General features: G+C 37.0%; 122 protein-coding genes, 3 pseudogenes and 3 riboswitches (2 of these 128 cut by a window edge). Of the genes and pseudogenes, 66 read left to right on the top strand and 59 right to left on the bottom strand.

Features of this window, described 5'->3' with window-relative positions:
- On the bottom strand, window positions 1-703 hold the 5' portion of the coding sequence (locus tag QH639_RS15095; protein WP_054550408.1) for an LCP family glycopolymer transferase. 233 nt of this gene lie to the left of the window's left edge; the window shows 703 of its 936 coding nt (coding positions 1-703); the start codon lies at window positions 701-703; its stop codon lies off the left edge, out of view.
- A 292-nt stretch (window positions 704-995) separates the two neighbouring features.
- Between QH639_RS15095 and QH639_RS15090 the strand changes: the two genes are divergently transcribed.
- Together QH639_RS15090 and QH639_RS15085 are read left to right on the top strand one after the other, a co-directional pair.
- Complete coding sequence (locus QH639_RS15090) at window positions 996-2,084, top strand: M24 family metallopeptidase (protein ID WP_281114783.1); 1,089 nt, start codon at window positions 996-998, stop codon at window positions 2,082-2,084.
- Between the two features lie 14 nt (window positions 2,085-2,098).
- Complete coding sequence (locus QH639_RS15085) at window positions 2,099-3,298, top strand: aminotransferase class V-fold PLP-dependent enzyme (RefSeq protein ID WP_281114782.1); 1,200 nt, start codon at window positions 2,099-2,101, stop codon at window positions 3,296-3,298.
- 27 nt (window positions 3,299-3,325) lie between these two features.
- On the opposite strand, the gene QH639_RS15080 is transcribed toward QH639_RS15085, so the two are convergent.
- The 5 genes from QH639_RS15080 to QH639_RS15060 form a co-directional block, all read right to left on the bottom strand.
- The gene (locus tag QH639_RS15080; protein ID WP_036077236.1) at window positions 3,326-4,099 is read right to left on the bottom strand and encodes an IclR family transcriptional regulator; all 774 of its coding nucleotides are present in this window, start codon (window positions 4,097-4,099) and stop codon (window positions 3,326-3,328) included.
- A gap of 284 nt (window positions 4,100-4,383) precedes the next feature.
- Window positions 4,384-4,812 (bottom strand): MarR family winged helix-turn-helix transcriptional regulator, encoded by a 429-nt coding sequence (locus QH639_RS15075; protein ID WP_004230567.1) that lies wholly within the window; start codon window positions 4,810-4,812, stop codon window positions 4,384-4,386.
- Window positions 4,813-4,837: 25 nt separating this feature from the next.
- Window positions 4,838-5,593 carry an SDR family NAD(P)-dependent oxidoreductase gene (locus QH639_RS15070; RefSeq protein WP_281114781.1) on the bottom strand — a complete coding sequence of 252 codons (756 nt, stop codon included), beginning with the start codon at window positions 5,591-5,593 and terminating at the stop codon, window positions 4,838-4,840.
- 173 nt (window positions 5,594-5,766) lie between these two features.
- Window positions 5,767-6,771, bottom strand: coding sequence for an anti sigma factor C-terminal domain-containing protein (locus tag QH639_RS15065; protein WP_281114780.1), 1,005 nt, complete (start codon window positions 6,769-6,771; stop codon window positions 5,767-5,769).
- A complete protein-coding gene (locus tag QH639_RS15060; protein WP_237898144.1) occupies window positions 6,761-7,264 on the bottom strand; it encodes an RNA polymerase sigma factor in 504 nt (167 codons plus the stop codon). Before QH639_RS15060 ends, QH639_RS15065 begins: the two co-directional genes overlap by 11 nt.
- 195 nt (window positions 7,265-7,459) lie before the next feature.
- Between QH639_RS15060 and QH639_RS15055 the strand changes: the two genes are divergently transcribed.
- Window positions 7,460-7,828, top strand: a complete 369-nt coding sequence (locus QH639_RS15055) for a hypothetical protein (RefSeq protein ID WP_048392470.1) — start codon at window positions 7,460-7,462, stop codon at window positions 7,826-7,828.
- A gap of 44 nt (window positions 7,829-7,872) precedes the next feature.
- Here the strand turns inward: QH639_RS15055 and QH639_RS15050 are convergent, their stop codons facing one another.
- On the bottom strand, window positions 7,873-9,606 hold the full coding sequence (locus QH639_RS15050) for an ABC transporter ATP-binding protein (RefSeq protein ID WP_237898146.1): 1,734 nt from the start codon (window positions 9,604-9,606) through the stop codon (window positions 7,873-7,875).
- Complete coding sequence (locus QH639_RS15045; protein WP_115673309.1) at window positions 9,603-11,345, bottom strand: ABC transporter ATP-binding protein; 1,743 nt, start codon at window positions 11,343-11,345, stop codon at window positions 9,603-9,605. The genes QH639_RS15050 and QH639_RS15045 overlap by 4 nt, the downstream gene beginning before the upstream one ends.
- A gap of 914 nt (window positions 11,346-12,259) precedes the next feature.
- Between QH639_RS15045 and crcB (QH639_RS15040) the strand changes: the two genes are divergently transcribed.
- The 3 genes from crcB (QH639_RS15040) to QH639_RS15030 are packed head-to-tail and all read left to right on the top strand — an operon-like array spanning window position 12,260 to window position 13,313.
- Window positions 12,260-12,625, top strand: a complete 366-nt coding sequence (gene crcB, locus QH639_RS15040) for a fluoride efflux transporter CrcB (RefSeq protein WP_131521435.1) — start codon at window positions 12,260-12,262, stop codon at window positions 12,623-12,625.
- Window positions 12,622-12,951, top strand: a complete 330-nt coding sequence (gene crcB, locus QH639_RS15035) for a fluoride efflux transporter CrcB (protein ID WP_131521436.1) — start codon at window positions 12,622-12,624, stop codon at window positions 12,949-12,951. Before crcB (QH639_RS15040) ends, crcB (QH639_RS15035) begins: the two co-directional genes overlap by 4 nt.
- 14 nt (window positions 12,952-12,965) lie before the next feature.
- Complete coding sequence (locus QH639_RS15030) at window positions 12,966-13,313, top strand: hypothetical protein (RefSeq protein ID WP_048392463.1); 348 nt, start codon at window positions 12,966-12,968, stop codon at window positions 13,311-13,313.
- Between the two features lie 460 nt (window positions 13,314-13,773).
- Here QH639_RS15030 and QH639_RS15025 read toward each other — a convergent pair whose 3' ends face one another.
- Complete coding sequence (locus tag QH639_RS15025) at window positions 13,774-14,076, bottom strand: ArsR/SmtB family transcription factor (RefSeq protein ID WP_131521437.1); 303 nt, start codon at window positions 14,074-14,076, stop codon at window positions 13,774-13,776.
- Window positions 14,077-14,190: 114 nt separating this feature from the next.
- On the opposite strand from QH639_RS15025, the gene QH639_RS15020 reads away from it, so the two are divergent.
- Entirely contained in the window at window positions 14,191-15,375 is a 1,185-nt protein-coding gene (locus tag QH639_RS15020) for an MFS transporter (protein ID WP_237898147.1), read from the top strand.
- 337 nt (window positions 15,376-15,712) lie between these two features.
- On the opposite strand, the gene QH639_RS15015 is transcribed toward QH639_RS15020, so the two are convergent.
- The 5 genes from QH639_RS15015 to QH639_RS14995 form a co-directional block, all read right to left on the bottom strand.
- Window positions 15,713-16,501: a carbon-nitrogen family hydrolase gene (locus QH639_RS15015; protein ID WP_237898148.1), complete on the bottom strand. Its 789-nt coding sequence runs from the start codon at window positions 16,499-16,501 to the stop codon at window positions 15,713-15,715.
- 5 nt (window positions 16,502-16,506) lie between these two features.
- Entirely contained in the window at window positions 16,507-17,775 is a 1,269-nt protein-coding gene (locus QH639_RS15010) for an MFS transporter (protein ID WP_237898149.1), read from the bottom strand.
- A gap of 16 nt (window positions 17,776-17,791) precedes the next feature.
- A complete protein-coding gene (locus QH639_RS15005; protein WP_131521441.1) occupies window positions 17,792-18,463 on the bottom strand; it encodes a DUF2848 family protein in 672 nt (223 codons plus the stop codon).
- Entirely contained in the window at window positions 18,429-19,115 is a 687-nt protein-coding gene (locus QH639_RS15000; RefSeq protein ID WP_131521442.1) for a GntR family transcriptional regulator, read from the bottom strand. The genes QH639_RS15005 and QH639_RS15000 overlap by 35 nt, the downstream gene beginning before the upstream one ends.
- Before the next feature lie 285 nt (window positions 19,116-19,400).
- Window positions 19,401-19,940 (bottom strand): TetR/AcrR family transcriptional regulator, encoded by a 540-nt coding sequence (locus tag QH639_RS14995; protein WP_131521443.1) that lies wholly within the window; start codon window positions 19,938-19,940, stop codon window positions 19,401-19,403.
- Window positions 19,941-20,103: 163 nt separating this feature from the next.
- On the opposite strand from QH639_RS14995, the gene QH639_RS14990 reads away from it, so the two are divergent.
- The 5 genes and pseudogenes from QH639_RS14990 to QH639_RS14975 all read left to right on the top strand — a co-directional run bounded on the left by QH639_RS14990 (window position 20,104) and on the right by QH639_RS14975 (window position 25,216).
- Window positions 20,104-20,856 carry an SDR family oxidoreductase gene (locus tag QH639_RS14990; RefSeq protein ID WP_131521444.1) on the top strand — a complete coding sequence of 251 codons (753 nt, stop codon included), beginning with the start codon at window positions 20,104-20,106 and terminating at the stop codon, window positions 20,854-20,856.
- Between the two features lie 25 nt (window positions 20,857-20,881).
- Window positions 20,882-21,787: an SDR family oxidoreductase gene (locus tag QH639_RS14985; protein ID WP_131521445.1), complete on the top strand. Its 906-nt coding sequence runs from the start codon at window positions 20,882-20,884 to the stop codon at window positions 21,785-21,787.
- A gap of 361 nt (window positions 21,788-22,148) precedes the next feature.
- Window positions 22,149-22,427: pseudogene (locus QH639_RS26510) on the top strand (HD domain-containing protein); the annotation flags it as partial.
- A riboswitch (cobalamin riboswitch) is annotated at window positions 22,422-22,606 on the top strand. It overlaps the preceding pseudogene by 6 nt.
- A gap of 175 nt (window positions 22,607-22,781) precedes the next feature.
- Window positions 22,782-23,696: a tyrosine-type recombinase/integrase gene (locus tag QH639_RS14980; protein WP_281114779.1), complete on the top strand. Its 915-nt coding sequence runs from the start codon at window positions 22,782-22,784 to the stop codon at window positions 23,694-23,696.
- A gap of 728 nt (window positions 23,697-24,424) precedes the next feature.
- Entirely contained in the window at window positions 24,425-25,216 is a 792-nt protein-coding gene (locus QH639_RS14975; protein ID WP_281114778.1) for a hypothetical protein, read from the top strand.
- Between the two features lie 321 nt (window positions 25,217-25,537).
- On the opposite strand, the gene QH639_RS14970 is transcribed toward QH639_RS14975, so the two are convergent.
- A complete protein-coding gene (locus QH639_RS14970; RefSeq protein WP_281114777.1) occupies window positions 25,538-25,885 on the bottom strand; it encodes a helix-turn-helix domain-containing protein in 348 nt (115 codons plus the stop codon).
- A gap of 313 nt (window positions 25,886-26,198) precedes the next feature.
- Between QH639_RS14970 and QH639_RS14965 the strand changes: the two genes are divergently transcribed.
- From QH639_RS14965 to QH639_RS14775, 40 genes and pseudogenes are all read left to right on the top strand, one after another.
- Window positions 26,199-26,348 carry a hypothetical protein gene (locus QH639_RS14965; protein WP_281114776.1) on the top strand — a complete coding sequence of 50 codons (150 nt, stop codon included), beginning with the start codon at window positions 26,199-26,201 and terminating at the stop codon, window positions 26,346-26,348.
- Window positions 26,349-26,367: 19 nt separating this feature from the next.
- On the top strand, window positions 26,368-27,255 hold the full coding sequence (locus tag QH639_RS14960) for a hypothetical protein (protein ID WP_281114775.1): 888 nt from the start codon (window positions 26,368-26,370) through the stop codon (window positions 27,253-27,255).
- A gap of 658 nt (window positions 27,256-27,913) precedes the next feature.
- The gene (locus tag QH639_RS14955) at window positions 27,914-29,476 is read left to right on the top strand and encodes a DEAD/DEAH box helicase family protein (RefSeq protein WP_281114774.1); all 1,563 of its coding nucleotides are present in this window, start codon (window positions 27,914-27,916) and stop codon (window positions 29,474-29,476) included.
- 316 nt (window positions 29,477-29,792) lie between these two features.
- Window positions 29,793-30,599: a hypothetical protein gene (locus QH639_RS14950; RefSeq protein ID WP_281114773.1), complete on the top strand. Its 807-nt coding sequence runs from the start codon at window positions 29,793-29,795 to the stop codon at window positions 30,597-30,599.
- A 106-nt stretch (window positions 30,600-30,705) separates the two neighbouring features.
- On the top strand, window positions 30,706-33,630 hold the full coding sequence (locus tag QH639_RS14945; RefSeq protein WP_281114772.1) for a hypothetical protein: 2,925 nt from the start codon (window positions 30,706-30,708) through the stop codon (window positions 33,628-33,630).
- Between the two features lie 336 nt (window positions 33,631-33,966).
- Window positions 33,967-34,152 (top strand): hypothetical protein, encoded by a 186-nt coding sequence (locus QH639_RS14940; RefSeq protein ID WP_281114771.1) that lies wholly within the window; start codon window positions 33,967-33,969, stop codon window positions 34,150-34,152.
- 2 nt (window positions 34,153-34,154) lie between these two features.
- The gene (locus QH639_RS14935; RefSeq protein ID WP_281114770.1) at window positions 34,155-34,649 is read left to right on the top strand and encodes a hypothetical protein; all 495 of its coding nucleotides are present in this window, start codon (window positions 34,155-34,157) and stop codon (window positions 34,647-34,649) included.
- A gap of 79 nt (window positions 34,650-34,728) precedes the next feature.
- On the top strand, window positions 34,729-35,706 hold the full coding sequence (locus tag QH639_RS14930) for a hypothetical protein (protein ID WP_281114769.1): 978 nt from the start codon (window positions 34,729-34,731) through the stop codon (window positions 35,704-35,706).
- Complete coding sequence (locus tag QH639_RS14925; protein WP_281114768.1) at window positions 35,699-35,935, top strand: hypothetical protein; 237 nt, start codon at window positions 35,699-35,701, stop codon at window positions 35,933-35,935. The genes QH639_RS14930 and QH639_RS14925 overlap by 8 nt, the downstream gene beginning before the upstream one ends.
- 106 nt (window positions 35,936-36,041) lie before the next feature.
- Entirely contained in the window at window positions 36,042-36,206 is a 165-nt protein-coding gene (locus QH639_RS14920) for a hypothetical protein (protein WP_281114767.1), read from the top strand.
- A 235-nt stretch (window positions 36,207-36,441) separates the two neighbouring features.
- Window positions 36,442-37,155 (top strand): hypothetical protein, encoded by a 714-nt coding sequence (locus QH639_RS14915; protein WP_281114766.1) that lies wholly within the window; start codon window positions 36,442-36,444, stop codon window positions 37,153-37,155.
- Between the two features lie 146 nt (window positions 37,156-37,301).
- Window positions 37,302-37,535 carry a hypothetical protein gene (locus tag QH639_RS14910; RefSeq protein ID WP_281114765.1) on the top strand — a complete coding sequence of 78 codons (234 nt, stop codon included), beginning with the start codon at window positions 37,302-37,304 and terminating at the stop codon, window positions 37,533-37,535.
- A gap of 100 nt (window positions 37,536-37,635) precedes the next feature.
- Entirely contained in the window at window positions 37,636-38,103 is a 468-nt protein-coding gene (locus tag QH639_RS14905) for a terminase small subunit (protein WP_281114764.1), read from the top strand.
- A gap of 183 nt (window positions 38,104-38,286) precedes the next feature.
- On the top strand, window positions 38,287-38,922 hold the full coding sequence (locus QH639_RS14900; RefSeq protein WP_281114763.1) for a recombinase family protein: 636 nt from the start codon (window positions 38,287-38,289) through the stop codon (window positions 38,920-38,922).
- 46 nt (window positions 38,923-38,968) lie between these two features.
- Window positions 38,969-40,459 carry a phage terminase large subunit gene (terL, locus tag QH639_RS14895; RefSeq protein WP_281114762.1) on the top strand — a complete coding sequence of 497 codons (1,491 nt, stop codon included), beginning with the start codon at window positions 38,969-38,971 and terminating at the stop codon, window positions 40,457-40,459.
- An 18-nt stretch (window positions 40,460-40,477) separates the two neighbouring features.
- Complete coding sequence (locus QH639_RS14890; RefSeq protein WP_281114761.1) at window positions 40,478-41,941, top strand: phage portal protein; 1,464 nt, start codon at window positions 40,478-40,480, stop codon at window positions 41,939-41,941.
- Window positions 41,928-42,845, top strand: a complete 918-nt coding sequence (locus QH639_RS14885) for a phage minor head protein (RefSeq protein WP_281114760.1) — start codon at window positions 41,928-41,930, stop codon at window positions 42,843-42,845. The genes QH639_RS14890 and QH639_RS14885 overlap by 14 nt, the downstream gene beginning before the upstream one ends.
- A gap of 88 nt (window positions 42,846-42,933) precedes the next feature.
- The gene (locus tag QH639_RS14880) at window positions 42,934-43,566 is read left to right on the top strand and encodes a capsid assembly scaffolding protein Gp46 family protein (protein WP_281114759.1); all 633 of its coding nucleotides are present in this window, start codon (window positions 42,934-42,936) and stop codon (window positions 43,564-43,566) included.
- Window positions 43,567-43,689: 123 nt separating this feature from the next.
- On the top strand, window positions 43,690-44,493 hold the full coding sequence (locus QH639_RS14875) for a N4-gp56 family major capsid protein (protein ID WP_281114758.1): 804 nt from the start codon (window positions 43,690-43,692) through the stop codon (window positions 44,491-44,493).
- 106 nt (window positions 44,494-44,599) lie between these two features.
- Window positions 44,600-44,734, top strand: a complete 135-nt coding sequence (locus tag QH639_RS14870) for a hypothetical protein (protein WP_281114757.1) — start codon at window positions 44,600-44,602, stop codon at window positions 44,732-44,734.
- Window positions 44,734-45,081, top strand: a complete 348-nt coding sequence (locus QH639_RS14865) for a phage head-tail connector protein (protein ID WP_281114756.1) — start codon at window positions 44,734-44,736, stop codon at window positions 45,079-45,081. The genes QH639_RS14870 and QH639_RS14865 overlap by 1 nt, the downstream gene beginning before the upstream one ends.
- A gap of 6 nt (window positions 45,082-45,087) precedes the next feature.
- Complete coding sequence (locus tag QH639_RS14860; protein WP_281114755.1) at window positions 45,088-45,414, top strand: hypothetical protein; 327 nt, start codon at window positions 45,088-45,090, stop codon at window positions 45,412-45,414.
- 12 nt (window positions 45,415-45,426) lie between these two features.
- The gene (locus tag QH639_RS14855; protein ID WP_281114754.1) at window positions 45,427-45,852 is read left to right on the top strand and encodes a hypothetical protein; all 426 of its coding nucleotides are present in this window, start codon (window positions 45,427-45,429) and stop codon (window positions 45,850-45,852) included.
- A complete protein-coding gene (locus tag QH639_RS14850; RefSeq protein WP_281114753.1) occupies window positions 45,849-46,190 on the top strand; it encodes an HK97-gp10 family putative phage morphogenesis protein in 342 nt (113 codons plus the stop codon). Before QH639_RS14855 ends, QH639_RS14850 begins: the two co-directional genes overlap by 4 nt.
- A gap of 4 nt (window positions 46,191-46,194) precedes the next feature.
- Window positions 46,195-46,581 (top strand): hypothetical protein, encoded by a 387-nt coding sequence (locus tag QH639_RS14845; RefSeq protein WP_281114752.1) that lies wholly within the window; start codon window positions 46,195-46,197, stop codon window positions 46,579-46,581.
- A gap of 21 nt (window positions 46,582-46,602) precedes the next feature.
- Window positions 46,603-47,211: a hypothetical protein gene (locus QH639_RS14840; RefSeq protein ID WP_281114751.1), complete on the top strand. Its 609-nt coding sequence runs from the start codon at window positions 46,603-46,605 to the stop codon at window positions 47,209-47,211.
- Window positions 47,212-47,274: 63 nt separating this feature from the next.
- The gene (locus QH639_RS14835) at window positions 47,275-47,613 is read left to right on the top strand and encodes a hypothetical protein (protein WP_281114750.1); all 339 of its coding nucleotides are present in this window, start codon (window positions 47,275-47,277) and stop codon (window positions 47,611-47,613) included.
- Between the two features lie 68 nt (window positions 47,614-47,681).
- Entirely contained in the window at window positions 47,682-47,984 is a 303-nt protein-coding gene (locus QH639_RS14830; protein ID WP_281114749.1) for a hypothetical protein, read from the top strand.
- A gap of 1 nt (window position 47,985) precedes the next feature.
- The gene (locus QH639_RS14825) at window positions 47,986-50,742 is read left to right on the top strand and encodes a phage tail tape measure protein (RefSeq protein WP_281114748.1); all 2,757 of its coding nucleotides are present in this window, start codon (window positions 47,986-47,988) and stop codon (window positions 50,740-50,742) included.
- Window positions 50,743-50,756: 14 nt separating this feature from the next.
- Window positions 50,757-51,614 (top strand): phage tail domain-containing protein, encoded by an 858-nt coding sequence (locus tag QH639_RS14820; protein ID WP_281114747.1) that lies wholly within the window; start codon window positions 50,757-50,759, stop codon window positions 51,612-51,614.
- A gap of 71 nt (window positions 51,615-51,685) precedes the next feature.
- Entirely contained in the window at window positions 51,686-52,660 is a 975-nt protein-coding gene (locus tag QH639_RS14815; RefSeq protein WP_281114746.1) for a hypothetical protein, read from the top strand.
- A gap of 1 nt (window position 52,661) precedes the next feature.
- Window positions 52,662-54,245, top strand: a complete 1,584-nt coding sequence (locus QH639_RS14810) for a DUF6273 domain-containing protein (protein ID WP_281114745.1) — start codon at window positions 52,662-52,664, stop codon at window positions 54,243-54,245.
- A 10-nt stretch (window positions 54,246-54,255) separates the two neighbouring features.
- Window positions 54,256-55,035 (top strand): hypothetical protein, encoded by a 780-nt coding sequence (locus tag QH639_RS14805; RefSeq protein ID WP_281114744.1) that lies wholly within the window; start codon window positions 54,256-54,258, stop codon window positions 55,033-55,035.
- Window positions 55,035-56,138, top strand: coding sequence for a siphovirus ReqiPepy6 Gp37-like family protein (locus QH639_RS14800; RefSeq protein ID WP_281114743.1), 1,104 nt, complete (start codon window positions 55,035-55,037; stop codon window positions 56,136-56,138). The genes QH639_RS14805 and QH639_RS14800 overlap by 1 nt, the downstream gene beginning before the upstream one ends.
- 73 nt (window positions 56,139-56,211) lie before the next feature.
- On the top strand, window positions 56,212-56,439 hold the full coding sequence (locus tag QH639_RS14795; protein ID WP_281114742.1) for a hypothetical protein: 228 nt from the start codon (window positions 56,212-56,214) through the stop codon (window positions 56,437-56,439).
- A 352-nt stretch (window positions 56,440-56,791) separates the two neighbouring features.
- Window positions 56,792-57,109, top strand: coding sequence for a hypothetical protein (locus tag QH639_RS14790; RefSeq protein WP_281114741.1), 318 nt, complete (start codon window positions 56,792-56,794; stop codon window positions 57,107-57,109).
- A 26-nt stretch (window positions 57,110-57,135) separates the two neighbouring features.
- Complete coding sequence (locus QH639_RS14785; protein WP_281114740.1) at window positions 57,136-57,447, top strand: hypothetical protein; 312 nt, start codon at window positions 57,136-57,138, stop codon at window positions 57,445-57,447.
- Between the two features lie 270 nt (window positions 57,448-57,717).
- On the top strand, window positions 57,718-58,008 hold the full coding sequence (locus QH639_RS14780) for a hypothetical protein (protein ID WP_281114739.1): 291 nt from the start codon (window positions 57,718-57,720) through the stop codon (window positions 58,006-58,008).
- A 190-nt stretch (window positions 58,009-58,198) separates the two neighbouring features.
- Window positions 58,199-58,424, top strand: a riboswitch (cobalamin riboswitch).
- A pseudogene (gene paoD, locus QH639_RS26505) lies at window positions 58,385-58,660 on the top strand (molybdenum cofactor insertion chaperone PaoD); the annotation flags it as partial. Its footprint overlaps the riboswitch before it by 40 nt.
- Window positions 58,639-59,049, top strand: coding sequence for a LysR substrate-binding domain-containing protein (locus tag QH639_RS14775; protein WP_281114738.1), 411 nt, complete (start codon window positions 58,639-58,641; stop codon window positions 59,047-59,049). The pseudogene paoD and the gene QH639_RS14775, both read left to right, overlap by 22 nt.
- 481 nt (window positions 59,050-59,530) lie before the next feature.
- Here the strand turns inward: QH639_RS14775 and QH639_RS14770 are convergent, their stop codons facing one another.
- The 3 genes from QH639_RS14770 to QH639_RS14760 form a co-directional block, all read right to left on the bottom strand.
- Entirely contained in the window at window positions 59,531-60,112 is a 582-nt protein-coding gene (locus QH639_RS14770; protein WP_162826300.1) for a HEPN domain-containing protein, read from the bottom strand.
- 428 nt (window positions 60,113-60,540) lie between these two features.
- The gene (locus QH639_RS14765) at window positions 60,541-60,747 is read right to left on the bottom strand and encodes a hypothetical protein (protein WP_129073686.1); all 207 of its coding nucleotides are present in this window, start codon (window positions 60,745-60,747) and stop codon (window positions 60,541-60,543) included.
- 146 nt (window positions 60,748-60,893) lie between these two features.
- Window positions 60,894-61,724, bottom strand: a complete 831-nt coding sequence (locus tag QH639_RS14760; RefSeq protein ID WP_115786975.1) for a hypothetical protein — start codon at window positions 61,722-61,724, stop codon at window positions 60,894-60,896.
- A gap of 496 nt (window positions 61,725-62,220) precedes the next feature.
- Here QH639_RS14760 and QH639_RS14755 point away from each other — a divergent pair, with 496 nt between their 5' ends.
- Window positions 62,221-62,994, top strand: a complete 774-nt coding sequence (locus QH639_RS14755; RefSeq protein WP_281114737.1) for an LEM-3-like GIY-YIG domain-containing protein — start codon at window positions 62,221-62,223, stop codon at window positions 62,992-62,994.
- A gap of 549 nt (window positions 62,995-63,543) precedes the next feature.
- On the top strand, window positions 63,544-64,611 hold the full coding sequence (locus QH639_RS14750; protein WP_281114736.1) for an acyltransferase family protein: 1,068 nt from the start codon (window positions 63,544-63,546) through the stop codon (window positions 64,609-64,611).
- A 260-nt stretch (window positions 64,612-64,871) separates the two neighbouring features.
- On the opposite strand, the gene QH639_RS14745 is transcribed toward QH639_RS14750, so the two are convergent.
- From QH639_RS14745 to stfP, 3 genes and pseudogenes are all read right to left on the bottom strand, one after another.
- Complete coding sequence (locus tag QH639_RS14745) at window positions 64,872-65,288, bottom strand: tail fiber assembly protein (protein WP_000994391.1); 417 nt, start codon at window positions 65,286-65,288, stop codon at window positions 64,872-64,874.
- On the bottom strand, window positions 65,288-65,899 hold the full coding sequence (locus QH639_RS26390; protein WP_328080356.1) for a glycine-rich domain-containing protein: 612 nt from the start codon (window positions 65,897-65,899) through the stop codon (window positions 65,288-65,290). The genes QH639_RS14745 and QH639_RS26390 overlap by 1 nt, the downstream gene beginning before the upstream one ends.
- Window positions 65,900-65,911: 12 nt before the next feature.
- Window positions 65,912-66,214: pseudogene (gene stfP / locus QH639_RS14740) on the bottom strand (protein StfP); the annotation flags it as partial.
- A 9-nt stretch (window positions 66,215-66,223) separates the two neighbouring features.
- Window positions 66,224-66,449, bottom strand: a riboswitch (cobalamin riboswitch).
- Between the two features lie 406 nt (window positions 66,450-66,855).
- On the opposite strand from stfP, the gene QH639_RS14735 reads away from it, so the two are divergent.
- Together QH639_RS14735 and QH639_RS14730 are read left to right on the top strand one after the other, a co-directional pair.
- Window positions 66,856-67,221, top strand: coding sequence for a VOC family protein (locus tag QH639_RS14735; RefSeq protein WP_281114735.1), 366 nt, complete (start codon window positions 66,856-66,858; stop codon window positions 67,219-67,221).
- 241 nt (window positions 67,222-67,462) lie between these two features.
- Window positions 67,463-68,818 (top strand): C40 family peptidase, encoded by a 1,356-nt coding sequence (locus QH639_RS14730; protein ID WP_281114734.1) that lies wholly within the window; start codon window positions 67,463-67,465, stop codon window positions 68,816-68,818.
- A gap of 42 nt (window positions 68,819-68,860) precedes the next feature.
- Here the strand turns inward: QH639_RS14730 and QH639_RS14725 are convergent, their stop codons facing one another.
- A complete protein-coding gene (locus QH639_RS14725; protein WP_131519835.1) occupies window positions 68,861-70,246 on the bottom strand; it encodes a UDP-N-acetylmuramoyl-tripeptide--D-alanyl-D-alanine ligase in 1,386 nt (461 codons plus the stop codon).
- A gap of 142 nt (window positions 70,247-70,388) precedes the next feature.
- On the bottom strand, window positions 70,389-71,783 hold the full coding sequence (locus QH639_RS14720; RefSeq protein WP_281114733.1) for a Mur ligase family protein: 1,395 nt from the start codon (window positions 71,781-71,783) through the stop codon (window positions 70,389-70,391).
- A 140-nt stretch (window positions 71,784-71,923) separates the two neighbouring features.
- Here QH639_RS14720 and QH639_RS14715 point away from each other — a divergent pair, with 140 nt between their 5' ends.
- A complete protein-coding gene (locus tag QH639_RS14715; protein ID WP_048390271.1) occupies window positions 71,924-73,135 on the top strand; it encodes an ATP-grasp domain-containing protein in 1,212 nt (403 codons plus the stop codon).
- A gap of 76 nt (window positions 73,136-73,211) precedes the next feature.
- On the opposite strand, the gene QH639_RS14710 is transcribed toward QH639_RS14715, so the two are convergent.
- From QH639_RS14710 to QH639_RS14660, 11 genes are all read right to left on the bottom strand, one after another.
- Window positions 73,212-75,404, bottom strand: coding sequence for a YheC/YheD family protein (locus QH639_RS14710; RefSeq protein ID WP_281114732.1), 2,193 nt, complete (start codon window positions 75,402-75,404; stop codon window positions 73,212-73,214).
- Between the two features lie 79 nt (window positions 75,405-75,483).
- Entirely contained in the window at window positions 75,484-75,915 is a 432-nt protein-coding gene (locus QH639_RS14705) for a hypothetical protein (protein ID WP_066037421.1), read from the bottom strand.
- Window positions 75,916-76,064: 149 nt separating this feature from the next.
- Window positions 76,065-76,715, bottom strand: a complete 651-nt coding sequence (locus tag QH639_RS14700; protein ID WP_237900292.1) for an HAD family hydrolase — start codon at window positions 76,713-76,715, stop codon at window positions 76,065-76,067.
- A gap of 314 nt (window positions 76,716-77,029) precedes the next feature.
- Window positions 77,030-77,392, bottom strand: coding sequence for a DMT family transporter (locus tag QH639_RS14695; protein WP_237900289.1), 363 nt, complete (start codon window positions 77,390-77,392; stop codon window positions 77,030-77,032).
- Window positions 77,393-77,405: 13 nt separating this feature from the next.
- A complete protein-coding gene (locus QH639_RS14690; RefSeq protein ID WP_048390263.1) occupies window positions 77,406-77,729 on the bottom strand; it encodes a DMT family transporter in 324 nt (107 codons plus the stop codon).
- A gap of 25 nt (window positions 77,730-77,754) precedes the next feature.
- Window positions 77,755-77,973 carry a helix-turn-helix domain-containing protein gene (locus QH639_RS14685; protein ID WP_004229412.1) on the bottom strand — a complete coding sequence of 73 codons (219 nt, stop codon included), beginning with the start codon at window positions 77,971-77,973 and terminating at the stop codon, window positions 77,755-77,757.
- Window positions 77,974-77,984: 11 nt separating this feature from the next.
- Entirely contained in the window at window positions 77,985-78,623 is a 639-nt protein-coding gene (locus QH639_RS14680) for a DUF2975 domain-containing protein (protein ID WP_237900287.1), read from the bottom strand.
- Between the two features lie 118 nt (window positions 78,624-78,741).
- Window positions 78,742-80,262: an osmoprotectant update ABC transporter permease/substrate-binding subunit OpuFB gene (gene opuFB / locus QH639_RS14675; RefSeq protein ID WP_269898708.1), complete on the bottom strand. Its 1,521-nt coding sequence runs from the start codon at window positions 80,260-80,262 to the stop codon at window positions 78,742-78,744.
- Window positions 80,252-81,208: an ABC transporter ATP-binding protein gene (locus QH639_RS14670; RefSeq protein WP_048390257.1), complete on the bottom strand. Its 957-nt coding sequence runs from the start codon at window positions 81,206-81,208 to the stop codon at window positions 80,252-80,254. The genes opuFB and QH639_RS14670 overlap by 11 nt, the downstream gene beginning before the upstream one ends.
- Window positions 81,209-81,300: 92 nt before the next feature.
- Window positions 81,301-83,097, bottom strand: coding sequence for a vWA domain-containing protein (locus QH639_RS14665; protein ID WP_281114730.1), 1,797 nt, complete (start codon window positions 83,095-83,097; stop codon window positions 81,301-81,303).
- A gap of 3 nt (window positions 83,098-83,100) precedes the next feature.
- The gene (locus QH639_RS14660; RefSeq protein ID WP_048390252.1) at window positions 83,101-84,159 is read right to left on the bottom strand and encodes an AAA family ATPase; all 1,059 of its coding nucleotides are present in this window, start codon (window positions 84,157-84,159) and stop codon (window positions 83,101-83,103) included.
- Window positions 84,160-84,651: 492 nt separating this feature from the next.
- Here QH639_RS14660 and QH639_RS14655 point away from each other — a divergent pair, with 492 nt between their 5' ends.
- Window positions 84,652-85,377: a glucosaminidase domain-containing protein gene (locus tag QH639_RS14655; RefSeq protein ID WP_237900279.1), complete on the top strand. Its 726-nt coding sequence runs from the start codon at window positions 84,652-84,654 to the stop codon at window positions 85,375-85,377.
- Window positions 85,378-85,483: 106 nt separating this feature from the next.
- Complete coding sequence (locus QH639_RS14650; RefSeq protein WP_237900277.1) at window positions 85,484-85,900, top strand: hypothetical protein; 417 nt, start codon at window positions 85,484-85,486, stop codon at window positions 85,898-85,900.
- On the opposite strand, the gene QH639_RS14645 is transcribed toward QH639_RS14650, so the two are convergent.
- The 12 genes from QH639_RS14645 to QH639_RS14590 all read right to left on the bottom strand — a co-directional run bounded on the left by QH639_RS14645 (window position 85,897) and on the right by QH639_RS14590 (window position 98,154).
- Window positions 85,897-86,727: a C40 family peptidase gene (locus QH639_RS14645; protein WP_281114728.1), complete on the bottom strand. Its 831-nt coding sequence runs from the start codon at window positions 86,725-86,727 to the stop codon at window positions 85,897-85,899. The two genes, QH639_RS14650 and QH639_RS14645, sit on opposite strands and share 4 nt — an antisense overlap.
- The gene (locus tag QH639_RS14640) at window positions 86,696-87,508 is read right to left on the bottom strand and encodes a serine hydrolase (RefSeq protein ID WP_281114727.1); all 813 of its coding nucleotides are present in this window, start codon (window positions 87,506-87,508) and stop codon (window positions 86,696-86,698) included. The genes QH639_RS14645 and QH639_RS14640 overlap by 32 nt, the downstream gene beginning before the upstream one ends.
- Window positions 87,509-87,515: 7 nt before the next feature.
- Window positions 87,516-88,448 carry a S66 peptidase family protein gene (locus QH639_RS14635; protein WP_281114726.1) on the bottom strand — a complete coding sequence of 311 codons (933 nt, stop codon included), beginning with the start codon at window positions 88,446-88,448 and terminating at the stop codon, window positions 87,516-87,518.
- Window positions 88,445-89,392, bottom strand: a complete 948-nt coding sequence (locus QH639_RS14630) for an ATP-binding cassette domain-containing protein (protein ID WP_281114725.1) — start codon at window positions 89,390-89,392, stop codon at window positions 88,445-88,447. The genes QH639_RS14635 and QH639_RS14630 overlap by 4 nt, the downstream gene beginning before the upstream one ends.
- Complete coding sequence (locus QH639_RS14625) at window positions 89,385-90,458, bottom strand: ABC transporter ATP-binding protein (protein WP_348638158.1); 1,074 nt, start codon at window positions 90,456-90,458, stop codon at window positions 89,385-89,387. Before QH639_RS14625 ends, QH639_RS14630 begins: the two co-directional genes overlap by 8 nt.
- A complete protein-coding gene (locus QH639_RS14620; RefSeq protein ID WP_131519821.1) occupies window positions 90,451-91,425 on the bottom strand; it encodes an ABC transporter permease in 975 nt (324 codons plus the stop codon). The genes QH639_RS14625 and QH639_RS14620 overlap by 8 nt, the downstream gene beginning before the upstream one ends.
- Entirely contained in the window at window positions 91,425-92,369 is a 945-nt protein-coding gene (locus QH639_RS14615; protein WP_281114723.1) for an ABC transporter permease, read from the bottom strand. The genes QH639_RS14620 and QH639_RS14615 overlap by 1 nt, the downstream gene beginning before the upstream one ends.
- An 81-nt stretch (window positions 92,370-92,450) precedes the next feature.
- Window positions 92,451-94,280: a peptide ABC transporter substrate-binding protein gene (locus tag QH639_RS14610; protein WP_281114722.1), complete on the bottom strand. Its 1,830-nt coding sequence runs from the start codon at window positions 94,278-94,280 to the stop codon at window positions 92,451-92,453.
- A gap of 306 nt (window positions 94,281-94,586) precedes the next feature.
- The gene (locus tag QH639_RS14605) at window positions 94,587-95,381 is read right to left on the bottom strand and encodes a M55 family metallopeptidase (protein WP_131519818.1); all 795 of its coding nucleotides are present in this window, start codon (window positions 95,379-95,381) and stop codon (window positions 94,587-94,589) included.
- Window positions 95,378-96,109 carry a M15 family metallopeptidase gene (locus QH639_RS14600; RefSeq protein ID WP_227744834.1) on the bottom strand — a complete coding sequence of 244 codons (732 nt, stop codon included), beginning with the start codon at window positions 96,107-96,109 and terminating at the stop codon, window positions 95,378-95,380. The genes QH639_RS14605 and QH639_RS14600 overlap by 4 nt, the downstream gene beginning before the upstream one ends.
- 286 nt (window positions 96,110-96,395) lie before the next feature.
- Window positions 96,396-97,454: a DmpA family aminopeptidase gene (locus tag QH639_RS14595; protein ID WP_281114721.1), complete on the bottom strand. Its 1,059-nt coding sequence runs from the start codon at window positions 97,452-97,454 to the stop codon at window positions 96,396-96,398.
- 1 nt (window position 97,455) lies between these two features.
- Entirely contained in the window at window positions 97,456-98,154 is a 699-nt protein-coding gene (locus QH639_RS14590) for an aspartate/glutamate racemase family protein (protein ID WP_281114720.1), read from the bottom strand.
- Between the two features lie 225 nt (window positions 98,155-98,379).
- On the opposite strand from QH639_RS14590, the gene QH639_RS14585 reads away from it, so the two are divergent.
- Window positions 98,380-99,777: an alanine/glycine:cation symporter family protein gene (locus QH639_RS14585; RefSeq protein ID WP_281114719.1), complete on the top strand. Its 1,398-nt coding sequence runs from the start codon at window positions 98,380-98,382 to the stop codon at window positions 99,775-99,777.
- 122 nt (window positions 99,778-99,899) lie between these two features.
- Here QH639_RS14585 and QH639_RS14580 read toward each other — a convergent pair whose 3' ends face one another.
- The 3 genes from QH639_RS14580 to QH639_RS14570 all read right to left on the bottom strand — a co-directional run bounded on the left by QH639_RS14580 (window position 99,900) and on the right by QH639_RS14570 (window position 104,690).
- Complete coding sequence (locus QH639_RS14580; protein ID WP_281114718.1) at window positions 99,900-101,861, bottom strand: methyl-accepting chemotaxis protein; 1,962 nt, start codon at window positions 101,859-101,861, stop codon at window positions 99,900-99,902.
- 175 nt (window positions 101,862-102,036) lie between these two features.
- A complete protein-coding gene (locus QH639_RS14575; protein ID WP_237900265.1) occupies window positions 102,037-103,716 on the bottom strand; it encodes a methyl-accepting chemotaxis protein in 1,680 nt (559 codons plus the stop codon).
- 155 nt (window positions 103,717-103,871) lie between these two features.
- Window positions 103,872-104,690: a hypothetical protein gene (locus QH639_RS14570; protein WP_281114717.1), complete on the bottom strand. Its 819-nt coding sequence runs from the start codon at window positions 104,688-104,690 to the stop codon at window positions 103,872-103,874.
- 101 nt (window positions 104,691-104,791) lie between these two features.
- Here QH639_RS14570 and QH639_RS14565 point away from each other — a divergent pair, with 101 nt between their 5' ends.
- On the top strand, window positions 104,792-105,355 hold the full coding sequence (locus QH639_RS14565) for a delta-aminolevulinic acid dehydratase (protein WP_281114716.1): 564 nt from the start codon (window positions 104,792-104,794) through the stop codon (window positions 105,353-105,355).
- Window positions 105,356-105,385: 30 nt separating this feature from the next.
- Here QH639_RS14565 and QH639_RS14560 read toward each other — a convergent pair whose 3' ends face one another.
- The 7 genes from QH639_RS14560 to QH639_RS14530 form a co-directional block, all read right to left on the bottom strand.
- Window positions 105,386-105,922 (bottom strand): DUF1572 family protein, encoded by a 537-nt coding sequence (locus QH639_RS14560; protein WP_237900259.1) that lies wholly within the window; start codon window positions 105,920-105,922, stop codon window positions 105,386-105,388.
- A gap of 63 nt (window positions 105,923-105,985) precedes the next feature.
- Window positions 105,986-106,867 carry a hypothetical protein gene (locus QH639_RS14555; protein ID WP_237900257.1) on the bottom strand — a complete coding sequence of 294 codons (882 nt, stop codon included), beginning with the start codon at window positions 106,865-106,867 and terminating at the stop codon, window positions 105,986-105,988.
- Window positions 106,860-107,375, bottom strand: a complete 516-nt coding sequence (locus QH639_RS14550; RefSeq protein WP_081011064.1) for an RNA polymerase sigma factor — start codon at window positions 107,373-107,375, stop codon at window positions 106,860-106,862. Before QH639_RS14550 ends, QH639_RS14555 begins: the two co-directional genes overlap by 8 nt.
- 115 nt (window positions 107,376-107,490) lie before the next feature.
- Window positions 107,491-108,099: an SCO family protein gene (locus QH639_RS14545; protein WP_259419120.1), complete on the bottom strand. Its 609-nt coding sequence runs from the start codon at window positions 108,097-108,099 to the stop codon at window positions 107,491-107,493.
- Between the two features lie 104 nt (window positions 108,100-108,203).
- Window positions 108,204-108,326 (bottom strand): YvrJ family protein, encoded by a 123-nt coding sequence (locus tag QH639_RS14540; RefSeq protein WP_004229459.1) that lies wholly within the window; start codon window positions 108,324-108,326, stop codon window positions 108,204-108,206.
- 65 nt (window positions 108,327-108,391) lie between these two features.
- A complete protein-coding gene (locus QH639_RS14535) occupies window positions 108,392-108,616 on the bottom strand; it encodes a DUF2922 domain-containing protein (RefSeq protein ID WP_237900256.1) in 225 nt (74 codons plus the stop codon).
- A gap of 14 nt (window positions 108,617-108,630) precedes the next feature.
- The gene (locus QH639_RS14530; RefSeq protein WP_237900254.1) at window positions 108,631-108,846 is read right to left on the bottom strand and encodes a DUF1659 domain-containing protein; all 216 of its coding nucleotides are present in this window, start codon (window positions 108,844-108,846) and stop codon (window positions 108,631-108,633) included.
- Between the two features lie 121 nt (window positions 108,847-108,967).
- On the opposite strand from QH639_RS14530, the gene QH639_RS14525 reads away from it, so the two are divergent.
- The gene (locus tag QH639_RS14525; RefSeq protein ID WP_004229468.1) at window positions 108,968-109,396 is read left to right on the top strand and encodes a DUF2621 domain-containing protein; all 429 of its coding nucleotides are present in this window, start codon (window positions 108,968-108,970) and stop codon (window positions 109,394-109,396) included.
- Window positions 109,397-110,039: 643 nt separating this feature from the next.
- Here QH639_RS14525 and QH639_RS14520 read toward each other — a convergent pair.
- From QH639_RS14520 to QH639_RS14510, 3 genes are read right to left on the bottom strand one after another with little or no spacing between them, the layout of a single operon-like run.
- Window positions 110,040-110,534, bottom strand: coding sequence for a CcdC family protein (locus tag QH639_RS14520; RefSeq protein WP_004229470.1), 495 nt, complete (start codon window positions 110,532-110,534; stop codon window positions 110,040-110,042).
- 25 nt (window positions 110,535-110,559) lie between these two features.
- A complete protein-coding gene (locus QH639_RS14515; RefSeq protein ID WP_004229473.1) occupies window positions 110,560-110,946 on the bottom strand; it encodes a response regulator in 387 nt (128 codons plus the stop codon).
- A 34-nt stretch (window positions 110,947-110,980) separates the two neighbouring features.
- On the bottom strand, window positions 110,981-111,691 hold the full coding sequence (locus tag QH639_RS14510) for a cytochrome c biogenesis CcdA family protein (protein WP_016995208.1): 711 nt from the start codon (window positions 111,689-111,691) through the stop codon (window positions 110,981-110,983).
- Window positions 111,692-112,203: 512 nt separating this feature from the next.
- On the opposite strand from QH639_RS14510, the gene QH639_RS14505 reads away from it, so the two are divergent.
- From QH639_RS14505 to QH639_RS14490, 4 genes are all read left to right on the top strand, one after another.
- The gene (locus tag QH639_RS14505; RefSeq protein ID WP_281114715.1) at window positions 112,204-112,935 is read left to right on the top strand and encodes a FadR/GntR family transcriptional regulator; all 732 of its coding nucleotides are present in this window, start codon (window positions 112,204-112,206) and stop codon (window positions 112,933-112,935) included.
- A gap of 141 nt (window positions 112,936-113,076) precedes the next feature.
- Complete coding sequence (locus QH639_RS14500; protein ID WP_281114714.1) at window positions 113,077-113,793, top strand: (Fe-S)-binding protein; 717 nt, start codon at window positions 113,077-113,079, stop codon at window positions 113,791-113,793.
- 15 nt (window positions 113,794-113,808) lie between these two features.
- A complete protein-coding gene (locus QH639_RS14495) occupies window positions 113,809-115,236 on the top strand; it encodes a LutB/LldF family L-lactate oxidation iron-sulfur protein (protein WP_237900249.1) in 1,428 nt (475 codons plus the stop codon).
- A protein-coding gene (locus QH639_RS14490) for a LutC/YkgG family protein (RefSeq protein ID WP_237900247.1) crosses the window boundary here: on the top strand, window positions 115,236-115,343 show its 5' end (the start). Its footprint extends 609 nt past the window's final position; the window shows 108 of its 717 coding nt (coding positions 1-108); the start codon lies at window positions 115,236-115,238; the stop codon falls past the right edge of the window. Before QH639_RS14495 ends, QH639_RS14490 begins: the two co-directional genes overlap by 1 nt.

Genomic DNA, 115,343 nt, shown 5'->3' with positions numbered 1-115,343 from the left:
ATGTTGATGGTGTGGAGGCTTTTTTCATCACCGCTTCAATGATTTGACGTTGTCGAATTTGGCGTCCAAAATCACCGCGAGGATCTTCATAACGAATACGAGAAAAAATAAGGGCCTCATTACCATCTAATGTGATTTCTCCCTTTGGATAATGGTATTCGTCAAAGGTTAAATCCATATCATTATCGATTGTTACGCCACCCAGCGTGTCAATAATTTGTAAAAAGCCCTCCATATTAATAAATACATAATAATCAATGGGTATATCTAAAAAATTTTCGACCGTATCCACAGCCATAGGGACGCCTCCAAAGGCATAGGCATGATTAATCTTATCTACCGTATCATGACCAACGATTTCTGTTCGAGTATCACGGGGTATACTAAGCATTTTCATCGTCTGCTTTTCAGGATTTACAGTGATTACAATCATGGTATCGGAACGTCCACTATCATCTTTACGTTCATCGACCCCAAGCATTAGAACCGAAAAGGGATCTTTTTTAATCACTGTTTTTTCTTCTGGTTGTGCTGCATCTGTTGTTTGAATAAGTGGTGTATTTATTTTATTCATAGTTTTTTGGATGGTAAAGTAGGCAGTACCTATAAAAATTAAAAAAATTGCTAATAGGCTACCAACAATCCACAGCCATAATTTTTTCTTGCTCTTTTTCTCTTTTGAGCGTTTCATGTTTTTTTCCATACATAAGTCCTTTCTTGCTTAACAATTTTGCCCCTCTTTTTGACGTATTAAGTTGGAAAAAAGTTTATCTAGTCTACTTATATGCATAATGAACGAAAAAAAGACGTACACTAGTATTTACTAAATTTACAACATACTATTCCCTCATTTGTCAATTATCTTCCTTTTACATTCATTGCCCTCTATCAAAATGGTGCTATCTTAATTTATTGAAAATTCATTATTGTTGATATATACTATTTTTCAGATACAACGTCTCTATAATAGAAACGTTTTTAGGAGGAATCACTCAATGTTTCAAAAAAGAAGAGAGCAGCTCGTTTCCCGTATGCAGCAACAGTCAATTGATGTAGCAGTGCTAGTACCAGGGTCAAACATGTATTATTTTACAGGTCTTCAGTTAAAGCAAAGTGAACGCCTAACAGTAGTCGCTATTACTGCTCATCATCAATTATACTTTCTCGTTCCACAAGTAGAATTAACAAAAGTTGACTTGGGTAATGGAGGGGCAATCTTATCCTATTCGGATGAGGAAGGACCGTCACAGGCCATCCAGCAACTAAAAAAAAAACTAGGAACAGCGCAGACACTTGCCGTTGAGTTTGACACCATGCGCGTGAAGGAACAGAAAACTATCGAAAACCTTACATATGACACTTTATGTGATATCGGTGAAACCATTCGTGATATACGTATGGAAAAAGATGAACACGAAATAGCCCTCATGCGTCAGGCTGTACAGATTGTCGAAGAAAGTCTTGCAGCCACATTACCGATTATTCAAGCTGGTGTTTCAGAAATGGAAGTCGCAGCCCAATTAGAATATGAAATGAGACGACGTGGATCAGAGGGAACACCTTTTGGAACCATTGTTGCTTCTGGTTACCGAGGTGCACTTCCTCATGGTAGAGCGAGCACAAAGAAAATAGAGACAGGTGAATTAATCGTCATAGATTTTGGCGCGATTTATAAGGGCTATGTGGCGGATATGACTAGAACAGTTGCTTTAGGAGAAGTTTCTCCAACGCTCAAAACAATTTATAGCATTGTGAAGCAAGCAAATGAAACAGTCATAGCAGCCATAAAACCAGGTATGACAGCTCATGCCATTGATGATCTGGCAAGAGACATTATTCGTGATGCCGGCTATGGCAATTATTTCACACACCGACTTGGCCATGGCATTGGTTTAAGTGCACATGAAGAGCCTTATATGATGCAGCGTAATCAGCTAGTGTTAAAGCCAGGCATGGCCTTTACCGTGGAGCCAGGTATCTATGTGCAGGATGTTGGTGGTGTTCGTATCGAGGATAATTTAATCGTCACAGAAAATGGTTACGAAAATTTAATGACCTATTCGAAAGAATTAATCATTTTATAAGGTTGGTGTGTACAATGATCGATATGAGGAAAATACAACAGGATATGCCGCTACTTGAACACTATATTTATCTAAACACAGCTGCTGCATCTGCCATGCCACAGCCAGTAGTGGATGAAATGACTAGCTATCTCCAAAAACAAGCAAGTATTGGTCCCTACTTGCCCTCTTTTCGTCAAGAAACGTATGCGCAAGTAGAGCGTATTCGAAAAAAAGCAGCATTGTTCATCGGCGCAACAAAAGAGGAGATTGCCTTTGTGCCAAACGGTTCAATGGGGATTAATTATATCGCAGGTGGCTTGCAATGGAAACAGGGAGATGAGGTCATAGTGCTCGACACAGAAATGTTGAGTAACTATGTGCCTTGGCTTGCCCTTCAGCAACAAGGGGTTCAGCTGAAAGTGTTAAAAACTAATGATGAATATATGGTAGATTTATATGCACTTGAGCAACTCATCACACCACAAACAAAATTGATTGCCTTTGCCCATATGTCTAATGCTGCTGGGGCACTCCAGCCCGCCAAAGAAATATGTCAGCTAGCCCAGCAACACCATGTACTCACATTGCTGAATGCCAATCAAACACTTGGTTTAACCCCCATTCATGTTGCCGAACTTGGCTGTGACTTTCTAGTTGCGAGTGGGCGGAAATGGCTACGCGGCCCTGAAGGATCAGGTATTTTATATGTACGAGAAGCACTCATTCCAACATTGACGCCTATTATGATTGGCTGGGGCAGCACCCAGTGGGATTATCAGAACAATGCCTATTCTTTTTTAGAAACAGCTAAACGTTTTGAACCAGGTTGTCCGATCATTCCAAGTATTTTCGGCTTAGGGGCAGCTATTGATTATGCGAACAATATCGGTATCCATCACATATATGATCGTGTAAAGCAGCTAACAAACTATTTAATTGAACAGCTTGCCACCATTCCAGGCATTGTCTTATATGGTCCTCAAAATAGTGCTCATCGATTATCGATTACGCCGTTTAACATTGAAGGGCTGTCACCAGATGAGCTAACCAATGCTTTAGCAGAACATGGGGTCATCATTGAAGCTGGCACATTTATGGCGAATACCATTATGGAACGCAATCAAATTTCTAAAATGGCCCGTTTTTCACCACACTATTTTAATACGTTTGAAGAAATTGACAAGGCCGTATCCATCATGAAAAAAATCCAAGCAAAGGCTCAAGATAGTTAATGTCTATCTTGAGCCTCTTTTTCATGCTTATTCATGATATAATTTAAAGCTGTATTGATCGAAATACCGTTGAATATTCATCGCTCCATATTGAAGAACATTCACCATATCAGGTAACTTCTCCTCTGTTGGCTTACGATAAATAGGGCCAGCAATTGTTAAAGAGGCAATGACTTCTTTTTTACTATTAAAAAGAGGTACACCTAGCCCAAATACTGAATGAGAGTACTCTCCTGTTGAAAAGCACCAGCCTTGCTGTTGTATTTTTTCTAAATCGGCTAACATTTCATCAGGGTCAGTAATGGTTTCAGGAGTTAATCTTTTCATCCCATGCTCCATGATCTCCTTTTTTCTCTCTTCAGGTAGATAAGCCATGATGACTTTACAAGATGCCCCGATATGTAGTGGTGTCCGCGTGCCAATCGACACTGAAAACTTAATGGTTTGAGAGCTCTCAGCTATTTCTACTGTGACACCATCTGTTCCATCCAGCCATGTTAAAAATACGGATTCTTTGATGGTATCTGCAAGGTTGATCATAATTGGTAAAACAAAGTCAGAAAGATTTAATTTATCTTTAACCATCTGGCCATATTCTAGAAAGCGAAGCCCTAATTCATATTTTTTTGTCTCAGGATTTTGAATAAGAAAGCCTTGTTTTTCGAAGGTTGCTAAAATCCGATAAATAATGGAGTGACTAATATCCATCTCTTTTGCTAGCTCACGAACACCCCATGTAGGATTTTCCTTATTAAAATATTTCAGTACCTCCAATGAGTTATCTAATGTTTTTAATGTCATTTCACACCTCAAATGTCTCTATAATAGAACCGTATTTTGATTATAAAATGAAGACGGACAATTTTCAATAAATTCAACTATTTTACAATTAGATTTTAAATGAACTATTTCATTTCAAGCAGTTCCTATGGACATTCTATCATGCAAAAAAGGAAGGCTATCCGCCAGATTCCTCTTTTTATCCGTCACATTTTGAGTTTTATCCGCCAGTTTACGTACCCAATCCGCCTCAACAATGAAAAATCAACCCACCTCTTAAAAGGTAGGTTGATTTTTTTACATGGTTATTTCTGCTGGATACCCTGTACTAATTTTTCTTGAATCCGCAAGTATTGGGCAATTTCCTCATCATCTAATACTTCAAAAAGCTGTACAAAGACCTCTTTTCCGATAGATTGAGCCTTTGCTAAAGCGCTTTGACCCTCGTCTGTAATTTGTAAGCGAATGGTGCGACGGTCGGATGGATCATATAGTCTTTCTGCTAATCCAAGCTTGACCAGCTTTTCGGCAATGCTCGTCATAGCACCTTTTGTATAGCCGATTGTCTCAGCTAATTCGGCTTGTTTTTGAGGGCCTTTGACATGTAGCTCATTTAAAACTAAAATTGGTGAAATTCCTAAAGGATATGGGAACGCTTTTGTAAAACGTATAATATTCGCATTGTTCACCTGTTCAATCATATGAATCAGTTTAAAAATATTTGTCTGTTTCAAAAAAATCCTCCTCAAACGCTGAGAATTAATGAAGCATTAGTGAGCCTCCATCCACCATAATCGTTTGACCTGTAATGTATTGAGAATCGTCAGAAGCTAAGAAAACAGCTACTCGACCAATATCTTGCTCAATATCACCAAAACGGCCTAACGGGATATTACTTCTCACCGCTTCATAATACTCTGGCTGTGCTTTTGCCCATGCTTGTACACCTGGTGAATCAGCAAGCGGACTAATGATATTGACATTAATACCAAAACGTCCCCATTCATTTGCGGCAACACGGGAAATACCACGAATGGCTTCCTTGGCAGCGGCATAAGCAGCCTGTGTTTCATGACCTTGAATGCCTGCTCCAGATGCAAAGTTAATAATATTACCCTTAGTTTCTTTTAAATGCGGTAGGGCTGCTTGCATTAAATAGAAGGTTGGATAAAAACCTGTTCCAAATGACAAATCAAGATCTGCTTGTGTAGTTTCTTCTATTGTAACTTGTTTAGCAGCATGAGCGTTATTAACTAGCACATCTAGTTTACCGTATTTTTCTACGACTGTATCAATAATTTTTGGTAATTGGTCGCGTTCCATTAGATTAGCCTGTAAAAACATAGACTTCGGAGACATTTCTTGTAATTCTTTTGCCATTGCCTCGCCTGCTTCTGCATTTAAGTCAACAATTGTAACAATCGCTCCTTCCTTTACCATAGCTTTTGCCATTCCACTACCAATACCACCTGCACCACCAGTAATGATGACCACTTTGTTTTGTAGTTTACCCATTGCAACAACATCTCCTTCTTGTTTATCTGTTAATAGTTTAACATTAAACTATTTAATTTTAAACTAAATTGTTTCCGATAAAAGAGCCTATTCTGGAGAAGGGTTCATCCAAAATAAGCTTTTCTAAAATTGATCTTTCTACATGTTTGTGCCGATTACTCTTTTCCTTCGCTCTATTTCTGATTTGATATTACACCAAATGTAGACCCTTTAATGTAGGTTTGTCCTTGTAAAGACTGCAATTGCTCTGGAGTACCAGTTACGACAGCCCCAGTTATTTTCACATCACTTTTCTCCAGGGTTCCATTTTCCCCTACTAAAGCTTGATAAACCTGGTTTGTTTTCCAATCAAAGTTCTTGCTTTTACGCAGAAGCTCAATGTTTCGAATAAAGGTCTCAACCTCATCATTTGAAGTGCGTCGGGGTTTTGGTTTGGATTGCTCTGATTGGAAGCCATAAATGTATGGATCATTGGCTGAAATCGTATTCTGTCCTTGTTTAAAAAAATCTAGTGTATCATCTGTATAGGCATCCACCCACCACCAATCTACTTGTACTTCAGAAGGTAGCTTGCTTTTAATTTCCCTAAAACTATAGGCATCATTAAAGGAAATAGCTAATTCTACTAAAGTATTTTTCTCCAATTGATGCAGTTCACTAATATTATCTTGATAATGGTCGTAGGAAATCCTTGGATGATAAAAAAACATTTCTCGGTCACCTGTGTAGTCATTAAACCGTTCGAATTGATATGTTTCAGCCAGTGATTCTGAACCTTCTATTTGGATGGGGCTAGAAATGGCCGTTCGTGTAAGCGTTCCAAATAAATTATAATCGCTTTTGATAGGCTTCCAAATATATGGCCGATGCTGCTCTCCAAGCACCTTATAGGTTGTTGTTGTTATTTTCCCTCCCAGCAAATAATCGTCATAAACCTGATTACTAATTTGGACATTGGGCGCACTTATTTCGTTAAATAAATGAATATCATCCATTACTTTTTGCGCACTATTTAACGATAAAGCCCTCAGCCCATACCATAATGCTATTAGCACAATTGGTATAACGACCAATGTAATCCCAATCATTTTGACTGTTGACCAAAACCTTGCCTTTCTCATTATTTTTTTCGTTTGTTTATCATCAAACAAAAATTCATTTTCTTCATTATTCATCATGAACATCCTCCTTAAATCGTTCAGTAAATTCTTCCCTAGCACGTCTGACATGTGTTTTTAGTGTGTTTTCATTCTTATTCATCAGGGCTGAAATTTCCTTATACGATAATCCCAGCTCATATTTCAGGATTAATAATTCCTGATGTAAAATGGATAGTGTTTCGAGTGTATTGTGGATATCCTTTAATTTTTCTTTCTTTAGCATCTGGATCTCAGGAATATGAATGAATGAAGTCAATTGAACTTCCTCTAATTCTATTGTGGGATGACGTGTTTCTTTTCTCTTGAGATCATAAAATTGATTGGTTGCTACACGATATAACCAGCTCATTACTTTGTCTGACTGAATTCCATTTTTATGTAATAAAAATTTATAACATGTATCTTGGACGATATCTTCTGCATCCTCATGGGCTAATCCCCGTTTTCTCAAATAACGATATAGCAGCGTTCCCGCCTGCTGTAGAAATGCATTCATTGATTGCTTTACCATGTCCACCTCCCTTCTGCCTATACAACGCAGAACTCCATGAAAAGTTTACATATTACAAAAAGTTCCCATTAAATATTTTAGTTTAATGAAAACCAACAACATTTATTTTCAAATACATACAAGCATCTTTTTAATTTGACAAGAATATACTGTAGCAGCTAGCTAAAATCACTTTCAAGAAAGGAGTTGTGGATAATGGGTGCTAAATGGATAAAGGTTTCAGTCTTTTATTTATTGATTGTTTTTGCTTTTGGCCTGTTTATGCATTATACGGTTCAACTTCAATGGAAAGCGACACATGCTCATATTGGTGTGGTAGGTTGGCTGACTACTGGATTCATTGGTTTAATTTATTCGACTTATAAAAATGCTGCGGAGACAGGTCTCGCCAAAGCACAGTTCTGGCTTTACAATCTCGGTTTACCCTTCCTTTTTGTTGGCATGATGATGGTGTATTGGGATGTACCACGCTGGTTATTTGAGCTTTTCGTGTCTGGTGGTGGAATTGCTGTAGCGCTGTCTGTCCTGTTATTCTTTATCAATGTCTTCAAATATGTAAGATAAATAGAAAAGCCCCGCTTCACAGTTGAAGTGGGGCTTTTAAGCTATTATTGTAAGGAGTTCGCCTGCATTTGATACATTTTGTCATAAATTCCGCCAAGCGCTAGCAGTTCATCATGCGTGCCGTTTTCTACAATTTTTCCTCGATCAAGGACAAGAATACGATCTGCATTTTTAATCGTAGAAAGTCGATGCGCAATAATAAACGTTGTTCGTCCTTTTTTCAGGACATCCATCGCATGCTGAATAATTTCTTCTGTTTCCGTATCAATATTCGATGTTGCTTCATCCAATATTAAAATGGCAGGATCAAACGCCAGGGCGCGTGCAAATGAAATCAACTGACGTTGTCCTGAAGATAATGTGCTGCCCTTCTCAATAACTGGCTCCTCATAGCCATTTGGTAAATTAGCTAAAACACGTTCCCCCCCGACAGCATTTAAGGAAGCTTCTATTTTCTCGTGAGAGATGCGCGGATTGTTTAAGCTAACATTGGATGCAATCGTACCCGTAAATAAGTAAGGGTCCTGTAGCACAATACCCATATGTTCACGCATCGTTTGACGTGGAACAGAAGTAATATCAATGCCATCAATAGTTATCTTGCCTTTTGATGGGTCGTAGAAGCGGAATAACAAGTTCATAATGGAACTTTTCCCTGAACCTGTATGACCAACTAAGGCAATTGTTTCACCTTGATGTGCTTCAAATGACAGGTTTTTCAGCACATAGTCATTATCTTTATAGGCAAAGGAAACATCTTCGAAAACCACATTTCCTTTATATCGTGGGATGCTCTTTTCAGAAACAGGCTCACCATTCGTATCTAGCACCTCAAAGACACGTTTACCTGCAATGAGTGAACGCTCAAGCTGTGAAAACTGGTTCACAATATTCGTGATCGGATTAAATAGCTTTGTTAAGTAATCAACAAATGCATACAATGTCCCTGCTGTAATCACTTCAGTTGCTGTGAATGAGCGTGTACCAAAGTAGAAAATAAAGACCGTAAACATGATAAGTCTTAGCGTATTCACAAGGTTAAAGGATGTAGCTGAATCTAGCACCAGCAGCTTGCGTTCATACGCATAATGCTCATTATTCATGTCATCAAATTCCTTCGTCATTTGCTGCTCACGACGGAACGCCTGAATAATTGTCATGCCCTGAATAGATTCGTTAATCATGGCATTAATATCTGCAATTTTTGTACGAATGACATCGTTATATTTAGAGGCAAATTTTCGATATAAAATCATCCACACATAAACAATTGGAATCATGGTTAAAGCAAGCATTGCCATTTTCCAATTTAAAATAAAGAGCGCTATATACACCCCAAAAATAGAAATGAAGCTCGTCACAAAATTGGATAGTACCTGTACATATAAATTCCGAACTGCCTCTGTATCATTTGTTACACGCGCAACAATTTTACCTGCTGGTAAATTGTCAAAGTATTGGATTGGTAAAGTTTGAATATGTTCAAAGACATCTTTACGTAATTTTTGGATGACGCGGTTCGCGCCAATTTGTAAATAAATATACATAAAATAACGTAATATGGCTGTTGCAATGGCTAATAGTAAATAAACAATGAGCAACCATGTAATCGGTTTGATTTCTATATGACCGATTGTCATGTAATTATCAATAATATGTTTTGCAATAAACGGTCCAACAAGCTCCGTGAATACGGCAATTGTTAGGAAGAATAAGCCTAATAGTATCGGCTTTTTAAAATACATCGCATAGCGCATTAAACGTTGACTCGTACTCATGAGGCACCTCCTTCTAGCTGCTGACGGTCAAATTGCTCTTTATACCATCCTTGTTGCGCAAGAAGTTCCTCATGTGTTCCCTGCTCTACAATTTGCCCATCATCCAGTACGATGATGACATCGGCATGCTGAATACCAGACAAGCGATGTGTCGTAATAATCGTCGTTTTACCTTGACGTTCACGCTGAATATTTTCAATAATTCTTGCCTCTGTCTTCGCGTCGACAGCGGAGAGTGAATCATCCAGCATTAAAATTTCAGGATCTTTAATTAAAGCACGAGCAATAGATACACGTTGTTTTTGACCACCTGAAAGAGAGACGCCCTTTTCTCCAACAAGTGTTTCAAGGCCCATTGGTAGATTGTCTAAATCCTTTTCAAAATACGCGGCACGTATCGCCTGCTGCAACTCTGCTTGTGTTGCATCTTCTTTCCCAAATAATATATTTTCACGAATAGTTCGTGAGAATAACACATGATCTTGTGGCACATAACCAATCCAATCGAGGATCTGCTCCTTCGTTTGAGCGGTAATATCGATACCGTCAATGGAAAGCTGTCCCTGACCGATTGGGTATTCTCGCAATAATTGGCGTAGGAAGGTTGTTTTACCTGCTCCCGTTTTACCAACAATGCCAAGCGTTTGGCCTTTTTTCAAGGAAAGTGAAATCTGCTGTAGGTTTTTCACCTGACTCATCGGATATTGGAATGTTAAGGCATCAAAGCCAATCGCATTTGGTGTCGCAATCATTTGTGGATTCGGAATATTTTGAACATCCGCCTCGTAGTTCAATGTTTCCTGCACGCGATCTAGTGAGGCATTCCCCTGCTGCATAACATTGATGAGCTCACCAATTGCAAATATTGGCCAAACAGCCAATCCTAAATAAACATTAAACGTGACCAGTTGCCCAACCGTCATCGCCTCAGTTGCCACTAAATGAGCCCCGTAACCAAGTGCTACAACATAGCTAATGCCTGTTCCGACTTTTGTAATCGGGCCAAATAAAGCATTGATTTTCGCTGTATGAATATTTTTCGCATACACAACTTCACTCATATCTGCAAAATTAGCCTCATCCTTTTTTTCCTGCACATAGGCACGCACCACTCGCACTCCTGCTACAGATTCTAGCACACTATCATTTAGTTCCCCAAAAGCATCTTGTGCCTTCATATATCGCTCATGAACAATTTTCCCTAAATATTGAATGAGGATCGCCATAATAGGAACTGGTAACATAGCAAAAAATGTAAGCTTCCACGAAATCATATAGCCCATCGCAAAAATGATAAAGCCCATATAAATCGTTGAATCAATCAACGTCATAATGCCAAAACCTGCTGTCGTGGATACGGCATTCAAGTCATTTGTTGCACGCGCCATCAGGTCACCGGTACGGTTTTTTTCATAAAATGTTGGGGTCATACGTAAAAAATGCTGCATTAAATTACGACGTAAAATTTTCTCAAGGTTGATAGCTCCTTCAAATAGTCGGAATTGCCACACAAAATTTAATAAATAGCCCCCAATAATAATCCCAATAAAAATCAAGACATATTTTGTTAAAATAGCTGGTGTCATTTCTCCTGCAGTCAATAGATCTATAATAGAACCGAGTAAATAGGGAGGGACAACCTCTAATCCACTGGCAACCATTAGTAGAACAATGGCCACCGTATATTGCTTCCAGTATTTTTTAAAGAACCAGCCTAATTTACTTAACACATCAAACATACATCATAACCTTCTTTCCTCCGTGCTGTTGTGGATGACTACCCACTTTCTAGAAATTCCTTTTTGAAAATCATTCTTCTAACTGTTTTTGTCATATACATACACTCCTTTTTTGTTTGCACTACAACCTTTTTTGCACAAAAAAAGACACATACCCTAAAAGAGTAAGTGTCTCTTATAAAAGGCAGGATAATTCCATACCTAGTTCTGCAATAGTAAATAAAGCGTTAGGCACGGACAATGTATGTAACTGTGATTGAATTTGATACTGATAAAATTAACATTGTCATGCACTCCTTTAGTTTATTTGTTATAGTGTTCTTGAAGATTATCACACTATAGAAATATTTGTCAACTATCACCCTGTTATTTTTTATCATTTTCAGGAAATAGTTAGCGCTTTAAAGCATTGAAATGCTCTAAGGAATCAAGGGGAGAACATGCTTAAAATTACAGTGTTGTCTATAACCTTACAATAATTCTACGGCACAAACATTAACCTAAAGACTGAAATCCAAGGCTAGAGATTTTGATACCCAGTAGTAGACAAGAGAATATTCTTTTTGCGTCTGTTGCACTCCTTCCATATGCTTATCTCATCATCTTTATTTAGTTAATTATTATTTAGTTATTTATTATTTAGTAGTGTCGGGATTTCCGTTTATGGATTAGCCGTCACCGGGTTTTCCGTCAACGGCTTCACATAAGAGGAACAAAGAATTGTCCTTATAATAAAAGATATTTCATTTTCCACATATAATATTTCGAAATATTATTTCATGCGCATCTATAACTTTCTATACACTATATACATTTTAACAATCGATTTTGGGACATAACTTGAATTGAAATATTTCTAAAATTTTTGTCTCATGATACACTTTCATTATAGTCATTTTCAGTAAGGGGTTTTTATGTTGAGGTCATTTCTAGCCGTGGGAATTGGTGGAATTCTTGGTGCCATCTGTCGATATAGTCTGAGTCTCGCCGTTCCCAATACAGAAATATTTCCATTCACAACACTGTTTATTAATTTACTGGGCTGCTTTTGCTTAGCATGGCTTTTTACTTCATTTATAAAACGCACACCTATTGTACTAGGAGTAGGTACAGGGTTTTGTGGAGCTTTTACTACCTTTTCGACATTTTCCTTAGAGACACTATTACTCCTAGAAAATAGCGAGTGGCTACAGGCTGTACTCTATGTTACAGTGAGTGTTTTAGGTGGATTAGTTTGCACATGGCTGGGAATACGACTTGCTAGGGGGCGTATTGCATGATTTTAGTTGGAATTGGTGGATTTTTTGGCGCTCTTTCTAGATTTTATTTAGGAAAATTACTTGTACATCCCTATCCATGGGCGACTTTTATGATTAATTGTACAGGCTCCTTTGCGCTTGGTTTCTTATTTGCCCTACATCTTAGTGATTGGTTATGGCAATTAATGGGCATAGGTTTTTTAGGAGCCTACACAACTTTTTCTACTTTTGGATTTGAATGTCTACAGCTTATAGAACAACAAAAATGGAGACAAGCCATTAGCTATATTGCCAGTACCTTGCTAATTGGCGTACTTTGTGCAGCTATTGGTTATCTAGTCGTATAAAAGAGGGTGAACTAGTGACACAGCCGTCAAAAGAGTTATTGGAGGAATTAGAAGTTGAAATAGAGCAAACGCTCTATGCATTGATTGACCTAGAATTAGAGGAAAATTACGCTACCATGAATACACAATTTGCGCAATTACTTGCCAAGGTTCAGACAGCCCAGTTAATTAATTACAAGCTGGATGTTCTCGTTGAACCTCAAGCTTTTGCAACTGAAACTTGTATTCTTTTACAGAGCCTCATAGAAGCAAAGGCGAGACCAAATAAAAGGCATAAACTGTTAACACATCGCATGATTTTGAAGATATGGTTACGAAAAAATCAACGATTCATGAGGGAATTTCTACCTCAAATGTTTTAGGCGCCACTTGAAATTGCCAGGGCGCCTTTTTTAAATTTGAAGTTTTTGCAACACTTCTTTTATTTTCCCCTCACTGTCAGATCAAATGTTGGTTTGAATATAAGATGATTATTCATAGCGTTGACTTCAGTAGAAGAACATTCTATTACAACATCGGAAAGACAAGAGACATATTTGGAACCTTTCCTTTTAAATGCAATATACATTAACCTAGGAATACGCCATTTTACACCTAAAATAAGCATTTTTTATATATAAAAAGGAGACGACATCTAAAAAATTAGATGTCGTTTTAATTTTCCCATATTAAATTTTTGGATTTTGATTAATTTATCTTTACCAGTTATTTTGGGGTATGGCAAGAACTTTTTCTATTTTGAGCAACTCACAAACTTGAATATAACCGTATCTTTTACGAAGAAAATAACTCTTTCGGATAACCCCTTCGTTAGATAAGTTTTTATTCTACTCCCTGTAAAATAGCCTTTAGTAAACCTGGAAAACGAGTATTTAAATCGTCATATCTAATTGAAATGAACCGTTGAGTTCCTTCTATTCTTGTGTTTATAACCCCTGACTCTCTAAGCACCTTAAAGTGATGCGAGAGGGTTGATTTTGCAACAGGAATTTCAAGATTACTACAAGATTGTTCCCCATTTGCAGCTAAACTCTTAATTATATCTAGCCTTATTTGATCACTAAGTGCATAAAGTACAGTTGATAGATTGATTTCATTAAAACTTGGATGGTAAAGCGTTCTCATATTAGTCACCTACCTAAAAATAATTATTAATTTAATAATTGCAATATATCATAGTTGGTGATATATTTCTATTGTTCGATTATATTCGAACAATAGAAATTGAGGAGATTTGCTATGAAAAAAATATTAACTTTATTTTTCTTTATCATGTTTATTATCGGAACTGACACGTTTATTGTCTCTCCTTTATTACCAACACTACGTGATGTTTTTGACATTTCTATTGAAAAGTCAGGTTGGATTGTATCTGCCTATGCTTTGGGATATGCATTATTTGCGTTAATTTCTGGACCTCTTTCAGATAGCTGGAATCGCAAAAAAGTGATGCTGGTTGGCATACTTAGTTTTGGTATATTCACCTTGCTATGTGGGTATGCTACGGGCTTTTGGAGTATGTTTTTATTTCGATTTTTAGCAGGGGTTAGTGCTGCGTTTACTTCGCCTCAAGTCTGGGCAGCTATTCCCCAGTTAGTTCCATCTAACAAAATACTAAAAGCTATGGGTATAGCCACTGCAGGACTAGCTGTTTCTCAAATGTTAGGTGTGCCAATCGGTAGTTATCTAGCTACTTTCGGTTGGCCAACCCCGTTTATCATTATTGGAATTTGCTCTTTCTTTCTAGCCATTCTTATTGCGGTTTTATTGCCATCTATGCCATCAGTTCATTCACACGAGAAAGATTCTTCTATTTTAGGACGTTACCGTGCTCTACTGGGTGAATCAAGATCAAAGTTAGCTTTTCTCGGCTACTTTATTTTTCAACTAGGAAATTTTGCTGCATTCTCCTTTATCGGCACATGGCTTTCTGACAAATTTCAGCTCAGCATAGCAAGTATTGGAACTGTGTTTTTATTCCTTGGCTTAGGTAATACAATTAGCAGTTTCTTTGGAAGTAGCTTGGTTAAAAAAATTGGTATAAAAACCTCTCTCTCTTTTGGAGTAATGCTACTCGTTTTGCTTTATCTAGTCCTTCCTTTTTTACCAGGTTTACCATATATTAAAGCTGCTTATTTTTTAATTTTTCTGTGCGTAGGAATTGTTTTTCCACTTATGATGAGTTTATTGCAAACACTCTCTTTCACAGCACGCGGAACGATCGCATCACTTGCAAATGCATCAATGTATTTCGGCACAACGTTAGGATCGTTTGTAGCTGGAATGCTTTACGCAAACATCGGCGGTTTTATTGCTGTTAGTATCTTTACAGGAATTTGTTTTACTTTTTCATTGATTTTATTCATAAAAAGTGGAGTTCTACCTACTAATCAGCAAATCAATTCAAAAAATACAACTGCTTAAAAATTTATCATGCCGATACTTACTAGGATTAATAATTTACCCTATATATCTAGTTGCTGAAAATCATGCAGTTAAAATACTAATACTAAAAAGCCAACTACTTAAAGTACAAGTAGCTGACTTTTTAGTGTCTGAAATATGTTTTTTATGAGTAACTCAATATTTTGCAGTTAGGGGATACTTATCTTGATTACGTTGATCAAGATTAATTCTTTATAAAATTGAATGCCTACTTTTCTTGTTTCGCTTCACTTTCTTTTTCTTTTATATAAAAAATTAGCACTATGTTAAAATCTAAAAGCTACTCCAAAGATAACATCCTTGAAGTAGCTCTTTATTATAACTTTCTATACTTTTCGGGTACTCTGGAAGTAAAAATAGGAACTTCTTTTCTGATTTGTGGTACTTTTTCTAAATTCAATATAGCCCGTATACCTCCAACCTCTTGATCTAATTTCTGAACGATATCTCCCCAAGGGTCTATAATTTGCGAGTTACCTGCAAATATTTCTCCTAGATTTGTCCCAGTTACATTTGATCCAACAACAAACATTTGGTTCTCAATTGCACGTGCACGAAGTAAGGTATTCCAATGTGTTTCTCTTACTAATGGCCATTCTGCTACGACGTGTAGTACTTGAATACCTTGTAATGCTAAGTCACGAATAATTTCAGGAAATCTTAAATCATAACAAGTTATTACGCCCATCTTCACTCCTTCAAGCTCAAATACTTCAACTTGATTTAGTCCACCTGTTAAAAAATTTGGCTCATCTAACATCGGAACAAGGTGTATCTTATCATACGTATGAACAATTTCACCCTTTCGATTTACAATAATTGCTCGATTAAAGATATCTCGACCTTCTAAAAAAGCAATTGAGCCCCCCACCAAATTTACATTAAACTTCTTAGCAAGTAATTGTAAAAATTCAATAGATTGATTGCCATCCACACTACATATTTCTTTTAATTCTTTCAATGCATAGCCCGTCGACCACATTTCTGGAAGAACTACAATATCTAAGTCCTCATAGTAGTTAACTTCTAACCACTGTTCAATGATATTTCTATTCTTTTCTGGGTTTCCTACTTCTAGCTCCATTTGAAATACTAAGTAATTCATATAGCTCACTCCTCAAGTCTATTTAGTAATGAAATATCTGGTTTCACTAACAACCATAAGATAGCTGCAATGAATACAGGAATTACAGTCATTCCTAATGTGATATTCCAGCCAAAATTTTCTGCTAACCAACCACATAACAATGGTGATACAAATGCTCCTAAATTTCCCCACAAATTCATCCAACCCGAAACAGAGCCTGAAAAGTTTCTTCCTAAGTCTGTAGCAGAGGCCCATGAACATACTACAGTGAAACCTAGTGATCCCAAGCACAATGATAGCCATAATACATTCATATAAGGTGATACTGTCATAACAGCAAAGTACATTGAAATAATAAATACTATTAAACCTGATATAGCTAAAAAGGATCTTGATATTTGCTTTGAAAAACCTTTACGTACTAAGTAGTCAGAAAGAATACCACCAGTCATTACAGTTATCAATATAGCTAGCCAAGGTAGGCTCGCAGCAAATCCCATTTTACTTAGTGAAAATCCTCTATCTTCTAATAAGTAAGTAGGTAACCAAACTAAAAAGAACGTAATGATATACAAAACAACAAAATATTGCAGACCTATTGCCCAAAATCTATAATTTTTCAAAAATGTATTCCAAGGTGCTCTAGCTTTAGCCGTATTAACAATTTCTCTGCCTTCTAATATATATTCTTTTTCTTTTTCGTTAACCAATTTATGAATCTCTGGATAGTCTCTAGCTATAACCCACCATACGGCAGCTATAATAATTCCTAACAATCCAAAAATGTAAAATACAGCTTGCCAACCAAAATATTGATAGATATAAACGGTGACGATTGGAGCTATAACTGGTCCAAAATAGGAACCTGCTAATAAAGCACTAGATGCTCTTGCCTTTTCATCTCGTCTAAACCAATTTGTATTAAATACAGCGTTTGCCGGAAACATGGGTCCTTCTCCTACTCCAAATAAGAATCTCACTGCATACAGTAGACCATGAGATTTAACTAATCCAGTTAAACCAGTAAATACTGACCACCATACTAATGCAAAAGTGACCATTTTTCTTGGACCGAATTTTTCCGCCAATAAGCCCGCCGGAATTTGAACTAACGCGTAACCTAATGAGAATAATGATGCAAGCATCCCGAACTGAACTTTATCTAGACCTAAATCATCCATCATTGGCTTTGCTATTATTGATATGTTTGACCTATCCATGTAAGCGATTACACCAATGATAAAGAAAAAGAATGCTAGTCCCCATCTAACCTTTGTTGGTTTTTCTTTCAAAAAAGCGCCCCCTTACTTAATTGACAATAGTATAATGATGTTTTATTTTCCTGTTTAGCTTTGGCTGTTCAACTTCATATTCAAATTTTTCACCAAAGACAAAACCATTTTTTGTAGGTACAGTACCTGAATAAATCACGGTATGTTCTAAATCTATCTCCCCCAGCTTGTTCAGTTTTTCTAATAAAATATCCACCTCTAAAAGTGCTTCCAAAGTGTCTTCTTGATATAAAAACCTTTCACTATTAGAAGTAACATACGATCGCAAAATGATAGTATCCCAATCTTCTATTAAGTCCTTCAGTCTCCAAAAATCGGATGCTAGAGGTTTATCACATACTAATTTAGACTTTAAAATATTATCTTTTTCAACCTCTCTATCCGTATGATCACTGCCTAGAGTAAACAACCATTCTTGTCCATCATGGAATAATACATATTCAGCCTCTCCAGAAGAAAATTTGCTACCATGACATTCATTAGAAAAGTTAAGTTGTTCAATATTTTGTGGATATATCATAGGAACACTTGGTGGGGGTGCAATTCCCAATTCTTTTAATTCATCTATGTGTTCTTGGATTTTATCGACATTCCTTCCACCATAACCCACAACAATTACTTTTTTAATGTCAATTTCATGTTTTCTCACCTCACTATTGATAAGGTGTAAATTGATTGTTTTCTTCATTTAAATTGCTCCTTAATTGATTAATCACTTCTTTTTTAGTATTTTCAACGTGGCTATTTGATGCTAATAAAAGTTGATTTATATCTTGTGATTTTAAAGCTTTTATAATTTCTTTATGTTCAGTAATTGTTTCTTCAATACGTGATTTTTCAGTAATGGCTTTTAACCCAAACCATCTTATCTTATCGCCAATTTCCTCAAACCACTTTTCTATTTGCTCATTTTTAGTTAATGATACGATTTGAGCATGGAACTCCTTATCCAACTCAATAAATTTTTGCTGATCTGTTCTATTATTTTCTTGTTCTTTAACATACTCCTCTAAAGTATTTATTTGTTCTAAAGTAATCGTCCCACATATTTTTTCAAGTGCAAAACGGTCAAAAATCATCCTTATTTCCATTACTTCAATAACATCTTCTTCTGTAATTTCTTTTATAAAAGTACCTACTCGTGGCTTTGAAACTATCCATTTTTCCCTTTCTAGCAACGACAGAGATTCTCTTATAGGCGTTCTGCTTATTCCTAATTTTTCACTCAATTCTCTCTCATAGATTGCTTGTCCTGGCAATAATTCATAGTTCAAAATGGATTTCTTAATTTCCTTAAAAGCTATATCTCTAAGTGCCATACCTGTCTCTATTTTTTTCATTGGAAGCCCCCTCGTGGTATGTGGTATACCAGAGATTTTACAACAATTCTAAAGTTCAGTCAATTTTAAATTGATATTTTATATTTTAGTTGTATTTTGCTCTATTGCGACCTTACCTTCCCAAAATCGAAAAGAATTTTTTACGTAGTAATATATATAAAAAAACGCCATTACAATATTTCAATTGTTAATGGCGTTTTATCATACATCTTTTTTTATTTTTAAATCTATTTGATAACAAAATGCAAAAAATAATTACTGCAAATATTTAAGTACTATATTAATTTAGGGAATTTTATTTTCAACTAATTTCCATACACTTTCAAAACTCTCCTTATAAAACTCATTATCCCAGCGATCTGCAAAATATGGATTATGGAAATATACAAATGCTGTAATAATGGCAGATCCTGCTTCTTTTAATCCACTAATGGATTCTGCTTTTTGTGCTAATACTTTTAAATGCTCTTTAACAAGGATTTGAGTGCCTTCTAAGTAATCCGTATATAACCTAAACATACGTTCGTCGTCATGATAAAGCTTTTTTTTGGTAGTTGCTAGAAGCCAAAGCCAATCATGAAGTGCAGCAGCAGGACTTAGATCTTTAGGAGCTTCCCATTCTAATAATTCTTTAGAAGTAATTTTTAACCACCTAAGTGCAAGTTGCTGCATTAGGTCCTCTTTATTTTTGTAATGTTTATAAAATGCCGCATGTGTAACTCCAAGTTCTTTTGCAATATCAGAAAGAGTTGTTTTTTGTACACCCTTTCTCATAATAATGTCTTCTGCAACAGAAAAAATCTTCTCTTTTGTTAGTATTGCCATTATGGAACCCCCTAGTTTTACTAAGTTACATTATACAGTATAACAACCAAGTTACAAAATGTTGACTTTGTAACTAAACGATGTATAATAGTGGTGTTGATAGGTTACAAATTAAAATAATCGTAACCTACTTCAACTATTTAAGAGCAAAGGAGTTAATATCATGACAAAAAAAATTATTGAAACACAAGATTTACGAGTTGCACTTGTTACAGGCGGCTCTGGTGGAATTGGACAAGCTGTAGTAAAAAAACTAGCTAAAAATGGATTTGCTGTTGCTGTTCATTATTCTGGTAATAAGCTCAAAGCAGAAACTCTAGTGAATGAGATTGTAAAACAAGGTGGAAAAGCAATTAGTATTGGTGGAGATGTAGCAGATGAAAAAGCTATGCAAAAAGCTTTCGATATAATTGAAGAAAAATTTGGTGGTATTGATGTTGTAATCAATACAGCAGGTATTATGTTACTCGGTTCTATCGCTGAGTTGAACTTAGCCGATTTAGATAAAATGCACCGCACAAATATTCGAGGAGCTTTCGTAATATCCCAACAAGCTGCGCGACGAGTTCGCAAAGGTGGTGCAATTATTAATATTTCTACTTCGGTTACTCGTACACAATTTCCAACATACGGGGCTTACGTAGCAAGTAAAGCAGCGGTTGAATCAATGACAATGATATTGGCACGCGAATTACGTGGTAAAGATATCACCGTTAATGCAGTGGCTCCAGGTCCAACTGCAACATCATTATTTTTAGATGGAAAAGATAAGCAAACAATCGATAATCTTTCTAAAGCAGCACCACTTGAACGTCTTGGTACACCAGAGGACATTGCAGACACAGTAACATATTTAGCAACTTCAGGACGATGGATTAATGGACAAGTTATCTTTTCAAATGGTGGTCTTGCTTAATTTTTCACATTAGGAGGAATAAATAATGAAGAGTGAAGAACAAAAGAAAGTCATAGTTATAACAGGAGCTTCAAGTGGATTTGGTGCTCTAACTGCTAGAACACTTTCAAAAGCTGGACATATTGTCTATGCAGGTATGCGGGAAACAAATGGTCGTAATGCTCATCAAGTAACAGCGGTTATCGATTATTCGACTAAACATATGGTAAATATTAACGCAATTGAAATGGATGTGAATTCACAAAATTCTATTGATTCTGCAGTGAGAGAGATTTTAACTAAACATACTCATATCGACGTCTTAATCCATAATGCTGGACATATGGTTGTTGGTCCAGCAGAAGCGTTTACACCTGAGCAACTAGCCGAAATGTACAATATCAATGTGTTATCGACTCAACGTGTTAATCGTGCTGTGCTCCCTAACATGCGGAAACGTGGTCAAGGTCTAATTATTTGGGTGTCTAGCTCAAGTGTTAAAGGTGGAACACCACCCTACTTGGCCCCTTATTTTGCCGCAAAAGCTGGTATGGACTCATTGGCAGTTTCTTATGCTGCTGAACTTGCCCGATTTGGAATAGAAACTTCAATCGTAGTACCAGGTTCTTTTACTAGTGGAACGAATCATTTTATTAACGCTGGTCAACCACAAGACAAACAAGTACAAGCTGAATACGATGCTAAGTACAATGGTTTAATAGATCAAATAGGCGAAAAGCTAGCTGCTATTTCTCCTGAGGATGCTGATGTATCTATGGTATCTGATGAAATTGCACGTATTGTTTCTCTACCAGAAGGTGAAAGACCATACCGAGTACACATTGATCCAGTGGATGATGGCTCAGAGGAGGTCTCAATTGTTGCTGATCGTGTTAGAACAGAATTCCTCACTAGAATAGGCTTAGATGATCTACTTCAAAAAAACAAGTGAACGAGCTACTTTTTAGAAATGTAGGCCGAAACGAGATAATAGTACCAAGTAATAAGTAGAATAAACCAAAGAACGTTTGCAATACTAACGAGAGAAGGATTACCACCCTTATAATGAATGGTATATATTGAGCTTTTTAATGGTGAGCAACGAACTAAATTTTACAAAAACTGCAGTGAAGGTTTTTATAGAGTACTGCAATTTTAATGTAAAAAAGCATTCCATTATTACTTTAAAAGGGATCATTCGATAGAAAATTTCTATAATTATTATAGAAATTATCAAATAGATAAATGATAAATACTCTTTTACAATAAAGAAGCCTTTATCGAAAGGCAATTTTAAAAAGAAAGGTGTTTTAATGATGCTTAATGAAGTAGCCGGTATTAAAATTCCAGATTCTAAATTAGCAAAAGATGCACAAGATATTTTGAGGGAAAATGGAAATGATTTACTATGGAACCATTCAAATCGTGTATTTTTATTTAGTGCCATTAAGGGAAAAGAAGCAAATAAGAAGTTCGATTTAGAATTACTATATATCAGCGCATTATTCCATGATTTAGGATTAACAAAAGAGTATAGCAGTCCAGATTTACGATTTGAAGTAGATGGTGCAAATGCTGCAAGAAGCTTTTTGCAACAATATCAAGTTCCAGAAGAGTCAATTCGTCTTGTCTGGGATGCAATAGCATTGCATGCTGTCCCGCAACTGTAAATGGGAGCACATTTCAAAAGGCCACTGTTACGAGTCGTAATGGGAAGGTGAAAGGTGTGATGAACATAAGCCAGGAGACCTGCCTTTATCTAGTACAGCCAAAAAACCTACGCGGATAGGGGGAAGATACCTATTTGGTTGGTTATTATAAACGTTGATATATCAAGGGTTTAGCGTACATATTAAAAACGAAAAGGTTAGTGGGCAAGTAACGCCACTTTTCTTTTAAGCTACGACACTTCTAGTAGATTACTAAAATCTATTGGAGGTGTTTTTTTGTTAGTAAAATTTGCTATTCAAGATTTTATGGACGAACGAGAATTACAAAATTTAAGTGTAAATACGATGAAGGGATATGTAATTTTTTTCAGGGAATTTAAACGATGGTTGACTGAGCAGGAGATTCTAGATGTAACTGAAATTACACAATCTACCATTAAAAGTTATCTCTTGTATTGCAGAAAGGAAAAAAACAACAGTCCTAACACTGTGAATAATAAACTTAAAAATTTGAGAGCTTTTTTTAATCACTTACTAGACAACGAATACATTACTAAAAATCCATGCAACAAGATTTCAAAGCTAGAAACAGATGAAAAAATTGAAGTATTTACTGATTCGCATATTAGACAAATGTTGACGTACTACAGGAGATTAAAAAGAAAAGACCATCAATTTACGGCTTTCCGTAACTCAGCAATAATTATTACTTTACTTGGTACTGGAATAAGAATAGGGGAGTTAAGAGGGCTTAAATGGACTGATATTAACACAGAACATTATCAATTAACAATTTACGGTAAAAATCGAAGGCAAGAAACAGTCCCATTAACATCAAAGGTATTGCAGGAATTACTGGAATACAAGTTATATTGCGAACGTCATTTTAAGACACTTAATGATTATGTATTCGTTAATAGAGATGGCAGCCCGATGTCCTATGATGCTACGAAAAGTGTATTTAAACGATTGCAAGAGGTAATGAACTTTAAAGATGTTAGATTATCAGCCCATACATTTAGGCATACCTTTGCACAAAAATTCCTTCTAGGAGGTGGAGATGTCTTTACTCTTCAAAAAATTCTTCGCCACAAAAATCTTAGTATGACTGAAAAGTACCTTGCACTCTGGGGATCAGCGTTGCATGAACAAAATGAGAAGTACAATCCTTTAAATGATTTTGAACTATGACAAATAAAAAGAAAGAGCCAGCTATATGCAGTAGCCAGCTCCTTCAAGAATAACACTAAGATGTCCGTCTGTAGTGTTTCACTCACAACTAAATATGAGCGATTATATACCTTCTTTTTACTTCAAAAAAAGATAAAATGCAAAGGTCTAGTTTCCTATTGCCTAAAATAGGTTTAGTTCAGTCTTGGTTGCCCACTAACAGGACGTTAAACAAAACTGGTCAGGTTATGACTTAGCCAATGCGATAATTAAGTCTAGGATCCCATTTAAGAGCTTCCTTGTTGGCTTTGGTATCTGAATGTGGTTGACGCATATAATCGGTCAGGAGTGGAAGATCTGAGTGGCTACGGTCATGCAGAATACATCACATAACACAATTTTATAGCAAACTATAATCCAGTGTAACTATCGGGGGCAGAAGTAGATTAGTAGATGTATTGTTCGAGAGAACGCATTTAACAAGGGCATACAATACGGATACCTCAAATGAAGGATTCATGAAAATTGCAATGACTGTCTATGTTTTAGATTCTATTAAGTTAGTTTTTAAAACTTAGGCAGTCATTTTTGCACCAAGCCGTTGTCCTCAACTCTGGCTTCATGATGGGGAGAGTGTAAACAGTTGTCAATACAAATATTCATAATAATACTATTAATACAAATTTTTCTTGTAGTATAATAGAATTAGATTTATTGAACTACTTAATTGTTGAAGGTTGGGATATTTGTTGATTAAAGAAATAATAGAAAAGATGGGTACATTAATACCTTTATTGACTTTGATCTTTGGTGGAATTAGTATCCGCAGTGTATTTATGTCTTTTTATACTTCTCTATCTTACGATTCATTTGATATGAGATTATTACCAAGAGATAAATTTGCAATGATTAAATTAAAAAAAAATATAAGTGTATTTTTATTTATTATTCCTGTGTATTGTGCATTAGCGTTCTTATTAGCATATGAAATAATAATTTTCCCAGTATTTCTTTGGGTATTTAGTATTGCTTTCCTTGTTTCTACTGTAGGTATAATTCTTCGCTATGTAGTATCTTTTTTAGAGTTTATTTTTATAAAAAGTACTAACACTAGATGGTTACATTGGCTAAATAGACCTTTAAGTAAGCTTTCTTTTATTTATGAATTAAATGTTAAAACAAAAATTCATATGACGTTAGCTTTCTTACTTTTTTCTATAACAATGCTTGCTTATGGATATATTGCTGATGTAGAAATTGTATTAACTAGCCTAACAGATTATTTAATAACTATGATAGGGATTTCATTTTTACTAATTTATTCTTTAAAACCAGAGACTAAATCTGTTAATTATATCTTTATAGAAGAAAATGAGAATTTGAGCAACTTATTAGAAAAGAATGGGATTTCAGAGAAGTTAAGATTAGAGTACTTTTTAACTGACTCTATAACAGTGCTTTCAACTGAGGATAGAGTATATAGGGTAATTAAAAGAATATCAGAATCAAAAAGTACATATGAAATATTTATAAAACTTTGAATAATGAACAATATTCTTTAAGAAAGTGTTACCTAAACGCATTAGTTTTAACAACGAGTTGTGCTTATATTGGGGGATATTTAGTGGGTCTTATAGGAGAAGGTAAGGAAACAAATAAGCGGAATGTTAATAATGTAACTCCGGATAAGAAAAAAATGAATAAGCGAAAGGGAAAAACAAATATAGTAAAGTAAATTTCAAATGTAGGTTAATATTTTGAATGATTCATATTCTTTGGGATATTTAAAGGCTGAGTAGAAGGGTTTTTCAACTTTTTCCAGCCTTTTTTTGATCAAGAAAGAGGTACGAGTTACACTGGTATTACATTTTCTTAGCTAATTGTTTTGCTAGGAGTAATGTGTTTTCTATAGAGGCGATTAATAATTCTTTATCTACTTCATCTAATCTGCTAATTATCTCATGTAATTTTTTGTCTGCATCACTTTCAGTAGTGTTTTTTAAATCTAAATACCTTTGATCAGTCCGTCCAAGTAGAAAGTCGGTTGAAACATGGAAGTAATCTGCAACTTTTGACAAGGTCTCACTTTTTGGTGAAGCATTATCCCATCTTCTTATTTGTCCGTTTGAGATAGCTATTTCTCTTTCTACTTCAGCAAAGGTAACTTTTCTTTCATCACATAGCATTTTTATTGTTTTCACTAAACTCATTCATATCAACCTTTCATAAGGCTTATTAGAGTGACATTAACTTTTTGGTCATTAGTATGTTGACAAATGACTTTAAAGTTAATATACTTGTTTCATAAGCTATTTATTTAGCTAAAAAGGCAACAAAATACGACCTAATAAAATACATTTTAACCGTTCCCCAACGTGAAATGTAAAACTTTCAGGCTTTTTAAAAGTCTTATTTAGCTATGTCTTGATAATAGCAAAAAAGTCATTCTTGGTCAACGTTTATTAGCAAATTAGTTATTAATTTAACTTGTTTTTTAAAAAATAAAGAGCAGGAGATATTATTATGGGTACATTGTTGATCGCAATCATCCGTTACTTTAACTACCTACCAGACACACCAGATGAAGAAATAGTCATCACAGACTACTGGCATCAATTTGCTATTTTAGCAGCTAATATTGTAGGTATCATTTTAATCATTACTATCAAATAACACACAAAGGAGAGTATATATGAGCAGTCAATATAGTGTTTTACATCCTAATTATCGAGGAACAAAAAAATTTAATGTTTTAGCATCAACGCAAATTTTAGTTGAATCCGATTTTAACGAATATAAAGGAAATAAATTATCAAATCGTAATGCGTATATAAAATATGGAGATAAGTTTAATAGGTTAATGGTACAGCTAGATGGGGAGGAAACCTTATTAGAGGTTAAAGAGACTTCTTACACAGTCAGAAAAAAGAATTATAGTATCGCTGTAATTGATGTTCTATTTGCATTTGACGTATTTGCAAATAGTGCCGAAGAAGCTGCTGAAAAGATACGTAGAACCTTAGAGGGTGATGTTGTACTCAACAACTTTACATTAATGGATGCTGACACATCGAGAATGGAATTTGATTGTGACATATTGTTATACGAGTTTAGTCATGAGTATTTGATGAAAGAGATCACCGTATATGATGAAGCACCAAAAAAATATGAGCAACTCGCATCATTAAAAGTGTTAGTAAAAGGTGTGCCAGATGCATTCTTTAATAATTGTAACTTTTTGTACCGATCAGAGTGTTTACTAGACAATTATGATTATAAAATCGATAATTTTAATTTGACTATTAAAGGTTTGAAAAAGACTGAATATGAACTGTTACCAGTATCCTTTAAAAAGATAGATGATGATTTAACTGAGTTTACATTTGCTTTCAATTTTGTTGTATACGGCTATAGTGCTGAGAATACAAGCGACGCATTTGAAAGTATTTATACTCCTGACAACACTACAATTAGTGATTTTACATTTATTGATGATGAAAATTTTATTACAACAGAATTTGAAGTAATCGAAATTATCGACACAGTAGTAGAAGAGGTTGCAGAAGAATATGGACAATAGACTTGAAGATATCGAACAATGTTACTCTAGTTTTTTGGATACAGAAACTAAAGAAGAATTTGAAAAGGCTATAAGCGACTTATACAGCGAGTTGCGATCACTGGATGCTTATAACCTTCTCGTTTAAATTAAATTTTTCTTCCTCACCGTCGGCAAAACGAAAGAAGAATAGTCGCACATAACAATGAGGGGTTAACGCCCCTCTCCTATCTAGTATAGTATCACAATCCATTACTTTATGCAAAAAAAAAGGTAGAGTTAAAAAAATTTTGACCTCCACTAGCTACTTACTGAAATTACTATTATTATTTGAATGAGTTTAAGTTTAACTAATCATAAAAAATGTTTTTAGGCTCGACTGTCACTTCTCCAACTTTTACATTATAATATTAATAAGTATCCCAAAATCGAATAAACACAAAAACACTTGCAAAATAATTGGCAAATGTGTTGGTTTTATTCTACCCTATTTTTGAAAGGAGGTAGATTTATATGTGCAGTATAAGTTTTGTTGTTGAAGTAATCATACCATGATACAAAATGGGAGTAAATAGAGTGAGGTAAAATAATCTACACATTTTATATTATTTCACCTTTTGTTACCTAAAAAAAGGAAAAAGAGAAGAAGGAGGAATTAGATATAGTTAAAAAATTAGAATTGGAGTATGTATCAGATGTTGTAAAAGAAGAATATAAGAAATGGAAAGGTGGAGATATAGCATTACTTTACAGTCAGGTGGGTACAGGTAAAACCTATTTTGTATTTAATGTACTCGTGCCATCTTTAAAGCCACCTGAAAAGCTATTGTATGTATGTAATCGCAGGAAATTAAATAAGCAGGTAAAGTACGATTTACTCAAACTACGTGGTGAAAAGCTACCTAAAAATAAGAAAGAAGAGGATGCGCTAATTAAGCGTGAAATATTCGGAAACATACATATATTAAATTATCAACGACTGGAGTCATTTCTAAATTATGGAGAATACGATGTAACATCATTCAAGTACATAGTGATGGACGAAGCTCATTATTTCTGTGTTGATACTGCTTTCAACCATAAAACGTTTCTAAGTAAAAAAGCATTAATTGATAGTAAATTAAGCAATACTGTAAAGGTTTTAATCAGTGCTACAATCAATGATTTACTACCATACATTAATAAAAAAACGTATAACGAATTATATTCATATTCAACTGGATCGGATTTTAGCTATTTAAATCCTCAATACTTTACAAAGTCTAAAGACATCATACAGCTTATCATCAATGACCAGACGGACGATAAATGGCTGATATTTGTAACAAGTAAACAAAGTGGAGATTACATACGCAGGACACTAGAAGAAGCTGAAATTGACGCAGTATTTACACATAGCAAAACGTCAACGAATTACATAAAAAATGAAAAATTTGATGAAAAAGTTTATATCTGTACTAAGCACCTTGATAACGGTGTAAACATCACAGATAACAAATTGAAGCATGTAGTAGTCATGGCTTATGACGAAGTGACATTCATTCAAGAGGTTGGCCGTTGTAGGGTAGATATTAAGAAGGCTAGAGAAGTAAATTTATATTTACCTACTTTTAGCAAAAAGAATTTTAAAAAGAAGATTGACTATAACTACAATCGTCAAATTGCATTTGTAGATGAATTTAATGTAAATGTACAAGCATTTCATGCAAAGTATAAAAACGATCACCTTAAAGTGCCAAATACTTTATTTGTATTGGATGAGTTAAATCAATGGATACTCAATGTAGAAGGTATTAATCGCTTACACAAAGATAAAAAGTTTGCAGAAGAAATGATTAATTATTTCGAGAATGGATATGGGGAGTATGAAGGTAAAGATTTCTTTGCATACATAAAGGTGCAGCTAAGTTGGTTGGGGTTACAAAATACTTTTGATCCTGAAAAATTAATTAAAAATGTACCATCAAACCTAGAAGTAAATCAATTATACATAACAATCAAAGCATTAGTAGGTAAAAAAATGTTTACTGAAGAACAACAGGTACTTTCGAACATAATACTCAATCAATTAGTGACAATCGAGACAAACGTAGATTATCGTACTAAAAAGTTAAATCCTAAAACGTTAGAGTCCATATTACGTGACCAGTTAAAATTACCATTTGCTGTATCTAATCCTAAACAAGAAAGTAAAGGTGAGATGCGAGGTAAGAGGTACATAGTGTTAAGTGAAATTAATTAGATGTGTCACAAATTCCCTATAATTATTATATATAAAAAACTTAGTAAAACTGTGACAAATAATAAAAAATACATAAAAATATTACGACAGATTAATTGTTCAATGCGAACGAATAGTGAGTATTGAATGATTAATATGGCGAAGGCGATACTTTTTAGTTGTTAGTAGAGCAAATTTGCGAATAGCAAGTTTAGCGATACTTACTACTTAAAAGTATAGACTATTGTTTTGACCTTAGATTCTTATCTTAGTTAAAAGTGTAGGTACTAGGCAAATAGAACAGGTAACTACAAAAGGAGGAATTATTATTTATTGTGTGATTCAAAAAGTAAAAAAGAAGAAGCCTAATCAATATGGCGCACGTAAAGAAATCAAAGTTACAGAGACAACTTGGTCATTTAATGGTGAGAGTAAAACATCATACGGTTATACATATAGTGATGAACGCTTTGAACGTCCTGTTTTAGATGCTTATAAGATTAGTATACATAAATCATATCGAGAAAACGGAAATGTTAAAAAGAAACAATGGGTTATCTGTACAATGGGCTACTATGATTTTCTTGATAATTGGTACGGTGACTACTATATGCAGGATAGATTAAATACTTGGTTAAGAGAAATGGAAATTACTGAAGATGAATTTTACGAGATTATAAATAAAAAAATTGATCCATTGAATCGGCAAATTGAAAAGGAATTTAAGCAAACTGAGGAATATAAAGCCAAAATACTGCACAAAGTTAAATTAGACGAACATAGAAGTGCTGAGGCAGCATTCGATAAAGAATATGGTCAGGGAGAATACAAGTATTGCTATGATGTATTTGGAAAGCTTCGAAATCCTGAATACTTGGAAGAATTAAAAATCAAGAAGAAAGCTCAAGAGGAATATACAAGACGTAGTTACGAGGAAAGTTTTAAACGTACCTACAGTAATTATTCGAGTGGAGGAAACAATAGTTACTCATTTACTTCACAAAGTACCTACACAGATGATGAAAAGAAACTACTTCATGAAATTTATCGAATGGCATCTAAAAAGTTTCATCCAGATGTATGTGGTGATAATGGTGGGAAAATGAAGTTTTTGACGAAGTTAAAAGAGCAATGGGGATTGTAAGTACTATAACGAGCCGATAAGTAACTACATATTATAAACCGTTCAATACGGACTTTTTAAAATAATAAATACATAATCAAATCACAAAAAGGAAAGGGAGTATTACATGTCAAAAAAAGAAAATAAAGGGATTTACATTAGAAGTATTCAAGCTTCAAAAGCATTTGAGCATTCGGAGAGAGAAGGATATTTTAGCGCAAAATATAATGGTATGATTCCATATTCATTGCAAACAATTAAATTGGATAATGTAAAGGGATTTAACAAAAAACAACTAATTATGGAAGGAACCAAAAAAGAACCTGTTAATTGGAAATACCTTAGCAATTCATTAATCAATTTAAAATTCGATAATAAGGTTAAGAGTGGAGCTGAAATTCTTCCTAAACTCAAAATTAGCTTAAATAAGAAAAAAATTAAAAATTATCTCGTGAAGGCTACTGATGATGAGAATAAGATAAAAAAGTTAGAGGAATCAATAGAAAATCTAGAGAAATATATTGAACGTATTGAATCTGAAATTAAAGAAAAAAAGTGGGAAGAAAAATCAAAAGGTATTCTACGTTCATACTTATACAAGAATGGATTTACAGTTACTACCGAAAAAAAGAATAAAAGAACAGGTGAAGTTAAGAAAAGTAAAACTACATATGTATTATTTCAGAGAAGCAGCAGTAAAAGTAGAAAAGGCGAATGTTTGTTTATTAATAAAGATTTATTAGAACCTATGCAAAAATGGTCACGAATGGGATTAACATTCAAAGAGAATGCCCCGACAGATATCGTGAGTTTACGAGCGTATGAAAGTTTAATAGGTTCAGGGTTAGAGTCAACAGTACATATAGATGTAGATAATATTTTACTTGTAGATGATGTTAAATCCATTTTCGAACGAAAAGTAAAAGTTGTAGAAACTGAAAAAAATGGAAAGTTAGAAGTAAATTATAGAAATAAAAAAATAGAAAACGACATATGGGATGGAGAATCATTGCTCGACCATGACACCTTTTTTGAGGGGAAAGATTATTCGTTTATCCTGCTACGGCAACATATGTTTAAATCTGCTGGATTTTCGTTCAAAATACAAAAATTTTTAAGAGATAAGGCGAAAGAGTTAGGTATTGATTTTGATACTTGGATTATAAGAGATATGTACGGTAATCCCATTTTGGCTAGTAATGTAAAAATGATAACTACTCCTAATAGTTGTAAATTTTTAAAGTTTGCATATTTAAAAACAGTTGATAAATTTTATACAGATTATAAAGAATTATCCGATAAGAAAAAATTTAAAGCTGAGAAAGCAATGTATGAACATTGGAAAAAAGCCGTTAGAAAAGATGGTCAAATATTTGGAGTGTGCAAGCATGAAAAAGAATCATCCCATTCATTTTTAGAGGAAGATAAAGATTCGGTAAACCGCCTTTCATACCAGATTTTAAATACTTTAATTGCCACGAAAGAGGATATCAAAGTATTGGCTTTAGATGAATTGAATTACATAGAACAATTAAAAAATAATATTGACGTTTTTATTGATTACATTGATAAAACGTCTAATGATAACAACTCAAATCAACTATACATAAATCTATACAAAATAAATAATGAAACGCAGTATACAAAAATGTTCAAAAAGTTTCGTGCTACTCAAGTAAATAGTTATATAAAAAAATTGAAAAGTGGCTCTATTAAAATTAAGGATGCAGACTACACTGTGATGTGTTCAAACCCAATTGAGTTGGCATATCATGCACTAGGGTTGTTAGATAAGGAAGCTTTAAAACCAATCACATTAAAAGGTGATGAAGTTTACACTACACTATTTCCTTTTTGTGATGATGTAGTAGGGCATCGAAATCCACATACTTCACCTTCAAATTTATATATGGCTAAAAATACATACAATAAAATGATTTCGGATTACATGCCAATAACCAAAAACGTGGTAGTAGTCAATGCAATTGAAACGTTGTTGCAAGAAATTACCAGTGGAAGTGACTTTGACAGCGACAGCTTGCTCTTATCCAATAATAAAAAGTTAATTGAATTGGGAGAGGTTGCTAAAGAAAAGTACATGACGGTTGTAAGTGGGATTAAACCAAAGCAAGCTAATGATTACTCATATTCACCAGAATCTATGGCAGAAGCAGATGAGAAAATTAGTGTAAGTGGTCGTTTAATAGGAGAAGTAGCAAACTTAGGACAATACGCTGTATCAATACATAACTTTTATCGAAATTTAAATTATAAAAATATCGCAAAAGAAATTTTAACTGAAATAGATAAAGTGTGTAGTCTTAGTACTTGTGTGATCGATATGGCAAAACGCTCATTTTATCTAAATATTCAATCTGAAATCACTGGAATTAGAAACAAATTAAATAAATATACAATGGATATAATCATCGTTTCTAAATATAAAGTGAATAAAAAAGCTAAACACAAACTTGTAGATAAAGTGAAGATAATAAAAGTAGAGTGTAAAAGTTTCAAGCATGAAAAGTTTACCATTATAAAACCTAATTTCTTTCGATATGTAGAAGCTGAAAAAATAGAAGAAGAAAGACGATTTAAAAAAGAAAAAAAGGTAAAAGTGATATACGAAAATTATCTGACACCAATGGACTTTTTGCAAGAAGTGTTGAGTGAAATAAAATACGCTAATCGAAGTAAAACAATTGATATGAAGAAATTGCTAAATCCTAATATTAAACGATCAGATTCAAATCGACATCAAATACCAGTGCTTTATAAATTAGGTGAATCTATTAGTAAGAAATTTGACGACATTAACGCTGAAAAATTAGAAATGGAAGATCGAATGGATAGAGCGATTGAAATTGCATGTAATGCACGTAAAGAATTGTCAAAAATGAAAATCAGTTCAGAAACCATATTGACCTTGATTGAGGATATGTACAGCGACACCAATAAATCTAAGCGAAAAGATAAGGTAGAAAAGAATGTACGTTTAATAAATCTCTTATTCGAAACACACCATGATAATTTTGTCAACGTTTTTTCCTGAAATACATCATAATTTCACAGGTAAATAAAATTAATGCCTACAAATCATTGGTGTATATACATTTGCGAGGAATTAAATGTTTAACATATAGTAAGAGGTCAGCGAGTTTTACTTGCTCTCTTGCTACCCACTATTTTCTTCTCCTTTTTTAAAATTTTTAGTAACACATAGTCGATGGATCATTTACTTCGATATCTTGCTTTTGTTTAGCTACTTTTTGAATTTCCTTCAATTAGTGTGTATTTGCGACAGGGAATTTGTATAGATTCTCTGTCCCCCTTTTTCTTTTAATTAATTCATTAAATAAATTAATAAATACGATTGGAGTTGATAACGATGACACCAGATGAGCGTAACAAATTATATCTTGCTATGCGAACTAAAAAATTAAAAGCTAAGAATGTTGCTCAAGAAATAGATGTAAGTGCGTCACTATTAAGTCAATTTTTTAGGCATAAAGCCAACATGAATATTGAGAATGAAAATAATCTAAAAAAATACATAGAAGAATATGAGGGGTAAAAATGAGTATACATAGAATGTTTAGCGAAATGTACAAACATGCAATAGGTGATGAGCAGCTATTAAGATTGTTATTTTATGTGGCTGAGCATAGAGATGATGATGTAACTATTGAGACAGATGCTAGGCCGAATATTAATGGAGATTTTGATGTAATCAACAGTGTGGTCAAATTACGTAAACGTAAAGATGGGGATTTCGATGGTAATCGTTCTAATTTTTTGTTTATCTATCCAGATGTTTTTAAAAACGATTTGACAGGATCATTTAACCCTGCGTTGTTTCATCAATTTACTAATTTTGATGTATACGTACATGCAGATAATCAACATATTGGATTAACGCTAACTAAGATTCTTGATAGATTAGTGGAGTTATATAACAATCAACGAGTCTGGGGAAATAAACCAACATACATTGATTCAACTTCAGTATTAGATGATGAAGAAGGATATAGTGGTGTTCGAATTACTTTTAGGAATAGTTACACACTTTAATGTTTTTATTAAAAGTTTGCAGTATTATACTTATTTATCATAACATTAAAATTTAAAATTACAAGAGGAGAAATAATAAATGGTTGAGTTAAAAGATTTAAAAGAAATCAAGATAGCCGATAAGGTCATTCCTATTAACTGGAGTTACGTACAGTTAAATAACAGAGACATGATGGAGAAAGAAATTATGTCAGCAATTATAGATGCAAATATATACTACCTTATTGACAGTGACCGAAGCAAAAAGCGTAAAGAAGCTAAAGAGTTAGCATTATTACATTGGATTAATCAATTAAAAATAGGTTATTTAAAATTTTTTAAAGAAAACAAATCGTTTGAAGCAATATTCGAGGAAAAGAAATTTAAGTTTTTAGGTATCCAATATCAGATTGAAATTAATGATGGTATTGAAACAGCAATATTTGAAGATATGGCTGCAAAATTAATTGTACCATCGTCAAATTTTGAACATAAAAAATTATTGATTATGGATATTAGCAAAACCATCCATGAAATTCTATTACATGTAACGGCATACGAACATATCCCGCATTATACCCACCAATTTAATGCACTATCTATTCTTCCAATTTTTGTCGATAATGATATTGATACCGAGTTTTTTGGAGGAAATGAAGAATTAATGCTTTCAAAAATTAATATTGGTTGCAACAAGTATAAATTATCATATCAAAATTTAGGAGATAATACATACGGTAACATCGATAAATATCGCAAAAAAATTGAGTTGAACAGTAAAAATAGTCTTGATAATAAATTACACACACTCCTCCACGAGATTGTACATGGCATTTTTAAAGAGTGGGACATTAACGTATCAGAGATATATAAACGCACTCAATTATCAGGCGGAAAAGTTACAGATAAAGACAAGATTATGGAGGAAGAAATTGTTGCTAGATTATCGTCAGGATTAGTAGATGTATTTTTAAATAATGATAATAATCTCTATAACCATTTTTCGTATGTGAAGCCTAAAATCGTTAACTTTAAAATGGGTGATTTAGAGATAAATCGGAGTAATGACGATGACTAAAAAAGGAGTTAATTTAATGATATTAGACACGTATATTGAGTCATATTTGACCACGTTAAAAAGTATATACCCATCCTATGAGGATTTTAAAGAAGAAACAATAATTGCAAAGATTAATACAAGGTATCTAAATGCAAAAGAGGTTAAAACTACACTGGCCACTGAAGTAGCAAAACATTTTAATATTAGTAAAAATGAAGCAAATAAGATTTTAGTAGTAGAAGAATAAAAGGAATAGAGGGGGAATTGTACTGCACTACAAAGGAGAGTTAACGTATTCGGAGTTAAGATATGGAGTATACATACAAGATTTTGACAAGGTGTTAGTCGGTAAAATGCTAATCACGTTGGATGAGTATATGGGATTAGCTTATACCATTCACGAACTAAAAGAAGAAGGTAAATTGGATCAGATGATTGAAATTAATAATCTGGATAACTTACAACAATATGCCGAGATGATGGCATTTATGGCTTTTAAATTGAAACATAATGCTTAAATAAATACATAAAAATTTAACCTAAAAAATTTAAAAAAGGAAATGGAGACAATAATTATGCAAATTAAAAAATCTATTTATACATCTAAAGAATTACAGAGGCTTAAGTAGTTAGAGCGAATACTAGAAATTGATATAGGTGATAGTTTTACTAAAATTTACCCGGAAATCAATGTAGATTTAACCAATATTTATGTTATATTGTTATTGAAGCAAAGTTGAAAAGGTGAATTGGATGATTGAATTAGACAAACTATCGCTCGTGTATATGCGAAAGAAACATATTCCTCAGTGGATTCTAGATATCGAGGATAGAATTAAATTAAATGCTAAATATAAAAACATTAGTTTTACAATAAGCGGTGGAGATATGTATGCTAACAAAGATAGGGATATTGTAATTTCAGCTAAAGACTATTGTGAACATATACAACTAATAAGATATGATTGGTATGATAGATTTGGTTGTAAATATGGAAAAACTATTGAAGGTGCTCAAAGATGGTTTGATGAGCTTCAAGTTCCTCCACCAGAAGAATATTTTAATGATAAATTTAGAAATTATGAACTAATGAGCTATGATGAAAGACAAAAGTTGGAAAAAGGTTTCGAGAATTCTTACAAATGGTATGTAAAGTTTAAAATTTACAATCCTCCACATTCTTTTTCTCGCACAGTTCATAATTTTGCTATTTGGTTTTTAATAATTGTGGGGATTACAATTCCTTACACTGTAATGTATTTTTTAGGCATGTTTTTTCCTAACTTAAGCAATACTAATCCCATATTATTTATCGTTGCACTATGTATGAATATTTTTAGTTTTTTAATAGGGAAAGATTATCTTCGAGGAAGATTAAATTGGAGAGATAATTTAGTGGCGTTAATATGGATTAATACTCCAATAATTGCACTACTAATATCTTATGCTTTAATAAATATAATATAATTTTGTTTAACAAATAAAATTTAGTTTAAACACGTAGAAGTTCCTTATTATTGGACTTGCTACGTGTTTTATTTTTTTTATTTTAACCTAAAAGAGGGATAACAAGATGAAATCAGATTTGAAAAATTAGAAGGATGTTGAAGGGGATGGAATGGGAAATGACGTACAGTGTAAGTGAAGTAGTAGATTATCTTCATGATGTTTTTGGTATTGAAGAGTCTGAAATTTACGATGGAATTAATAAAGCGTGTGAACATGGATTAAATAAGAATGGTGAGTTATTTGATTCATTAATGGAATACAGTACGTATTTTATAAAGTCTAAGTTAAGTTTTAACGAAATGATTGAAGTAATGATTACAAAGGAGGTAGGGAATTGATATGAAGTATACACTAGATAAATATGGAAATGTACAGGTTATTAGTGAAGTAAATACGGACAAGTAGTATGTTGAAAAAGTGTTAAGGTGGTGAATGAATATGGAAGAAAAAGAGCTGCGATTAGAGTTAGATATGCTAAGAGATAAGATGAATAGTAGACATATCCGATTTGCTGAAGAATATCACAAAAGTGGTGGTAATGGTACGTTATCGGCTAAATTAGCAGGGTATAGTGATAAGTCAAGTCATAGCCAAGCGAGTCGACTCTTAAAGGATGATAAGATTAAAAAATACATAAGCATTCTTCAGCAATTAGCTTCTAAGCATTTTGAGGTTGATCGTGAGGATGTTATTAATAAACTAACTCAGATAGCATTCGGTGGTGAGCATCCAGTAGGACAGCAAATGGAAGCTATTAAGATTCTCAACAATATGACTGGATGGAATGCACCAAGTAAGCAAGAGGTTCATCATACGATAGATGAGTTAGCAGAACGAACAAAGGATATGTCATTAGATGAATTAAAAGCATATCGCCAACAATACGGCTTAGATATTGAACAATAGCAGTTCGTAATAGTATACTTTCTGGAACGCTTTTTGATATGCTCGTTATCCTTAATTCTACGTTGATTATTTTGTTCGTAAAAGTGTTTATAATCAATATGAACGTTCGTATATATCTATAGACTTTTACGAACTATTTTGTTATACTTAATCTAACAATTAAACCAGTTGGAGGGATTAGGTATGGGAGTACGTAACTATGGATATATACGTGTATCGTTTAAAGATCAAAATGAAGCTAGACAATTAGATTCATTGTTAGAATTAGGAATAGATGAGCGTGATATAAAAATTGATAAAGCAAGTGGTAAAGACTTTGACCGTCCTGCATGGCAAGCATTAAAGTATGACATTCGCGAAGGTGATACGCTTTTTATTCACTCATTAGACCGTTTAGGGCGTAATAAAGACGGTATCATGGAAGAATGGCATTACATTACTAAGGTAAAGGGTGCTGATATTGTGGTATTGGATATGCCTTTATTAGACACTAGAAAGTATAAAGATTCAGTCGGATCATTTGTTGCTGATTTAGTTTTACAAGTTCTGTCTTGGATTGCTGAAGATGAAAGAACACGTATTAAAACTAGACAAGCAGAAGGTATTGAATCAGCAATGAAACGTGGTACTAAGTTTGGTAGACCTAAGAAGTCGTACAGTACAATGTCAGACGTTGAGCGTGAATCCTTTATCCAACATTACAATGAATGGAAACAAGGTAATAAAACAGCAGCGCAAACGTTTAAAGACTTAGATATGACAAAGACAACGTTTTATAAAATTGTAAAAGAATACGAACAAACTTTGAAGCCTATCTAAATTGGATATGGCTTTTTTATTTTGGGCGTATTGAGGTGATGAAATTTTGAAGAAAGAAAAAGAAGATGATTTAAGAAAAAAGGAATTAGAAAGAATTAAATTGGATAGGATTATCAAAATTAAGGAAGCACAAGAATCATTCTATGCCTTTTGTAAAGTAATGTACCCTAATTTTTTCACGAAAGGAAGGGAATTGTACACTATTAAAATGTGTAATACGTTGCAAGATATTTATGAAGGTAAATTATTAAAAAAGAATGGTGAGCCTTATAAAAATATATCCATAAATCTACCACCATCTTTCGGTAAAAGCTTTATTGCAAAACTTTTTACATCATGGGCATTGGCTAAAGATGTAAAGAATCAATTTATGGTTGCATCGTATAATGAAGATTTTGCTTCAGAGTTTTCTAATCATGTTCGTGAATTTATTAATAAAAAATCAGATGATGGTTTAGGAATAGGATTTAATGACATATTCAATAATGTGAAATTTAAAAAGGGTAGTAATCGTTCATCTGATTGGGCATTAGAAGGAAATTATATGAACTTTGTTGCTACTTCTCCAAATGGATCATCAACAGGTAAGCGAGGTAATGTTCATATTATTGATGACCTCATTAAATCGGCTGAAGTCGCATTCAACGAAAAAGAATTAGAGAGACTTTATAACTGGTACGTTAATACTTTCTATTCTCGTAAACTTCAGGGAGGACTAACGATCATGATTTCAACTAGATGGGCGACAAATGATGTATGTGGTCGCTTAATCGAAAAGAAACCAGATGATTGGTATGTCCTTACAATGCCTGCATGTTTAAACGAAGAAACCCAAGAAATGCTATGTGATGAAAACTGTAATTGGGAAACTTATGTTGATTTAAGAGAAACTCAATCACCTCTAATCTTCTCAGCAAACTGGCTACAAATCCCCTTAGATTCGTTTGGACGACTATATGGTGACTTTAAAACCTATTCACGAATTCCACGTAATGAAAATGGTATGCCTGTATTCGAAAAAATTATTTGCTATACAGATACAGCCGATAAAGGGAATGATTTTTTATGTTCAATTATCGCAGGAGTATATGAAAAAGAACTATATGTACTCGATGTACTTTACACGAAAGATGGTATGTCTATTACTGAAAAGAAGTTAGCGGATATGCTTGTTGACAATAAAGTGAATGACGTAACGATTGAGTCAAATAATGGTGGTGAAGGATACGCTCGTTCAGTCACAAGAATATTGCGTGAAGAGAAGAATAACAATCTTATCAATATCGAAACTTTCCATCAATCTAAAAACAAAGCTTCTCGTATTTTATCTATGAGTAGTACAGTCGAACGATTGGTTTACTTCCCTTCAAATTGGAATAATCGATGGAATGAATTTTATTTATCAATTATTACATTTCAATCTGATATGAAGAAGAACCGTCATGATGACAGCGTAGATTGCCTTACTGGCTTAGTTGAGATGATTGATAACACAAGCAAACCAATTACAGCTATTAAATCAATATTTTCATATTAAAAATAAGAAGGTGAACAATTGAATACAAGGATTCAAAATAAAATTCTAAGGAAGCTTAGAAAAGGTATTCCAATCAATTCAGAAATGATTGATGAATTATTACAGGATCATAAAAAAAGAATTACAGAAGTCGATAATCTCTTCAATAGGTATGAGGGTGAAGTTCCAATTAAGAAACGGAAGCTACCAGAATACGCATTTTCAAATGAGAAGCTTGCTAATGATTTCTTTTCACTAATAGTTAATTCCAAAGTGGGATATTTCTCTGGGATACCTGTGAACTACAGTATTGATAAGAATTCATACAGTGAAGATGTAAAAGACATTTCAGAAATGGCTAAATTAAAGCATAAGTCACATAGCAATATTCTTTCTGAATTTTTACTACGCAATAACATGCATGATTTAGACAGTGAAATGACTAAAATCTTAGGTATTGCAGGTGATGGTGTACGCAAGTATTATACCGATAAACAAGGTTATACAAGGGTTGTAAACCTTAAAACGAATGAAGTAATTGTGCTTCTCAATGAGCATAAAGAGGTTGAATATGCTTTACGATTCTTTAAGGATTACAACGATGATGAAGTGTTAGTTACATACGTAGAATTCTACGATCATTCAGGAATTACATATTTCGTTGAAAATGCTGACAAGAAACATAAGAGTAAAAAGCGATTCGTTTTGAATCAAGAATATACACTTAATCCAGAAGAACATGTGTTCGATTTCTGTCCATTTGTTTATTTCCAAAATAATGAGGAATCCATGTCTGATGGAGAAAAAGTATTTTCACTCATAGATGCTTACGACAAAGTAGTATCGAATAACAATAATGAATTGAATGGATTCGCATTGTCTCTATTATTATTTAACTCAGACAAAGCACTTAACGAAGACACTGTTAAGAAGATGAAGGAATTAGGCGCATTAGACTTAGGTAAAGAAGATAAGGTTAGTTTCTTAACAAAAGCATTGAGTCCAGAATTCGGTGATTCATTCTTAGATAGGGTAGAAGATAACATTTTCCAATTTTCGCAAAGTGTAAATTTTAATGATGAGAAGTTTGGAAACCTCAGTGGTATCGCATTGAAATACAAATTACAGAATTTAAATGATAAGTGTATTTCTTTAGAAGCTAAATTCAAACGTTCCCTAACAGAACAATTTAAAATCGTTACTAGTGCGTGGAATAAAATTAATATCAATATTAACTATTTAGATATCTTCTTTAAATTTAAAAGGAACGTTCCTCCCGATATCGACTATGAAGCAGGATTTGCACAAAAGTTAAAAGGAATTGTGTCTCATCGTACAATCTTAAATATGATGACATCTGTTGACGATCCAGAATATGAACTATTGGAGTTAGAAAGAGAAGAGCAAACATCTTATGTTCAGCTAACTAATCCTAATACACCAGTAGAAGAACTTTATAATATGAAGAATTTAGAAGAAGGTAACACTAATGAATTCAAGTAGATATGAGGAATTTATTAAACTGATTCGTACCATTCAAAATGAGAACGAACGTAGGATAGCTGAGTTGTATCTAAATGAATTGGATGCGTTACGTCAACAAATTTCCAAAATGTATGAAGATCATGGTGAAGATGGTTCTGTTACTTTAGAAGCTGTAGAAAAGCATGGTTATTTGAAGTCATTGGAAGATGCATTTGTAGAACGTATTAAGATTCTTTCCAGACAACAGGAGACAATTACAAAAGAAGCTATTACCAATACTTTTACTGAATCATATTACTATCGTGGATTTGCAATTGAAGCTGCTGCATCAATGAGCATCTTTACTTTACTTTCACCACAAATAATTAATTCATTTGTCTATAATGATTTGCTAGCCATTAAGTGGAATGAGTCAATTAATGATGATAATAATGTATTAATTAAAAGTGTTAAAAGTACAATTAGGATTGCCCTAGTACAAGGTGACGATTACAAAACAACAATAGACAATGTAAAAGAACGCATTAGCATTGGTAAAAATAAAGCATTGCAAATTGTGCAAGAAGAGACACATCGAGCGAGTGAAGATGCTAATTTAAAGGTCATGCAAGATGCTAAAGATAAAGGTGTCATTATTGATAAAAGATGGCTTTCAACTTTAGATGGTAAGACTAGAAAAACGCATCAACATTTAGACGGTCAAACTGTTGGGATTGATGATTATTTCATTTCAAAAAGTGGACGTAAAGCACAAGCCCCAAAGAAGTTTGGCGATCCAAAAGAAGATATGGGTTGTAGATGTACGACTATCGCTATCTTTAAAGGATTAGAACCAGAAGTACGTAGAGCAAGGGATGCTCAAAATAAAGGTGAAATAATCAAGTATACTAATTTTAAAGATTGGAAACAGAATCTTAAATAGTAAACGTTTAAGTAATACAAATATGTTTACATACAAGTATTACTAATTATGTTATACAAAAATAAACATAAAGGGAGTTATATTAATTATGAAAAAACCTATTAAAAATTTATTAGACTTAGACTTACAATTCTTTGCAGAAGATAAACAAACAAATGATACGAATACGGAAACAAATACCGATACTGAAACAGACACTAAAGATGAAAAAGACAAAGAAACCAAAGTAATTACTATGGAAGATGTTCAAAAGATGATTAAGTCTGAAACAGACAAACTAACTAGTGATTACAATAAGAAGTTGAAAGATAAAGATAAAGAATTAGAAAAATTTAAAACTGAAAAGATGACTGAAGAAGAACGTAAGGCTCATGAAATAGAGCAAATCAAACAGGAGAATGAATTGTTGAAACAAGAGAAGTTAGGTTTCATTGCCCAAACTGAACTAGCTAAACAATCATTACCTTTAGAAGCTTCTGAGTTGATCACTGGTGAGAATGAGGAAGAAATTATAAAGAAGGTATCAACGTTAAAGCTTATCATTGATAATGCTGTAACAGCTAAAACAGGTGAGTTGTACCGCAATAAAGGTACAGAACATAAGCAAGGTTCAGAAAAAGTCGGTGCTATGACTAAAGAAGAATTCAGCGCATTAAGCCTAAAAGAGCGTACAGAATTATTTAATACTAATCCAGATTTGTATAACGAATTAAGTAAATAATTACAGAAATTATTAAGGACTGGGTGAAATCCCCCTGTCCTTTTTATATTGTCTTGTTTTGGATTTTAAGACATTAAAGATAAAAATACTAAAAACAAAAAAGAAACGGAGTGCATATTCAATATGACACAAACAAAATTAGCAGATCAAATTAATCCACAGGTAATGGCAGATATGTTATCGGCTGAATTACCATCTAAACTAAAGTTCGCACCTTTTGCAACAATTGACCAAACTTTAGTGAACAACGCAGGTGACACTGTAACAATTCCTTCATTCGTTTACATTGGAGAAGCTGAAGATGTTGCAGAGGGCGTAGCAGTTACACCAGTTAAATTAACTACAAAATCAAAGGAAGTAAAAGTTAAGAAAGCAGTTAAATCTGTAGAATTAACAGATGAAACAATGTTGTCAGCATATGGTGATCCTGTTGATGAAACGTATTCGCAATTAGAAAAATCATTAGCTGATAAAGTGGACTCTGACTGTGTTACAGCTCTAGGAACTGCCACGTTAGAACATACAGCAGGGGCGCAAATTTCATATGATGCAATTGTAGATGCGATTGACAAATTTGGTGAAGAAGATGATGAAGTAAAGGTATTATTTATTCACCCAAATCAAAAGACTATCATTCGCAAAAGTCCAGAGTATATCAAAGGCGTTGAAAAAGCGTTTATGACTGGTGTCATTGGGGAGATTGCAGGTGCGCAAGTAGTTACATCTAATAAAGTACCTTTTGACGGAACTAATTACACTAACTTTATTATCAAAGAAGGCGCTTTAGGTATCTACCTTAAACGTGATGCTAACGTAGAGAAAGATCGTGACATTCTTTCTGCTACAGATGTACTTGTTGCTAATCAGCATTATGTAGTTGCCCTTAAGAATGAATCAAAAGCAGTTAAATTAATTACAACTAAATAATTAAACGTTTACTTTAAACATATATGTAAACAAATAATAATACATAAAAGTAATAGAAGGGGTATTCGTATCCCTTCTATTTAATATTAATATGGGGGTGTATTTAATGTTATTAAATAGACATCGTAAAACAAAAGTTGAAGATGTAAATGTAGGAGATTTAGAGAAACAAGCAAATACTACTAAAAAGACTACAGAAACACCAAAACAAGTTAAGAAAACTGAAAAGGGTGATAAGTAATGACAGATACTTTATTTACTAAAGAATCCGTTAAATCCTTTTTAAACATAAAAGGCAACGAGAAAGATGAACAGATTAATATGCTCATTCCTGCCACAGTTAAATTCGTAGAAAAGAAGACAGGTTTAGAGTTAGATTTATTCAATTTAGATGAAGGAATAGCTTTTGTTGTTTCTAAATTCATTGAATATTTCATGCTTAACGCAGGTTTGAAAAGCTATAGTTTATCAAGGGAATCAAGCACGTTTTCTGATGAAATTCCGAAATATTTATTGTCACTTCTTGAACCTTATGTAGTGGATGGTAATAGTTCTGGAAAATCCATTAACTTTATTCCATTACGGTAATTAAAGATGAATGATTTAATAGAAATTTATCGTGCTACAGAAACGGTGGTTAGTGGTAGACCTCGTTATGAATTCAATAAAATTTGTCCAACAAGTGGAGTAATTGATTTGTTGTCTGGTGGAGTTAGTTTAAAAACTATGAAGATGGTTGAAGATTCTACACACATTTTAATTTGTGGTGTAGTTGATATTCAGATTGGTGATTACGTTACATGCAATCACAATAACAAACGTGTTTATGAGGTTGTATTCGTAGATAATCCCATGAATAGAAATCATCATCTTGAAGTTGAATTAAAATTCCTTCCAGACAAAGAAATCGACGAAAATTAAGAAGGTGATAACATGTCAGAACTACAAGACTTAGCATACATAGATTTTCGCCAGTATGTGATCGACAATTGGAATAAGGTACGGCTCTTAAATGAAAAGGGTGAAGAAATCTTTTCCAAGCCGATTCCAAACGGCACAAGAATTAAATGGATGCATACGACAACAAGAACTGAAGTAGTAATTGGTACAGACTTAAACGGTAAGCCAATCACAGGATTTATCAATGTGCAGACTAATCCTAATATGATTTTACGTGTTCAAGTGCTTGGTAGTGAATTAACAATTCCTACTAAAATTGCTGCAGTGGAATTGATTAATACAAATTCACATGATAAAACGGCTCGTATTAAGAAGAACTTAGATAATATTGTTGATATAGCAACGGCTTCAGACATTTTAACTTACACAATGAATCTTGATATTGGTGAGATTTTATGAGCATTACAGTCAGAATCGAGAGTAATTTAGACACTGTTATTGCTGAATTGATCAATAAGAAAGAGTTAACGCTTGAAGCAATAGGATTGTTTGGTGGTATTGAAGCAAAGGTTCGTGCGGCAGTTTTATCTGGTGATTTACGAAGATCTGTCGAACATCATGTTGATCTTCCAAAAAGCAAAGTTGATATTGGTTGCAATAAAGAATTAGCACCATATGCACCATTCGTTGAATTAGGTACTTCAAAAATGGAAGCACAGCCATTTTTAGCACCTGCACTCCAAGAGAATACTCAAAAGTTAAAACAAATAGCTATGAGTATTTACGAGGGTGGTTGATTAAATGGGAAGTATGGTTTCTAAATATGATTTCATCAAGGATAAGTTATCAGATATTGCACCTGTCTATATTATTCAAGCACCTACAAGTGCTAAATATCCGTACATAATTATAGATTTTACGACTCAAAACGAGTTGGATTATCTGAAGGATGAGTTATTCCTTGATATCGACATATGGAATAAGACAAAAATGATCAATGGTGATGTGTTTTACGACACTGAAGTAATCGCCGATAAGGTTGAAAGCAGATTGAAATATCTACGTGAAAGCGATACAGAGCATGGTTATATGATTAATCAAATGAATCGTATACGAGTTCCAGATGAGGATAAAGAAGTGCAGCATAGAAAATTAAAATATTACGTTAAAGCGTACAATCGAAATTAACGCATTGGAGGAAATACATAAATGACATTAAATACTCGTAATTATTCAGACAAAATTGTAGATCGCATTATGTTAGATGCAGGGGCTATTTATCTGAATTTAAAATTAGAAAACGGTGAATTCACAGGTACAGAATTAGGTGGTACACAGGGCGGTAACGAATTTACGATTGAATCAGAAATCCGACAAATTGCAGTTGATGGTGTAAAAGGTCGAGCAAAGGGTTTGAACGTACTCGAATCAGTAAATCCAAAACTGAAAGTAAATTTACTTGAAATTACAGCTCGTAATTTAGCTATGGCAATCGCAGGAAGTAATTTAGATACGACTTCAGATGAAGCTTATGACATTTTAACAGGTAGCGACTCAATTAAATTAGAGGAGTATCTAGATAATATTGCATTTGTAGGTCGATTAGGAACTGACGGTGGAAATAAACCTGTAATTGTTGTAGTAGAAAATGTTCTTCAACTTGATCCAGTTTCTATTAAAACGACAAATAAAGGTGAAGTAGTATTAGCACTTAACTTTACTGGTCACTATTCAGAAAAACAAGTTTTAAATGGTACCCATCCTTACAAAATTTACTATCCAAAAGAAAAAACAGTAACACCACCAGAACAACCTTAACCACTTAGCCTAGAGGACATCTAGGCTTTTTTAAATTAAATAAATATGAAAAGAGGAATTATTATGGCTGAAAATAAAGTAACTGTACGTGGATTTGAATTAGAGGATTTCTTTACCTTATCAGAAATTTACGACAAATTAGATATTAACTTTAATCCAAAGGAAACAGAAGGAATGGATGTTGAAGCAGTTAAAACGCTTTTAGTTAATACTCTTTTGCGTAAATTCCATAAAGCTAAGAATGAAATATTAAGCTTGATTGCTGATTTAACTGGATTAACAGTAGATGAGACTAAGAAAAAAGGAATTAAATTTATCATAGATGTATTTAATGATTTACTAAAGGACGCTAACTTTAATGAGTCATTGTCTACGGTTTTTACACAAAAACCAACCGAATAAAATTACCCAATAAATTTGATGTTATGCATGTGCTATACAAAACTTATAGTGGTAGTGCTGACAGAATTATGAAAGGTAGTATTCGAGAGGTTTTTATTTATTATGAGAAAGCAAACCAAGAAAAAGAAGATGATAGACTTTATCAACTTTGGACTAATTTAGTTCCACATATGACTAAAGAAAGCTTTGTTTCTTTTAACGAATATAAGCGAAATATATTTAATAAACCTTCCAATAAGTCAAATTCGAATAGTAATTCGATGAGTAACATCGTTGAAAGCAATAAATCTGAAGAAGAGATATTACAAGATGCTAAAAATATTTTGAATATGGATATTGGTAGGGTACACCAGATAGAGGTGAAAATTTAAAATGAATTTAATGAGTCTGGTTATGTCGGTAGTGTTACGAGATGAAGAAGCTAGAAACTCTTTAAACGAGTTGCAGAATCACGCTCAACAGGCAGGTTCTACATTTAAATCAGTCGGTAAAAATATGGCTTTAGTTGGTGGTGCAGTTGCGTTAGGAGTAGGTGCAATTGGTACTGCAATGTATTCAATTGCTTCAGACGCTGATAACGCTAATCGTAAGATTCAAGCCACTTTAGGCGCAACGGCAGCAGAAGCAAAAGCCGTATCAGATCAAGCTAGAGATGTTTGGAAAGCAGGTTTTACTGCATCGATGGAAGAAGCATCTGATGCAGTATTAGCAGTAAAACAACAGATGTCTCAATTAAATGATGCTGATTTATCTAAAATCACTCAACAAGCTATGTCTATTGGTAAAACTTTTGACGAAGATGTAGGACAAGTTTCAAGGGCAGCAGATACGATGATGAAAACATTTGGAATTTCTGCTGAAGAAGCAATGGATAAAATCACAGTTGGTTTCCAAAAAGGATTAAACTATTCGGATGAATTTATCGACAGTATTGCTGAGTATTCAATTTACTTTGATAACATGGGCATGAATGCCGATGATATGCTGAATGTCATGGTTGCAGGGATGGAAAATGGCGCATTCCAACTTGATAAAGTAGGCGATGCAATCAAAGAAAATTTCCTACGTTTATCCGATATGGGTAAAGGTGAAAAGGATGCTATTAAAGATTTAGGTTTAAATGCTCAAAAAGTGATGGATATGATTAATCAGGGCGGAGAGCAAGCGAATAAAGCCTATGAGATGGTCAATATGGCGATCGCAGGAGTAAAAGATGAAACAGAACGTAATGCAATCACTGTAGCTTTATATGGTGTTCAAGCCGAAGATGTTGGTAAAAAGGTATCTTCCGCTATGATGAGTGCAGGAGATTCAATAGGAGATACCACTGGTAAAGCACAAGCATTAACCGATACTATTTCACAAACTCCTGCTCAACAAATGGCGGCACAATGGAACACAATGAAAGACTCTTTAGTACCATTAGCAACTGAAATGATGAAATTAGGTATGCAGATATTGCCATATGTTTCATCTGGGATAGAAAAGCTAACTAGTTTTATGTCGGGCATGTCACCAGAAACGCAGAAAACAGTAGTTACAGTCGGTGCAGTAGTCGGTGCATTAGGTGGATTATTAGTTGTTTTATCACCTGTAATTGGAGCAATCGGTTCAATCATTCCACTATTCACAGGAGCAGGGGCAGGGGCAGGAATATTTGCAGGTGCATTAGCTGTACTAACAGGTCCTATTGGATTAACTATTGCTGCAGTAGCAGGATTAGGAGTAGGTATCTACGCAGCTACTAAAGAATTGAGTAAATCTTCAATCGAAGTAGAATCGTGGAAAGATAAAGTGTCTGAATCAACTGCAAAAGCACTAGGTAGCTTTATGGATTTATCAGATAAGGCAACTACTGAATTGAATCAGCTATCTTGGTCTGGTCAAGCCATTACTAAAGATATGGCTACTAAGATGACTGAAATCTATAGTCAGATGGGCGATCAAGTTTTAAATGAAATGAAAGCCGATCATGCTAAAGAATTAGAAACAATGACACAGCACTTTGCTAATACTTCATCTTTAAGTCAAGCAGAAGAGACAGCTATTTTACAACGTGTTCAAACTCATAATGCTGAACGTGAAAAGGCAACTCAAGCAGGAACAGATAGAATTAAAGAAATATTTGCCAATGCTGCTGCAGAGAATAGAGCAATCACAGAAAATGAACAAAAAGAAATAAATTCAATTCAAGACACAATGAAAAACAATGCTATTAAGCATATGACTGAAAGTGAAGCAGAGCAAAAAGTAATTCTTGAAAATCTTAAAAATGAAGCATCTAAAATTACAGCAGAGCAAGCAGCAGAAGTTGTTCAAAATTCATTGAAGCAAAAAGATGAAGTTGTAAAAGAAGCTAACGAACAGTATGACAAAACTGTTGAATGGGCTATACGTCAAAGAGATGAAACAGGTACAATGTCTGCTGAAGAAGCTCAAAAAGTAATAGATGATGCCAAATTTAAGCGTGATGAAACGATTAAAAATGCAGAAGAAATGCATGAAAAAGTAGTTGGTGAAGCGAAATCGCAAGCTGAAGAACATGTTCAAAATGTCGATTGGGAAACAGGCGAAGTTCTCAGTAAGTGGCAAGTTTACAAAAATAACGTGTCATCTGAATGGGAAGCCATGTGGAAGGACGTTGATAAATGGTGGGGCGATATTTCCGACTCTATTACAGGAAGTATTGACGGTGCAGTTAAATGGGTCGGTGAAGGAATTGATAAAATCAAAGGTTTCTTCACAGGTTTAGAACTAAAACTTCCAGAAATCAAACTTCCTAAGTTACCTAAAATCGAATTAGGTACTACTAAGAAGACCATCTTCGGTAAAGAAATAGACATGCCTTCTATCAAATGGAATGCAAAAGGTGCAATTTTTAACAAACCTACAATTTTTAATACAGCTAATCAAGGTTTACAAGGAGTAGGGGAAGCAGGACAAGAAGCTATAGCGCCAATCGATACCTTACTTGGATACGTTAGAACTGCCGTTGATGATGTAATGGGTCAAAAAGGCAAAGGTGATATTAATATAGAGCAGAAATTTTATGTTAATAAAGAATTAAATGAAATAGAAATAGCACGACAAACAAAAAAATCACTAGAACAACTAGGATTTGCTTGGTAATGGAGGTGAGATAATTGCAATTTGTAACATTTACAAACCAATTAAATGAAACAATTGATTTTAGTATTGATTCACCATTCATTTTAAGTGGAATTGATGGTACTGGTAGTGTATCTGCTAATCATCGTACATCTGACATTCCATTAACACATGGATCACAGCGCACATCATCTACACTAAATCCTAGATACATGGTTTTGCGTGGGTCATTGATTGGTGCGAATAGAAGTGAATTAGCCTTACATAAAGAGAAGTTGAGTGAAGTATTTAATCCATCATTAAAGGATGGGAAGCTTACATACGATGCAGGAGCAGGTACTAAATTTGTCTATGCTATCGCTGAAGAACTTCCCATCTTCAGTGGTTACATAGGAAATTCAGTTAATTTTATAATTAATATGGTCGCTCATAATCCATTTTGGCATGACATGGAATTATACGAACATACATTTACTACTCCTTATCAATCACTTTTCACATTTCCTCAAATTTCCACTTCTCAAATGGGATTCCACACTGATACTCAAACATTTATCAATAAAGGAAATGAACGTACACCGTTGATATTAGAATTTGATGGTGGAGTTAAAAATGTAAAGTTTGTAAATAAAACAAACGGTGAGTGGATTGAAATTGAAAAGAAGTTACATAGTAATGAAAAGTTAATTATCAACTCAACAACAGGGCAAAAAGAAATAAGTATTATTAATAATAAAGGTGAACAAAGAAATGGTTATGGTTTAATATCTCTTGATTGTTCAACATACATACATCTTGAAAAAGGAAGTAATACAATACAGTTTACTGTTGAATCTGATTCCAAAAAAGGATTAGTAATAATGAAATGGGAAACTAATTACTTAGGTGTATAAGCATAATGATTAAGTAAAATTAAAACGTATATGTAAACATAATTGTAACCATAAATATAAGGAGGTTTAACATGACTGAAATATCTTATTTTTTCGACTCATCGGAATATCTTATTCGAGAGTATTCGGCTGAACATTTCGGTGAGATGTTTTCTACATTCCTATCTAATGGATTAGTACATACAAATAACATTCCATTGCTGAATGCAACACACGATGTTGAAGGTGGATTAAAAGTGGTTTTATCAAAAGGAATTGCAATGATAAATGGTCACATGTATAAGAATACAGACGATTTATTTTTTGATATTAAACCACTCGAAAACTCATTTATTCGTACTGATCGTTTAGTATTACGCTACGATAATCGACAAGAGGTTAAAGCTGTTAATGCTTTCATTATTGAAGGTATTCCATCGATTAATCCTACGCCACCAACACTAACACGTTCAGATGAAATCTACGAACTTTCACTATTTCAAATTAACGTAAAAACTAATAATACAGTAGATATTATTGATGAACGTTTTGACGAATCTGTTTGTGGATTATCTCATTCTCGTTTCAGTATTCCACTTGATAAAATGAAGCTTGATTTCGCTAATTTTAAGGATGGATTAAATACTTGGTTTAATGATTGGATTCAAGACATTGAGCAAGGTTTAGATGTTCCAGACTTACGACAAGACTTTGAATTACTGAAGCGCAACTATACTGAATTGATTATGCAGCGTAATTTAGAAGGTAAGGTAGGAGCAGGAGAACGAGGATTCTTCTATGACAACTTAGCAGATAGTAAAAAGATCGATACGACAAATACAACAGCAATCATTGATACGGAAAACATGTGTATCAATTTAAATCCAACAGCTTTAAATGGTCATGTGACGTGGAAAACACATCCTATTGGCTTTGTTGCGAGTAAAGTTGAACATTTCCATACAAGACCAATTGGACAGCTATTAGAGGTTGTTGAAACGGCTTATGGTGGATCAAATGAAATCAAGGTTAAAAATGTTGAAGTAACGTTAACGGAGGTGATTTAGTTTGAACGTACAGCGTATTAAAGATTTGCCGATTGGGGCAAAAATTAAAATGGGAAAGTTTCAATCACATAGAAAAGACTATCCTATGATTTGGCGAATTATTTCAACTGATCATCATACATTAGATCCTAATTATCCTTTAAATGCAATTACGCTCATTACCGATAAAGTTATTAATACAATGACTTACGATGCTAAAGAACCAGATAACGCAAATGAAGCACGTTCTAAGGTTGGTAATAATCGTTATCGCTTATCGAATGTTCGACAATGGTTAAATTCTACGCTAGGAGATGGTCATTGGTATGAGCCACAGAATATCATCGGTGCATACCACTATAACGATAGGGATACTCCACCTTCAGCAGAGTTCATCAAATCAGAGTGGCGACATGAACCTTACGATAATTTAAATGGATTCTCAACGATGTTTAGAGACTATGAATTAAATTCGATTTTGCCTACAAAAATCAAAGTGGGAGTAAATGAAACATATGACTTTGCACCAACCGTAGACGGTTTAGAACGATATGATTTATTGGATGATAAATTCTTTTTACCTTCTGTTACGGAGTTAGGATATGGTGAAAATCAATACAATACACCAGATGGTAAAGGGATTGCAGAAGGTGTATCGATTCCGTATTTTGAATTAGAAGAAAATCGAAAATCAGCTATGGTTGAGGACTGCTTTACTAACTCTAAATATAACAATGTCCAATCAAATTACACTCATGACGCATTGATTTATTCTTATATGACTCGTTCTTCACGATTGGATTCACCTATTCAATTCCATTTAAGCAGTGGAAAACTAGAAGTAGCAGGAAGTCCATACAGCGTATATTGTTTACGTCCTATGTGTAATATTAATGGTGAAACATTAATTAGTCTGAATCCAGACGATGAAGGATTTTATACAATTGTTGCTGATGTTCCTCCTATAGTTGAGGTAAAGAAAGTTGATGTGCTGGACGTTCATTTCGATGTACGAGATATGCATGGGAAACCTGTTAGTGTTGAAACGTACTTCAATGGGACTTTATTAGATACATTTACATCAAACTTAAATGAAACATTGGTCACTACTATTCCATTCGATTCTGTCAAACCATTACAAAATGAATTAATCTTCATTACAAAAGATGATGGTAATTTACAGGGACACCAAACTTTTAAATTAGATATTAAAACTGATCTTGTAAAAGTAGGAGATAAAGTAAGTGGGCATAACGAAACGTTTGATGTAGCTGATATTAACAATAATAATGATGGTACTGTAACATTAATTGTAGACAGAAACCTTAAATACCGAATAGAAGGTAATAAGAATATTGAACTTTTGACATTTAATTATCAACCTAAAGTACATTTCACAGAAAATTATCATTCTACACCATTGTATCAAGACATGAAATTTAAAAGTATGTCTACAAATTTAGATGGTACTGTCAGAGAATCGTGGGTATTTGAAGGTGATGGAGTATACAGTAAGACAAAAGTAGATATTAAAAGGAAATCAGCACATGATGAAATTGTACTGAAATCAATTGCACAAAATTATAAATTTAAAGATGAAATGTGAGGTGAGATAATTGGTATCTTATGTTGAAAATATGACTATAAAAATGCCTAACATTAAAGTACGCAGCGTTTTTGATGTCTCACTTGATTACACAGTAACCGAATCATCTCATTTCAAAATGAAATCGATTAGCGCACATAGTACGGTGGAATTTGAATCTGGTGAAGTACCTGCTCTTACGGTAACTGCATTGGATGATTTCCATCTGAAGCTTACATTCAATCAACTTATGCAAAAAGCTAAATTCATTCTAAACGATATTGAAATTAGTGAAATGAGTATCACAGAGCATGAATGTACTTATTATCTGAATCCTGCCATGTTAAACATAGGCGAGAATTTGCTACGAATTATTGTCGTAGATAGTGAAGAAATAGAGCATTTGAAAATGTTCAAGGTGAATAAGGATTTAACTACCAATTCAATTAAAAATAACGCAACTATACATATTAAAGGTAAAAAATATCAAGTAGTATCAAACAATGGTGATTCTGTTACTTTAGATAGTACTTTACTAAGTGACGTTCCAGTTTCATCATTTGTTGAAGCACCTTCATTTACGACTATTCCATATGCAAGCCTTTCTTTCTACAATGAAACGACAACAATGCTTCCGATGAAATTTGTTAAATCTGTATTTGTAGATGGAAAAGTGGAGGAAATGTATGAGGTGTGGAATGGTATCGGTGATATTTTACATACGAAAGTTGAAGCTATTCGAGATGATTCAAGTAAATCTGCAAATATAAGGAATGTACAATTTGCATTACAACTTGACGAGGTACAATAATGAAAGTAAAAATTAACGTTTTAAATCATGATTTAAGCCGATTAACTGTACTGGATGAGTACGAATCATTGTACTTTGAACGTAAATACAACGATGTGGGAGAATTTATAGTAACTGCTGACAAGATAACGTCCAGTCAAGCTCACTCGCTTGATATGGGCGTTTTTATTATGCTCGGCACAGATGGACGTAAAATAGGATTAATAACCAATATAAAAATGAGGGACAATGAAGACGGTACTAGTATGATTGTGGTCAGTGGTAAAACACTAGGGATAATACTAAATGATCGTGAAATTATTCCATATGAAAATGAAACCTCTATCACATACACAGCTAATGTTGAATCAATTTTGTATTATTACGTCTACAACCACTGTATCAATCCATTTGATAATGCACGTAAATTCCCTTTATTAATAGCATCTGAAGATAATAAATCAGGTAAAAGTATCAGATGGACATCTAAACAAGCTAGATTATTAGATACCATTAAAATTATATCTGAAATGTACGAATATGGTTGGCAAATTAAAGCAGATATTGATAGTGGTGAATTAATTTATGATGTCTACAAAGGTAGAAATCTAACAGTAGACAATGAAGAAGGTAATAGTCCAGTAATATTTTCTAGAAAATTTGAGAATATTTTTAATATGGAATACATACAAGATAATAATGATGAACGAACATTTGCTTATACTTTATCAGACGGAAACGGTACAGGACATAAGATATATGAGTCTGACCGTGTAAGTGGATTTGACCGAAAAGAAATTACATTACAAGTTGCTTCACAGGAAGACGGAGAGTACATAGACGTTCCAGAAAGAACCAATGTTTTACTAAAAGAACATGCAAAAATAAAGACTGTAGATGCTGAAATACGTGATTGTAATACATTTAAATTTGAGATTGATTATGATTTAGGTGATGAAGTAACCGTACATAATCCGTCTTGGAATATGAAAGAGAATATGCGCATTATCAGTATTGAAGAGACATACGACAACAACGGACGTACTATAAATGCACGTTTTGGAAGTAGAATATTAAGTATTATTGATAAGTTAAAACGTGAGAATAGAGTATATGAAATATAATACATAGCCCACAAACGTGGGTATGTTTCAGTTTAATTAATTCAATATTATCACTAGTTGGAAGGATGGATGTGTGAGCAGGAAAATAAAGATTCATAATACAGATATTGAAGTAGAGTTAACAGATCCTACTGCTATATGGTTTTACGATTTATCCTTAAAATCTGCAGAAGAAAGAGGACAAATACTTCGAGCGAAGTTAACTGAACAGGGAACAATCTACTATACATCAGGAGAATTAAATGTTGAGAGGGCTGCAAGGTTCCTTTACGAGATGTTAAAAGAACAGGGGAAAATCTAAAAAGGGAGGATGATGGAGAAAATAACAAAGTTGGAGAGGGTGAAGAAGCTGAATAGATATCACGATATCAATGTGATTGGCTGTTGTGCAAATAAGGATTGTCTAAACGAGTTAACCAGAGAAGATGAATATCTTATAGATGAGGCTAATTTATACTGTGACTCAATTTGTTATGCAAAGTACATGTTAAGTATCGGTGCTATTAAAACACATTAAATGACATTGAAACGAGGTTATTCTTTCTGAATAGCTTCTTTTTTTGTTTGTAATATAATCGCCTATAAAGAAAGGTATTTCTTGCTATATCCAACTATGGTAAAATGTAACTATAAAATGAGAAGGGGTGTTTAATATGGGGAAACTTGCTGAAAAATTTGATGCTGTACAATACAAAGATTTAATTGATAATGTTAATTGGAATGAGTTAAAGAAAGTTAGCAATTCAATTTTTTATTTCGATGTAAATGATAATAGATTATTTGAATTACATGACTTTAATAGAGAAGATGTACTTACCTGTGATAGTTTTATTCAGAATTTTTCTAGTGAAAATACTATAATCACTTCCATTGCACATTATAAAATTATAGAGAGAATATTAGTTACTGAGGATAATTTAATCTTAATAGTCGAGCCCTATTCATATAATTCTCACAATAATCCATTGTAAAATAATTGATAAGGAGATAATATAAGATGCCTAAATATGAAGTTGATTTAGATGTAACATTTATTAATGGAAAAGAAAAATCAAAACATTCATTTGAACTAGAAGAATTAGAGATATCACGAGCAACCAAGTTATGGATAACGAATAAATCTGCAAAAGAATCAGAGTTCATTGAAACCGTAAAACTAAATTTCGATATTGATAAAAATACAAATACAACTACATATTATGAATTTTCAACTTCTATTCCTACTACAATTATAACTTCATTTATCTATTATGTAGAAAGAATAGATAGTGAAGGGGATACAGTAGTATTCAACTCACATGATTTATAGATAAAGAGGGGATAATTTCCCTCTTTTTTATTTAGCTTATTGCTGTCAAATAGGGGGGATTTTGTCCATTTATTTATATGAAGAATAAGCTAAAAATCTAAGAATACAAAATAGAATGTTTCGCCTTGTGTGGAGAATAAAATATTCGAAACTACTATTAAATTAAAAGTTTATACTTGGAATATTATTGATAATTATATAAAGTATAAAAGGTCAGAGATGGTTAAATTATCTGTGATAAAATGGATTTAAATGAGAGGGGTAATATGAATGGTTTTATGTAAATCATGTGACAGAGAGATTGATAAAGGGGAAGCAATCAACGTATATGAGCGTGGGACTTATTGTGGAGGATCAGAAGAGGATTATTCAGATGAAGTAGTATGTGTAAAATGCGTCAATGAACATGATGAAGATGCACCTTATGCATATTGTATTTTCTGTGGGGAAGAAGCAGCATTTCATAAAAAAGATTTGCATCTCATCTATGACGAGACAGCTTTTGCATGTAAAGAACATAAAGATGAAGAATACGACGAATACGCTGCGGACGATGAATAAATAAAAAAATCAATTGGCAGCATTGAAGAGAGTGTTACACTCTCTTTTTTTATTGTTAAAATGTTGAAACAGAAAAGTAAGTTGCTGAATTGACTGAAATTGACTTTGAAAATTGACTCCTTTACAATAGATATTAGTAATCAATTAGGATAGTGTCTGAGTACATAAACCTTATGGTATAATAATAAAAACGGAATAATAGGATAGAGGTACAAATTAGATTTTTTAATTTGTTTAAAAGGGAAGATCGGTGTGAATCCGACGCTGTCCCGCAACTGTAAATGGGAGCACATTTCAAAAGGCCACTGTTACGGATCTTTTTCCGGCCTCAGCCAGCGCTCAGATCGATACCGATACGGCGGTCATTTTGCTGTGCCATGATCTCAACCGGGAGCTGCCAGTGTTGCAGGCCGCGCGAGAAGCAAAACCCTTTTATCTCGGCGCATTGGGCAGCCATCGAACCCACACGTTACGTCTGCAAAAGCTCCACGAGCTGGGATGGTCCAGGGAGGAGACAGCGCAAATCCGGGCCCCCGTCGGGATATTCCCCAAAGCCCGGGATGCGCATACTCTGGCACTCTCCGTGCTGGCAGAAATCGCCTCTGTACGTCTCCATCAGGAGGAGGATTCATGCCTGCCCCCGTCGTCCTGATCCTTGCGGCCGGGCGTGGAAAGCGCTTTCTCGCCTCCGAGGGAAATACCCATAAGTGTATCGGCTGGCGTCAGTCCCCGGAGGTTGCGCCTTATCGCTGGCCATTTGAAGAAAACGGGAGAACTTTCGACCTTGCGATTGAACCGCAGATTACGACTAATGATCTGCGTCTGATGTTGAGGCTGGTTCTTGCCGGCGGAGGAATAACAATTGCCACTCAGGAAACTTTCAGGCCATATATTGAAAGCGGTAAGCTTGTATCGCTGCTTGATGACTTTCTTCCACAATTTCCGGGCTTCTATCTGTATTTCCCACAGCGTCGCAATATTGCACCAAAGCTCCGCACCCTGATTGACTACGTCAAAGAATGGCGGCAGCAATTGGTTTAAATAGCTGCACCTGCACTGCCTGATGTCAGAACAGTATTTTGATGAATTGCCAAGGTTACAATGGCACAAATGCGGCACAGGAGGAAACGTGGTGTATTTAAATATGGGGTAACTCTTTGATTTTAATGGTGCCGATAATAGGAGTCGAACCTACGACCTTCGCATTACGAATTATAAGAATCCGCTTCTAATTCAAAGCATTACCCCATCAACACTGCGCTCACACGTCCCACCACATCAAAACATGTAAAGCCTTGCAAGCCATTGCGAGGCCTTATGTGTCTCAGTTTTGTCCCACCTTGTATTACGACTTGCATAGCCAATGAAGATAAACGTGACGACAAACGGCGCAGCAGTCTTCTTTTCCTTCATACTTTCCCCACCCAGCATGCATACCTTTATGCTATAACTGAAGTTTATGTCTGTTATGAGCGAGAAACGGGCATGATTAAGCAATACGATAAAAAACTCTCCTTTCAACTTATTTAATATTTAAAGATGCCAACACATGCTTTTCTGTTGCAACTGCAATTTCATATATCACTTCCATATTTTCAAAATTTTCCTTGTAACTAAGTTCTTCAGATGCATAACCTGTATGAGCAATTTTATGTCTAGTTTTCAGCACTTTATTTAGCACATTCAGAGCCATCTGAGAATCCGCTGTACCCAATGTCCACGTCTTAGATGTTTTTTTTACACCAAAAGCTTTGTCAAACAACGAGTCGACATTCGCTGCGCTAGGCGTATTGAACTGTTTAAGCAGGTCATCAATGCGACTTTGAGCAATTGAATTAATTGAAGGGTTATCGCTATCTTTTTTCAATGCATCAAAACAATACAGTACGAGATCTTTATTAAACTCTTGCCAACTTGCAACTAAATGAACTATGTATGATTGATAAAGATATTCTTTTTTTTGATTAATTGAATACACTGAATCCGGTTCATTCAAGTCTAGCTTATCTAGATCGTGCTCAATCCTTTGTATGATAGCTAACTTTTTAAGCTTCCGGGAAAAGAGTTGTGCATGAGTTTTTCTTAAACTTATTTTGTTCATCATTGATAACCTTCAATGTTTTAGTCCACAATCGTATGGTTAAGATATCAGTCAGTGAATTTTTGCGTTTTATCTTCTAACGTTACTGTAACACAGTTACTCATAAACGTTATCTGGAATCTATTTGTTAAAGATATGTCTATTAGTTTGGCAAAAGGAGCTACATAGCTGCCATCAACTCCACTTTATCAGCTTAGCCTTTTACTGCCGTTGCCGTGAACTGCTCCCCTTAAATTAAGATATCGCGATGATAGAAAATCCGCTTATGACTCGCAGCGGACAGCATAAATGGCAATCAGGTCTGCTGTTAGAGAACAGCGGAAGTCTGGGATGCATTTTTACATCGTGTTGTCTTGAGTCATGGGAAGTAGATCATTTTCAGTGGATGTTCAAGGGCTGGTAAATGATCCATTCCCAATTTTCAACAGGACCTACCAAGATGCACAAACTTTATATACAACCCATTTTTGAGAATTATCATCATACTCTACCCACCCACCAGTTACTTTACGAAGCTTAATGCCTTGAGTATACGCAGCACGAAGTATGGCCCCTTCTGGGATGGATAATGGATATTTATCGGGTGTTTTAATAAATTCTGTGATGAAGGAATTAGGAAAATTAAACTTTGTAATCATAGGATCCTCAACTGATTATTAGTATTTAACATCTAGCACTGCTCTTTATTAAGTAGTATTTAGTATTTGGGCACGAAGCTGCTCCGTATCAGGTTTAGCTGTCTGTTATGAGCGAGGAAGCGACTGTATTAGTGGCATGCACATAGTCACCATTGTTGCATAATTGTTGATTCTTTATGAGGAAAAGATGGATCAGTCAAAAGAGGGCGGATTGTACCAATCCAGTCCTCCATCGGTATTTTTTTCAGTTCCATCAATTCGTACAATGCAGCTCCCATACCTTGTGTCCTAACTTTGCTTGGGGTTACCTGGTTAAAATAGAATGTATGCTGGTCTTCTATTATCGCAAGACCTGAAACATCGAGCTCATAAATCTCTTGTAAAACGACTATTTGCTCGAAAGTGGCATTGTTTTTGGTGAAGTCATGATTTATCAATGGAAGTATTGAGCGTATATCTTCAAATATAAACGCCCGTAATATACATAACTGGCTATACGTTAATCTATTCGCAATTGCGACAATTCTGTTAGTCTGATCTTTTGATATTTTCTTATTGAAGCAAAGATTCGCAAACAGATAGCCAAGATAGAGCGCTTTCTTTTCTTCATGGGAATTTTTTGACGCCATCAAACAACCTTCGAATACTTCCTCAGCAATGCTCCTTTCCTCATCAAAGAATCCGTCATCGCGTGGTTTATGACCTTCTTCCAGCAATTCATTTATACGATCAATAGAGATACGTGCTGATAAGCCAATTCTAATATCTTCCCTCTGAGATAAAGCCCGGCTTGCAACTTCAGTGATGGTCTGTGCAATGACGACTCCAATCGCCCCTCCCGCTGCTGCCGTCAAAGGGCCATTGGCTAAAATTCCAGCCCCTCCACCAACCGCTGCTCCCGTTATTTCGGCAATTTTCTTAATACCGGTGAGCCATTTTGCTTTGTCCATCTCAACATCCCTATCCGTTAATGACATGTATCACCCCATCATAACGATGGGCGAGTATACGTGCCAACAAAAAATTAGGGATTAAACTGCTAGAGATAACCTCTTTTCACTACTCAATAATTAATCCAGTACGAACTTATAATGTCTGCTTTTGGCACATAGCAGACCTAGAGACACTGGCGTAAAGCCATGGAGGATCGGTGGGAGGAGGTAAAAATCCTCTCATGCAAAAAATACGCAAAATCGATAACAGCTGGAAATCATTCAATACTCGCACTATCGGAAGTTCACCAGCCAGTCGTAGCACGTTCTTGCATACGACGTGGCTACGGGTTTCGAGACCGACCCGATCATCAAACGAAACATAAAATTAGCTCACATTATGAGGAAAGGTATCTTTTTGCGCTATGTAAATTCAAAGGGTTAGCCTCATTTTCCCGATGGCTTTCTCAACACTACTAGTTGTGAGCCCTTGCAATGTTCATTAATATACGTCTCACAAATAATTCACAGATATTGCAAAATGGATATTACTGAGTTTCCTTCTGGAGTAATTGAACACCTTGGCTGGTATGTATACCGATTGATTGATCCTAGGGACGGAAGCACCTTCTATGTAGGGAAAGGCAAAGGTAACCGCGTATTTGCCCATATGCGCGGTGAAGTGGCAGCGGCTGATGATGACGAGTTACTGAGCAACAAGCTAAAGCAAATCAGAGAAATAAGATTAGCGGGACTTGAAGTTATCCATGTCATCCATCGACATGGAATGACTGATGAAAAGACGGCGTACGAAGTTGAAGCAGCACTTAATGATGCCTACCCTGGGTTAACGAATATCATGAATGGTGCTGGCAGCAATGAATTCGGCGCCGCGCATGTCAAAGAATTGATAGCAACATATCAACCCGAAACCATAACATTTCATCATAAAGCATTAATGATTTCCGTTAACAGAAGTGCAAAGGATTCAGAGCTTTATGATGCGGTTCGATTTAGCTGGCGCATCAATGCCTCGCGCGCCAGTCAAGCAGAAGTCATTCTTGCCACTGTAAGGGGTATCGTTCGAGGGGTTTTTATTGCTGATAAATGGCTCAAATCAACACGTGAAAATTTCCCTACGATGAAATACTGGGACGAGGATCCTGACTTTGAGGCAACACAAAGTTCTCGCTATGGTTTTGAAGGTCGAGAAGCCCCACCTGAAATAGCAAATCTTTATCTTGGGAAAAAAATACCAGATGAATTAAGAAAAAAAGGAGCTATGTCCCCGGTCCGTTACTCACCTAATTTTTGAGTATTCAATTGATAAGATTAAACCGCAGCACGTTATTGCATACAACGTGTCTGCGTTTTCAACTCCGCCGCCCCCCCAATCATGATTGGACAGCACTTGCAAAAAAAAGAAATTAGTATTCTCAGCAGGACACCGGTCAGATAGTGCGGCAGATCAATGTCTGGTGAATATTGATGACCGCTGCCCGCTGATTCTATTGCCGAAACTGTGCGGGAAAAGATGTGGCAAGATATTGTTGGTAAAAAATTCTCAGTGACTTTATGCCAGCAAATCAGTTTGCCTGGCATCCAGTATCGTGTGCGGTGGATAATGTCAAAAAACATGGGGAGTCGATTAAACAGGTATAATCGTTAAAAACCTTCAAACTCCAGGCAAAACCCTATTTCATAGAACATGTACTTTCATCTGGTATACATGAACGAATTATGACTGCGTTAGTAAAATTACCCTGGTTAAATTACAGGCAGAGATATATGTTCCAGTCCAGTGCTTTTTCGTTTACAATATTTATCTTTCATTATCACTTGACTTTATTAAAAGAGGTTCGTTGTGACGAATGTTTTTGGGAAGAGAATATATACCCTGGATGTTCTGAGAGGATTTGCCGCACTTTCCGTTGTGTTATGGCATTGGCAACATTTTTTTATGAAAAAGAATGCTGCATCTGACATAATCATAAACCGCCAACCTTTTTATGAATTTTTTTCCGTCTTTTATCATTACGGTTTATATGCTGTCGAATTGTTTTTTATGATTTCTGGATTCATATTTTTTTATCTATACGCTGACAATATACACAGCAATAAAACCTCAGCAAAAACTTTTATAGTTAACCGTGTCAGTAGATTATATCCACTTTATATATTTACATTTGCTGTCGTGGCAATATTGCAAATTATTTTCTTTAAAAGTCATAATTATTTTTTTGTTTATCCTATGAATGACATTTACCATGCCATTCTGAATTTATTGATGATTCAATCATGGGGATTTGAGCGAGGTTGGTCCTTCAACGCCCCGACATGGTCCGTGTCGATTGAAGTACTTATGTACATGATATTTTTTATATTATGCAAGTTCACATCAAAAACAACATTCATATCAATTTTAATAGTTGCATTATCGTACTACTTTTTCAAAATTAACAATCCCATAATGATCGGCGCATTCTCTTTCTTTATTGGTGGTCTGACCTATAAAATTACGATTGCGGCCATAAAAAATATTAGCGCAAAGTTATTTTTTATTTTTGCTTGTTTTTTTCTATTGATCTCATGGGGAGTTATCTTTACCCTGCAAGTAGCAGATATATTCTCAATTATCTTATTCGGATTTACCTCCATAATTTTTTTCCTTGTATCAATTAGCGCAATACGAAACGATTTTGGGAAAAAAATTGAATGGTTGGGTGATATCAGTTATTCATCTTATCTTTTACATTTTCCTTTGCAAATCATTGTTGTTTATTTAGCTGACAAGATTGGCTATGGACGCGATCTTTTTTACAGCCCCAAGGTATTCATTTTATTCATGCTTACATTAATGGCAATTAGCTATATGTCATATATATTCATTGAAAAACCATCGCAACAATTCATCCGAGATAAATTTCATTAAGTAAAGTCACTTTGCAATGATTAGAGTCAACAACTATTACTTTGACTCTAATCACACTGCAGTTTATCCGTATGCTCTATATTCATAAAAATCGGCATCAATATATAGAATGGAAATAAACGAAACCGCGTCACATCCTCAATATAGAAGCGTTCAAAGCCTTGCAAACCATTGCGAGGCTTTATGTGTCACAGTTTTATCCTACTTTTATTACACAAAAAGAATTGAGTTACAATTAAACCGCTTCTCCTCAACAGATTTTATTCAGCGAAGCACGGTTCATCCGGCCACTCAATATCCGGTGCAATGCTGGTATCTGTTGCCGTCACAGCCTCGATATAATCCAGCACAACGTTAAGTCGGGTAGTTTCTTCTTGCGTCAGTTTGCGCCCGGCCTGCAGCTTTAACTGAATCACGCTGATATTGGCCATTGCTGCGTCTATCAGCGACTGTTTTTTCTGTTCAGCGTCAGCTACCAGTTCATCATGAGAACGTTCCGGAGGGAGCGGCGCAGTAAATACCCCGTCTGAATATGCCCAGCCGATTCCGGGCTGCTCACTGATATCAGAAATATTAATGAGCTGCAGATTATCCGGCACAGTGAATTCATCCTCGCCATCCCAGACAATGACATTCACAACCATCCCATTTTCAATAACTGCATATGACGCATTCATTATGCAAACTCCTCGATAATACAAACCCCAGCAGCACCTTTCCCGCCCGTCATACTGGTTCCGCTATAACCTGCATCGTATGCACCACCTCCGCCTGAACCAAATGCCCTGCCTCTAACGCCACCGCCAGCGCCTGCGCGTCCACCGCCTCCCCAGTACGATGCACCGCCTTCACCGCTGACGCCGATATTCCCGGACTGACCGTCGCCTCCATCTCCACCAGTGATGCGGATATCGCCAATATTCGGTACGCCTCCGTTACCGCCGTTTGTGTTTGTGACTCCTGATTTTCCGCCGCCTTCACCACCAGGGGCTATTACCGATCCGAACGAGCTATCACCGCCCTTGAGGCCGTTCGTCGCACCAACGCCGCCGGCCCCACCTGCGCCGATAGTGACAGGATAACTATTCTGTGTCGGGGTCAGTATGGTGATTACTGTCCCTCCGGCCCCACCGCCAGCACCGAAAAACGTTTCGTTACTGGATATAGCCTGGCAGCCCCCCCCTCCGCCACCGCCGCCCGTTATTGTGACCCTGATCCGTTTTGTTTCTAGTGATGGGGTATACGTACCTGATGACGCGAAAGCCCGGGTACTCAGCCGGCGTCCCACGTATCCGCTTGTATCTCCCAAACCAAGGTTTTGAAGAGCCGTTTTCACCGTGCCGTCCGATTTGATATCGCCAAACGGATTTTTGCGACTTAACAGCAGCGCACGAAGCGCGGTAAGCAGCTGGTCATGCCGCCCCTTCTCCAGGCTGGCACCGGATGCCTCCACCACGCTGCAGAGCTCTTCCTGCAACATATCAAAGTAGTCATCATCCAGATCGGTGGCAGGCGTGCCTGTCTGGGGGTTACCACGGGTAAAACCGTTCTTACCCGCGCCGAACTTATCCTTTTGCGCGGTTTTCGTGTCTATACGATGCATGGATTACTCCGGATATTTAAAAATTACGTAGGTATGCGACGGGCAGAGTTTGTTAAGCACACATTCGACAACTGTGTCGCCCCAGATACGCAGTGCGGAATCACAGGGATCGCGTAACAGTGGCCTTTTGAAATGTGCTCCCATTTACAGTTGCGGGACAGCGTCGGATTCACACCGATCTTCCCTTTTAAACAAATTAAAAAATCTAATTTGTACCTCTATCCTATTATTCCGTTTTTATTATTATACCATAGTATTAAATCTTAACAGAATAGAAATGTTGGTCTTTTGAAGTTCTAAAGATTAGATTTAGAGCTCTATCCCTCTCTTTCGAGGTTTTATCCACTAAATTTGAAGCGCTATCCTCCACTTTTGAAGTTCTAACCGCCAGTTTAAATTCTATCCTTCCAGTTGATGATTCTATCCGCCAGTTTTTGAATTCTATCCTCCACTTTTGAAGTTCTATCCTCCAGTTTTTGAATTCTATCCTCTACTTTTGAAGTTCTATCCACCAGTTTAAACTCTATCCTTCCAGTTGATGATTTAGAATTCTATCCCCTACTTTTAAAACTCTATCCTCCCATCCATTTCAAATATTTAGAATTTACTCTATAATTAAGAAAAAAAGGGGGCGGTCTGAGATGATTATGGGTTTACATCATGTGCAAATTACAATTCCGAAAGGTTGTGAGGAGCAAGGGAAGGATTTTTATTGTCATGTCTTAGGACTTCAAGAATTAGAGAAGCCTGATTCCCTTAAAGGACGTGGGGGATTTTGGTTACAGCTTGGTCAACAGGAGGTCCATGTAGGGACAAAGGATGGCTTCGATCGTTTGACCACAAAGGCGCATATTGCATATCAAGTAGCGGATATTCAGTATTGGCGGAAGAAACTCGCAGCTCATCAAATCAAGATACTCGATTCTGTGCCTATTCCTCATTACGAGCGTTTTGAATTCCGTGATCCCTTTGGTAATCGTGTAGAAATGATACAGAAAATCGTGTAGGCTGCCTCGTTTTGGGGCAGCTTTTTTCATGGAATTGTTCCATATTACATCTTACTGAAACATTTGTAATAAAACTGTAAATTCCCTTGACAAAGCCTTTTATAGCAAGTGTTGAAGCCCTCCCTTCAGTTACCCTGGTAACATTTACCGCCCAGAAGCCCTACTTTTTCATGCTACGATTATTTCCATGGCAAAGGTATACAGGAGAAATCCTACTAGATGCTTTAGGAGGTTACGCAACATGAATAGACGATTTTTATCTACAACACTTGCATTAACAATTGGATTTAGTTCATTTGGAATGGTGCAAACAGCGATCCAGCCAATACAAGTAGAGGCTGCGACTACAAATGCTCAGAACAACGCACAGGCGGTAGCTGCAAAAGCAGACCAATTAATTCAGACTGGTAAAAGCTTAATGGGGCAAGCAACATACAGCAATTCAGTTTACAAGCCTACATACCCATACAAATTTTCTTGTGCTTCATTTTTAATGTACATCTTCGAGAAAAACGGGGTAGACCTTGGTACGTATAATGAAAATTATATGATTCAGCAAGGGACTTATGTAGCGAGAAACCAATTACAAAAAGGCGATTTAGTGTTCTTTAAAAGTAAAAAAACAGGAACTGATCCCGATCATGTCGGCATGTATATTGGCGACAATAAAATCATCCATATGGCTGATACCAAACAAAATATAGTTATCTCTGATTTAAATAGTAAGCCGTATTATACGGAAAACTATGTATCTGCACGTAGAGTATTACCTACTCTGCTATCTGCCAACCCTGCTACAAAAGGCGATAAAATTGTAGAGAATGCTCTATCCTATAAAAACAAAGTAACGATTAGTTCCACAACAAATGAGGCTAGCTTACGCTTTACAGCTCCAACTTTCGTTGATTTTATCTATCGTAAAAGTGGTGTGACACTCGGCGCAACTTCATTAAACCAATTAATGAACCAAGGATCCACTGTGGCACGTGCTAACTTAAAGAAAGGTGACCTAGTTTTCTTTAATAGTGTCAAAGGTTCTAAAACACCTTCACTTGTCGGGATTTACGCAGGAGATCACCGTATCATCATCCCTAATTCAGATGGTGTAATGACAAGAGTATTATTTGTAGATTACTATACTGAACATTATATTACAGCGAAGCGCGTTTTCTCTGGTAGCACCTCTACGCCCAGCGTAAGTGCACCTTCAGCAAGTACATCTGCCGATAAAATTATTGCAACTGCTACTGGCTTAGCAAGCAAAGCAAAATTCGGCTATACGTACAATGAGAGTGCACTGACTTTTACAAGTGCGGGCTTTACTTATTATGTCTTTAAAAAGCATGGTATTGATTTAAAAGATAAACTAGCAAGTAAACAGGCTTTAGTAGGGACACGTATTCAAAAATCACAATTACAAAAAGGGGATCTACTGTTCTTCTCTACGAATAATGGTGGACAAGAGATCACACAAACGGGTATTTATATAGGCAATAACCAATATATTAGTATGACAACTAATAATATTGTAAAACAAAACATTTCTTCGACGTGGGCACAAAAGAATTTTGTAAGCGCTCGACGCGTCTTAAAATAAATGAGGATAGGGGTGTCTCAATCATGTTGAGACACCCTTTTTCTATGCGTTTTTTAGTTTATTGGCAAATTCGATCATGGATCTACTAGACATCGGTCCCTTAATTAAAACTATCGTGTCTGCATCTAGCTTTGGTTTCAATAATTCTAAAACGCCTGCTACCTCTTTAAACGTATGAACCTCTGCGCTGGTTCCATCCTTTTGCGCTTGATCGGCAATCTTCTCTGCCCTTTTGCCGATGGTAATCAATGTATCGATCTTTCTTACTGCTACCATGGAGCCGATTTCGCGATGATATTTTTCTTCAAAATTGCCTAATCGCTTTATATCCCCTAAAACAAGAATGACCTTTTTGTCTTTTCCCACCGTATCTAGCACTTTTAAGGCTGCCTCTACAGATGTTGGGTTATTTGTCCATGTATCATCAATAATCGTACTGTCACCAAGTCCTGTCGTAAACTCTAAATGTCTTGCCATCTGTTTAAATGTTCTTAGTCCTGCGATTGCCTGACGAATGGTCAGCCCCATTTCATGGCTCGCTGCAATCGCGGCTAAGGCATTATAGACCTGATGCTCTCCATAGCCTGGGACAAACACATTGTATGTTTCATCCGCTACCTCTAAAACAAACTTCATGCCCGTATTGGCAAACTCCACTTTCGAAGCCTTGTAATCTGCCGTATCCTGTAAGCCAAACTTGATAATCTTCCCTTTAAATCTTTTCAATGAGATTTTTTTAGTATTGGCATCATCAGCATTAATGATTAACGTGCCATCTTCTTTAATGCCTTCCACAATTTCTGCCTTAGCCTTAATATAGCCCTCCAAATTGAGACAGCCATCTAGATGATGCACACCAATGTTTGTAATGATCCCAATAGTTGGCTGATAGATCATACATTGATGTTTAATATTCCCCGTATTCCCTAAGCCTAATTCAAAGATAGCAGCTTGTGTTTTATCGTCAATGCCCGTTAAATAAGGTAATGATTGCCTTGGCTCGTTTTTACTACTGATGGATGCTTGCACTTGCCAATGCTGACTAGCAATATGTTTTAACATCTCTTTTGTCGTTGTTTTCCCACAAGTTCCTGTTAAAGCCACAACGGGAATTTCAAAGAGCCCACGATAATACTCGATAAATGTCCAATATGCCTGTGCAACACTTTTCACTTGTAAAACGGTTGTATTTTCCAGTGCATTTTTTAACTCTGTAGACGATTTATCGGATATGATAAGAGACGGACCTTTCCGATCAATCTCTTGCCAATTGATTTGATCGTTTCGACTAACAAACAGGAGCGAATGGCTCTTTGTTAAATCATGCCGATTATAGTAGATCGCCTGCTTAACAGACCATTGTTCAGATCCGTGAATGAGCTTTCCCTGTAGGACATTTCTAAGTTTCTGCACACTAATGGATTGCAAGTGTACTACGCCTCCTCTCTTTATCAATCTTGTAGATGACTTATTTCTTCTCTTGATCTAGCGTGCTGCTTTTTGATCAATTACTATACCTTATTAGAAAGCTCTTCTATGTGGCACAGTCAATATCCTATATGGAAAGAAGCTAATCAGCAGGTGGTGGAGGCTTTAGCTTTAGCTCCGTTGCTAGTTTAGAGACCTGTTTGCTATACATATCTCCCTTTATGAGAATGATGGTATTTTCATCCACAATCTTCTGCAATAACGGATAGACTAGCGTACTATTTTTAAATGTATAAACAGGCGCGCTAAATCCTAGCTTTACTGCATGATCAGCCATAATCCTTGCGTGTTCTCCAATGGTAATCAGGACATCCACGCCAATCCGTTGAATTAATTCACCCGCCTGTTCGTGAATAATGTAGCCCCACGAACCTAAATCGGTAATCGTACCAATAACCGCAATCTTTTTCTTGCCGTCACCTAATTCATTCAACACTTTTAAGGCAGCCTCTAAGGAAGTGGTTGTAATACTCCATGTATCATCCAATAACATGGAATGATTAATGCCCTCAAAGAGTTGCAGTTGTTTTTTTAATTGACGGAATGATTGAAGCTGTTGTGCTGCGACTGGAATAGGGATCCCCATATCATGGACCGCGGCAATGGCAGCAAGAGCATTATAAACCTGATGCTCTCCAAACCCTGGTACAAGTATGTCATAGCTTTTTCTATCATGATGCAGAATAAATTTCATCCCTTTTTGATAGTAGTGGATATGGCTTGCGCGAAAATCACAGGAGTCATGCTTTCCTACCCTAATCAAACGCCCACGAAATCTCGAAACATCTATTTTTTTCGTATTCATATCTTCAGCATTGATAATTAATGTACCTTTTGGATGAATGATATCTAGCATTTCTCCCTTTGCTTGAATATAGCCTTCTAATGTTTTGCAATAATTTAAATGATGGGCTCCGATATTCGTAATAATACCGATTGTCGGTTTGAAATATCTTCCTGCATTCGTAACGTCTCCAGGTGAGCCCACTGCTGTTTCAAAAACGGCAGCCTCGGTTTCTTCCTCAATGCCCAGTAAATATTGCAAAGAAGCCGTTCTAGAATTGCTGCTCAATGTCGTCGCAGTCACTTTCCGATCAGCTGAAAGAATATGTTTAATCATCTCTTTTGTCGTTGTTTTGCCTGATGTACCTGTGATTGCGACAATCGGAATATGAAACTGGCTGCGATAAAAATGGACAAATTTCCAATAAGCCTCTTCTGCATTCGCTACCTGTATCATAATGACATGATTGGGAATGTCAGTTGGCCGATAAGCTCTATCGGTCACTAGCACTAGAGGAGAAAGTGGCTCAAGATTTTTCCAATTAACAATACGTTTACTTGTAAAAAGGGCCGTATTGGACTTTTTCACTTGCTTTAATCGATAAGCCCCATGCTGAATCAGTGTATCCTCTGACCCGTGCACTAGATAGCCTGCCGTAATCATTGCTAAATTTTTCACCGAAAGAGGCTTCATATCTTTTCTCCCTCCTTTCTTTTCTAGTATATGTAACCTTTTAAAAGTTGCTTGGATGTAGACAAGATACATAACTAGAGGAAATCTATTTCATTGCATATATATAAAGGTGATTAAGTATCTAAGTACCAATAGAAGGAGTGATATACCTGAAAGCCATTGTATTTATCGGTACAAACAAATCTGGGTCTAGTCGTGAAGCAACAAGGGCAGCAGAAAAATTAGGCTACTTCACAGTACTTTTCACAAATAATGAAAAACAACTTCAGCAGCGCAGAGCCTACCCCGACATCCATAAAATGATACTCATTGATACTTTTGATATCGAGAGCATGAAAGATGAAATTGAGAAACTAGGAAAAGCTGGATTAAATATTAAAAGTATCGTTAGTTTTGTTGATCCATTTGTCCATATTGCTTCAATACTATGTGATGAATTTTGTCAGAACTATACATCCTCCAGTGCCATTGAAACTATGGAGGATAAAGAAAAAACAAGAAAGTTTTTACAAGACCAACCATACTCACCAAAATTTTCGCTCATGAAACCGAACGAACCTATAGCTAAAAATTTAACCTTTCCATTAATCGTAAAATCTCCTAAATCAACTGGCTCAAAAGATGTCTTACTAGCAACGGATGCCGACCAACTCAATAACCACCTCAAAGCACTACGCAGTAAAAATCCCTATGAAACCATCATGATTGAAGAATATCTAGATGGCCCTCAATATTTAGTAGAGGCGGTTGTTTATCAACGACAACCACATGTCATTGGTATAATTGAGCAAGAAATTACGCAAGGAAAACGATTTATCATTACTGGCTATGGTGTTCTAGTGAAAGCCCCTAAAGACATCCAATCAGGCATCGAGGAGGTACTCCATTCCATCGTGAAAGCCTTTGGTATTGAGAATGGGGCACTTCACTTAGAGCTTAGATTAACCCAAAATGGTTGGAAACTTATCGAGATCAATCCTCGAATTTCAGGTGGCGCTATGAATAATATGCTACAAGCAGCTCTAGGTTTTAGTTTAGTAGAAGAAACACTGAAGATTTTGCTAGGAGAACAGCCTAATCTGCAACCAAGACATAAAAAATTTGTGTATACAAAATATGTCATTGTGGAAAGTAGAGGAATTTTAGAAAAGGTTATTGGCAAGGCAAGAGCGACAAGATCAACTGGCGTCGTTGAAGTATATGTCAAACCGAGAAGAGGCACCCTCCTCACCCCACCTTTATCGATGGGTCATCGTTACGCCTATGTCATTGCAGAGGGAGCAACCTTGAAGGAAGCAAGAAATCACGCAATCACTGCAGCGAAGGAAATAAAATTCATTTTGAGAGTTTGAAAAAAATAACCCGAATAATTGCCGCTTGCCAGTGGACAGTTACTCGGGCTTTTTTATCTTCATCAGTCGTAAACGTTTATTCTTCTTTAAACGTTTGATCTAAAAACTTCACGGTTTCAAACATATTGGTTTTACTTGCACCCTTCACAAGAATGGTATCATGGGGCTTAATGAGCTTTTCAAGGAGGGCATGCAATTGATCTTTATTAATAAAATGATGTACTCTGGATGGGTCCATGCCCTTCGCGATGGCAGCATTACTCATTTCATCTGTCCTAAAGCCATAGGTAATAAATTCATCGATGCCGATCTCATACACGTACTCTCCAACCTTACGATATTCCTCTTCCCTCAAGACACCAAGTTCTCGCATTTGCCCAATAATGGCTACCTTGCGATTTGTTGCGATATTCTTCAGTACATCGAGCGCAGCACGAACCCCCTGCGGATGAGAGTGTACTGTATCATCAATAACCGTTATATCATCACGGCAATTATAAATCGTTAAACGTCTTGGTGGTTTTTTAAAGTTGAGCCCTGCCTGAATATCAAGTGGACTAAATCCTAAAAAATCAGCCACTGCCACTGCATTCAATGCGTTGTATACATGATGTTCTCCTAAAATAGGAATATATAATTCTATTTCTTGCCCATGCAGCTTCATTTTAAAGGACATGCCGACATCTTTATATTGCAAATCATATGCACGGTAATCCGCTTCTTTTTTAATGCCTACCGTGATGATTTTCCCTTTAAATTGCTGTGTCTCTAAGTATCTTGAATTGTCATCATCTTGATTGACAATGAGTAATCCCTGTTGATCCATGCCATGAATCAATTCCGATTTTGCCTTGGCAACACCCCTTACATCTCCATCAAAGTTCCCAACATGGGCTAAGCCTATATTCGTTACAATACTAATATTCGGCTGAATGATGCTACAGTGATTAGTAATAATGCCTGGGTAAGCCATACCATACTCTAATACAACGGCCTGATGTGTATCATTGATTTCTTCCTTATGCTTTTTCGTATGCTCCGTCGTATTCCAATAATCCTTTGATTCAAATACATTCCACTTTTTCGATAAAATCGAACCCACAAATGCCTTTGTCGTGGTTTTCCCTGCACTTCCTGTAATCGCAATAATAGGTAAGGTTTTCTTTGCCTCCACCTGCTTCGTTTTTTGTTGGACAATTTTCTTTTTCAGCGGTTTTTGATTTTTGGCAAGATACATCGCATAACGGATAGAATGGATGACCACATCTAATTCCAAGTAAAAGGCAGGAGGACAGCCTGGGCGCCAATTGACCTCATACATCCAAATTTTTTGATGTTGATCTAACCCTACATCAATGCCAATTTCATCAATAACTTCCCCAAATTTCGCCATTTGAATTTCATCCAGATGATGTGCCAGCGCCAGTGAAAAATGCTCAAGCATTCGCCGAATATTATAGGCCTCTTCCTTAAACTCCTGCTCCAAAAAAGGATCTAAATAATTGGTATAGCCACCATTATTAATATTCGGTATGATGGAGCCATTCGGTGCAATGCGTGGATACACCGTTGTCACTACCCATTTACCTTCTCCATTTTTTTGAACATGTAGGCGGAAATCATAGACCTGACCAGATTTTGTAACAGATTGAATATAAGGCTGCATAATAAAGGTGCCAGACGCAAGTTGCTCCTTTATCAATGCATCCAATTGTGGCTTTGTATAGGTTGTCGTGGTGCTATCCTTTCGCACCTCAAAATATTTGGCTCCCGCCTTCGTTATAAAATAAATACCCTTCCCTTTTCGTCCATCAATTGGCTTAAACACAACTCGTTTATAATAATTAACGAACTTATGAAATAAATCGGCATCCTTTACAATTTCAGAGGGAATCAAATACTGTTCAAATTCCTTCGCTTCCTTTAATCGTTTCATCACATTCCATTTGTTCCCGATTGAATGGGTTGTGAATGGAATCTCCTCTTTTAAACGGTCAATAATCTCCTTCGAGACAGATAATTTCTCAGGGCTTCCTGCATTATAGATAACATCAGGAAAGGGCATTGTTTTCTCTTGCCATTGTCCATTCTCATAGACCTTTGCTCGAATAGAACGTTTGGCAAAGTCCACACTTTTAGGTGTGAAATAAAAAAATGTTGCGCCTTCAGCTTTCGCAACTGCTGCAAAGGCATAAGACTTGAGTACTGTTGTTGGATCAAGTCGATGATGCAGCATACCAATAATCGTCATAGCTAAACTTCCTTTCATTAGATTCTCTCTCTATTACATTCACTTTGTATCCCTTGCATATAGACAGATGCTCTAGCTTTAGTAGTTTAATATGGTACTACCATTTCGGCTCTATGATAAATTTCCCCTTCAACATGTCTGGCTTTAAGAGCTGAATGGCCGATATACCACTGAGTTCAATAGATTTCTTTGTACTTGTTTTTTCTAACCTCACCACATCTGCAATCGAATTTGTATCGTTTCCTTCATAATCAAAAGCACGCAACAATGATACTGTGCCACGGCAACGCTCTCTATCAACATCCTCAATGCGGAAAAACTCTGTCTCAAACTGTTTCACTGTATCCAATAAACTTAAATGAGCACCACTATGTGTAATTAAAAAAAATGGAATCGTATCACTCCCGACAATTTTAATAAGTAGCTGACCAAAATATTTAGAATGAAAATTCATCATAATATCCTGAAGATCCTTTAAATCACTTAAAGCTTCACATAAAAAGTGATTTCTTTTCTTATCACTATTCAATTCGTAGCCCCCTCTCTTAGTTTGACTATACGATTTGATCCGTGTAAGTTGCCCTCTCGTTATCATATGTTGCGACAAAAAATATGGCGACTTCTTCCTAAAGAAACTAAAAAAACCTCCACCAATGAGGGGGAGGCTTTTGCCAAAGCTTATGTTGCGAGGAGATCATGTATTGTGTATTGTTCTAATGCAGTAACGGTATGGTGTTTTGTATTGAATGGTAATTGCTTGGTAATCTCGTTCGGAATGACCACTGTATAAAGTCCCGCTGCTACAGCGGCTTGTGCGCCATTCGGTGAATCCTCAATTGCCATGGCCTCATCAGCCTCTACTCCTAATTGTTCAAGCGCCTGCAAGTAAAGCTCTGGATCAGGCTTAACATTTGTCACCGTGTCAGCGCTACAAAAGCAATCAAAGTAATGTCGGATACCCAGCCGATCCATATACACATCAATCCATTGACGACTGGAGCTACTAGCAAGTCCAATCTTCAAACCCGCTTCCTTTGCCTGCTGTAGCAATGTTAAAATACCAGGTCTTAGCGTTTCCGTTTCCATCCATTGTGCATGGCGTTGCTGAATGGATGTTTGAAAAGCCTCCACATCCAGTTGTATGTGATGATGTGTAACAAGATATGTATAGGGATTAAAGGTTTGAAGATTGGTCCCAAGGCACTTAGCATAGGTTGCTAACGATAATTCAACACCATATTGTGCATAGGCATCTTTAAAAACGTTATACCATGCTGTTTCCGTATCAATGATTGTACCGTCAAAATCAAAAATTAGAGCTTTTATCATCAAATTCCCCCATTCTATTGGTTTGCGCTGAACTAAGCCTAGGTTTTGGCAGACCTCTCCATCGATTTTCTAATCCTATCCATTACTTTCGCATCTCTATCCGCCTATCCTCATAGATCTGATCCTTTTGCTAGACTATCCACCACTTTGCTAATCCTATCCCTTGATTTAGAACCGCTATCCGCTACTTTTGCATTTCTATCCGCTTATCCTCAAGCATCCAACTCTTTTGCAAAGCTATCCACCACTTTGCTAATCCTATCCCTTGATTTAGAACCGCTATCCGCTACTTTCGCATTTCTATCCGCCTATCCTCACAGATCTGACGCTTTTGCTAGGCTATCCACCACTTCTTCACCTTTATCCCCCTGATTCAACAAGATAACGCCCCCTATAATGAGGACAATACCGATCGCAGAATAAACAGTAAAAATATCGTGCCAAATGACAATGCCTACCAGAACGGTTAAAGCTGTGCCGACACCTGACCAGATAGCGTAGGCCAAGCTTAATGGCATGGTTTTTAAGCAGAGGGATAGGCTATAAAACGAAATACCATAGCCAATTGCTACCGCCAAGGATGGGACGAGGACAGTAAAGCCGTCTGAGAACTTCAGCATGGTTGTTGCAAAGATCTCGCTTATAATCGATAGTGTTAAAAATAAATAGCCTTTCATCCTGTTCAGCCTCCTAATGACCACCAGCAAGATTGAGTACCACAACACCCAAGATAATGCATAGAATCCCTAATACCTTCTTGCGATTAAATCGTTCCTTATAGAGGACAACTCCCACAATAGCGGTTAACGCTGTCCCTAAACCTGCCCAAATTGCATAGGCTGTGCCAATAGGAATCACTTTTAATGTTAAGGCTAAACAATAAAATGCCGTTCCATAGCCTACTACTACGCCAATTGATGGCCCAATTCGTGTGAAGCCCTCCGTACGCTTGAGCAAGGAACTGGCAAAAACCTCTGCTATGATAGCGAGCATTAAAAAACTAAAAGCCGTCATTCAAAAAATCCTTTCTGCTTTGCTTCTAGATGTCATCTTCTTCCTCTACATACTCCAATATATCTCCTGGCTGGCAGCCCAAAGCTTTACAAATGGCATTTAATGTAGAAAAACGTACGGCTCTTACTTTGCCTGTTTTTAAATTAGAGAGATTGACAATCGAAACATCTACCCTCTCTGCAAGTTCACTCAGCTGCATTTTACGATCCGCTAGCATACGATCTAATCGAATAATTATGGTCATGTTTTCACTTCCTAAGCTGTTGCATCATATTCATCCTGAAGGAATGCACCGTATCGGAAAATACGTGCAAAGGTCCAAATCACCACACCACATAGTAAAAGAGTCCAGTGAATGCCTGTAAAATGATAGCTAATCCCCTTGATCAAACCCGTCTCTACAAATCGGGACTCCAATTGGAATTGTTGCATAATCAGATAGACGGTATATGTACGAAATGCATTTACTGTCAAGCTCAATACAATCACACAGTAGGCAATTCTCTCCATTTTTTTACTATTAGCGAGTGAAAATACAATACCTTTTGATAAGTTACTTAATATATTCCTCACTTGTACAATAATCATTAATAAAATAGCTATGTATATTGTAGCAGTAAATAGAAAGGTCATGACATCTTTTTTTGAATAGTGAATGTCCCTTGTCACATGGTCTGCCAGCTTCATTTCCAATCCTTCTAACTGAACGGCAGCGGTCACACTGCCCTTTGCTAATAAATGATTCACTTGTTGCTCTGATACCACTATTGCCCCCACCATAAAAATCGCGAGCATCGTCAAGACAAAAATCATCATCACCATGATGATGGTAAAAGCGGTACGAAGCCCCTTTGTCATCCATCGAAATTCTTTACTTTGAATTGTTTGCCCCATTATCAACCTCTCCCTCCCTTCTCTCTATTATACATCCCATTTTATCTCTATCAATAATTTTTTAATGTTTATCATTAATAAATTATTGATAAAGATAAACCCTCTAAAGGTAGAGGGTTTATTTTAATAATCCTATCTTTACTAAATATTCTTTTGCTACTTCTGCTGCAAGCTTTCCTTCTACATTCACCTGATAATTCATTTCTCGCATTTCATCATCTGTAATGTGATCAGCTAGTTGATTTAACGCTTCTCCAATCTCTGGATAGTCAATCAGCGTTTCTTTCCTTAGTAAAGGCGCTCCCTGGTATGGTGGGAATAATGCTTGATCGTCCTCCAATACACGTAGCTTGTATTGACGAATTTCACTATCCGTTGAATAAGCATCTAGCAAATTAATATCACCTGATTGTATTGCCTGATAGCGAAGCTTTGGCTCCATCGTTGCAAGTGTCGTAAAGGCTATCCCATACCGTTTTTGTATGCCAACATAGCCATCCTCACGGTCATTAAATTCTAATGTAAAGCCTGCTTTCACCTTCTGCTCTATCGGTTTAAGATCAGAGATTTTTTGCAGTTGATAGCTCTCAGCCAGCTCCTCTGATACAGCGAGTGCATACGTATTGTTATAGCTCATGGGACTTAGCATGACCATATCGAATTGCTCCTGCATCCCCTCTTTCGCCTGAAGATAGACGTCTTCTTGGTTATTATTAATGGCTTCTTCCTTTAAAAACTCCGAAATAGCGGTGCCTGTAAATTCAGGATAAATATCAATGCTGCCCGATTTCAATGCATTAAATACAAATGAAGTTTTACCAAGCCCTGGCTTTAATGTCACCGTTAAATCGGTCTCCTGCTCAATTAATAATTTATACATATTGATGAGAATCTCAGGCTCCGCACCAAGCTTTCCTGCAATGACAATTTCATCTTGCTGTTTACTGCTTAGGAGCGGGAAGAAAATCATTACCAGTGCCGCTAAACTAATGAGACTCAACGTCGTTACTGTTTTTTTAAAGGACAGAGATTCTAACTTTTTAAGCGCCACATCAAAAATCAGGGCTAAAATAGCAGCGGGAATGGCTCCTATAAGAATGAGTGCCGTGTTATTTCGGTCAATCCCAAGTAATATAATATCTCCTAAGCCTCCTGCACCAATTAAAGCAGCTAATGTTGCTGTTCCCACAATCAGCACCATCGCTGTCCGAATACCAGCCATCATAACAGGCATAGCAAGTGGTAGCTCAACCTTTACTAAACGCTTTGATCGATTCATTCCCATAGCTAATGCCGCTTCTTTCAGTGATGGGTCAACCTCATTGATGCCCGTGTAGGTGTTTCGTAGAATAGGCAACAGCGCATAGACGACTAACGCAATAATTGCGGGAACTTTCCCAATACCGAATAAAGGGATTAATAAGCCGAGCAACGCTAAGGAAGGAATCGTTTGCAGCACAGCACTGATTCCAATAATACTCTCGGCTATTTTCTTTTTATTGGTTAAATAGATACCTAGGGGAATAGCGATGAGGACAGCAAAAAATAGCGCAATAAAAGAGATTTGGATATGCTCTAGTAATGCAGCCAGCAGCTGTGCCTTCCGTTCCTGAAATACATCTACCACATTAGCCACCATGCACATGCCCTCTTTTCTTAGAATCCGCTGCTAAATAACGAAGCGTGGAAGCTCTTGTCACCATGCCAATGAGCTTGCCATTCTCTTCGACACCTAACAAGTCATGCTCGGCTAATTTTTCAAGAATCGTCGGAAATGGGGCATCTACAGGAATGGTATGCCCAAAGTCGTTTGTCACTGTGATTGGCTGTAACACATCATGGATCGTAAACAATTGATCCGACTGCTTACCTCCAATAAACTGTTGGACAAAATCATTTACAGGATTTTGTAGCAATTGCTGTGGAGTGCCTATCTGAACAATTTCGCCATCTTTCATAATACAGAGACGATCTCCTAATTTCAGTGCTTCCTGCATATCATGTGATACAAATACTATGGTTTTCTGGATGGTACGCTGCATCTCTAGTAGATCATCCTGTAGTTTGGTGCGACTAATAGGGTCTAGCGCACTAAAGGGCTCATCCATTAAAATAATTTCTGGGTCAGCTGCCAAGGCACGAACAACGCCAACCCTTTGCTGTTCGCCTCCTGACAGCTCCTTTGGCTTACGCTGACGATATTTCGCTGGCTCTAGACCCACCAACGCTAATAGTTCGTCTACACGCTGATGGATTTTCGTTTTACTCCATTTCTTCAGTTCTGGTACAACCGCAATATTTTCCTCTATTGTCATATGCGGAAATAGGGCGATTTGCTGTAGTACATAGCCAATACTCCAACGCAGCTCATGGATATTATAATCGCTAATTCTTTTATCATTGATCCAGATGGTGCCTGCTGTTAAGGGTATTAATCGATTAATCATCTTCAACAAAGTAGTTTTGCCGCATCCACTAGGGCCAATAATAACAAAGAATTCACCCTTTTTAATTTCTACATTTAGCGCTTTGACAGCTATTTGGTTGTTATCATATTGTTTTGAGACATTGTCAAATGTAATCATCTGTCATCTCCTTTAAAATGTGCTCATGAAATGCGTTCACTTTTTATATTTCACCAACAAAAATCATTTCAAACATTTGTAGATAGCTGCAACTATTTCATTCTAAATACCTCGCCTTTGGGTACAAACGGTAGCTTGGCCCCCTGTGGTAGTACGAAGGCATGCTGTCTTTTAATGGCTAAACGATCACATTGTCCATCTGTAATAATCAGAATAGGACCATCCTTTGGAAAATCCTGTGCTGCTTCAAGTAGCTGTATACCAGGCTGTAACACTGTGCCTCCTCTACCTCTTACCTTCACTTTCGTTAATAGTTCTTCAGGGGCTAGATAGCCCGCGTCATAGGCAACAGCATCACAAAATATAACCCGAACAAAGGGGACATCTCTAGCGATGCTATAGCTCGCTATTGTGCCGAGTGCTTTTCCTAGTAAGAGACGGTCCATGGAGCCTGATGTATCAATAAGGACTGCGAAAGTACGTCCATCTTCCTCACCGCTTTGATGAATCCATCTTGGTCTAGCTATATCAGGTGTCGATGCTTGCCTTCTACTGGGGCGGGTATACGTTCTAACTTTCTCTATCGGTTGAAACATCCGATCAAACCATTTGGCTAATGCCACATCCCAGGCAATAGGAGGCTGTGCTAGGCTACGAATTTCCTCAATGAGCCCTTGTGGCAAATATCCTCTCTCTTGGGTCATATGATAGCTTAACCCTTGACTCAATGCCCTTCTATAAAAAGCATCTAAATCCACCCCAACCTTGCCTTCCCAAAAATCTGGTGGATTCGTTTCGATCATATCTCCTATGCCCTGCCCTCGAAAGGTTCTTAATTTGCGATACATCCTAATCTCTGTAACTATACGATCATAAATAGATTCGGCTGAAAGTCCCTTTAATGCTGGATCATATAGCCCGCCAAATGCTGGCATCTCGCCGATTTGCATATCGATGAGCCAGCCATTGATAACATAATCACAAGCAACATTCCATAAGTAAGGATCACGTCCTTGTCTGCGGGTCGCATGGCTTAAACCTGCATGCAGCAATTCGTGTGCCATGAGAAACCGCATTTCCTCATCGGTCATTCCCACCGCCGTATTCAAATAAATTTCCTTTGTTTCGACTGCAATGGCTGCGACCGAAATATCCATTCTTGTGCAAATAAGTGGGTCTTCAATGATCGCAAAATCTGCTGCCAAAGCACCAAATAAGGGATAGGAGCTCATAAACCAAGCCTTTGCGCGCTGTGCTTGTGTTACCCTCGTTGTGCCTCCCAATGTATTTTCTACCCCTCCCGCTACTCGTATGGCACTTTGCACGGCTTTCGATAAACCTTGTGCAAATAATGCAGCGAAATTACTATTCCCTCGATAAAAATAGCCTGTTTGATTTTGTGATATAACAAAGTCCCCTTGACCTGGCATTGTACTATAGCCTTTCAAATCATCTGGCACACCTTCGCGTAAAAATCTTTCATATAATTTTTCCTCAGAGCTAATGGCCTCAAAAAGAGGATTACTCATTTCCTTTGGTGCTTGACCAAATTTTAGCTCTGCTAAAAATTTTGTTATATAGCAGTCACAGGCAATATTCCACAGCTCCTGCTGCTCTTTTGGTTGATGATGATGTAAGCCTAGGTGTAGCAAGCAATGCGCTATCACATAAGCCCATTCATTTGGCTGACCTTTTTTATCCTGATTCACATAAATAACACCTGCGCTTGTAATGTAAGCCCAATCCTTTTGGGGCATACTTTCGTATTGCATGTAAACAGCATGACACAACGCCTCGAACAGGGGATGTGTACAGACAATGTCATGCCCACGTGCAATGGCTTTCTCATTTTTATGCTCCTGCTGTGATGCTTTCTTCTTTTTGGCCATACGCTACCCTTCCTTTTTGGCTACTAAACGCGGTAAATCTCGGATAACCTCCAGCATAAACCAGGCAGGTAATGCTTCACCCTTTTGCTCTGACACAACCATCTGTGCAATTTCTAAGCTGATGGATGATAGGTCCTTGATCAAGTCTTTGGCACGAAAGGCTAATTGCCGTTGATTGCCCTTCAATGTCGTATGCTCGTTCGGAAGCTCCTTCAGTAACTGAGCCCGGAAGGATTGTGCCATGAAATAAAGCAAATCTCTTTCATCAGGTTGATCGGGCCAACGTAATTCTCCTTGAATAATTTTAGCGAGATCATATTTACTTTGCACTTGCTTGATAAAGGCTTTAAATTGACTGGCAGTATGCGCGGATAGGCAGCTACTTGCTAATAGATCAATTGTTTGTTCTTGTAAGCTATTGCCATATGCATACAAACAATCACTTAACATATGCCATGAACGAGGCGTGGAGAAGGGTTCTTCTGTTTTCGGTGGTTCGTTCCATAAATGATCGGGACGCATTTGAATATACTCAATCACATATGGATGTATTTCATGTGCATAGGCCCATTCAAGCCAATCTTTATGCGATGCCCTCAGCTGAACATGAACCATCCGATTGATTAATGCGGAGGACATCGGCTTAACAATCGCGTTATCCTGAGCCCGATTGCCTGCACCAATAACAATCGTACCCTCTGGCAATGTAAACTCTCCAATTCTGCGTTCATGAATAAGACTATAAAACGCTTTTTGTACTTCTTGTGAGCAAGCATTTAATTCATCTAAAAAAAGGCAATATGGTTCATCGCGTGCAATCATTTTAGGTGGACAAAAAACACTGTAGCCATCCTTAATCTGCGGAACACCAATAATATCCTCAGGTGCTAGCTGACTGCCCAATAACGATACACAATGTAGCCCTAATTCACTAGCAAAATTTTCAACAATCGCTGATTTCCCAATGCCAGGTGCTCCCCATATAAAGACTGGTCTTATTGTCGCTACATTCAGTAGAAAATCATATAGCTGTTTTTGTGTCACATTAAAAATTGTATTCAATCAAAACGCCCTTTCAACTAATTGTTTTAAAGGTTAATAATACCATTTTCTATGAAATTATTCTTGTCTCTACCATTCTATGAAATTGACTGCCAATTACTAGCTGTGAGAAAATAATAAAAATTGTAGTAGAGAGGTTGTGACCTATGCATATGGGCTTTCAGCTTATGGCAATTTCACAACTAGCAAAAAGGTTTTCAGCAGACTCTTGGTGGGCAAAGTCTTACAAGGATTTTAGTGAAGATGATCTAGTTGCGTACTATAAGGGGGATTTTGAGAGATTCAATTTATGTCTCAGAATTTTAAGATAGATTTAGGAACTAACTTAAGGCAAGAGACGTTCTATTAATGATGAAGTCTATTCAACTATACATCTCTTTCACTCTCTGTAATAATGAGAGATAGCTAAACTTTTAATAGAAGGGAGGGAGATGTGGTCACGACCAACATCCAGCTACAATGAAATACGTGCTAAACTTTTTTAAAGGACTTATGATTGCCGTTGTTGTTATTTGTATTTCGTTTTATATGGTGACACAGTTATTTAATACGACTGAAAGAGAAGAGTCTGTGGTTATTGATGATCGTCCAAGTGTGGAAGAGTTTATCGGTGAGATTGCAGAGACCGCACGAGATCTTGGTGCTGACAATGACTTATATGCATCCGTGATGATTGCTCAGGCGATTCTAGAAAGTGAGCATGGGCAAAGTGGACTTGGCTCTGCCCCTAATTATAATCTTTTTGGAATGAAAGGCAGCTACCAAAATAATTCCGTCACACTCGAAACCACAGAGGATGATGGGTCAGGCAACCTTTCTACCATCATGGCTGACTTCCGCAAATACCCTTCCTATGAAGCATCCATGCAGGATTATGTAAAATTAATGCGTAATGGCGTATCATGGAATAAAGATTTTTACGCAGGCGTTTTCAAAAGCAACACAACTACCTATACAGATGCGACCAAGTTTTTAACAGGCTCCTATGCAACTGATTCGGCTTACAATGAAAAATTAAATACATTGATCGCAAAATATGACCTTCAGCAATATGATAGCCCTGTAAAAGATAAGAAAACCATCACGGTGGCTGATGGAGATTCACTTATGAAGATTGCCGAAGCCTATAATGTGAAAGTGACATCACTTAAGCAGTGGAATCAGCTTCGAACAGAACGTCTTGAAGCAGGCCAGCAACTAAATATTTATCATTATTAACATAAAACGTCCATGACTCATCAAGGAGTATGGACGTTTTTTCTCATGAAACTAATTCGTTTGTCTAAACGTCTTAGTGTAAAAATGCGGAAAGGATAGGAACACAGTGAAGCGTACACAATTGCTCAGTCTTCTCGCCGTTAACCTTATGCTATTGCCATTGATTCAGCTTAGCTACAACCTATATTTCACAACAAAAATAGCAGAGGCTTCTTTTTATATCATTATTTTCCCCACTCTTATTATTTTATCGAACCTTTTACTATGTTGTAGTTGGCAAAGAGTAGCAGCTACTATCCATTGGACCTTTGTCTATGTGGGACAAGGCACCTCTATCGCCTGTTATTTTGTGTGGCATTATGGGCAACTAGAGCCCTATCCAGATATGCCCCCAGGTGAAGCAGTGTTTGATTTATGCATGAGTACATTTTTAATTGGGCTCTGGCAGTTTATCGTGTTAGCACTAATCCATCTCAGTACGTTTATCATCCTCAAGATGGGACTGACCTTTAAAAAAGCTTAACTAGTCTTCTGTGAGTTATATAAAGTACCTACTGCTAGTATGGTCGTGGCTAAATCCTGTCGATAGAGGGGATGTTTGGCATCTAGACTATTAATCGTTACTTCATTACCACCTAACGATGAATGGACATACAAATCATCACCCATGTATAGAGCAATATGACCTGGAAAATAGATTAAATCACCCTTCTGCATTCGGGCTTGCTCTATGTTAACGATAGGGAAGCCCTCTACTATTCGGGCATCACGATAAATATAGACACCGTTTAACATATAAGCCATTGAACATAAACCAGAGCAATCAATACCTAGTGGCGATTTGCCACCCCAGCGATAAGGGGCCGTTAAATAGCTGAGCGCTGTGTCCACCACATTTTCTCGGAACTGCTGCTCCGATAATGAATGTGCTGTTATTTTTGGTTGTAGCCATTTTGTTCGAACATACCCTATTTGTCCTGACACTAGCTGTACAGCTGACCATTCTTCAGGTACTGCTTCGTCTGACATCACACGAATGGAAGAGCCTCTTACAAGCGTTATCAGCTTTGTACTTTGAATACGTGGCTGCTGCAAAACATCTGCAAAGCTTTGACACACTACATACTGTGCATCTTGTTGCCATGTAGATGCTAGTGCTTCCTCTTGCAGTAAGTCTGCCTTCTGACAATAACCCTCGTAACGATAGGCCGTTTGAATAGAAACCCAAGCGTCATTGACATCCCTGATGATCTCTACGGTCATCCCATAAAGCACTTCATCGACTAATTCAGAATCTTTATCTGGCATGGCATGCAAGCTAGCAATCATGGCTGTAACGATAGCCTTCATCCTTCTCCCCCTTCCGCTTCACCAGCTGGTCATAGACAACTTTTGATAGACGACCAATGAGTTGGCGTGCCTGATCATTGTCCGTTACATTTGTTATAAAAACACCCATACTATAATCGACTGCATTCGTGTAAAATATCCCCACATCATGATCGACTGTATTCAGTCCGCCTGTTTTATGTGCCAGCCTCACATCCTCTACTAGATAGCGCTTTAGGGAGTCATGTATACGCTGACGGCTTAAAATATCAATGACTAGTTTATTGTAGGGAGGCGATAAAAGCTCTTGCTGATAGATTTGCGTATAAAGATGTGCCATATCCCTTGCTGATGTGCGATTATCTATGCCCTTTGCTAGCCGCTCCACATCCATCATTTTTCGCTGTAACAGTGTGTCCTGTAATCCGATATGCTGAAAATAGTCATTCAAATATTCCATGCCAACTACATCGATTAAGACGTTCGTAGCTGTATTATCGCTAGTAATAATCATCCACACTAGCAGCTCATAGAAAGTGCTATGTGTAAGTCTTTGTTCACTAATCACACTAAAATCCACCCAATCAGTTGGTGAAATCGTAAGCGTAGAATTAAGTGATAATTTGTTTTTCTCTATATATGAGAGCAAGGCTAACAGAATCGGCACTTTGATTAAACTTGCACTTGAAAATGAAGTCTCTAGCTGATGACTGATGAGCAACTGATTCGTTGTTAGATTTTTAATAAACAAATGTACGTTGTAGGGCGATTCTTGAATAAGTGTAGTAATTCTCTGCTCCATAGACCACCTACCCATTTACATGGATACGCTGATTGTCTGCATCCATCTTGATGGTTCTTCCTAAAGGAAGCGACATTGTTGGTAAACAATGACCACATGCCAAATCTGCAATTATAGGCTTCCCTAAAGGCACTAGAATTTCTTGAAAAATAGTTTGTAATGATAAGCTGTGTGCTGGCTTTTCGGGATTTTCAGGTTCGCAATTTGTCCAAGCGCCCAATAAAATGCCTGCCACGTCATCTAGCTTTCCTGCCAGTTTTAATTGTGTCAGCATACGATCCACCCGTTGCTCTGTTTCATCGATATCTTCTAAAAACAGAATTTTACCTCGTGTATCAATTTCATAGGGTGTGCCAAGTGAAGCTGTCACTAATGTTAAATTGCCACCGATAAGTTGACCTGAAGCACTCCCAGCCACCAATGTGGACATGGGCTGGTGAGAAGGATTTTTTAAGTAGTACGCCTTTCTTTCATTCTCCATAATCAGCTGAATAAACGACTGCCAAGTATAGTCATCCATCTCCTGCCTAATAAATTCTGTGGATGGCATCGGTGTATGATAGGTTACAAAGCCACATAGCTGATTAAAAGCTATATGTAGAGCGGTCACATCACTATAGCCAGCAAATACTTTGGGATTGGCACTTATCAAGTCAAAGTCTAATTGGGCTAAAATTTTCGTCGCACCATAGCCCCCACGTATACAAAAAATACCATCAATCATTGGATCATCAAACATACGATGAACATCTGCTACCCGTAATTCATCTGTGCCTGCTAAATAGCCATGTCTTGCGTGACAGGTCTCCCCAACGACCACATTGAGCCCTAGCTTTTCGATACTAGCAATAGCAGGTTGCAGCTTTTCGGGTGGCGTTGCTCCAGAAGCACTAATAAGACCAATTGTGTCACCCTTTTTCAATGCCTTTGGACAAATCATATCTTTTCCTCCCTTTTCAGTGAAGTACGATAATGGGTCAGTTCCTCTTCATTGGCTAAAATAAAATGACCTTCCTCTATTTCAACAAATGAGGGGGGATTTTCCTCATAGCGATGCTGTGACGGATCATACACTTCTACAACTTTCTCCCGCTCTTTATAGGGATTCGGCTCTGGTACTGCTGATAACAAAGCCCTTGTATATGGATGCAGCGGATGAGCAAAAAGCTTTTCTGTTTCCGCTAGCTCCACAATCTTCCCCTTATAAATGACCGCCGTACGATCCGTAATAAAACGGACAATCGATAAATCATGGGCAATAAATAAATACGTTAAATGATTTCGCTGTTGAAGGCTTGCTAATAAATTTAATACTTGCGCCCGAATGGATACGTCCAAGGCAGATATAGGCTCATCTGCAATGATAAATTCAGGCTCCATCACTAACGCACGAGCAATGCCAATACGTTGGCGTTGACCTCCTGAAAACTCATGCGGAAAGCGGCTTGAGAACTCTGGAAGTAGCCCAACGTTCAATAACGCATCGCGCACCTTTTGTTGTCGATCTGCCTCATCTTTATATTTTTTCGAAGGGTATAAGCCCTCTGAGACAATATAATCTACTTTTGCTCGTTCATTTAGAGATGCCATAGGGTCCTGGAATATCATTTGGATTTTTTGCGTAATTTCTCTATCCCAATCTTTAGGGATTTTCCCCTGAATACTTTTACCATGGTACAAAATTTGTCCCTCTGTGACCTCATTGATGCGCATAATCGCTCGACCAATCGTTGTCTTCCCTGACCCTGACTCACCTACAATGCCAAATGTTTCGCCTTTAAAAATTTGAAAGCTGACATCATCAATGGCTGTAAACTTATTTTTTCCTTTACCAAAAACAACAGATAAATTTATTACTTCTACAAGCACCTCTTTATCAGTCATTCGCATACTGCCTCCCCTCTGCAAAAAATGCTTGTAAGGCTGCTGGAGGCTCTACCTTTGGTGCAAGTGGGTCTAATAACCATGTACGAGCATAGTGGGTATCACTGACCTGAAAAAAAGGTGGCCGCTCGATAAAGTCAATTTTCAATGCATATGGATTGCGTGGGGCAAAGGCATCTCCCTTTATTTCCTGAAAAAGATTCGGAGGTGTGCCCTTGATGGAATACAATTGTTCACCTTTTGAGCCAAGCTGTGGTAAAGAGGAAATAAGCGCCCACGTATAAGGATGCTTACTATGAAAGAAAATTTCATGTGTTTCCCCAACCTCGATGACATCGCCCGCGTACATCACGGCAATACGGTCAGCCACTTTTGCGACTACGCCTAAATCGTGCGTAATATAGACGATTGTTAAGCCGTATTTTTGCTGAAGATTTTTTAAGAGCTGTAAAATTTGTGCCTGAATGGTTACATCCAAAGCTGTTGTGGGCTCATCACATATTAAAATATTCGGCTTACACGCAATGGCAATCGCAATAACGATACGTTGGCGCATCCCTCCTGAAAATTCATGCGGGTATTGCTTATAGCGCTTTTGCACATCGGTAATGCCGACATCTGTTAACAGTTTTAGTGTTTCTGCATAGGCTTCCTTACCTCTTAAGCCTTGATGCATAACCACACATTCTTCAATTTGCTTTCCAATGGTTTTGAGCGGGTTTAACGATGTCATTGGATCCTGTGTCACCATCGCTATTTCCTTACCACGAATCCCTAGCCATTCTTGCTCTGTTGTGAATTTGCCTAAATCCTGTGCATTGTAAATAATTTGCCCCTGCTTAATACGACCATTTTTATCGAGCAAGCCCATAATGGATTTCATCAGCACGGATTTACCCGAACCTGATTCACCCACAATGGCTAAGCTCTCTCCCTTGTAAAGGTCGAGTGAAATACCGCGAATCGCTGTTAAAATTCGACCACGTAGCGTAAACTGAATCACTAAATTTTGGATGCCTAATATGCTTGATTTTTTCAATGTCACTCGCTTCCTCTCCTTATACATGGTTTTTCGGATCTGCTGCATCTGCAAAGGAATTACCAATAATATAAAATGCGATCGTAATAACGCTTAGCACAATACTTGGGAAAATAAGCTGATACCTTAGATCTGGTGACATCATAAGGACACGTCCTTCATTAATTAAATTTCCTAAGGATGGCTCACTGATCGGAAGCCCTAAGCCAATATACGTCAAAAAGACTTCGGCCCCAATTGCAAAGGGTATCGCTAAGCTCATGCGGAGCATAATGACAGAAATTAAATAAGGTAATAGATTTTTTAGGATAATACGATAATCAGGTGTGCCTAAGCACTTTGAGGCTAGATTGTATTCGCGGTCACGCAAAATAACAATTTGATTGCGGATAAACCTCGCCATTTCCACCCATCCCGTAATACACATGGCAATAATAATTGTTGAAATACTTGGCCGTAAGATATAGGACATTAAAATGAGCACAATGGTTGTGGGGATATTATCGACAACATTATAAAGCTGTGTTATAGGCGCTTCTAATTTCCGTGAAAAGCCCCATAGCGTGCCAATTGTAATGCCCACCACTGCCTCCACTAAGGCGACAACACAGCCAATAAAGAGTGAGGTTCTCGTCCCCGCCCAAATACGAGACCATAAATCCTGACCGATTGAATTCGTGCCAAACCAAAATTCTGCACTAGGTGCAATATTACGTGCCTGCATCCCTGTTTGTTCATCCAAGTAAATTTCAGTTGGTGATTTTTGCGCAGGTAAATAGGGCTGTAGAATCGTAAAGCCAACAATGATGATCACCCCAACTAATAAAAAAACGGCCAGTCGATTTTTCAAAAAGGATTGCCATGTAGACCGCCAATAAGAATAATTTGAATAGCCCGTTTCCTCCGCCTGTTTTGCGTCCACTTCGGCAAATTCAAATAGGGTTTCACATGATTTATTTGAAATATTATTGATTTCATCTGTATACATCCCCATTAACGCACACCCCCTCCCTTGCCTAATTTAATACGAGGGTCGACAAGTGCCATAGCAATATCCCCTAAAATAAGGCCAATGATACCAAGGGAAGAGAACACTAACACTAGGCCTTGCACAATCGTATTATCCTGTCGCTGAATAGCATCCACAAGTAAGCCCCCCATCCCTGGAATGGAATACAACGACTCTATATAAATCGAGCCTGTAATCGTAAACAGAATCGTTGCAGGTAAATATTGTGCCATGGGAATAAAGGCATTACGTAATACATGTTTGAACATCAGTGTCCGCTCCTTTACGCCCTTTGCCCTAGCCAGCTTAATATAGTCCTTGTTCAGTTCATCGACCATATAGCGTCGCATCCACATCGCGTAGGAGGCAGTTGGAGCCAATGCCATTGACGTAAGTGGAAGAATCCAAGTAATCGGTCTGTATTCATCAAACAGCATCGGTAATTGAAAGAGTTCTGTAATATACATTTGAATAACTAAGTAATAAACAGCCGCAGGGACTGCAACAACAAATACGATATAGCCTGTCCCAAGTCGATCCAACCAACGTCCCTTACGATAGGCCATCATTATTCCTAGCGGCACACCAATCAGGAGTGATATAGCGACTGCTCCTAAACCAAAGAGCAGAGAATACGTGATTTTATCTGCAATAATCGTCACTACTGGGACATCGGTACGATAAGTCACTGATTTACCCAAATCCCCCTGCAGTAAATTCTTGTAAAAATTCCCTAGTTGGACAAGGATTGGGTCCCGCAAACCTAGACTTGTAAAGTAAATTTCCTGCTGAGCAGGTGACATTTTATCAGCTGCCGCTCCTAAATAGCCTTCCTCTGGCATTAGCCGTAATAATGAAAAGACAATGGTGATGATAATAAAAAGGGTTAAAACGGATTGTAAGAGTCGTTTTCCTATATACTGCAACATCGCGCCATCCTCCTTTGTCAAAAGACGAAAGGAGATGCCGACTATTCTTTTCGGTATCTCCTTTTCATCTACGAAATTCTACTACTTTTCAGCATTGGCTAGTGCTTCCGCACGTTCTTGCTCCCACTCAGCAAGCGCTTTTTTAAATTCTTCATTACTCATTGGCTTTTCTAGCACTTGCTGGCCTTTAAATTTCTCTGCCGTTACACCAAATGGCGAATATTGCGCCTCGAATGGATTTAATTTAGATGCCATATAGCCACTACCACCAACTGAATATGGAATAACAAAGGCTTCCTCAATTAAAAACGCTTCTGCCTTCGCAAATAGCTCATAGCGTTTGGCTGTGTCAATTGTTTCTTTCGCTTGATCCACAAGATTTTGATAAGTTGTTTTACCATTCGCCTCTTTATAGCCCTCTGCTAATTCTGGTTTATTGTAAGTACCATCTACTGTGAAAGGATCTGTATACGTAGATGGATCTGCAAAATCAGGACCCCAGTTCGCCTCTAAGAGTGCAAATTTACCTGGACGACGTACCTCTGATAAGAAGCCTGTCGATGGACCAGCCTCTACAATAATGTCGACATAATCTGTCCCTAGTAGTTTTTCCATTTGCTGCTCGACTACTTGAGAGCGATTAGCCCAATCTGGCATACCAGCGTTATAAGGCATTAAAACCTTTACAGGGAATGTGGCCTTACCTGCTAACGCTGTTTTTGCCTTTTCTTTATACTCTAGGGCCAGCTCTTTATTGAAGGAATCCTCATTGGAAATGGATGTAAGGGGTGCTAGTTGTGTATAATCCACTCCTTCCACATCAACAAAGTTTTTCGGTGTAATGGTATTGCTCAGCAAATCTGCTGGATTATATGGCTCAACCGTTAGCATCGCGGAGACACGGTCAAGCGCATGGAATAAGGATTTGCGGAAATCTTTATTATTGACGGCGATTTTCCAGTTATCAGGTTCGTATTGTGCGTCAAATTGTGGGTTGAAGTTGAGTGCATAAAAGTAGGTATAGAAGTTATTTTGTGTTTGACGAACCTGAGATTTTTTCTTTTCATCTTTAAACCATTCATCAATGATGGAGGTCGGGATACTAGCCGAATCGATTTCGCCACGTAAAAACAGCTCAGGCGCCACAGTTGCCGCTTCTTTATTGTATTTATAGCGAATACGGTCAATCAGCACCTTGTCTTTATCCCAGTACGTTTCATTTTTCACAAGAACGCGTTCATTTTGTGGCTCAAATTTATCTAAAATATAGGCACCGTTATAGAGGAAGTTTTCACGTGTTGTGCCAAAATCCTCTCCCTTTTCCGCAATGAACTTGCCATTCACAGGGAAGAAACAAACATAATTCAACATAGAAAGAAAATAGGGTGTCGGCGCCTCTAAAGTATATTCTACTGTATGTTCATCTAGCGCCTTTATGCCTACCTCCTTGAAATCGTTCATCTCGCCATTATAGAAGGCTTCCCCATTTTTCACCACCGTCGCAATCCAAGCTGTCGACGATTCATTTTTAGCATCAAGCACATAGTGTAAGCCATCCACAAAGTCTTGTGCCACAACATCTGCATATCCCTTGCCCTCATGTGTCACCCATTTTGCATCATCACGCAATTTGAATGTCCACACTGTAGCATCCTCATTCGCAGACCACTCTTTCGCTAATCCTGGCTGGACCACCCCATAGTTGTCATATTCAATGAGCCCATCCACCATATTCGCAGCTACCGCAAATTCATTTGTTTCTGACGTCTTTAAATAATTTAACGTTTTAATTTCCCCTGAATACACCACTCGATATTCCGATGCTTTTTCACTCGCTGACTTGTCATTACAGGCTACACAAAATAATACGATCAGACATACGAACAGCAACCAATATTTTCTCACAAGCATCCCCCTAGTCATCTTTTTATAATGAAAATCCTATTGGTAGGATTGCATCTTCAATAGGATCATTCAAACATAAGCTAGGTCTGTCTAAATCGACCATCTATCGATGAAATAAACAACGGTACATACTCGTTGTCACGGTTATGAGATTAAATTGTCAGTTCTACCAAACCACTCAGACAGCGTGTCCCACTGCATTTTGAGCAGGTCTAGCAAACTTTTGAGCGGGTCCACCATTTTTTGATGACTTCTCACCTTTCATGAATTAGCATCCTCACTTGATATAAAAGCTCCCACTAAACCTTACCATCATGTTAAAAATTGCAGGACACGCAGCACCTCATAAAAATCATGGGTCATGAACTCCACGGTATTATGCGGTTTGAATTTGGCATTTGGATAAAATGAATTACGATAGGCTCGTGTATGGTCACGATAAATAATTTCTACCCTAAAGTGTTCTGGCAACGTTACCTGTAATGCGGCACGTGGAACCTTCATAGAAGACTCCACCAGTCGCTTAGTTTCCATGATAGTTAGTTGTGGACTGACACTAATCGTCGCATTGCCAATGCCTTCCTTTGTAGCAAACGTGACAATGTGTTCATTTACGGCCTGAATCTCTTCTGTCAACCCCACATCCCCACTTACAAAGGAAACGGGCACATCGTGTAAGGCTGCTGCATACGTGTTGATGAGAAATTCGCTCGCATATTCGCCATTGATTTTGACATCTGCGTATGTGCAAAGTGTGTGGGCTAGTGGGTTACGTTCACTGCCACCCTTGCTGTGATAGCCGATAAAAATAGCACGATCGAAGCTTTTATCGAGACCCGCTACCATACACATAGGGTCGTATGTCCAGCCACGGATAACTTTACAGTTGATTGGTAAATTGGAAATGTCTAGATTGCGGGCTGAATCATGTGCGTCCTTTACTAAAATTTCGGTTGCGCCCCCCGCTATCGCTCCTTCAATGGCAGCTTCTACTTCTCGCGTCATTTGTCTTTGGAAAAACTGATAGTCAGGTGCGTTTAACTCGGTCTCACTCCACGAAGTTGTACCTGTAATCCCTTCAATATCTGCACTAATATAAATTTTCATAGAAATCGAAACTCCTCTACATTATGATTTTGAATTGTTGCGTGTACTGCTCCGTAATGAGCTACCTGTGCTTGAACACGTCTAGCCCATGCCACATTGCCATAATCGTAATGCCACCATTCCTCCTCATAGTTCGTAAATCCAGCAAGTGTCATACAGTTATACAGCAAACGTCGGTGCTGACAGGCAAGTGGATTTTCATGCGTTTGCTGTTCAAAATAACGGGTCGCCGATTTTTCATTCATTTCATCAAATGCAGTCCCAAGATCGAGGGCTTTACCATGAACATCTGCAAGTGTTACATCGATGGCACCCCCTGTTAAATGGGGGGCTAAATGGGCTACATCTTTACTTGGAAATGCTACATATTTTTTGGTCGCCTGCACAATCTCTTGTGATGTTAGCTGCGGCATCCTTTTTGCTAATTGCTGAGAAAAATGGCTAAACAAATGCTGCTGTACTTGAAATGGGCGATAGCCATCATAAAGTAATAAGCAATACTCTTGAGGTAATAATGTTAACGCCTGTTGCAAACGCTCATAGACACCTTCTCTTACATAAATAACTCGTAAACTATTAGAAATCTGTTGCTGATAGTAGATGGGCTCCATAAATATCCTAGGATGAGCACCTGTAAGCTGGATAAGCGGCTCATTGTTTTCACAGACAACTGGTGATGGCGAGGGGCTTCCATTTAGAGAGGGTGCTATCGGTTGAAAAAGGTTCATAATAACAGAACCCTCCTTTAAATAGTTAGATAATTCAGTTTTTTAAGTTGAATGTTATCACATCTCTCTATCATTGACTAGATAAAAAAAGAATAATTACAAAATAATGGATAAACTCTTATAATGATACATATTCCAGCAATTGACGGATCGAAAAACCACTTATATCCTCTAATTAAGGATTTTATTCATCTTATAGCTCGCTCATGCTAAAAAATTAACGAAACCTGTTTGGTGCTCAAAAAAAGCCATTGAAACACAATTGCTGTTTCAATAGCCTTTTCTTTTATGCCTGTTGAAAGGAATAAGCTTGCACTGTATGACCATTGCGGCCAGTTGTTGTCTTAGCTTGGGATAATGAATTTAGTATCGCTTCCTCAGTCGCTTCCGCTGCGGCTGTAAACAATTGATTCATGATGGGATGATCCTCACGAAGCTGACTTCTAGTCTCAATAAGCTGATCAGTGGTATGAGGAATACAATGTGCCGTCGTGAAGCCAATCACAATGTCACCACTACCATGTGAAAAATGACTGCCTGTCCGTCCTAAACCAATACCACAGCGCTTAATGACACGTGTTAATTGTCGACTACTTAGCGGGGCATCTGTCGCAAGGACAATGATAATGGAGCCATCTGTTGGTGATAGAGTAGATTGGTTTTGCATAGTTGAGACTTTGTAATGCTCGGCTAAAAACTCCCTGTCTTGTCCAAAGTTACTAAGAACTAGGCAGCCTACTGTATAGTTCACTTCATTTGATTCTACTTTGACGATGCGAGAGGAAGAACCAATTCCTCCTTTGTAGCCGAAACACATCATCCCCTTTCCTGCACCAACAGCGCCTTCCTGTGCCGTCTTTGTAGAGGCTTGACGAATGGCTTCTATGGCATGCGCAGGTGTCACTGGACAAGCTCGAATCGAATTAAGATAACTATCATTACACTCGCCCACAACGAGATTAATGGTTCCTGTTGTCAGTCCAATGTCTTCATTCCTATCAAGCATATAGCTTAATGTACCTTGTGTCACAGCTGGTACGCCAAAAGTATTGGTTAACATAATGGGCGATTCCAGTACACCTAGTTCATTCACTTGCACAAGTCCCGTTGTTTTTCCAAAGCCATTTAGTACATAGCTTGCCGCTGTCACCTTTTGCTGAAATACATTGCCTCCATGCGGTAAAATGGCTGTAACGCCTGTACACACATAGGCCCCATTCTGATCTAATGGCTCATCCAATGTCACATGCCCCACTTGAACTCCTTCTACATCGGTGATGCAGTTTTTCTGACCAACTGGTAACACACCAATTTCAATGCCCAATTGTCTTACTTTTCCCTGCATATTATGCATCCTCCTCAATCGCCATTAACACAGCAGCCTGTGCATGGATAGCGGTTGTATCAAACACTGGAATGCTAACATCCTCCTGCTGAATCAGTAAGCCGATTTCCGTGCAGCCCAAAATTACCCCTTGTGCCCCCGCATGTACAAGCTCCTCTATCACTTGGCTATAGTACCTTTTAGATGCTGGTACAATGGTACCAAGACACAATTCATCGTAAATAATTCGGTTGACTTCCATTCGGTCGTTGCTGTCAGGCACGATCACCTCTATGGCAAAGCTTTCTACCCTTGCCTTATAAAACGCTTGCTCCATTGTGTACTTTGTACCAAGAAGCGCTATTTTCTGTAGCCCCGCTTCTTTGATTTGCTTAGCTGTGGCATCCGCAATATGTAAAATAGGAATGGTTATAGCAGGCTCGATAACATCAATGACCTTATGCATTGTATTGGTACAAATGATGACTAGGTCTGCGCCTGCCCGCTCCAGTGCTTGTGCAGCGTGAGCTAGAACCTCACCTGCTTTGTCCCACTCCCCGTTAGCTTGAAAATGCTCAATTTGCTGGAAATCTACACTAAACAAAATACATTTCGCAGAGTGTAGGCCCCCTAGCCTGTGTTTAACCTGTTCATTGATAAGTCTGTAATATTCAGCAGATGACTCCCAGCTCATCCCACCGATTAAGCCGATTGTTTTCATGTCTACATCACTCCTTTTTCTATTATTATACGCCTCCCTCACACAAAAATAAGAGAATTTTCCAAAAGCAATAGATGGTGTTTGGAAAATAATACATAAAAAGAGTTTCCCCCATTAATAAAATTAAAATCTCAAAATTTTATCATATTTCATTATATTAAAAAAAGTTGATTTTATATAAAAAAACAGTGTAGACTAAAGCGTATTGTGAAAGGAGGACAACTTATGGAATGGATCTCAACAATAGTTGATAGTGGAAATAATATTTTATGGACATATATCCTCATTATCTTACTTTTAGCAGCAGGACTATATTTTTCATTCGGTACGAAGTTTGTACAAATTCGTCTTTTTCCTGAAATGTTTCGTTTAATTGTAGAAAAAAGAGAGGGCGATTCGGGGGTTTCTCCGTTCCAAGCCTTTACCATTAGTGCTGCTTCACGTGTCGGCACAGGAAATATTACAGGGGTAGCCTTAGCCATTGGTGTAGGCGGTCCTGGTGCAGTATTTTGGATGTGGATAATCGCGATTTTAGGGATGGCCACTGCCTTCATTGAAAGTACCTTAGCACAGGTCTATAAAGTGAAGGATGGCGATACATTCCGTGGTGGGCCCGCCTACTATATGGAGAAAGCATTAGGTCAACGAAAGCTTGGCATTATTTTTAGTATTCTATTAACATTAAGCTTTGGCTTTATTTTTAATGCTGTGCAATCCAACACAATTGCCACTTCAGTCGGCGAAGCCTTCGATGTAAATCCAAAGATTATTGGGGCTATACTTGTCATTTTAACTGGATTAATTATTTTTGGTGGTGTCCACCGAATTGTAAAGGTAACACAAGTTCTTGTTCCCGTTATGGCCATCTTCTATTTACTTGTAGCTCTTTTTGTAGTGGTGACTAATTTATCGGAAATCCCACATGTTTTTTCATTAATTTTCACTCATGCATTTGGCCTACAGGAAGCTGCTGGTGGCGCAATTGGGGCAGCAATCATGCAGGGCGTACGTCGCGGTTTATTTTCCAATGAAGCAGGGATGGGGAGTGTACCGAATGCTGCTGCGACTGCTAATACTTCGCATCCTGCTAAGCAAGGACTTGTACAAAGCTTAGGTGTCTTTTTTGATACGATTATGATTTGTACAGCCACTGCCTTTATCATTATTTTAGCGGGCTTATATGATAAAGGTGAGAGTGATGGTATTATTTTGACGCAAAATTCTTTAGCTGTTCATGTTGGTGATTGGGCTCCTTATTTTATTGCCATCTCCATCATTTTCTTCGCTTTTAGTTCGATTATTGGTAATTATTATTATGGTGAATCCAATATTGAATTTATGGATGCCCATAAAGCTTGGATGTTTTGCTATCGAATTTTCGTATTAGTTATGGTCATGTTCGGCTCCATCGCACAGGTACAGCTTGTATGGAATCTCGCTGACCTCTTTATGGGGCTGATGGCGCTTATCAATATCGCCATCATTATGATGCTCGGTAAAATTGCCTTCCTCGTGCTAGACGACTTTACTGAGCAACGTAGAGCAGGAAAAAATCCTGTCTTCTATGCAAAATCAATCCCAACCTTAAAAAATACAGACTGTTGGGAAGAAGAAGATCGATAAAATACTGAACGCCACTTCTAAAATTGGAGTGGCGTTTTTTGAAAAAAACGGTTGTTCTGCTCTACTAGTACAGCATTTATCAAAACTTAACGCCACCCCAAATTATGGAGTGGCGTTGTGCTTTAATATTTAAACTGACTAATCAGTAGCTTTAATTCATCCGCCATATGTGCGAGTGCTTGCGCAGAGGCATTGATTTCCTCCATTGAGGCTAATTGCTCCTCTGTTGATGCTGCGACATCCTCAGACGCCGCTGCATTGCCTTTTGCAGAGAATGCCAAATCTTCGGTTACTGCTGCTACCTCTTGAACACCTGCAGACATCTGTTCAGAGGCTGAAGAGACCTCCTCCATTTTAGGGGTAATTTCATTCATACTTGTCATAATGACTTGGAATTTTGCAATGGCTTCATCGGAAATATGCAATCCACTTTGCACATCCTCTGTAACCTTCGCCATAATACTGACAGATTGCTCCGTTTCTTGCTGAATCCCTCGGATAAGCTCAAATATTTGTTTCGCTGATTCCTGTGATTGCTCTGCAAGCTTACGCACTTCGTCTGCCACGACTGCAAAGCCTTTCCCATGCTCTCCTGCTCTCGCTGCTTCGATAGCTGCATTTAAAGCTAGTAAATTTGTTTGATCTGCAATGCTTGTAATCACATCTAAAATGGATGTAATTTGCTGAGAGCGTTCATGCAATGTCTGGATTTTCGCATTGGAGTCTGCTACGGATAAATGAATGGATTGCATTTGATTCTTTGTATTTTGAACAGCTTGTCCGCCTTCATCCGCCTGTAATGTCGCATGCTGTGAAAGGTCCGTCACAGCGGAGGAGATTTCAGCAATATGCAGAATGGCAGTAGAAAGCTCATGTAAAGAAGCTGCATATTTATTGGCACTAATCGTTTGAGAATCAGCACTTGTTGCAACATCCTGAATGGAAATCGCCACTTTTTCTGTTGCAATGCTTGTCTGATTGGCATTGGCAGTTAGCTCTTCTGCTGAAGAAGCAACCTCCTCTGCATTTTGTTCAATTTTTTGAATTAGTGTCCGTAAGCTTTCTTGCATATCATTAAAGGCTTGTCCTAATTGGCCAATCTCATCTTTTGACGTAATGGTTACCATTTCCGTGAGATCCCCTTTGCTGATCGTAACCGCACTATCCTTTAAGGCTTTAATTGGTTTAATGACAGCCCTCATTACAAAATAAAAAATGATAGAACTGATGATAATTGCTGCTATGAGGACTAGAATCGTATGGTATAAAATCGAGGAAGCAGACTCATCAATTTCTTCAGCAAAAATCGTTCCTGTTATTTTCCAATTTGTCAGTTCATTTGTCGTATAGAATAAAAGACGATCATCACCATTAAAGACATATTCATACGTACCTGATGGACTTTCGTACATTTTATCAAGGAAGCTTTCTTTCAGCTCCCCTCCTGCTTCAAGTGTAGGATGTGAAATGACCATCTTGTCTTTTCCAAAAATAGAAGGATACCCATTTTTTCCGATTCGAATTGAATCAGCAATTTTTTGAAGATCGGTTAATTTTATATCAATTGCCACAACTCCAGCATGATCCTTCGTCTGCTTAGCAACTGTTACCACCATATCACCCGTCCCCGCATCCTTGTAAGGGTTGGTGATCAGGGTTTCTCCTTTTAAAGCTGTCGCCTCTTTATACCAATCTCGATCTAATGGATTATAGTCTGCACCATTCAATTTTGGCTCCTGTGTAAATCGACCGTCATTCATGCCAATATAAACACTCAATACATCTGCATTAAGCTTTGTATATTGCTGAAATTTAGCCACAATCGATGCTTGTGCTTCTTCATATTGGCCCTCATCTATTTCACTGCTAAATACATTGATGTCACTCATTTTCTCACTAATCGTTTTGTCAATGAGCTTATTTAAAATGCCTACACTTTCATTGGCACTAAATAAAATTTCTTCTTCAATCGAGTCTTTTGCAGATAAATAAGACAAACTCCCCACAGATATGACAGGGATAAGTAATACTAGCGCAAATAGCGTATAAAGCTTGCCCTTAAAACTGCTAAATAGTTTCTTCATATATCAATCTCCTTTTGATTTTTTTAAAACCTCTCCCTCTCTTTATCTCCTTACCATTTCTCCCAAAGCTTTTATCGGACGAAAAAAACTATTTCTAACATTTTTACGATTTTCATACTATTCAGGCTTTACCGACAAATAAAAACCCCTGTACCTGGACAGGGGTAAGTTGGATTTAGTATTTAAACGACTGAATAGATTCTTGCAGGTCTATAGCCATCTTTGCTAGATGGGTTGAGGCTGCTGCTACCTCCTCCATCGCTGCATTTTGTTCCTCGGAAGAGGCTGCAACACTTTGCACATGATGGCTTGATTTACTCGACACTTCACTAATATAGTCGATTTCTTGCACTAACTTTTCAATATCTTGATGGATTGTTTGAATGGCTGCCGTAACAAGCTCGGTCTGTGCTTGTACATCATTAATGGCATCATCAATTTGTATAAAATTATCCCTTGCCACATTAACCTTTTCACGACCTACATGGACAGAATCATTACTATTTACCATATCTTCCTCGATAATCCTCGTGCTATCTGTAATTTGTGCCACTACTTTTTCAATATCGACTGCAGCAAGATTTGACTCATCTGCTAGCTTGCGGACTTCCTCTGCCACTACCGCAAAGCCTTTCCCATGCTCCCCGCTCCTTGCGGCTTCAATGGAGGCATTGATTGCTAGTAAATTGGTCTGTGTCGCTATACTCTTAATGACATTTACTGCTGATACAATCGCCGCTGTATTGTCATCTAAATCTTGCACACGTGTATTTAGCTCACTTGTGTTAGTAGAGATTTCATTCATTTGCACTGTTACATCATGTACAGAAGAACGACCTGTTTGTGCCATATTTTTCGTGTTGACTGTTGCTTGATTCACGCTTTGTATGCTTGTAGAAATATCATTCATTTTCTTCAAAATATGGGCAGATAAGTTTCGCACATCACCTGTTAACGTATCCTGCTGATCAATACCTTGTGCAATATCATGAATAGATTCTGTTACCACCTCTGTCGCCTGTGTAACCTCCATGCTACTTGCTGTTAGCTGTTCTGATGTTGCGGCAACTTGCTCAGAGGAGTTTCCTACCTGTTTCATCATCAGTCGAAGCTTTTCGGACATACTATTGAAGGAATCGGCTAAGTGCGCAAACTCATCCTTGGTTTTAAATTGTAAATGCGTATGCAAATTCCCTTCCGAAAATTTATCCATTTCTACCACGGTTTGTTGAATATTTTTTGCGATCCGTCTACCGAATAGTGTCGCAATGATAATGCTTATAAGTAGAGATATAGCCACTAGAATCATAATTTCAAGGCCACTTCTCTCTCCTTTTTGCTTTGTCGTCTCAATATGTGCTAGCATATCTTCTTGCTGCGCTGTTGCCATCGTTTTTCCAAAAACAACTAATTTCTGAGAGCCCTCACCTAAAATCGGTAAAGCCATTTGTTGTGCTTGCTGATGATCCCCGCGTTGATAAAGTGGCACAATCTGCCCATCTATAGCCTTCTCCCAGTCATTAAGCTGGGATAGAAATTTTTCAAAATCCTCATTGCTATCGCCTATTTCCTGAAGTCGATTAATCGACGTATGTAAGGTATTGCGGATTTCATGATGATTGTTGAGCATTTCTTCCTTGCCATATAACATATACCCACGAATAGCCGCATTCGCTCGTACGGTTTGGAACGAGATATCTTGATATAAATGGATTAATTCCGTATTGTCTTCGATTTCTGCTAATGTGTGATTATTATTATTCAGGTAGTACATAGCAATTCCTGAAATAAGCAGTAAAAAGATGAGGACAATACCAAAAGCAAATTGCAATTTCCGTTCCACAGTTAGTCTCATATGATTCCCTCTATTCTTCTATAATCCACTTGAGTATAGCCTACCTAAACCTATTAGCCTATAAAATCTATGCTTCTGCTCCTAAACTATCGCTAAAATTTAACAATAATGAGAATTTCGCATCTAATCTATTGACAATAATATCCACTATTTTACTAGTTGAAATAGGAATTAATCATTTGGAAACCATAGAGATAACACCAAAAGAGCGGAAGTAGCAGGAGCATTTTCAGAAAATGACCTCTTTTTTCTAAAAACTCTCGAATGCCTGATGTCAGCATCATCGCACTCAATAATAGTAAGCTATGTTGAGCCCCATAAATCTGCAAAGAGAATGTAATGACCAAGGGCAGGATGGCTGGATAAATAGAATCAGCTAGTGATCTTTTTTCCTCCGTATTGGAGGGCATGCTTTCTTTCTCTGTAGATTTAGTGGCTGTTAATTTCTTTGCAAGCATAAAGACAAGACCAAAAAATAAAATGGTATAAACAATAAATAATAGCCACGACATTTTGCTTTCCTCATTTAACAAATGAAAATAATCCTCAGCTTCTTGTGCTTGCAGTGCATAATACTGTCCTGTTTTTTGATCCATTAGGAAGAATCGTTCATCCTCGACTATTACTTTCATGGCCGTTTCCTTGCCATTATGGAAGCGTATGTATAAATCACTTACTGCTTCATGGTTGGCTGGTCGACTGCTAAGGTCCTTTTTAGTTTGTAAAACTTGCTGAAGGCGATCTGTATCTTTCACCTCATAGCGGTCGACGTAGAATACTTGCTTTAATGGATATAAATATTGCTCTTTGCCATTACTTCCAGACAAATACCATGCCTCTTTAATCGATTGAATAGGGGTATGCAGCGACACTAGCTCCTCACGCTGCCTTTCATTGTAAACGAAGAGTAGTAGTGTGCTTAAACTCAAAACAATGCCTAGAATAAGTGTATAACTATAACCACCCTTGTGCACTTTATCACCTCCTTTACCACTTTACATTTATAGTAATTATTGTCATATACGATTTACTACTCTAATAAGTTTCAGCTATACTTAAATAGAGGTGATGATGTATGAGTAGACCAGAATTATACGTACATTTAGTAGTCGGTCCTGATTGTGATTTTGAATCCATGGCCATTCGAGCGGCACTGGAATCCTTTGGTGCAGGCGTTACACTCGATTTAATTGGCAGACCAAATGATTTCATTGATATTTTATCTGGAAATGATCTTCCTCACAAAATGGATTATTTGCTATTAAACTTTCACGGCGATGAGGGGCGATTTTGTCTGCCTGAGCTAGGAGAAGAGGTATATGAAGAAAATGAACCAAGGAGTATCTATTTTGAACCTCAAGATGTCTTAACCTATTGTCAGCTACAGGGTGTCAAGGTCATTGCGGCAGGCTGTACATTAGGCTGGCAGCAGCTAGCGACAGCCTTTTTAGAGAGTGGCTGTCATTCCTACCTAGCACCTGATGATTATATTGAGGGTAATGCTAATCTCATGTTTCTAATTCACTTTTTCTATGAGATAATCACAAATCATAGAAGTCAGCAGGAGGCATTTGAACTCGCTCAAACCGACCTAGAAACAGCCTTATACAAGCTCTATTTAGCGGAAAAAAAATCGTAGCACCTACTACTTGGCTACGATCTTTCTTCTTTAGCGTTGATGTTTGTCTAGCATGGCTTCAGTAAAAGCTTGTGACTGTCCTTTAGGAATACTGAGTGTTTGCCAATCAGAGCCTTTTACCTGTTTGGCGATATAAATGATTTGACCGACGTGCTGTGCATAGTGTGCCATTTGTCTTTCAATGGCATCAATGACCGCTAGCCGCTCCCCTCTAATCGTGACATGCCCCTGTAAATCGGATTCTGTTAAATTTGCCAAGGCCTCTAAAAACACTTGCCACCCCTTGTCCCAAGCGGAGATGATTGCCTCTTTGGTGTGAAGACTATCCTCAAACTCATCATCCCGATTTCTCGTTGGCTTTTCTCCATCTGTCGATAAAAAATCTGTCCAGCGGGAAATCATATTACCACTTACATGCTTTACAATCACTGCAATACTATTGGATTCTTCATTGTATGCCCAGTGCAATTGTGCCTCTTCCATTTGGGCAAGCGTTTTATCCCCTAGCTCTTTCACACTTTGAAATCTTTTCTGGACAACTTGTAAATAGGTTTGTGCAATTGTCATAGTCGAACCTCCATCCCCTCTTTTCTATCATTCTATTATAGCTCAATTGAAATGTCTCATGACTTATTCACCAAGAATAAATTCTCTTGCAAGGATCGCCATTTTTTCTTGAACCTCCTGTGGGTTTCCATCGAGTTGATACCCGATATGATAGACATAGCCGTTATAGTAAGAATAAAACTCATTGGCTCTAGTTGTCATTTGAAAGATTCGCTTATCCGTCTCATCGTAATTGTAATAAGTATATACATACCCTCGTTCTGGTGACATCTCCCGATAAAACAGGGGATTCATAAAATTTAAGCCTATATTCGAAACTTTCATCCCTAAAGTTTCTTCCATATTTTTAGACTTCACATAGCTCGCTAAGGGATTATACTTTACATTTGTCACGGTAAAATTAATAAATTGTAAATCCACCCCAGTGGAGGATTTTTCTTTATAGCTAAATTGAAATTGCTTTTGTTTACTACCATCCTCCATTTTTGCTGATACCGCATAGACCTCATGTATATTTGGTTGAAATGGTAAATTTTCAGGATCAGTGAGATGAACGACATCCTCCAGTGATGTTGCTACTGATTGCATCGCCTCTAAACCTTGAAGTGGTGCATAATATTGGATATGTTTTGCCTGACTTAAATAATTAGCAAGTGGAAGAAAATTACTGTATGCTGTACCTTTTCCCTCCACTTCTGTTTGAAATAAATCCGTGAATGTAGGTGTTTCTCCTTCATCCTGTGTAGCTAACTCGCCCATCGGTTTTGCTGCTTGCCATGCAATGAATAATAAAATAGAGCAGGTAATCATTATCGTAACGGCACGATATGTCCATCTTGGCTTGGGCATAACAGGCTCTTGCTGAATTTGTTGTCGAACCTTATGAATAATGGCTTCCTTATATGCTGAAACATCTTGTAGTACCTGCATTGTATGCTTATCCATGGAAAAGCACCTCCCATTCAATATGTTGTAACTCTATTTTTAATAGCTCCTTTCCTTTCTTTAAACGTGATTTCACAGTACCTTCAGGAATCGCAAGTAGCTCCGCAATCTCTTTAATCGTCATCTCCTCCAAGTAAAAATAGACAATTGCTTCTCGTGGTTTGAGAGGTAAGCTTAAAATGGCATCATCTAACAGCGCTTGTTCATCTTGACGAATCAGAGTGTCCGGCAATGTTGATTTTTGTTTGGTAAAAAATTTATGCTGAAATGTTATTTTTCTGTATGCCCAGCTTTTTAAATAATCTTTGCATTTATTGATTGTCATGCGGGCTAAGTATGCCTTCATCTCTCCTCGTTCCTCATATTGTTTTTGATGATAGAACTTAATAAACACATCCTGTACAATATCCTCGGCTATTTGTAAATCCTTTGTATAGTAATAAGCAATTCGAAACAATTGCTCCGTATGTATAGCCATTAACTGCTCGAAATTTTCATGATCTGACACGCCATCATCCTCCTTCTACACTATAAACGACTCACAACCAGAAAAAGATTATTTTTCCAGATAGAAAAATACATAAAAAAACCGCCTCAACCATTTGAGACGGTTTACTGTTACTTTATAAATTTTCATCAATATATGTTTCGATATCAGAAGCTATCGTATCAATCGGTACATCTTCAATGTTTTCAGCATAACCATTATACATTTTGACGAGGACACCATCTTTATCGACTAAGAAAAATTGATTGCCATGAATGACTTGGTCACTGTTAGGGTCGTTTTTCACTAAAATCTTTGTATTTTTCACCGCAAATTGTTCGATATATTTCTGTGAATACCCTGTAAGAAGGTTCCATTTAGATTCATCTGGAACATTGTATTTACTAAGATAATCCGCTAACACATCTGGTTGATCAACATCTGGATCTACTGAAAAGGCAACGATGTTATAGTCCTCTACTCCTTTTTTCTGAAGCTTTTCTTGGACTTGTGCCATGTTTAATGACATGGGCGGGCAGATGGACACACAGTTTGTGAAAATATACATACCAATCCAAGGCTTACCTTTTAAGCTTTCAAGCGAAACCGTTTCACCACGTTGATTAACATGTTCAAAATTGGGTATTTCTAGACTATAATCTGCTTTAAATTTTGAGTTTCCACATGCGCCTAACACAGATGCACAGGCTAACAGCAGCACTAGCCCTATTAATTTACGTTTCATGTCAACACTCTCCCTAACCTACACTATCCCCATCCTAACGTAGGTTGTAAGCGTTGACAAGAACTTCTAAGTGACAGCTTTCGTACATCTTTGTGAAATCCATTTCATTTTAATGAAACGAGTGCAGCATGAATCGCATCAAGCTTTACTTCGACGCGGTGTAATAAATAAAATGACACTAAAATCGGAAAACCGATATCGGATATCATGTTTAACCACTGTTCCATCCTTCTCCTCCTCTCTCATGTTAAAAATGGTCTTTGCACTTCTCGTAGCAAAGACCATTGTTGAATTATTCTGTTACTACTTCAAATTCTGTGACTTGACGATCTACAATACGAGCTCCCTTGATGGCTGACAGTGCACCACTTTGCCCAGTAAAAACATTTTTAGCCATAATCGTTGTCATTGCCTGCTGAATGTCAGTCACCGTGATATTCGGCTTCGGTGCATCAATCGAAAGGGTTGTCGTTTTCCCATCAGTTGTGGCAAATTGCAATTCTAGAACTTGTGTCATTCTGTGATCCCTCCTTAAGATAAATCGTGTGTTTCCTGTTTCGCAATGCCAGCCAGTGACAGTGATGAAAGACTAGCAATAGCATAAGCAACAGCTAACAAATCGTCCGCGCTATGTGTGTTGTTAATATTTCGATACGATTTCGTGGTGAACGTAGGCTCATTGTTCTCATCATAGCCATCCACATACTTGAGACGCAGTGTAGCATTTACAAAGTTAACATTAGCCATGTAGCATCACCTCCCTTCTGCACACTATATAAAGGCGAATTGCTAAAAAAGGGACATTAAGGATGAATTTTTTTTCGGAAGCTTTTATAATAGAGTGAGAGAAGGCAAAGAGGTGAACGATTTGTTACAAGGTTGGTTTTTATGGTTTATTTTATTTTGGGTTGTCGTCCTCATTTCATTGATGGCTATTGGCGGATTCTTCATGTTCCGCAAATTTTTAAAGGCACTCCCAAAGCAGGATGGAAAATCAGATTTAGATTGGCAAGAATATTATTTAGATAAAACCGTTCACTTGTGGGGACAAGCTGAAAAAGAATTACTCTATGAACTCGTAAGCCCCGTCCCTGAGCTTTTTAGACAAGTGGCGAAGGAAAAAATTGCAGGAAAAATTGGCGAGCTCGCATTAGAAGAAAAAGCAGCTGCCATTAACAATGACCTCATTATTCGCGGCTATATCCAAGCAACACCAAAACGCGATCACAAATTTTTACGCAAAAAATTAGAGCAAATGCAAATTGACATCTCCCCCTATGAACATCTATTCGAATGAGTAAACGCTGCACAAATCTTTGTGCAGCGTTTTTACTTAGCTATGGGATTATTGTCCTAACCTGTGTTTTTAAGAAGCTATCCTCCACTTTGCTAGCTTTATCTCTTTATTTAGACTCCTATCCGCGCTTTGCTGCTCTATCCGCTACTTTTGAGATTTTATCCGCTACTTTTATGAGGCTATCCTGCACTTTGCAAGCTTTATCCTCTTTTTTTGGACTCCTATCCGCGCTTTGCTGCTCTATCCGCTACTTTTGAGATTCTATCCGCCACTTTTAAGATGCTATCCTGCACTTTGCTAGCTTTATCCTCTTTTTTTGGACTCCTATCCGCGCTTTGCTGCTCTATCCGCTACTTTTATGAGGCTATCCTGCACTTTGCTAGCTTTATCCTCTTTTTTTGGACTTCTAACCGCACTTTGCTAGCTTTATCCTCTTTTTTTGGACTTCTAACCGCGCTTTGCTGCTCTATCCGCTACTTTTGAGATTCTATCCGCTACTTTTATGAGGCTATCCTGCACTTTGCTAGCTTTATCCTCTTCATTTGGTCCTCTATCCACGCTTTGAACTCTATCCGCCACTTTTATGAGGCTATCCAGTTCCTCCAGCGCTTACATGCATAAAAAAACTACACTAGCTTCAGCACTAGTGTAGTTTTGGAATTGTTTTTTTGACGCGTTTAAACTGGATTAGCATTGCGATACGCCAAGGTACTAACATGGCAAAGGCTAATATCCAGAACATACCTGCTAATTCACCGACATCGATGGAGCTACTTAAAATCATTTTCGCCACTACTCGGAAGATTAACAATCCGATTAATATAAAAGCGAATGCTTTTGAACGTTTTAAATAAATATCTCGACCCTTTACTTCAAATTTAGAAGTAGCAATTAATATTGTCGAGAATACCATTCCTACAGCTGCCGCCTCTAAGATTTGCATTGGTGGTACACGGAATTGCTCGAATAAAAACATCAGTGCACCAGAGGACATCGCTATTGGTGGAATAATAATTTTCTTCTCATTTGTCGGCATTTTGGAAGCTCTCATTCGTATGACCATCACAAAGCTCCCCATAAGAATGGCCATAATGGTCGACCCTATAACATAATAGTGAGAAGGGATGCTGCTTAACATAAAAAAATCCTCCTCTAATGTCTAATTAACAATTTTGTCCAAGTAATTGATCAGCAACAGCCTTTAATCGTTCTGGCTCGAAAGGCTTTGTAATAAAATCCTTTGCCCCACTCTCAATCGCTTCTACGATTAATTTTTGCTGCCCTAATGCTGTTACCATAATGATTTTTGCATCTGGAAATTCTGGGATGATTTTTTTTACGGCTGCAATACCTGTCATAACGGGCATCGTTACATCCATTGTGACTAAATCTGGTTGTAACTCACGATACATCGCCACAGCTTCCTTACCATTTACTGCCTTACCGACTACCTCATAGCCCCATTCTGTAAACATATTACTGATTGCAACACGCATAAATAGCGTATCATCTACTACTAAAACTGTAGGCACATGTTCATCTCCCTCCACGTTAAAGTTCGGTATGCCTCTTTAGTTTAACAAATTAAAACCCTGTAAATCCACCGAAAATAGGCTGTAAAACGCGTGTAATATACGTTAAGCCATCAAAGAATAATAAAATCCCAACGGCAATCATGATGTAACCGCCGATTTTTACAATTTTCTGGCTGTGTGTACGAATCCAAGTCATTCGTGAAATAAAGAAAGATAGCACGAAGAATGGAATGGCGAATCCTAAATAATACGCAAACATATAGCTAAAGCCCGCACCTGGGTTTGTACTTGCTAACATGATAATCGATGCAAGGATTGGTCCTGTACATGGTGTCCAGCCTGCCGCAAAGGCAATACCAATTAAGACAGACCCAAAATAGCCAGATGGTCTATTTTTAAATTGGAACTTTCGATCCTTCATTAAGAAGTCTATCTGCAATAATCCGACAATCATTAGACCGAATACGACGATTAAAATAGCCCCAACCTGTCGTAATAATGTTTGATAATTCAGGAAGAATTCTGCTGCATATGAAGCACTTAGTCCAATAATGATAAAGATAATGGAAAAGCCTAGTAAAAAGAATAGTGTGTGGAAAATGGCACGTTTTTGTAGCATACCTTTTTCTGATTTTAGCTCATCTAATGTCATACCCGTTATGTACGATAAAAATGCTGGATATAGTGGAAGAGTACATGGTGAAATAAAACTTAAGAACCCTGCACCAAAAGCTAAAAATACGTTAATATCAGATCCCATATTTTTTATTCGCTCCTTACAGTTACTGCATCCATCGTACCAAAAAACAAAATAAAAAGCGCCCTTCTAGTTTGTGAACGTTTCATGGCAAAATGATGAGATTTTTGAGAAGTCCCACCAAGCTACTTCTGCATTATGCGCTCCTGTTGATTTTCTGTCAACAAAATCCGCCAATCTTCCCCCTTTTTCAAAAAGAGAATAGCTAATTTTTCTACCTTTTTCTTGACAGTGTCGATTACTTGTCATTAATGTTGAAAGAAGCTTCTGTTTTTCTTAGACACTATCACGCCCATGTTATCGTAAGAAACTATTTATTTTATACTCATTGTTTAAATCATCTGGATATAAAGTCATCAGATGACCTTATTATAGGTTTATATGATTCAGTATTATTTCCTCAAATTTCGACAGTACCCTACTCTACACAAAGTGTTCATGGTAAACCATGAGTAAATGACTTATTTTCATGTATAATGATGATAGCAAATGAGCGAAAAAAAGAGGTGTAGCCCTTGGAATTAAGAAAGATTAGACCAAAAAAGATCTATGAAGAAGTATCCGAAATCTTGCATGAAAAAATTCGAGCTGGTGTCCTAAAGCCAGGTGATCGGCTTGACTCAGTTGAGCAGCTTGCGGAGCAATTACAAGTGAGTCGTTCCGCTGTACGGGAGGCATTATCTGCATTAAAAGCAATGGGATTGATTGAAATCAAACAAGGCTCTGGAACGTTTGTCAAAAGTGTGCCAGCCCATCAGCTTGACTTTCCTTTATCCACCGCTATGTTAACGAATAGACAGGATATTGCTCATTTACTAGAAGTGCGCAAAATTATTGAAGTGGGAGCAGCAGGACGTGCAGCCCTCCAACGTACAGATCAGGATATTCAGGCAATGGTACAAATTTTAGAGGATATGAAGCAGGCACATGGTGATGGCGAGCTTGGTGAAAAAGCAGATTATCAATTTCATGCAGCTATTGCCAATGCCTCTCAAAACCCCCTACTCACTATAATTTTAGATCAAATTTCTGGTTTAATGATCGAAACGATGAAAGAGACACGGCGAATTTGGTTGTATTCACAAAAAACAACGAGCGAACAATTATATGATGAACATATGCAGATTTTCCTCGCGATTAAACAGCAAAACGAAGAGCTAGCCAAACATGCAATGGCATCTCATTTAAGCAACGTTGAAAAAGTGCTATTACAATATTTCGAAACAACAGAATCCAATTCACACTAAAAACTACCTAGTACAAAGCTAGGTAGTTTTTCTTTTCTGAAAATTCATTAAAAAACGTTTTCACTTTTTCAAATTTGTTGTAAGATTAAATTATTGACAAGTCATCTGATGACCAGTTGTTTACAAAAGGAGCGATGAAATATGAAAGTCACACTATTCGCCACTTGCTTAGTGGATATGTTTCAAGGGGATGTGGGAAAAGCAGTTGTTGAAGTATTAGAAAGACTTGGCTGTGACATCGACTTTCCAGAGGATCAAATTTGCTGTGGACAGCCTGCTTACAATAGCGGCTATGTCGAAGAATCGAAAAATGCGATGAAAAAAATGATCACAGCCTTTGAGCAAGCTGAATATGTAGTCTCTCCCTCTGGTTCCTGCGCTTATATGTTGAAGGAATATCCAGAAGTTTTTAAAGGAGACCCCATATGGGAGCCAAAAGCGCAAGCATTAGCAGCTAAAACCTATGAATTCACAGAATTTATTGTCAACGTATTAAAGATAGAAGATGTTGGAGCGTATCTAAAAGGTAAAGCTACTTATCATACGTCATGCCATATGACAAGATTACTTGGTGTAACAGAGGCACCCTTCCGATTATTAAAGAACGTCAAGGGCTTGCATTATGTGGATCTCCCTGGTAAGGATCGATGCTGCGGATTTGGTGGTACATTTTCTGTTAAAATGGGCAATATTTCTGGAGAAATGGTCCATGAAAAAGTACTGAATGTGGAAGAAACAGGCGCTGACATTTTGATAGGAGCTGACGCAGGCTGCTTATTGAATATCGGTGGCCGCATTCAACGTCAGGGTAAGCCAATTAAAGTGATGCATATTGCAGAAGTGTTAAATTGCCGATAAAAGGGGGAAATAAACATGGCCATGAAAACAAGTGATGATCGGTTTCAACAACGTGTCACGAAAGAGCTAGATAATCAGTTTATGCGTCGTGCGGTTTCGAGTGCCCAAGAACGTTTTCAAACACGTCGCCTTCAACAAGCAGAAGAATTAGGACATTGGGAAGAATGGCGTTCTCATGGAGAGGAAATTCGTAAGCATGTTTTAGCAAATCTTGATTATTACCTTTATCAATTAAGTGAAAATGTTGCCAAACGAGGTGGGCATGTGTTCTTTGCGCAAACTTCACAGGAAGCAACCGACTATATTCAAAGCATTGCTAAAAAGAAAAATGCGGCAAAAATTGTGAAATCCAAATCAATGGTAACAGAAGAAATTAACTTAAATACAGCTTTAGAAGCGCTTGGTTGTGAAGTGATTGAGACAGACCTAGGTGAATATATTTTGCAGGTGGCAGATCACGAGCCCCCTTCGCATATTGTTGCGCCAGCCTTGCATAAAAATAAGGAGCAAATTCGAGATGTTTTTAAGGAAAAACAAGGCTACAGTCAAACAGAAAAACCAGAGGAACTTGCCCTTTATGTACGTGAAAAATTAAGACAGGAATATTTAACAGCCGATATTGGTATTACAGGCTGTAATTTTGCTATTGCTGAAAGTGGATCGATTACACTCGTTACGAATGAGGGCAATGCTGATTTAGTAACAGCGCTACCAAAAACACAAATCACAGTTATGGGAATGGAAAGAATAGTTCCTACATTTGAAGAAATGGAGGTCCTTGTTAGTTTATTAACAAGAAGTGCTGTCGGTCAAAAGCTAACGAGCTATATTACAACGTTAACAGGCGTAAAGGACGAAGAGGATACGGATGGACCAGAGGAATTTCATTTAGTTATTGTTGATAATGGACGCTCGGCTATTTTAGGTAGTGAATTCCAGCCTATTTTACAATGCATTCGCTGTGCTGCCTGTGTCAATGCTTGCCCTGTCTATCGTCATGTTGGTGGGCATACGTATGGCTCTATCTACTCTGGACCTGTAGGTGTTGTGCTTTCTCCACTTTTAGGAGGCTACGATGATTTTAAAGAACTGCCCTACGCTTCTACATTGTGCGGTGCTTGTACAGATGCATGCCCTGTTAAAATTCCATTACATCAGCTCATTCATCGCCATCGTCAGGTCATTGTTGAAAATGAGGGCAAGGCACCTATCTCTGAAAAGCTTTTAATGAAGGCATTTGGTCTAGGGGCTTCCTCCCCTACCCTATATAAAATGGCGACAAAAATGGCTGCACCTGCCATGTCTCCATTTACTAAAAACAAGACTATTTCTAAAGGGCCAGGCCCATTAAAAGCATGGACTGAGGCAAGGGATTTCCCTGCACCAAGTAAAGACAGCTTTAGAGACTGGATGAGACATCGTACAAAAGGAGGCGGGCAATAATGACTGGTATGATTCAGCGTCGAGAAACCTTTTTAGCAAATATTGCGAAGCAGCTCGGACGTTCGCCTAAGACAGAACTACCACGACCAACTTGGCAGTATCAGCCA

Origin of the sequence: Lysinibacillus sp. 1 U-2021 (assembly GCF_029916965.1) — a bacterium.
Classification (GTDB): Bacteria; Bacillota; Bacilli; order Bacillales_A; family Planococcaceae; genus Lysinibacillus; species Lysinibacillus capsici.
This window is presented reverse-complemented; position numbering and strand designations above follow the sequence as displayed.

Coding starts and splice junctions, on each gene's coding strand:
- QH639_RS14945 (WP_281114772.1), top strand. CDS start 30,706: ATGTCAAAAAAAGAAAATAAAGGGATTTACATTAGAAGTATTCAAGCT.
- QH639_RS14670 (WP_048390257.1), bottom strand. CDS start 81,208: ATGATTACATTTGACAATGTCTCAAAACAATATGATAACAACCAAATA.
- QH639_RS14770 (WP_162826300.1), bottom strand. CDS start 60,112: ATGATGAACAAAATAAGTTTAAGAAAAACTCATGCACAACTCTTTTCC.
- QH639_RS14785 (WP_281114740.1), top strand. CDS start 57,136: ATGCCTAAATATGAAGTTGATTTAGATGTAACATTTATTAATGGAAAA.
- QH639_RS14610 (WP_281114722.1), bottom strand. CDS start 94,280: ATGCTTGTGAGAAAATATTGGTTGCTGTTCGTATGTCTGATCGTATTA.
- QH639_RS14865 (WP_281114756.1), top strand. CDS start 44,734: ATGACAGATACTTTATTTACTAAAGAATCCGTTAAATCCTTTTTAAAC.
- QH639_RS14605 (WP_131519818.1), bottom strand. CDS start 95,381: ATGAAAATTTATATTAGTGCAGATATTGAAGGGATTACAGGTACAACT.
- QH639_RS14860 (WP_281114755.1), top strand. CDS start 45,088: ATGAATGATTTAATAGAAATTTATCGTGCTACAGAAACGGTGGTTAGT.
- QH639_RS14500 (WP_281114714.1), top strand. CDS start 113,077: ATGAAAGTCACACTATTCGCCACTTGCTTAGTGGATATGTTTCAAGGG.
- QH639_RS14600 (WP_227744834.1), bottom strand. CDS start 96,109: ATGAACCTTTTTCAACCGATAGCACCCTCTCTAAATGGAAGCCCCTCG.
- QH639_RS14840 (WP_281114751.1), top strand. CDS start 46,603: ATGACATTAAATACTCGTAATTATTCAGACAAAATTGTAGATCGCATT.
- QH639_RS14620 (WP_131519821.1), bottom strand. CDS start 91,425: ATGGGGATGTATACAGATGAAATCAATAATATTTCAAATAAATCATGT.
- QH639_RS14565 (WP_281114716.1), top strand. CDS start 104,792: ATGAGTAGACCAGAATTATACGTACATTTAGTAGTCGGTCCTGATTGT.
- QH639_RS14885 (WP_281114760.1), top strand. CDS start 41,928: ATGAATTCAAGTAGATATGAGGAATTTATTAAACTGATTCGTACCATT.
- QH639_RS15065 (WP_281114780.1), bottom strand. CDS start 6,771: ATGATGAATAATGAAGAAAATGAATTTTTGTTTGATGATAAACAAACG.
- QH639_RS14970 (WP_281114777.1), bottom strand. CDS start 25,885: ATGAGTTTAGTGAAAACAATAAAAATGCTATGTGATGAAAGAAAAGTT.
- QH639_RS14870 (WP_281114757.1), top strand. CDS start 44,600: ATGTTATTAAATAGACATCGTAAAACAAAAGTTGAAGATGTAAATGTA.
- QH639_RS14585 (WP_281114719.1), top strand. CDS start 98,380: ATGGAATGGATCTCAACAATAGTTGATAGTGGAAATAATATTTTATGG.
- QH639_RS14935 (WP_281114770.1), top strand. CDS start 34,155: ATGAGTATACATAGAATGTTTAGCGAAATGTACAAACATGCAATAGGT.
- QH639_RS14925 (WP_281114768.1), top strand. CDS start 35,699: ATGACTAAAAAAGGAGTTAATTTAATGATATTAGACACGTATATTGAG.
- crcB (WP_131521435.1), top strand. CDS start 12,260: ATGTTGAGGTCATTTCTAGCCGTGGGAATTGGTGGAATTCTTGGTGCC.
- QH639_RS14495 (WP_237900249.1), top strand. CDS start 113,809: ATGGCCATGAAAACAAGTGATGATCGGTTTCAACAACGTGTCACGAAA.
- QH639_RS14640 (WP_281114727.1), bottom strand. CDS start 87,508: ATGGAGCAGAGAATTACTACACTTATTCAAGAATCGCCCTACAACGTA.
- QH639_RS14880 (WP_281114759.1), top strand. CDS start 42,934: ATGAAAAAACCTATTAAAAATTTATTAGACTTAGACTTACAATTCTTT.
- QH639_RS14830 (WP_281114749.1), top strand. CDS start 47,682: ATGAAAGGTAGTATTCGAGAGGTTTTTATTTATTATGAGAAAGCAAAC.
- QH639_RS14595 (WP_281114721.1), bottom strand. CDS start 97,454: ATGCAGGGAAAAGTAAGACAATTGGGCATTGAAATTGGTGTGTTACCA.
- QH639_RS14520 (WP_004229470.1), bottom strand. CDS start 110,534: ATGTTAAGCAGCATCCCTTCTCACTATTATGTTATAGGGTCGACCATT.
- QH639_RS14720 (WP_281114733.1), bottom strand. CDS start 71,783: ATGAAGCCTCTTTCGGTGAAAAATTTAGCAATGATTACGGCAGGCTAT.
- QH639_RS14555 (WP_237900257.1), bottom strand. CDS start 106,867: ATGGATAAGCATACAATGCAGGTACTACAAGATGTTTCAGCATATAAG.
- QH639_RS14680 (WP_237900287.1), bottom strand. CDS start 78,623: ATGGGGCAAACAATTCAAAGTAAAGAATTTCGATGGATGACAAAGGGG.
- QH639_RS14845 (WP_281114752.1), top strand. CDS start 46,195: ATGGGAAGTATGGTTTCTAAATATGATTTCATCAAGGATAAGTTATCA.
- QH639_RS14835 (WP_281114750.1), top strand. CDS start 47,275: ATGGCTGAAAATAAAGTAACTGTACGTGGATTTGAATTAGAGGATTTC.
- QH639_RS14695 (WP_237900289.1), bottom strand. CDS start 77,392: ATGAAAGGCTATTTATTTTTAACACTATCGATTATAAGCGAGATCTTT.
- QH639_RS14645 (WP_281114728.1), bottom strand. CDS start 86,727: ATGAAGGCTATCGTTACAGCCATGATTGCTAGCTTGCATGCCATGCCA.
- QH639_RS14735 (WP_281114735.1), top strand. CDS start 66,856: ATGATTATGGGTTTACATCATGTGCAAATTACAATTCCGAAAGGTTGT.
- QH639_RS14910 (WP_281114765.1), top strand. CDS start 37,302: ATGGAATGGGAAATGACGTACAGTGTAAGTGAAGTAGTAGATTATCTT.
- QH639_RS15060 (WP_237898144.1), bottom strand. CDS start 7,264: ATGGTAAAGCAATCAATGAATGCATTTCTACAGCAGGCGGGAACGCTG.
- QH639_RS14665 (WP_281114730.1), bottom strand. CDS start 83,097: ATGGCCAAAAAGAAGAAAGCATCACAGCAGGAGCATAAAAATGAGAAA.
- QH639_RS14700 (WP_237900292.1), bottom strand. CDS start 76,715: ATGATAAAAGCTCTAATTTTTGATTTTGACGGTACAATCATTGATACG.
- QH639_RS14995 (WP_131521443.1), bottom strand. CDS start 19,940: ATGGCAATACTAACAAAAGAGAAGATTTTTTCTGTTGCAGAAGACATT.
- QH639_RS14855 (WP_281114754.1), top strand. CDS start 45,427: ATGTCAGAACTACAAGACTTAGCATACATAGATTTTCGCCAGTATGTG.
- QH639_RS15015 (WP_237898148.1), bottom strand. CDS start 16,501: ATGAATTACTTAGTATTTCAAATGGAGCTAGAAGTAGGAAACCCAGAA.
- QH639_RS14510 (WP_016995208.1), bottom strand. CDS start 111,691: ATGGGATCTGATATTAACGTATTTTTAGCTTTTGGTGCAGGGTTCTTA.
- QH639_RS14630 (WP_281114725.1), bottom strand. CDS start 89,392: ATGACTGATAAAGAGGTGCTTGTAGAAGTAATAAATTTATCTGTTGTT.
- QH639_RS15090 (WP_281114783.1), top strand. CDS start 996: ATGTTTCAAAAAAGAAGAGAGCAGCTCGTTTCCCGTATGCAGCAACAG.
- QH639_RS14710 (WP_281114732.1), bottom strand. CDS start 75,404: ATGAAAGGAAGTTTAGCTATGACGATTATTGGTATGCTGCATCATCGA.
- QH639_RS14575 (WP_237900265.1), bottom strand. CDS start 103,716: ATGAGACTAACTGTGGAACGGAAATTGCAATTTGCTTTTGGTATTGTC.
- QH639_RS14560 (WP_237900259.1), bottom strand. CDS start 105,922: ATGACAATTGCACAAACCTATTTACAAGTTGTCCAGAAAAGATTTCAA.
- QH639_RS14900 (WP_281114763.1), top strand. CDS start 38,287: ATGGGAGTACGTAACTATGGATATATACGTGTATCGTTTAAAGATCAA.
- QH639_RS15070 (WP_281114781.1), bottom strand. CDS start 5,593: ATGGGTAAACTACAAAACAAAGTGGTCATCATTACTGGTGGTGCAGGT.
- QH639_RS14930 (WP_281114769.1), top strand. CDS start 34,729: ATGGTTGAGTTAAAAGATTTAAAAGAAATCAAGATAGCCGATAAGGTC.
- QH639_RS15005 (WP_131521441.1), bottom strand. CDS start 18,463: ATGAAGAAAACAATCAATTTACACCTTATCAATAGTGAGGTGAGAAAA.
- QH639_RS15000 (WP_131521442.1), bottom strand. CDS start 19,115: ATGAAAAAAATAGAGACAGGTATGGCACTTAGAGATATAGCTTTTAAG.
- QH639_RS14685 (WP_004229412.1), bottom strand. CDS start 77,973: ATGACCATAATTATTCGATTAGATCGTATGCTAGCGGATCGTAAAATG.
- QH639_RS14540 (WP_004229459.1), bottom strand. CDS start 108,326: ATGGAACAGTGGTTAAACATGATATCCGATATCGGTTTTCCGATTTTA.
- QH639_RS15045 (WP_115673309.1), bottom strand. CDS start 11,345: ATGTTTGATGTGTTAAGTAAATTAGGCTGGTTCTTTAAAAAATACTGG.
- QH639_RS14905 (WP_281114764.1), top strand. CDS start 37,636: ATGGAAGAAAAAGAGCTGCGATTAGAGTTAGATATGCTAAGAGATAAG.
- QH639_RS14985 (WP_131521445.1), top strand. CDS start 20,882: ATGAAGAGTGAAGAACAAAAGAAAGTCATAGTTATAACAGGAGCTTCA.
- QH639_RS15020 (WP_237898147.1), top strand. CDS start 14,191: ATGAAAAAAATATTAACTTTATTTTTCTTTATCATGTTTATTATCGGA.
- QH639_RS14825 (WP_281114748.1), top strand. CDS start 47,986: ATGAATTTAATGAGTCTGGTTATGTCGGTAGTGTTACGAGATGAAGAA.
- QH639_RS14850 (WP_281114753.1), top strand. CDS start 45,849: ATGAGCATTACAGTCAGAATCGAGAGTAATTTAGACACTGTTATTGCT.
- QH639_RS14625 (WP_348638158.1), bottom strand. CDS start 90,458: ATGTATAAGGAGAGGAAGCGAGTGACATTGAAAAAATCAAGCATATTA.
- QH639_RS14965 (WP_281114776.1), top strand. CDS start 26,199: ATGGGTACATTGTTGATCGCAATCATCCGTTACTTTAACTACCTACCA.
- QH639_RS14960 (WP_281114775.1), top strand. CDS start 26,368: ATGAGCAGTCAATATAGTGTTTTACATCCTAATTATCGAGGAACAAAA.
- QH639_RS14655 (WP_237900279.1), top strand. CDS start 84,652: ATGATTGCCGTTGTTGTTATTTGTATTTCGTTTTATATGGTGACACAG.
- QH639_RS14940 (WP_281114771.1), top strand. CDS start 33,967: ATGACACCAGATGAGCGTAACAAATTATATCTTGCTATGCGAACTAAA.
- QH639_RS14780 (WP_281114739.1), top strand. CDS start 57,718: ATGGTTTTATGTAAATCATGTGACAGAGAGATTGATAAAGGGGAAGCA.
- QH639_RS14615 (WP_281114723.1), bottom strand. CDS start 92,369: ATGTTGCAGTATATAGGAAAACGACTCTTACAATCCGTTTTAACCCTT.
- QH639_RS14690 (WP_048390263.1), bottom strand. CDS start 77,729: ATGACGGCTTTTAGTTTTTTAATGCTCGCTATCATAGCAGAGGTTTTT.
- QH639_RS14530 (WP_237900254.1), bottom strand. CDS start 108,846: ATGGCTAATGTTAACTTTGTAAATGCTACACTGCGTCTCAAGTATGTG.
- QH639_RS14545 (WP_259419120.1), bottom strand. CDS start 108,099: ATGAAACGTAAATTAATAGGGCTAGTGCTGCTGTTAGCCTGTGCATCT.
- QH639_RS14765 (WP_129073686.1), bottom strand. CDS start 60,747: ATGATTACAAAGTTTAATTTTCCTAATTCCTTCATCACAGAATTTATT.
- QH639_RS15085 (WP_281114782.1), top strand. CDS start 2,099: ATGATCGATATGAGGAAAATACAACAGGATATGCCGCTACTTGAACAC.
- QH639_RS15025 (WP_131521437.1), bottom strand. CDS start 14,076: ATGAGAACGCTTTACCATCCAAGTTTTAATGAAATCAATCTATCAACT.
- QH639_RS14745 (WP_000994391.1), bottom strand. CDS start 65,288: ATGAATGCGTCATATGCAGTTATTGAAAATGGGATGGTTGTGAATGTC.
- QH639_RS14760 (WP_115786975.1), bottom strand. CDS start 61,724: ATGTCATTAACGGATAGGGATGTTGAGATGGACAAAGCAAAATGGCTC.
- opuFB (WP_269898708.1), bottom strand. CDS start 80,262: ATGGTGGCTAATGTGGTAGATGTATTTCAGGAACGGAAGGCACAGCTG.
- QH639_RS14590 (WP_281114720.1), bottom strand. CDS start 98,154: ATGAAAACAATCGGCTTAATCGGTGGGATGAGCTGGGAGTCATCTGCT.
- QH639_RS14915 (WP_281114766.1), top strand. CDS start 36,442: ATGATTGAATTAGACAAACTATCGCTCGTGTATATGCGAAAGAAACAT.
- QH639_RS14875 (WP_281114758.1), top strand. CDS start 43,690: ATGACACAAACAAAATTAGCAGATCAAATTAATCCACAGGTAATGGCA.
- QH639_RS14815 (WP_281114746.1), top strand. CDS start 51,686: ATGACTGAAATATCTTATTTTTTCGACTCATCGGAATATCTTATTCGA.
- QH639_RS14775 (WP_281114738.1), top strand. CDS start 58,639: ATGCCTGCCCCCGTCGTCCTGATCCTTGCGGCCGGGCGTGGAAAGCGC.
- QH639_RS15080 (WP_036077236.1), bottom strand. CDS start 4,099: ATGACATTAAAAACATTAGATAACTCATTGGAGGTACTGAAATATTTT.
- QH639_RS14920 (WP_281114767.1), top strand. CDS start 36,042: ATGCTAATCACGTTGGATGAGTATATGGGATTAGCTTATACCATTCAC.
- crcB (WP_131521436.1), top strand. CDS start 12,622: ATGATTTTAGTTGGAATTGGTGGATTTTTTGGCGCTCTTTCTAGATTT.
- QH639_RS14990 (WP_131521444.1), top strand. CDS start 20,104: ATGACAAAAAAAATTATTGAAACACAAGATTTACGAGTTGCACTTGTT.
- QH639_RS14535 (WP_237900256.1), bottom strand. CDS start 108,616: ATGACACAAGTTCTAGAATTGCAATTTGCCACAACTGATGGGAAAACG.
- QH639_RS14800 (WP_281114743.1), top strand. CDS start 55,035: ATGAAAGTAAAAATTAACGTTTTAAATCATGATTTAAGCCGATTAACT.
- QH639_RS14790 (WP_281114741.1), top strand. CDS start 56,792: ATGGGGAAACTTGCTGAAAAATTTGATGCTGTACAATACAAAGATTTA.
- QH639_RS14635 (WP_281114726.1), bottom strand. CDS start 88,448: ATGATTTGTCCAAAGGCATTGAAAAAGGGTGACACAATTGGTCTTATT.
- QH639_RS15050 (WP_237898146.1), bottom strand. CDS start 9,606: ATGAGTACGAGTCAACGTTTAATGCGCTATGCGATGTATTTTAAAAAG.
- QH639_RS15055 (WP_048392470.1), top strand. CDS start 7,460: ATGGGTGCTAAATGGATAAAGGTTTCAGTCTTTTATTTATTGATTGTT.
- QH639_RS14755 (WP_281114737.1), top strand. CDS start 62,221: ATGGATATTACTGAGTTTCCTTCTGGAGTAATTGAACACCTTGGCTGG.
- QH639_RS14580 (WP_281114718.1), bottom strand. CDS start 101,861: ATGAAGAAACTATTTAGCAGTTTTAAGGGCAAGCTTTATACGCTATTT.
- QH639_RS14730 (WP_281114734.1), top strand. CDS start 67,463: ATGAATAGACGATTTTTATCTACAACACTTGCATTAACAATTGGATTT.